Origin of the sequence: Pseudophaeobacter flagellatus, from assembly GCF_021228235.1 — a bacterium.
In the GTDB taxonomy this organism is placed as follows: Bacteria; Pseudomonadota; Alphaproteobacteria; order Rhodobacterales; family Rhodobacteraceae; genus Pseudophaeobacter; species Pseudophaeobacter flagellatus.
The window spans coordinates 112,458-206,352 of record NZ_JAJQRG010000008.1 but is presented as its reverse complement, the minus strand read 5'-3'; the positions used below and the strand labels follow the sequence as shown (position 1 = coordinate 206,352).

General features: G+C 59.0%; 94 protein-coding genes, 1 pseudogene and 1 riboswitch (1 of these 96 running past the window's edge). Of the genes and pseudogenes, 47 read left to right on the top strand and 48 right to left on the bottom strand.

Annotated features, from left to right (window positions below; all coding sequences use genetic code 11):
• Positions 1 to 262 precede the first annotated feature (262 nt).
• The gene (locus tag LRK71_RS15610) at positions 263 to 844 is read right to left on the bottom strand and encodes a hypothetical protein (RefSeq protein ID WP_232404752.1); all 582 of its coding nucleotides are present in this window, start codon (positions 842 to 844) and stop codon (positions 263 to 265) included.
• Positions 845 to 1,291: 447 nt separating this feature from the next.
• Here LRK71_RS15610 and LRK71_RS20580 point away from each other — a divergent pair.
• From LRK71_RS20580 to LRK71_RS15550, 13 genes and pseudogenes are all read left to right on the top strand, one after another.
• A pseudogene (locus LRK71_RS20580) lies at positions 1,292 to 1,507 on the top strand (MurR/RpiR family transcriptional regulator); the annotation flags it as partial.
• 30 nt (positions 1,508 to 1,537) lie between these two features.
• Positions 1,538 to 2,218: a MurR/RpiR family transcriptional regulator gene (locus LRK71_RS15605; protein ID WP_408636017.1), complete on the top strand. Its 681-nt coding sequence runs from the start codon at positions 1,538 to 1,540 to the stop codon at positions 2,216 to 2,218.
• Positions 2,208 to 2,993: an ABC transporter substrate-binding protein gene (locus LRK71_RS15600; protein WP_232404750.1), complete on the top strand. Its 786-nt coding sequence runs from the start codon at positions 2,208 to 2,210 to the stop codon at positions 2,991 to 2,993. Before LRK71_RS15605 ends, LRK71_RS15600 begins: the two co-directional genes overlap by 11 nt.
• Positions 2,994 to 3,020: 27 nt before the next feature.
• The gene (locus tag LRK71_RS15595; RefSeq protein ID WP_232404749.1) at positions 3,021 to 3,728 is read left to right on the top strand and encodes an ABC transporter permease; all 708 of its coding nucleotides are present in this window, start codon (positions 3,021 to 3,023) and stop codon (positions 3,726 to 3,728) included.
• 1 nt (position 3,729) lies between these two features.
• Positions 3,730 to 4,464 carry an ABC transporter permease gene (locus LRK71_RS15590; protein ID WP_232404748.1) on the top strand — a complete coding sequence of 245 codons (735 nt, stop codon included), beginning with the start codon at positions 3,730 to 3,732 and terminating at the stop codon, positions 4,462 to 4,464.
• On the top strand, positions 4,461 to 5,219 hold the full coding sequence (locus LRK71_RS15585; protein WP_232404747.1) for an ABC transporter ATP-binding protein: 759 nt from the start codon (positions 4,461 to 4,463) through the stop codon (positions 5,217 to 5,219). Before LRK71_RS15590 ends, LRK71_RS15585 begins: the two co-directional genes overlap by 4 nt.
• A 29-nt stretch (positions 5,220 to 5,248) precedes the next feature.
• On the top strand, positions 5,249 to 6,397 hold the full coding sequence (menC, locus tag LRK71_RS15580) for an o-succinylbenzoate synthase (protein ID WP_232404746.1): 1,149 nt from the start codon (positions 5,249 to 5,251) through the stop codon (positions 6,395 to 6,397).
• Positions 6,394 to 7,122 carry a GNAT family N-acetyltransferase gene (locus LRK71_RS15575; RefSeq protein ID WP_232404745.1) on the top strand — a complete coding sequence of 243 codons (729 nt, stop codon included), beginning with the start codon at positions 6,394 to 6,396 and terminating at the stop codon, positions 7,120 to 7,122. The genes menC and LRK71_RS15575 overlap by 4 nt, the downstream gene beginning before the upstream one ends.
• A gap of 268 nt (positions 7,123 to 7,390) precedes the next feature.
• Positions 7,391 to 7,921 (top strand): Lrp/AsnC family transcriptional regulator, encoded by a 531-nt coding sequence (locus LRK71_RS15570; protein ID WP_232404744.1) that lies wholly within the window; start codon positions 7,391 to 7,393, stop codon positions 7,919 to 7,921.
• 127 nt (positions 7,922 to 8,048) lie between these two features.
• Entirely contained in the window at positions 8,049 to 9,188 is a 1,140-nt protein-coding gene (locus tag LRK71_RS15565) for a glycine cleavage T C-terminal barrel domain-containing protein (RefSeq protein WP_232404743.1), read from the top strand.
• Between the two features lie 25 nt (positions 9,189 to 9,213).
• Positions 9,214 to 9,663, top strand: coding sequence for an OsmC family protein (locus LRK71_RS15560; protein ID WP_232404742.1), 450 nt, complete (start codon positions 9,214 to 9,216; stop codon positions 9,661 to 9,663).
• A gap of 21 nt (positions 9,664 to 9,684) precedes the next feature.
• Positions 9,685 to 10,485 carry an enoyl-CoA hydratase gene (locus LRK71_RS15555; RefSeq protein ID WP_232404741.1) on the top strand — a complete coding sequence of 267 codons (801 nt, stop codon included), beginning with the start codon at positions 9,685 to 9,687 and terminating at the stop codon, positions 10,483 to 10,485.
• 3 nt (positions 10,486 to 10,488) lie between these two features.
• Positions 10,489 to 12,162, top strand: a complete 1,674-nt coding sequence (locus tag LRK71_RS15550; protein WP_232404740.1) for an acyl-CoA synthetase — start codon at positions 10,489 to 10,491, stop codon at positions 12,160 to 12,162.
• 358 nt (positions 12,163 to 12,520) lie between these two features.
• Here the strand turns inward: LRK71_RS15550 and LRK71_RS15545 are convergent, their stop codons facing one another.
• From LRK71_RS15545 to LRK71_RS15495, 11 genes are all read right to left on the bottom strand, one after another.
• Entirely contained in the window at positions 12,521 to 13,486 is a 966-nt protein-coding gene (locus LRK71_RS15545; protein WP_232404739.1) for a glycosyltransferase family 2 protein, read from the bottom strand.
• A 335-nt stretch (positions 13,487 to 13,821) separates the two neighbouring features.
• The gene (locus LRK71_RS15540) at positions 13,822 to 14,943 is read right to left on the bottom strand and encodes an alanine racemase (RefSeq protein ID WP_232404738.1); all 1,122 of its coding nucleotides are present in this window, start codon (positions 14,941 to 14,943) and stop codon (positions 13,822 to 13,824) included.
• A gap of 2 nt (positions 14,944 to 14,945) precedes the next feature.
• On the bottom strand, positions 14,946 to 16,106 hold the full coding sequence (locus tag LRK71_RS15535; RefSeq protein ID WP_232404737.1) for an amidohydrolase: 1,161 nt from the start codon (positions 16,104 to 16,106) through the stop codon (positions 14,946 to 14,948).
• 108 nt (positions 16,107 to 16,214) lie between these two features.
• Positions 16,215 to 17,507, bottom strand: coding sequence for an ArgE/DapE family deacylase (locus LRK71_RS15530; RefSeq protein ID WP_232404736.1), 1,293 nt, complete (start codon positions 17,505 to 17,507; stop codon positions 16,215 to 16,217).
• Positions 17,497 to 18,168 (bottom strand): 3-oxoacid CoA-transferase subunit B, encoded by a 672-nt coding sequence (locus LRK71_RS15525; RefSeq protein ID WP_232404735.1) that lies wholly within the window; start codon positions 18,166 to 18,168, stop codon positions 17,497 to 17,499. The genes LRK71_RS15530 and LRK71_RS15525 overlap by 11 nt, the downstream gene beginning before the upstream one ends.
• Positions 18,155 to 18,847, bottom strand: a complete 693-nt coding sequence (locus tag LRK71_RS15520; RefSeq protein WP_232404734.1) for a CoA transferase subunit A — start codon at positions 18,845 to 18,847, stop codon at positions 18,155 to 18,157. The genes LRK71_RS15525 and LRK71_RS15520 overlap by 14 nt, the downstream gene beginning before the upstream one ends.
• Positions 18,844 to 20,196: an aminotransferase family protein gene (locus LRK71_RS15515; protein WP_232404733.1), complete on the bottom strand. Its 1,353-nt coding sequence runs from the start codon at positions 20,194 to 20,196 to the stop codon at positions 18,844 to 18,846. The genes LRK71_RS15520 and LRK71_RS15515 overlap by 4 nt, the downstream gene beginning before the upstream one ends.
• Complete coding sequence (locus LRK71_RS15510) at positions 20,193 to 20,963, bottom strand: amino acid ABC transporter ATP-binding protein (protein WP_232404732.1); 771 nt, start codon at positions 20,961 to 20,963, stop codon at positions 20,193 to 20,195. Before LRK71_RS15510 ends, LRK71_RS15515 begins: the two co-directional genes overlap by 4 nt.
• Before the next feature lie 16 nt (positions 20,964 to 20,979).
• A complete protein-coding gene (locus tag LRK71_RS15505; RefSeq protein ID WP_232404731.1) occupies positions 20,980 to 21,636 on the bottom strand; it encodes an amino acid ABC transporter permease in 657 nt (218 codons plus the stop codon).
• 18 nt (positions 21,637 to 21,654) lie between these two features.
• Complete coding sequence (locus LRK71_RS15500; protein WP_232404730.1) at positions 21,655 to 22,302, bottom strand: amino acid ABC transporter permease; 648 nt, start codon at positions 22,300 to 22,302, stop codon at positions 21,655 to 21,657.
• 228 nt (positions 22,303 to 22,530) lie between these two features.
• Positions 22,531 to 23,307 (bottom strand): transporter substrate-binding domain-containing protein, encoded by a 777-nt coding sequence (locus LRK71_RS15495; protein WP_232404729.1) that lies wholly within the window; start codon positions 23,305 to 23,307, stop codon positions 22,531 to 22,533.
• Positions 23,308 to 23,442: 135 nt separating this feature from the next.
• On the opposite strand from LRK71_RS15495, the gene LRK71_RS15490 reads away from it, so the two are divergent.
• From LRK71_RS15490 to LRK71_RS15480, 3 genes are all read left to right on the top strand, one after another.
• Positions 23,443 to 24,462, top strand: coding sequence for a LysR family transcriptional regulator (locus LRK71_RS15490; protein ID WP_232404728.1), 1,020 nt, complete (start codon positions 23,443 to 23,445; stop codon positions 24,460 to 24,462).
• Between the two features lie 201 nt (positions 24,463 to 24,663).
• A complete protein-coding gene (locus tag LRK71_RS15485) occupies positions 24,664 to 25,182 on the top strand; it encodes a sigma-70 family RNA polymerase sigma factor (protein WP_232404760.1) in 519 nt (172 codons plus the stop codon).
• Positions 25,179 to 25,814, top strand: a complete 636-nt coding sequence (locus LRK71_RS15480; RefSeq protein ID WP_232404727.1) for a ChrR family anti-sigma-E factor — start codon at positions 25,179 to 25,181, stop codon at positions 25,812 to 25,814. The genes LRK71_RS15485 and LRK71_RS15480 overlap by 4 nt, the downstream gene beginning before the upstream one ends.
• Before the next feature lie 165 nt (positions 25,815 to 25,979).
• Here LRK71_RS15480 and LRK71_RS15475 read toward each other — a convergent pair whose 3' ends face one another.
• The 4 genes from LRK71_RS15475 to LRK71_RS15460 form a co-directional block, all read right to left on the bottom strand.
• On the bottom strand, positions 25,980 to 26,522 hold the full coding sequence (locus LRK71_RS15475) for a DUF3833 family protein (protein WP_232404726.1): 543 nt from the start codon (positions 26,520 to 26,522) through the stop codon (positions 25,980 to 25,982).
• Positions 26,519 to 27,778 carry an MFS transporter gene (locus tag LRK71_RS15470; RefSeq protein WP_232404725.1) on the bottom strand — a complete coding sequence of 420 codons (1,260 nt, stop codon included), beginning with the start codon at positions 27,776 to 27,778 and terminating at the stop codon, positions 26,519 to 26,521. Before LRK71_RS15470 ends, LRK71_RS15475 begins: the two co-directional genes overlap by 4 nt.
• 132 nt (positions 27,779 to 27,910) lie before the next feature.
• Positions 27,911 to 29,068 carry an SAM-dependent methyltransferase gene (locus LRK71_RS15465; RefSeq protein ID WP_232404724.1) on the bottom strand — a complete coding sequence of 386 codons (1,158 nt, stop codon included), beginning with the start codon at positions 29,066 to 29,068 and terminating at the stop codon, positions 27,911 to 27,913.
• Positions 29,007 to 30,368, bottom strand: coding sequence for an NAD(P)/FAD-dependent oxidoreductase (locus LRK71_RS15460; RefSeq protein WP_232404723.1), 1,362 nt, complete (start codon positions 30,366 to 30,368; stop codon positions 29,007 to 29,009). Before LRK71_RS15460 ends, LRK71_RS15465 begins: the two co-directional genes overlap by 62 nt.
• 121 nt (positions 30,369 to 30,489) lie before the next feature.
• Here LRK71_RS15460 and LRK71_RS15455 point away from each other — a divergent pair, with 121 nt between their 5' ends.
• On the top strand, positions 30,490 to 31,254 hold the full coding sequence (locus LRK71_RS15455; protein WP_232404722.1) for a DUF1365 domain-containing protein: 765 nt from the start codon (positions 30,490 to 30,492) through the stop codon (positions 31,252 to 31,254).
• Between the two features lie 7 nt (positions 31,255 to 31,261).
• Complete coding sequence (locus tag LRK71_RS15450; RefSeq protein WP_232404721.1) at positions 31,262 to 31,984, top strand: SDR family NAD(P)-dependent oxidoreductase; 723 nt, start codon at positions 31,262 to 31,264, stop codon at positions 31,982 to 31,984.
• 93 nt (positions 31,985 to 32,077) lie between these two features.
• Here the strand turns inward: LRK71_RS15450 and LRK71_RS15445 are convergent, their stop codons facing one another.
• From LRK71_RS15445 to LRK71_RS15435, 3 genes are all read right to left on the bottom strand, one after another.
• Positions 32,078 to 32,770: a ZinT family metal-binding protein gene (locus LRK71_RS15445; RefSeq protein WP_232404720.1), complete on the bottom strand. Its 693-nt coding sequence runs from the start codon at positions 32,768 to 32,770 to the stop codon at positions 32,078 to 32,080.
• Between the two features lie 197 nt (positions 32,771 to 32,967).
• A complete protein-coding gene (locus LRK71_RS15440) occupies positions 32,968 to 33,696 on the bottom strand; it encodes a class II aldolase/adducin family protein (protein WP_232404719.1) in 729 nt (242 codons plus the stop codon).
• Positions 33,693 to 34,835, bottom strand: a complete 1,143-nt coding sequence (locus LRK71_RS15435; protein WP_232404718.1) for a TauD/TfdA family dioxygenase — start codon at positions 34,833 to 34,835, stop codon at positions 33,693 to 33,695. Before LRK71_RS15435 ends, LRK71_RS15440 begins: the two co-directional genes overlap by 4 nt.
• A 111-nt stretch (positions 34,836 to 34,946) precedes the next feature.
• On the opposite strand from LRK71_RS15435, the gene LRK71_RS15430 reads away from it, so the two are divergent.
• Together LRK71_RS15430 and LRK71_RS15425 are read left to right on the top strand one after the other, a co-directional pair.
• Positions 34,947 to 35,882: a LysR substrate-binding domain-containing protein gene (locus LRK71_RS15430; protein WP_232404717.1), complete on the top strand. Its 936-nt coding sequence runs from the start codon at positions 34,947 to 34,949 to the stop codon at positions 35,880 to 35,882.
• A 114-nt stretch (positions 35,883 to 35,996) separates the two neighbouring features.
• On the top strand, positions 35,997 to 36,839 hold the full coding sequence (locus LRK71_RS15425) for a fumarylacetoacetate hydrolase family protein (RefSeq protein ID WP_232404716.1): 843 nt from the start codon (positions 35,997 to 35,999) through the stop codon (positions 36,837 to 36,839).
• Positions 36,840 to 36,934: 95 nt separating this feature from the next.
• Here the strand turns inward: LRK71_RS15425 and LRK71_RS15420 are convergent, their stop codons facing one another.
• Both LRK71_RS15420 and ychF read right to left on the bottom strand, forming a co-directional pair.
• Positions 36,935 to 37,855: a nucleoside hydrolase gene (locus LRK71_RS15420; protein WP_232404715.1), complete on the bottom strand. Its 921-nt coding sequence runs from the start codon at positions 37,853 to 37,855 to the stop codon at positions 36,935 to 36,937.
• 166 nt (positions 37,856 to 38,021) lie between these two features.
• Positions 38,022 to 39,119, bottom strand: coding sequence for a redox-regulated ATPase YchF (ychF, locus tag LRK71_RS15415; RefSeq protein ID WP_232404714.1), 1,098 nt, complete (start codon positions 39,117 to 39,119; stop codon positions 38,022 to 38,024).
• 204 nt (positions 39,120 to 39,323) lie between these two features.
• On the opposite strand from ychF, the gene LRK71_RS15410 reads away from it, so the two are divergent.
• The 3 genes from LRK71_RS15410 to LRK71_RS15400 all read left to right on the top strand — a co-directional run bounded on the left by LRK71_RS15410 (position 39,324) and on the right by LRK71_RS15400 (position 42,057).
• The gene (locus LRK71_RS15410) at positions 39,324 to 39,818 is read left to right on the top strand and encodes an acyloxyacyl hydrolase (protein WP_232404713.1); all 495 of its coding nucleotides are present in this window, start codon (positions 39,324 to 39,326) and stop codon (positions 39,816 to 39,818) included.
• Positions 39,819 to 39,932: 114 nt separating this feature from the next.
• Positions 39,933 to 40,724, top strand: coding sequence for a tryptophan synthase subunit alpha (gene trpA, locus LRK71_RS15405; protein WP_232404712.1), 792 nt, complete (start codon positions 39,933 to 39,935; stop codon positions 40,722 to 40,724).
• A gap of 166 nt (positions 40,725 to 40,890) precedes the next feature.
• The gene (locus LRK71_RS15400; protein WP_232404711.1) at positions 40,891 to 42,057 is read left to right on the top strand and encodes an alpha-hydroxy acid oxidase; all 1,167 of its coding nucleotides are present in this window, start codon (positions 40,891 to 40,893) and stop codon (positions 42,055 to 42,057) included.
• 13 nt (positions 42,058 to 42,070) lie between these two features.
• Here LRK71_RS15400 and LRK71_RS15395 read toward each other — a convergent pair whose 3' ends face one another.
• Complete coding sequence (locus LRK71_RS15395; RefSeq protein WP_232404710.1) at positions 42,071 to 42,790, bottom strand: HTTM domain-containing protein; 720 nt, start codon at positions 42,788 to 42,790, stop codon at positions 42,071 to 42,073.
• Complete coding sequence (locus LRK71_RS15390) at positions 42,787 to 43,227, bottom strand: hypothetical protein (RefSeq protein WP_232404709.1); 441 nt, start codon at positions 43,225 to 43,227, stop codon at positions 42,787 to 42,789. The genes LRK71_RS15395 and LRK71_RS15390 overlap by 4 nt, the downstream gene beginning before the upstream one ends.
• Before the next feature lie 340 nt (positions 43,228 to 43,567).
• Here LRK71_RS15390 and LRK71_RS15385 point away from each other — a divergent pair, with 340 nt between their 5' ends.
• The 5 genes from LRK71_RS15385 (at position 43,568) to hmuQ (ending at position 47,706) form a co-directional block, all read left to right on the top strand.
• A complete protein-coding gene (locus tag LRK71_RS15385; RefSeq protein ID WP_232404708.1) occupies positions 43,568 to 44,200 on the top strand; it encodes a 50S ribosomal protein L25/general stress protein Ctc in 633 nt (210 codons plus the stop codon).
• 639 nt (positions 44,201 to 44,839) lie between these two features.
• Positions 44,840 to 45,589: an aminoacyl-tRNA hydrolase gene (gene pth, locus LRK71_RS15380; protein ID WP_232404707.1), complete on the top strand. Its 750-nt coding sequence runs from the start codon at positions 44,840 to 44,842 to the stop codon at positions 45,587 to 45,589.
• Between the two features lie 74 nt (positions 45,590 to 45,663).
• Positions 45,664 to 46,827, top strand: a complete 1,164-nt coding sequence (locus LRK71_RS15375; RefSeq protein ID WP_232404706.1) for a serine hydrolase domain-containing protein — start codon at positions 45,664 to 45,666, stop codon at positions 46,825 to 46,827.
• 10 nt (positions 46,828 to 46,837) lie between these two features.
• Positions 46,838 to 47,221, top strand: a complete 384-nt coding sequence (locus tag LRK71_RS15370; protein WP_232404705.1) for a DUF2237 family protein — start codon at positions 46,838 to 46,840, stop codon at positions 47,219 to 47,221.
• Between the two features lie 164 nt (positions 47,222 to 47,385).
• The gene (gene hmuQ / locus LRK71_RS15365; protein WP_232404704.1) at positions 47,386 to 47,706 is read left to right on the top strand and encodes a heme-degrading protein HmuQ; all 321 of its coding nucleotides are present in this window, start codon (positions 47,386 to 47,388) and stop codon (positions 47,704 to 47,706) included.
• A gap of 66 nt (positions 47,707 to 47,772) precedes the next feature.
• Here the strand turns inward: hmuQ and trpB are convergent, their stop codons facing one another.
• The 17 genes from trpB to miaB all read right to left on the bottom strand — a co-directional run bounded on the left by trpB (position 47,773) and on the right by miaB (position 64,913).
• On the bottom strand, positions 47,773 to 49,032 hold the full coding sequence (gene trpB / locus LRK71_RS15360; RefSeq protein WP_232404703.1) for a tryptophan synthase subunit beta: 1,260 nt from the start codon (positions 49,030 to 49,032) through the stop codon (positions 47,773 to 47,775).
• A 184-nt stretch (positions 49,033 to 49,216) separates the two neighbouring features.
• Positions 49,217 to 49,882: a phosphoribosylanthranilate isomerase gene (locus LRK71_RS15355; protein ID WP_232404702.1), complete on the bottom strand. Its 666-nt coding sequence runs from the start codon at positions 49,880 to 49,882 to the stop codon at positions 49,217 to 49,219.
• A 9-nt stretch (positions 49,883 to 49,891) separates the two neighbouring features.
• Entirely contained in the window at positions 49,892 to 50,242 is a 351-nt protein-coding gene (locus LRK71_RS15350; protein ID WP_232404701.1) for a lipopolysaccharide assembly protein LapA domain-containing protein, read from the bottom strand.
• Positions 50,243 to 50,527: an integration host factor subunit beta gene (ihfB, locus tag LRK71_RS15345; protein WP_009811081.1), complete on the bottom strand. Its 285-nt coding sequence runs from the start codon at positions 50,525 to 50,527 to the stop codon at positions 50,243 to 50,245. It lies immediately after the preceding gene.
• 424 nt (positions 50,528 to 50,951) lie between these two features.
• Positions 50,952 to 52,628 (bottom strand): 30S ribosomal protein S1, encoded by a 1,677-nt coding sequence (rpsA, locus tag LRK71_RS15340; protein WP_122073107.1) that lies wholly within the window; start codon positions 52,626 to 52,628, stop codon positions 50,952 to 50,954.
• Between the two features lie 343 nt (positions 52,629 to 52,971).
• Positions 52,972 to 53,604 (bottom strand): nitroreductase family protein, encoded by a 633-nt coding sequence (locus LRK71_RS15335; protein WP_232404759.1) that lies wholly within the window; start codon positions 53,602 to 53,604, stop codon positions 52,972 to 52,974.
• 141 nt (positions 53,605 to 53,745) lie between these two features.
• On the bottom strand, positions 53,746 to 54,366 hold the full coding sequence (gene cmk, locus LRK71_RS15330; RefSeq protein ID WP_232404700.1) for a (d)CMP kinase: 621 nt from the start codon (positions 54,364 to 54,366) through the stop codon (positions 53,746 to 53,748).
• A 62-nt stretch (positions 54,367 to 54,428) separates the two neighbouring features.
• Positions 54,429 to 55,775, bottom strand: coding sequence for a 3-phosphoshikimate 1-carboxyvinyltransferase (gene aroA, locus LRK71_RS15325; RefSeq protein ID WP_232404699.1), 1,347 nt, complete (start codon positions 55,773 to 55,775; stop codon positions 54,429 to 54,431).
• A 126-nt stretch (positions 55,776 to 55,901) separates the two neighbouring features.
• Entirely contained in the window at positions 55,902 to 56,666 is a 765-nt protein-coding gene (gene trmB / locus LRK71_RS15320; RefSeq protein WP_232404698.1) for a tRNA (guanosine(46)-N7)-methyltransferase TrmB, read from the bottom strand.
• 229 nt (positions 56,667 to 56,895) lie between these two features.
• A complete protein-coding gene (gene metK / locus LRK71_RS15315) occupies positions 56,896 to 58,077 on the bottom strand; it encodes a methionine adenosyltransferase (protein ID WP_232404697.1) in 1,182 nt (393 codons plus the stop codon).
• Positions 58,078 to 58,082: 5 nt separating this feature from the next.
• Positions 58,083 to 58,131: riboswitch (SAM-SAH riboswitch) on the bottom strand.
• Positions 58,132 to 58,193: 62 nt separating this feature from the next.
• Entirely contained in the window at positions 58,194 to 59,696 is a 1,503-nt protein-coding gene (gene lnt, locus LRK71_RS15310) for an apolipoprotein N-acyltransferase (RefSeq protein ID WP_232404696.1), read from the bottom strand.
• A 23-nt stretch (positions 59,697 to 59,719) separates the two neighbouring features.
• Positions 59,720 to 60,622, bottom strand: a complete 903-nt coding sequence (locus LRK71_RS15305) for a hemolysin family protein (RefSeq protein WP_232404695.1) — start codon at positions 60,620 to 60,622, stop codon at positions 59,720 to 59,722.
• A 22-nt stretch (positions 60,623 to 60,644) separates the two neighbouring features.
• Entirely contained in the window at positions 60,645 to 61,157 is a 513-nt protein-coding gene (gene ybeY, locus LRK71_RS15300; protein ID WP_232404694.1) for an rRNA maturation RNase YbeY, read from the bottom strand.
• A gap of 67 nt (positions 61,158 to 61,224) precedes the next feature.
• The gene (locus LRK71_RS15295) at positions 61,225 to 62,232 is read right to left on the bottom strand and encodes a PhoH family protein (protein WP_232404693.1); all 1,008 of its coding nucleotides are present in this window, start codon (positions 62,230 to 62,232) and stop codon (positions 61,225 to 61,227) included.
• Between the two features lie 158 nt (positions 62,233 to 62,390).
• On the bottom strand, positions 62,391 to 62,696 hold the full coding sequence (locus tag LRK71_RS15290) for a hypothetical protein (protein ID WP_232404692.1): 306 nt from the start codon (positions 62,694 to 62,696) through the stop codon (positions 62,391 to 62,393).
• 14 nt (positions 62,697 to 62,710) lie between these two features.
• On the bottom strand, positions 62,711 to 63,292 hold the full coding sequence (locus LRK71_RS15285; RefSeq protein WP_232404691.1) for an OmpA family protein: 582 nt from the start codon (positions 63,290 to 63,292) through the stop codon (positions 62,711 to 62,713).
• A gap of 298 nt (positions 63,293 to 63,590) precedes the next feature.
• A complete protein-coding gene (miaB, locus tag LRK71_RS15280) occupies positions 63,591 to 64,913 on the bottom strand; it encodes a tRNA (N6-isopentenyl adenosine(37)-C2)-methylthiotransferase MiaB (RefSeq protein ID WP_232404690.1) in 1,323 nt (440 codons plus the stop codon).
• Between the two features lie 136 nt (positions 64,914 to 65,049).
• Here miaB and LRK71_RS15275 point away from each other — a divergent pair, with 136 nt between their 5' ends.
• Positions 65,050 to 65,919: a glycosyltransferase family 2 protein gene (locus tag LRK71_RS15275; RefSeq protein WP_232404689.1), complete on the top strand. Its 870-nt coding sequence runs from the start codon at positions 65,050 to 65,052 to the stop codon at positions 65,917 to 65,919.
• Between the two features lie 136 nt (positions 65,920 to 66,055).
• Here the strand turns inward: LRK71_RS15275 and LRK71_RS15270 are convergent, their stop codons facing one another.
• Positions 66,056 to 66,853 (bottom strand): phytanoyl-CoA dioxygenase family protein, encoded by a 798-nt coding sequence (locus LRK71_RS15270; protein WP_232404688.1) that lies wholly within the window; start codon positions 66,851 to 66,853, stop codon positions 66,056 to 66,058.
• A 106-nt stretch (positions 66,854 to 66,959) separates the two neighbouring features.
• Between LRK71_RS15270 and LRK71_RS15265 the strand changes: the two genes are divergently transcribed.
• Positions 66,960 to 67,913: a LysR family transcriptional regulator gene (locus LRK71_RS15265; protein ID WP_232404687.1), complete on the top strand. Its 954-nt coding sequence runs from the start codon at positions 66,960 to 66,962 to the stop codon at positions 67,911 to 67,913.
• A 44-nt stretch (positions 67,914 to 67,957) separates the two neighbouring features.
• On the opposite strand, the gene irr is transcribed toward LRK71_RS15265, so the two are convergent.
• On the bottom strand, positions 67,958 to 68,374 hold the full coding sequence (gene irr, locus LRK71_RS15260; protein ID WP_232404686.1) for a Fur family transcriptional regulator Irr: 417 nt from the start codon (positions 68,372 to 68,374) through the stop codon (positions 67,958 to 67,960).
• A gap of 208 nt (positions 68,375 to 68,582) precedes the next feature.
• Here irr and fabA point away from each other — a divergent pair, with 208 nt between their 5' ends.
• The 3 genes from fabA to LRK71_RS15245 all read left to right on the top strand — a co-directional run bounded on the left by fabA (position 68,583) and on the right by LRK71_RS15245 (position 71,640).
• Positions 68,583 to 69,092 carry a bifunctional 3-hydroxydecanoyl-ACP dehydratase/trans-2-decenoyl-ACP isomerase gene (fabA, locus tag LRK71_RS15255; protein WP_232404685.1) on the top strand — a complete coding sequence of 170 codons (510 nt, stop codon included), beginning with the start codon at positions 68,583 to 68,585 and terminating at the stop codon, positions 69,090 to 69,092.
• Between the two features lie 519 nt (positions 69,093 to 69,611).
• On the top strand, positions 69,612 to 70,841 hold the full coding sequence (fabB, locus tag LRK71_RS15250; protein ID WP_232404684.1) for a beta-ketoacyl-ACP synthase I: 1,230 nt from the start codon (positions 69,612 to 69,614) through the stop codon (positions 70,839 to 70,841).
• Between the two features lie 7 nt (positions 70,842 to 70,848).
• The gene (locus LRK71_RS15245; RefSeq protein ID WP_232404683.1) at positions 70,849 to 71,640 is read left to right on the top strand and encodes an enoyl-ACP reductase FabI; all 792 of its coding nucleotides are present in this window, start codon (positions 70,849 to 70,851) and stop codon (positions 71,638 to 71,640) included.
• 91 nt (positions 71,641 to 71,731) lie between these two features.
• Here the strand turns inward: LRK71_RS15245 and LRK71_RS15240 are convergent, their stop codons facing one another.
• Positions 71,732 to 72,160, bottom strand: coding sequence for an FKBP-type peptidyl-prolyl cis-trans isomerase (locus LRK71_RS15240; protein WP_232404682.1), 429 nt, complete (start codon positions 72,158 to 72,160; stop codon positions 71,732 to 71,734).
• A 272-nt stretch (positions 72,161 to 72,432) separates the two neighbouring features.
• Between LRK71_RS15240 and LRK71_RS15235 the strand changes: the two genes are divergently transcribed.
• From LRK71_RS15235 to LRK71_RS15190, 10 genes are all read left to right on the top strand, one after another.
• Positions 72,433 to 73,119: a haloacid dehalogenase type II gene (locus tag LRK71_RS15235; RefSeq protein WP_232404681.1), complete on the top strand. Its 687-nt coding sequence runs from the start codon at positions 72,433 to 72,435 to the stop codon at positions 73,117 to 73,119.
• Between the two features lie 119 nt (positions 73,120 to 73,238).
• Complete coding sequence (locus tag LRK71_RS15230) at positions 73,239 to 74,216, top strand: threonine ammonia-lyase (RefSeq protein ID WP_232404680.1); 978 nt, start codon at positions 73,239 to 73,241, stop codon at positions 74,214 to 74,216.
• 116 nt (positions 74,217 to 74,332) lie between these two features.
• Entirely contained in the window at positions 74,333 to 75,124 is a 792-nt protein-coding gene (gene pcaD, locus LRK71_RS15225) for a 3-oxoadipate enol-lactonase (RefSeq protein ID WP_232404679.1), read from the top strand.
• On the top strand, positions 75,117 to 75,827 hold the full coding sequence (locus LRK71_RS15220; RefSeq protein ID WP_232404678.1) for an alpha/beta fold hydrolase: 711 nt from the start codon (positions 75,117 to 75,119) through the stop codon (positions 75,825 to 75,827). The genes pcaD and LRK71_RS15220 overlap by 8 nt, the downstream gene beginning before the upstream one ends.
• Positions 75,827 to 77,164 carry a class-II fumarase/aspartase family protein gene (locus LRK71_RS15215; RefSeq protein WP_232404677.1) on the top strand — a complete coding sequence of 446 codons (1,338 nt, stop codon included), beginning with the start codon at positions 75,827 to 75,829 and terminating at the stop codon, positions 77,162 to 77,164. The genes LRK71_RS15220 and LRK71_RS15215 overlap by 1 nt, the downstream gene beginning before the upstream one ends.
• Before the next feature lie 90 nt (positions 77,165 to 77,254).
• Entirely contained in the window at positions 77,255 to 78,457 is a 1,203-nt protein-coding gene (locus LRK71_RS15210) for a TCR/Tet family MFS transporter (protein WP_408636015.1), read from the top strand.
• A 77-nt stretch (positions 78,458 to 78,534) separates the two neighbouring features.
• Positions 78,535 to 79,635 carry a Zn-dependent alcohol dehydrogenase gene (locus LRK71_RS15205; protein WP_232404675.1) on the top strand — a complete coding sequence of 367 codons (1,101 nt, stop codon included), beginning with the start codon at positions 78,535 to 78,537 and terminating at the stop codon, positions 79,633 to 79,635.
• A gap of 15 nt (positions 79,636 to 79,650) precedes the next feature.
• Complete coding sequence (locus LRK71_RS15200) at positions 79,651 to 80,028, top strand: hypothetical protein (protein ID WP_232404674.1); 378 nt, start codon at positions 79,651 to 79,653, stop codon at positions 80,026 to 80,028.
• The gene (locus tag LRK71_RS15195; RefSeq protein WP_232404673.1) at positions 80,025 to 81,257 is read left to right on the top strand and encodes a mandelate racemase/muconate lactonizing enzyme family protein; all 1,233 of its coding nucleotides are present in this window, start codon (positions 80,025 to 80,027) and stop codon (positions 81,255 to 81,257) included. Before LRK71_RS15200 ends, LRK71_RS15195 begins: the two co-directional genes overlap by 4 nt.
• Positions 81,258 to 81,470: 213 nt before the next feature.
• Positions 81,471 to 81,755 (top strand): ArsR/SmtB family transcription factor, encoded by a 285-nt coding sequence (locus LRK71_RS15190; protein ID WP_232404758.1) that lies wholly within the window; start codon positions 81,471 to 81,473, stop codon positions 81,753 to 81,755.
• Positions 81,756 to 81,876: 121 nt separating this feature from the next.
• Here LRK71_RS15190 and LRK71_RS15185 read toward each other — a convergent pair whose 3' ends face one another.
• A complete protein-coding gene (locus tag LRK71_RS15185; RefSeq protein ID WP_232404672.1) occupies positions 81,877 to 84,834 on the bottom strand; it encodes an ABC transporter transmembrane domain-containing protein in 2,958 nt (985 codons plus the stop codon).
• Between the two features lie 243 nt (positions 84,835 to 85,077).
• On the opposite strand from LRK71_RS15185, the gene LRK71_RS15180 reads away from it, so the two are divergent.
• Positions 85,078 to 85,467 carry a DUF3307 domain-containing protein gene (locus tag LRK71_RS15180; RefSeq protein WP_232404671.1) on the top strand — a complete coding sequence of 130 codons (390 nt, stop codon included), beginning with the start codon at positions 85,078 to 85,080 and terminating at the stop codon, positions 85,465 to 85,467.
• Between the two features lie 60 nt (positions 85,468 to 85,527).
• Here LRK71_RS15180 and LRK71_RS15175 read toward each other — a convergent pair whose 3' ends face one another.
• Positions 85,528 to 85,989, bottom strand: coding sequence for an Lrp/AsnC family transcriptional regulator (locus tag LRK71_RS15175; protein WP_232404670.1), 462 nt, complete (start codon positions 85,987 to 85,989; stop codon positions 85,528 to 85,530).
• A gap of 153 nt (positions 85,990 to 86,142) precedes the next feature.
• Between LRK71_RS15175 and LRK71_RS15170 the strand changes: the two genes are divergently transcribed.
• A complete protein-coding gene (locus LRK71_RS15170; RefSeq protein ID WP_232404669.1) occupies positions 86,143 to 89,565 on the top strand; it encodes an indolepyruvate ferredoxin oxidoreductase family protein in 3,423 nt (1,140 codons plus the stop codon).
• Positions 89,566 to 89,651: 86 nt separating this feature from the next.
• Here LRK71_RS15170 and LRK71_RS15165 read toward each other — a convergent pair whose 3' ends face one another.
• The 3 genes from LRK71_RS15165 to LRK71_RS15155 all read right to left on the bottom strand — a co-directional run bounded on the left by LRK71_RS15165 (position 89,652) and on the right by LRK71_RS15155 (position 91,625).
• Complete coding sequence (locus LRK71_RS15165) at positions 89,652 to 90,317, bottom strand: TetR/AcrR family transcriptional regulator (protein WP_232404668.1); 666 nt, start codon at positions 90,315 to 90,317, stop codon at positions 89,652 to 89,654.
• Between the two features lie 82 nt (positions 90,318 to 90,399).
• The gene (locus LRK71_RS15160; protein ID WP_232404667.1) at positions 90,400 to 91,029 is read right to left on the bottom strand and encodes a glutathione S-transferase family protein; all 630 of its coding nucleotides are present in this window, start codon (positions 91,027 to 91,029) and stop codon (positions 90,400 to 90,402) included.
• 101 nt (positions 91,030 to 91,130) lie between these two features.
• On the bottom strand, positions 91,131 to 91,625 hold the full coding sequence (locus LRK71_RS15155; RefSeq protein WP_232404666.1) for a class I SAM-dependent methyltransferase: 495 nt from the start codon (positions 91,623 to 91,625) through the stop codon (positions 91,131 to 91,133).
• Between the two features lie 302 nt (positions 91,626 to 91,927).
• Here LRK71_RS15155 and LRK71_RS15150 point away from each other — a divergent pair, with 302 nt between their 5' ends.
• Complete coding sequence (locus LRK71_RS15150) at positions 91,928 to 93,700, top strand: ABC transporter ATP-binding protein (RefSeq protein ID WP_232404665.1); 1,773 nt, start codon at positions 91,928 to 91,930, stop codon at positions 93,698 to 93,700.
• Positions 93,693 to 93,895 carry the 5' end (the start) of an ABC transporter substrate-binding protein gene (locus LRK71_RS15145; protein WP_232404664.1) on the top strand. It continues 1,747 nt past the right edge of the window, so 203 of the gene's 1,950 nt are visible here — the first part of the coding sequence; it begins with the start codon at positions 93,693 to 93,695; the stop codon falls past the right edge of the window. The genes LRK71_RS15150 and LRK71_RS15145 overlap by 8 nt, the downstream gene beginning before the upstream one ends.

Genomic DNA, 93,895 nt, shown 5'->3' with positions numbered 1-93,895 from the left:
TGCCAGCGTGCAAAGTCTTAAGATTGCTCCGCCGAAATCCCTGAAATTCCCGGGGCTGGTTTTAACTTTCGAAGTCGCAGATGGAACTGTTCACCAGACTTTGCAAAGCCCGCCCCCTGCGCATAGCGGGCCTAGGCGTCTCGCCCCCTGCTGCCCGTATGCCGGGCGACTGCTCCCAGCCCAAGCCAACGAGTCATGCCGAGTTTCCAGCCACTTTACTCTTTCTTTTCAATTCGGGCGGTGGCCGACGAAGGCTAGTAGACTACCTAATGGGCGCGGATATATCCATGACCACTTCATCATCCGTAGCCTCCAGGCAGGGGTGCAGAAAGAGCATTTCGACTTGGCCACAGCCTCTAAAGACATCCACAAAGCGGCTTGATAGGAAAAGACTTCCACCCCAAATTGGATCCCCCCAGAGATCAAGATTGGTTTCGACGCCATGGCACAATAGTGCAGAACCCTGAGGTGGCGGTGTGTATGGGTCGTCCCAAATATAGTTGGTGAGAGCTGTGCTCCACGCATTGAGAGCAAATCCGTCATTGGATCGAGCCACAACTGTCGGTATCGCCTGCAGCGTTGCCAGAACAGCGACGTCAAAGCCTAAAGGCTTTGCAGTTTCTCCGCGGACTGGCAGGCGGCGTACTTCGTTTCTGCCGAGATTGAGACGCTTAAGCCTTTCCTCCAGTTCATCGCTGATAACGATGGTATCTCCGGCCTTGCCAATGCCCCAAGCAGAGATCGTCTCTCTTACATCACAAGCCCAGCAAAGCCTCATACGGTCTGGCCAGGCTTCATCTGGGGCGGGTCTCGCGAGGTCAGTAAAAAGGCCAAGGTCTGCCATGGGCCTCTTCCGATCATACTCGGAGAAAAGGGGAAGCTCATTGTCCACGTGGCCCTTGAGGCGGGAGAAATAGAAAGGCAGCTGGGCCATAATGGTATCTCACTGAGGGACATCAAATTTATTACATCACCGCATGCACGGTGACAATGTCACATCGTTTGATAGAGACTGATCGCTCTCCAGAGGCATTGAGGACCCTCATCATGCGTATTGCGCCTTCAGCGCTGTCCTGTGTCGAAAACAGTACTGGACGTTATTAGCGGCTCCTCTCTCAGTAGCTGAAGCCGAAGTTCAAACAGCATCAGGCACCGAAAGCTCTTAGGTTATGGTCCGAATTGTAGCTGTAAAACGGTCCGAACGCGTCAATTTTTGAATTTGATCTTTCATAATTGACCAAATGAAATATTTATTTCAAAGTCGGACCAAAGATCATCTTGGAGATTCCTGTTGCAGCCCTCGATCCGATCCCAGTTGGAAGGTGCCTTGGAAGATGGGTCTAAAGCAGACCGTCTTTTGGCCCGCTATATGCTAGACTCGTGGGGAGGCTTGCCCTTTGAGAACGCTGCGAGCATCGCGCGTTCTGTGAAGGTGAGCGAAGCTACGGTTGGGCGTTTCTGCCGGTCCATCGGTTACAGCAGTTTTCGCGATCTGAAGGATCATTTGAAGCATGATATGGGCGATGAACCTTGGCTCATGTCCGACCGATTGCACGAAATGCGCAAGGGAGGCGGTGCCGACAGCGCTCAGCTCAACCAAGGGCTACAGCTTGAAATCGCCGCGCTCGTAGGCATTTACGAGCTGGCAGGCAGCCGGGAATGGCAGCAAGAGGCCGAGCGTTTGGCACAGACCTCGCATGTCTTTGTCGCCGGTTTCCAGACGGAGCGCGGCCTTGCCCAGTATTTCGCCAACCAGATGCAATATGTCCGCGACGGCGTTACATTACTCGACCTCGCAGGCGGGAACTTCGCTGAAGTTTTGCTGACCAATGGGCCTGCGCACCTCGTGATTTTTGAGGCGCGGCGCTATTCAGTTTTGTCCAAAAGCCTTGCTGAAGAGGCCCGCACAGCGGGAGTGACGGTGACGTTGATCACCGATGTCTTTTGCGACTGGGGCTATGAGACAGCAGATCAGGTCTTTGCCGTGCCAACCCAGTTCAACCAATTCTGGGATTCGACAGCCCAGATGGCCAATCTCTCCAACCTACTGATCCATAGCGTTTTTCTAAAGCTCGGGACCGAGGTGGATACCCGGCTAAACCGGATCGCCGATCTTTATGGTCGCTTTACCGGCCATGTCGATCGCCCCGCACGGCAGGGCGCCAAACGCAAAAGCGATACAGAAAAAACCAACAGGAGTGAAAACGATGACAGCTAAGACCAAACTGGCCACGGCGCTTTCGACGCTGGCCATTGCAGCCAGCTTTTCCGCCGGCGCCTATGCCGAGCCGCTGCGGCTGGGGACAGAAGGTGCCTACCCCCCGTTCAACTATATCGAGGCAAACGGCGAAGTCGCCGGTTTCGATGTTGAGATCGGCCAAGAGCTTTGCAAGCGGATTGGTGAGGAATGCGAAGTGGTTGCGCAGGATTGGGATGGCATTATCCCGGGGCTTCTGGCGAACAAATACGACTTCATCATCGCCTCTATGTTCATCACTGAAGAACGCAAGAAGCAGGTGGATTTCACTGACCCCTACTATCTGGCCGCGATGACAAATGTCGTGCCCAAAGGCTCTGGCATCACCGAGTTCACCAATGCAGCCCTGGCCGGCAAGGTCATCGGCGCGCAGTCCGGCACCACGCAGGCCGACTACATCGAAGCAACCTACCCGGACTCGGATGTGCGGCTTTACCCGACGCAGGACGAGGTCAATCTCGACATGGCCAGCGGCCGGATCGACATGCAGGTCGGTGACATGCTGCCGATGCTGGACTGGACAACTAAGACCGAAGACGGCGCGTGCTGCGAATTGGCCGGTGATCCGATCACCGACCCGACCTTTGTCGGCGAAGGCGTGGGCATCGCCCTGCGTCAAGAAGACGACGAACTGCGTGAAAAGCTCAACGCAGCCTTGGCCGAAATGCGCGCTGATGGGACCTACAAGGCCATCAACGACAAGTATTTCGACATCGACGTTTACACGATGAAATGATGATCGCCCCCCAATCGGAGACCATGCATGTTTGAGTTGCTCTCTTACGGCGATGCCGGCTGGGGGGATGAAATCCTCGCGGGTTTGGCGATCACGATGCAACTGGCCGTTGTGACCCTGCCCATGGGTCTGCTGATCGGCTTTGTGGCGGCTTTTGCCTCTATGTCGCGCCACGCGGGACTAAGAGCTGTCGGTTATGGCTACACAACGATCATGCGTGGTCTTCCCGAGATCTTGACGCTCTTTGTGGTCTACAACGGCGTCGGGCTTTTACTGAACAAACTCGCCGCTTGGTGGAATCCCGGCGGGACCAATATTGAGTTCAGCCCCTTTGCCGCCGGAGTAACAGCGCTAGCCATGGTGTTTGGTGCCTTTGCGGGCGAAGTGCTACGCGGGGCGTTCCAATCGCTCGACGAAGGGCAGATGGAAGCGGGCCGTGCAATCGGTATGTCACCGCGCAAAATCTTCTTTCGCATCCGCCTGCCGCAAGTCTGGCGCTTTGCCCTGCCCGGCCTTGGCAATCTTTGGATCAATATGCTCAAAGACACGGCGCTGGTATCAATCATCGCGCTGGATGACCTGATGCGCATGACCAAGGTCGCAGTGGGTGTAACCAAACAGCCCTTCACCTTCTACCTGCTGGCCTGTCTGATCTACTGGGCGCTCTGTCTCCTGTCAGAAGTGGTTCTGGCCTATATGGAACGCCGCGCCAATCGCGGCATTCGGAGAGTCTGAGATGAACCCGATCGACATCGCCATACAATATTGGCCGCGCCTGCTCGATGGCACCTTGATGACCATCAAGCTGACATTTCTGGGTGCGCTGATCGCGGCCCTGTTCTCGCCCGGGCTCGCTTTGATCCGCGCCAATGCGACACCTGTCGCGCAGGCCCCTTTGCGGCTCTATATCTCTTTCATGCGCGGCACCCCCATTCTGGGGCAATTGTTCCTTATCTACTATGGCTCTGGTCAATTTCGCCCCTTCTTGCAGGACTGGGGGCTTTGGGGATTTTTCCGCGATCCGTTCAACTGCGCGCTGCTGGCATTTGCGTTGAACTCCACGGCCTACCAGACGGAAATCCTGCGCGGCGGCATCTTGGGCGTGGCACGCGGCGAGGTCGAAGCCGCCAAGGCAATCGGCATGACGCGCCTGCAAATTCTGCGCCGGGTGATCTTCCCCCATGCCTACCGGATCGCATGGCCCGCACTTGGCAATGAGATCATTTTGCTGATGAAGGCCAGTGCGCTGGCCAGCGTTGTCACCGTCTTCGACATCATGGGCCGCACCCGGCAGATCTTCTCGCGCAGTTTCGACTTCTCGATCTATCTCTGGGCCGCCCTGATCTACCTCTGCATCACCGCGATCTTTGTCCTGCTTTGGCGGCAGGGTGAGGCGCGTCTGAGCCGCCATATCGGCCCACGCAGCGAGGGCCGCTCCATACTCTCTCCCCCGGAAGGACCACAGCCATGAGCGAGGCCGAAATTATCCTGAAAGCCGAGGACATTCATAAATCCTTTGGCGCGGTGGAGGTGCTCAAGGGTATCTCGCTTGAGGCGCGTCAAGGCGATGTGATCTCGATCCTCGGCTCATCCGGCTCAGGCAAAAGCACCTTTCTGCGTTGCCTGAATTTCCTTGAGACGCCAACCTCGGGCAAGGTCACCATCCATGGGGAGGAAATCCAAGTGCGCGACGGCAAGCCCCTGAACGCGCGGCATATCGAAACCGTGCGGAGCCGCCTGGGCATGGTGTTCCAGCAGTTCAATCTTTGGAGCCATCGCACCGCATTGGAAAACGTGATGGAAGGCCCGGTGCAGGTCAAAGGCACCCCAAAAGCTGCCGCCCGCGCCGCCGCCGAAGCGCTACTGGAGCGGGTCGGCCTGAAGGACAGAATGGATATGTATCCCTCACAGCTTTCCGGCGGTCAGCAGCAGCGTGTGGCGATTGCCCGTGCGCTGGCGATGGAGCCGGATGCGATCCTGTTTGATGAGCCGACCAGCGCGCTTGACCCCGAACTGGTTGGCGAGGTGCTGAAAGTCATGCAATCGCTCGCCGCCGAAGGCCGCACAATGATCGTCGTCACCCATGAGATGGCCTTCGCGCGCGACGTCTCATCCGAAGTCGTGTTCCTGCATCAAGGCCGCATTGCCGAGCGCGGCGCGCCTGAGCAGATGTTCACCAACCCTCAAACCGAAGTCTTTCAGCGTTTCATCGCAACCGTGAAATAACGTCCTGCCCTTTTGCCAAACGAGTTCCCATGACACAGCATAACAAAACACCCGCATTTACAGGCGGCAGCATCCTGATTGAGGCGGCCGAGTTGCATATCGTCAGCCTGCCGCTGATCACCCCTTTCGTAATTTCCAATCAGACATTGACGGACAAGACCTTCCCGCTATTGGTGCTCAAGGGCGACGGGATCGAAGGCATCGCCGAAGCAGTGATGGATGAAATCCCCGACTATCTTGAGGAAACGATCCCCGCCGCCATGGCTTTTCTGCGCGACGTCTTGCTGCCGCAGATCGTCGGAAAACGGTTTGCTTCGCCCTATGAATTAGAGCCCCTCCTCGCCCCCTGGCGCGGCAATCGTATGGCTAAGGCCGTGGTCGAGATGGCCTTTTGGGACCTTTGGTCAAAAAGCCTTGGCATCCCTTTGAAATCCGCACTTGGTGGGACGCGCAATGCGGTGGACGTGGGCGTAAGCATCGGCATCGGCAGCATCGATGTCACGCTGGAGCGCATCGCCGAGGCGCAAGCGGCGGGCTATAAACGCACCAAGTTGAAGATCGCCAAGGGCCATGACGTAGCCCTGCTTGAGGCCGTGCGCGCGCACTATCCAGACATCAAGCTAACGGTGGATGCCAATACCGATTATGGGCTTGAAGATCTCGCCTTGCTGCGGCGCTTTGATGAATTCGACCTCGACTATATCGAGCAGCCGTTGGCCTTTGACGATATCCACGACCACGCGCAGGTTCAGGCGGCGTTAAAAACGGCGATCTGCCTCGATGAAAGCATCCGCAATGCGGTCGATGCGCGTAAAGCACTGGAATTGCGGGCGGCGCGGGTCATCAACATCAAGGTGGGCCGGGTCGGCGGTTTCGCGGCCGCCCGCGCGATCCATGACGTCAGCGCCGCCTTTGGCGCGCCGGTATGGTGTGGCGGCATGCTTGAAGCCGGAATTGGCCGTGCGCATAACATCCACCTCGCCACCCTCGCGAACTTCACCAAGCCGGGGGATACCTCCAGCGCCAGCCGCTATTTCAAACGTGACATCGTGAATGAGCCGTTGGAGGCTGCCAATGGCGAAATGCCGGTGCCGGGCAATGGCGCAGGGATTGGGGTCACGCTTGATCGGGACTACATGAAAACGGTCACTGGCCATTCTGAAATGATCCGCCCATGACTGCCCTGGGGATCAACGTTGAACTGCGTGAACTTGACGGCGTGACCGAGCTCAAACACGCAGAAGAGTTTCAGTGCACCGTTTGGGGCGCGGATGACCCGGCGGATAACTCCGACCTTATGCTTGCGATCCAACACGAAGGCGGACTGGTCGCGGGCGCATTTGTCGAAGGACGGATGCTGGGGTTTCTTTTTGGTTTTCCGACCAAAGATCCGGAGGTCCAGCATTCGCATCGGCTTGCCGTTCACCCCGAAAGCCGTGGGCTGGGGCTTGGCGCACGTCTCAAATGGTATCAACGCCATTGGTGCCTAGCACGCGGCATCACGTCGGTCCGTTGGACATTCGACCCCCTGCGCCGCGTCAACGCCAACCTTAACATCGCGCGGCTTGGCGCCACAGCCAATGTCTATCTGCCTGATTACTACGGACAGATGGAGGGCATCAACGCCGGTATCGCCTCAGATCGTATTGTGGCTGATTGGTCGCTGGATGCAGCACGGGTGACACGTCTCGCCGAAGGCATTAACGTTGAGAGTGAAGATCACCGCACTCCCATGCACGTTAAAATTCCACAAGATCTTGATGCCCTGCTATCGAATGATCTTGATCGGGCAATTTCCGAAAGACAGCGTGTTCGTTGTGAGATGACCACCGCTTTTGCTGAAGGCTACCGGATCATCGGTTTCAACCCAGCCGATAGCGCATATGCCCTTTCCATCATATGATCTTTCCCACCATACTCAGAATTACAACTCAGGTCCTGCAGCACTGCAAGGTGACGTCAGGGCCACTATTACCTCGGGGATTGGCCCTATATCTGATTGCAGAGCTCAGAGAGATCGCGGTTGAGATGAGCTTCTCAAACTTTCGCGCGCGGCTGGGCGTTAAAACGTTTATACTTGTCGCAAAGCAAGGCGCTTGCCCACGCGGCCCAGGTTAGAAACGGGCAAAGGAAACATTCCGCCCTTTTTTGACAACGTAGGGACAACTTGAATGAAACAACTTGCCCTTGATGCCGCAGATATTCGCATTCTGAGTGCACTGCAAAGGCACGGCCAGTTGAGCAAGGCCAGACTGGCAGAAATTTGCAGTCTTTCAGCGACGCCCTGCTGGGCGCGGCTGACGCGGTTGAAAGCTGCCGGATATATTCGTGGCTATCATGCTGACATCGCTTTGGGGCAACTGGCTGATTTCGCCCAAGTGATTGTAACAGTGTCGCTGAGCCGTCACCGGAAAATAGACTTTGACCGCTTTGAAACCTTTATCAACGGGCGGGATGAGATCATTGATTGCATCGCCACGGGGGGCGGGGTCGACTACATCATGAAGGTGATTACCCCCACGCTCTCCGCGTTTCAGGACCTTATGGAAGAGTTCCATGCCGAAGATCTCGGCATAGACCGCTACATGACCCATTTTGCGACGCGGCAGGTAAAGGCAGGTTTGCCCAACATTGCAAAGCTGGCAGCTGCGAACGTCAAAAACAGGCAAGCCGGTCCAATCGGTCCTGTTGGAGGGAAATAAACGGCCTGACCAGACTGCGAATTGAAAAACTTCAGACCACTTTCGCTGCACCTCTCAGACTATATCTCGGAAAGACTTTGACAGTTTGTGATCGGGAAGATCACGGACAAAACGGGAGGAGCTTTCAATGCACGCAGATGATTTTGGTTTCGGCACACAGATCCGCAAGTCGCCCTACTTTGACGCAACGGTGCGTTGGGGCGCCCAAGGGTTTTCGGTCTACAACCACATGTATATCCCACGTGATTTCGGGGATCCGGAGCAGAACTTCTGGAACCTCGTGAACGATGCGATCCTGTGTGATGTTGCCGTCGAACGGCAGGTCGAAATCACCGGCCCGGATGCCGCGCAATTCACCCAGCTGCTGACCTGCCGCGACCTGTCCAAGATGGCCGTGGGGCAGTGCAAATACATCCTGATCACAAACGCCGACGGCGGCATCCTGAATGACCCGATCTTGCTGCGCCTCGCTGAAAACCATTTCTGGATTTCTCTGGCCGACAGCGACATTCTGCTTTGGGCACAAGGGGTTGCGATCAATTCTGGCCTTGATGTCACGATTGGCGAACCTGATGTCTCCCCGCTGCAACTGCAGGGCCCGATGTCAGGTGAGATCATGAAGGCGCTGTTCGGCGACGACATTATGGATCTGCGCTACTACTGGCTGCGGGAGGTTGACCTGAACGGCATCCCGCTGGTGGTGTCCCGCACAGGCTGGTCGAGCGAGCTGGGGTATGAGATCTACCTGCGCGACGGCTCCAAGGGCGATCTGCTATGGGAAACCATCATGGCGGTTGGTCTGGAGTTTGGCCTGAAGCCCGGTCACACATCCTCTATCCGCCGTATCGAAGGGGGGATGCTGTCCTATCACGCGGACGCCGACATGGGGACCAACCCGTTCGAGCTTGGCTTTGACCGGCTGGTGAACCTTGATATGGAGGCTGACTTCATCGGCAAATCCGCGCTGCGCCGGATCAAGGACGAAGGCGTGAGCCGCAAGCAGGTTGGTCTGATCCTCGACGGTGCGCCGCTCACCGGGCCGAATACGACGTTCTGGGGTGTTCAGTACGCCGGTGAGGAGATCGGCAAGGTGACATCCGCCGTCTATTCGCCACGCCTCGAGCAGAACATCGCGTTGGCCATGGTTGCCGCCGAGCATGCCAACATCGGCGCAGAGGTTGAAGTTGTGACCAATTCCGGCCCCGCCCGCGCGACCATCTGTGAACGTCCGTTCTATGATCCCAAAAAGCAGATCGCAGCGGCGTAAGGCGTCTTTAGTAAGGGCAATCCAAATGTCAGACCTCGCAATTGAGCTGCATTGGCAGCGTGCGGCACCTGTTTTTCAAACAGGCACATATTCCAACGAACATACGGTTCAGTACAACAACCGCTATGACATGCTCGTGGACTCCGCCCCTGATTGGGGCGGAGATCCAGACAACACAAACCCCGAGCAGGCGCTCGCCTCGGCTCTGTCCAGTTGCCACATGATGACCTTTCTGGCGCTGGCGGCCAAAGCGGGCTGGCCAGTAGCAAGCTATCACGACTACGCAGAGGCGCATCTGGGCAAGAACCCCAAAGGGCAAATGTCCGTGACCCGGATCGACCTGCACCCTGTAGTGCGATTTGACACCGGGTTTTCCGTCAGTGCTGAAGAACTGGCCCAAATGCAGGACCGCGCGCACCGCTACTGCTTTATCGCCAATACCTTGGCTGAGAGTGTCGAAATCAATATACTTTAAAACACCGGAAGGATTAGCTTCGTGACCACCTCCGACATCCTGCAGCGTAATCTGGACGCGAGCGGAATTCTACGGCTGACCCTAAATGATGTTAGGCAGCGCAATGCACTTTCCGAGGCAATGCTGGCGGAACTGGGTGCAGCCTTTGCTGAAGCAGGGACTGACCAAAAGGTGCGGGTCATTGTTCTCGCGGCCAAAGGCCCTGCGTTTTGTGCGGGCCACGACCTGAAAGAAATGACTGCAGGGCGCAAGGGTGAAGACGGCGGCAAAGCCTACTTTGCCAAAGTGATGTCCATGTGCGCAGGCGTCATGCAGGGCATCGTGAATTGCCCTAAGCCTGTCATCGCCGAAGTCACCGGTGTCGCGACTGCTGCAGGCTGCCAGCTGGTCGCAAGCTGCGATCTGGCGATTGCGTCGGATAGCGCATCATTCAGCACGCCCGGGGTACATATCGGGCTGTTCTGTTCCACACCTATGGTGGCCCTGTCACGCAACGTCGCGAACAAGCACGCAATGGAGATGTTGCTGACGGGGGATATGACGTCAGCAGAAAGGGCTGCCGAGATCGGTCTTGTGAACCGCGTCGTTGCGCCAGACGCGTTGCAAGACACGACGATGCAGATGGCACACAAGATCGCGTCAAAATCCAGCATGACACTCGCAACCGGAAAACGCGCCTTCTACGCGCAGTGCGAAATGACGCTGGCTGACGCCTATGATTACGCCTCCAGTGTGATGGTCGACAACATGCTGGCGCAAGACGCGCGCGAAGGTATCAACGCCTTCATCGAAAAGCGCGCCCCCCTTTGGCAGGACGCCTGAACCATGAGTGCGAACCCCTACAACACCGATCTGGACCGTAATCCGGCAAACCATCAGCCGCTGACGCCGCTGACATTTCTGGAACGGGCCGCGCTGGTCTTCCCTGAACACACTGCAATCGTGCATGGCAGGTTGCGGCGCAACTACGCGGAGTTCTACGCACGGTCGCGCCAACTGGCGTCCGCTTTGGCGCAACACTCCATCGGGCGTGGGGATACGGTGTCTGCAGTGCTGGCCAATACGCCTGCGATGCTCGAGTGCCACTACGGTGTGCCGATGTGTGGCGGAGTTTTGCACTCGGTGAATACGCGCCTTGATGCGTCAGTGATTGCGTTCCAGCTGGACCACGCCATGTCCAAAGTTGTCATTGTGGACCGCGAATTCATGCCTCTGATGCAAGAGGCGCTGGCACTGGCCACGGTGAAGCCGCTGATAATCCAATACAACGATCCTGAATTTTCCGAGGCTGAGACCCAAACTGATCCGCAGGACTATGACGCGTTTCTCGCCACTGGTGATCCCGATTTTGACTGGCTCATGCCACTTGATGAATGGGATGCGATTTCGATCAACTACACCTCCGGCACCACCGGCGACCCCAAGGGCGTGGTCTCGCATCATCGCGGAGCCTATCTTCTGGCGCAGGGCAATGCGCTGACCACCTCAATGGCGAAACATGCGGTCTATCTCTGGACCCTGCCTATGTTCCACTGCAACGGCTGGTGTTTCCCCTGGACCCTGTCGGCGATTATCGGAACCCATGTTTGTTTGCGTCAGGTCAGGGCAGAGCCAATCTGGACCGCCTTGGCGGACGAGGGCGTCACCCATCTATGCGGCGCACCGATCGTGATGTCCCTGATGATCTCTGCCCCCGAATCTGAAAAGCGCCGGCTCAGCCAGACGGTTCAATTCTTCACTGCTGCCGCTCCACCGCCCGAAAAACTGTTGGCAGATATGAAAACCGCAGGTTTTGACGTGACGCATCTTTATGGGCTGACCGAAACCTACGGGCCCGCCGTGGTGAATGACTGGCATCAGGATTGGTCAAATCTTCCTTCTGATGAACAAGCCGCACTGAAATCCCGCCAGGGTGTGCGCTATCTGCCGCTAGAAGGTCTCGACGTTCTGGACCCCGAAACCATGCTGCCCGTGCCGCGTGACGGCAAAACCATGGGAGAGGTAATGTTTCGCGGCAACGTCGTGATGAAGGGCTACTTTCGCAACCCGACGGCCACCCAAGAGGCCTTTACGGGGGGATGGTTCCATTCCGGAGATCTGGGGGTGCGGCATCCCGACGGATATATCCAGCTCAAGGATCGCTCCAAGGACATCATCATTTCCGGTGGCGAGAATATTTCATCCATCGAGGTGGAAGAAGCGCTTTATCGCCATCCTGCGGTTGCGATTGCCGCCGTGGTTGCGATGCCTCATGAAAAATGGGGCGAAACGCCCTGCGCATTTGTGGAACTGGCCGTCGGTAAAACTGTGGATGCGGAAACCTTGCGTGCCTGGTGCAAGGAACAGCTGGCGTCCTACAAGGTGCCGGGACAGTTCGTGTTTATGCCGATCCCGCGCACATCCACTGGTAAAATTCAGAAATTTGTCCTGCGCGAACAAGCCAAAGAGTTCGCAGGGGCCCCCATAGATATCCGAACTTCCTCAACACGGGTGATCTAGAGCTTAGCGCGCAGGTCATCAAGGGGGAGACACCCTGGCCCTGATTGACGTGACAGGATCGCCAAAACCTCTTGGGCTTTGTCGACATCACGTCAATTCGCCTTGGGCTGTGTCATTTGCCCATATGACCTAGCAGTGAGACCGAACAAAGGGCTGGCCATCCAGCTGGGGGATCATCACCAGCGTCTGGTAAAGCGCGGTCAGGCGCTCTGCGGTTGCCGCATCGGCGACCGGCCCCGGATACCTGCCCCATTAGATTGGACGGCCAAGTCTGTTCCAACAGCAGCCACTTGCGGTAGGGCATCGGTTGCTGACCAGTTAGGCCCACCGCATAACAGGTGGCCATTCCGTAGAGCAATCAAAAACGAGGGCGAAACCTGATCAAGCTTTTCAACATAGATTTTGCATTTCTTCTTCGGTACTTCCAGGTTCGGCTATAGCCACCAATAATCTCTGTCAGAATCGGGCTGTACTGTAACGCGTGTTTCAGTGCCTTTCTGTTTCCAGTCCTAAGAGATTGATCGACGAAGTGAAGAATCCAAGCATGTGCCAGCTCTGGAAATGACCTGTCGGGGAAATAGCGGTCTCGCCAATCGACAATCGTTTTGATCTGATTCCACGTATTCAGATGCTGGTTATTGCCGTGTTTTCGGTATTTCATACCGGGTCGGTGAACGAGTTCAAATTCAAGCTCGGGATGCTCTATCATGAACATAAATATCTTTGTGCGCAGGATGATATCGTCACCTGAGATATCCGGATCCATTCCTCCGATTGCCCTTACGATGTCTGCCTTCACGACAGAAGCCTGCACATAAAACGTGCCCAAATTCTCGTACTCGACATCCAGCAGTTCCTGCGCTGATGCATAGGTCTGGCGATAAAGCTGCGATGTAAAGCTCTCGCAGGTCACCTCTCCGGCATTGTCGATTTCCATGTTCTCGGTATTCGCAACCAGGGCGATTTTGGGATTGCGCTTGATGATCTGCATCTTGGATGAAATGGCATCCGGCAGTAACAGATCGTCCAATGACAGAAACGAGAAGTACTCCCCTGTCGCGGCCTCAATCCCTCGATTGACGTTTAACGGGACATTGCCGGTATTGTCTTGCAAGATTAACCGGAAAGGATAGGGGGACTGCGCAAGCGTATTTTCCAAAACCTCGGCATTTCCGTCCGTCGAGCCGTCATCGACCACGACGATCTCAATGTGATCGTAGTCCTGCTGGAATATCGACTCGAGCGCCGCCCGCGAGAAGGCCTCGTGGTTATATGTGGTGCAAATGATTGAGCACAGGGGCGACGGGGAAATCGGGTCTGTCACTTAGGCCATCCTTTCAAGTTTTGTAGTAGCTCAGGCGAGCCAAAGATCGTTCCCGACCGTGTATTCTGTCTGTTCACTGGGTTGGGACGGGCGCATCTGGATCTTATGGCGGACGTCAGCCAGCCGCTTCTGAAAGGTATCACGATTGTAACGGCCGAAGGCAGAGAGACGCCAGACCACCCTGCCCTGTTCGACGCAAACGACACATCCAGATCGCAGCTGTCTTCACGAGGCATGACGGTTCCCCCCTTAGTAGAGGTGCCTTTTAGTACCTTGTGCTTGATATGTCGACAAACGGTTTTGCGCCGCCAGATCGCATAGCCCACAGGCCCACACTATGGCGTGCAATAAACGCGGTAGTTGCGGCGCCCCCAGTCGGTATATAGATCGGCCATGATTGTACAAAACTGGCCTTCGACCGTGAACTGCCGGATCGGAGCTGCACCCGGTCCACCAAAGACGCTGACTGTATCCCCGATCTGAATACTGTCGGCCCCGGTGACATCAGCAACGATCGCATTCATAGAGATTTTTCCAACCACCGGCGCCAGAAAATCCCCTGCGACAACCACATTGCCATTGTTTGAATTGCGCCTGAAACCGTTCTCATAACCGATTGCGATACAGGCCAGACGGCGGCTGCCCTCGATCCGATAATCGCGATCATAGCCGACGGTTGACCCCGCCGGGTAGTCTTGCAGGCTTACCACGCGTGCCTCAAGATCCATGGTGCTGCGAAAGCCCAGTTCGGGCTTCAGAATTCCATATAATATGGCACCGCAACGATACATATCGGTGCCTATTTCCATCTCTGAAATCAGCGTCAGTGAACTGCCCGCATGCACCAAGACATCGGCACGGTTCAGATCACTGTTTTCAAATACCCAGGACACCTGTTGCTGAAACAGGGCGTCGCTTTGCTGCAATTGCAGCGGGTCGTTTGATGGAAAATGCGTGCAGATCCCGCCGATGTGGCCGCCCAGGGTGGCCAGGATATCACTGCATTCGGCCTCTCCCACCGCTGTCGATATTTCCAGCGCATCCCGCGACATGCCTGCAGAATTCAAGGCAAGATGCACGCAGGCCTTATACCGTCCGGTCTCCAGGTGGTTGAGGATCAGCTGTGCCACTTGGCGTGTGGCGACCTGCTCTTCGACCCGATCCTCCAGCGCGCCTTCAATTTCCTGAGGGGCCGCAGCCCTGAGCCGGATAACAGCCCCGTCGAACCCCGCCTGGCGCACTGCCCGCGCCTCAGCATTGGTGGTAATCCCGATGCAGGTGACCCCCTGTTCCCGAACAAGCGGAACAACCTGCGGGATGCCATGCCCGTAGGCATCGGCTTTCAGCACCGCGCAAAAACGTCTCCTCTTGGGGACAAGAGCAAGAGCAAGTTCAAGGTTTTTCGAAATACGGTCCGTGTGAATGGTACACCAAGAGGCTGGGCGGGTTTCTATCATTTTCAACTCTGCTCAGGTCTAAGAAGGTCATCAATGACGCTGCAAAATAGGTCGGTCACAACCGGAAGCAAGGCGTCTGGGAAATCGTAGTCCGGGTTGTGAAGCTGCGGCTGCGTCTCCCCCGCTCCGACATAGAGCAGGGCCGCCTTGGCACCGTCTTCCCCGAAACGGCCAAAATCCTCTGACCAGCGCATCGGCGCCGCCATCTCCAGGCAGGTGTGGTCCAGGGCTTGCGCGCAGCGCCGCGCCACTGCCGTGGCCTCTTCATCGTTCACGACAGCCCGAAAGATATCATGCCAATGGGTCTGGACCTTCAGATTGGCGCTCCTGTCTGCGACCAGCTGCTGCGCCTCGGCGATCAGCCCATCCATCCGTTCGTTCGTCATCGAGCGCAGCGTGACGCGCAACTCACCCTCTGCGGGCGATATTCCAAAAGCGGGTTCACCAAGGTTTGCATGGGTCAGCGTACTCAGCGAGAAATCGGCATCGCTGGTCACCCCCTGGCTAAGGCCGGGCAAGGCAACCATCAGATCGGCCATTGCATTGGCGGGGGAAACCCCATCTTCAGGGGCCGCCGCATGAGAGCTTTTGCCCTCCAGCAGAATCTGCATACCGCGCGACGCACAGTTGCCCGGCCCGGCCCGCAGACCAATTTCGCCAAGCGGGCGACCAGGGACATTGTGATAAGCAAAGGCATAGTCAGGACGTATCTCGGGCCAGCGCGGATCTTCGATAACGGCCTTGGCACCAGCGCCTGTTTCTTCGGCGGGTTGAAACAGCAGAATGACGCGCCCGGCGGCGGGACGATGGCGCGCCAGCCGCATGCCAACCCCAAGAAGAGAAACCATGTGGCCGTCATGCCCGCACAGGTGCCCGCGGCCCTCTACCTCGGACTTATAAGGCAGGGTCGAAAGCTCACGGATTGGCAGCCCGTCGAGTTCGCACCGCAGCAGCACGGTGTGACCTGCCTCAGCCCCGGTGAATTCAGCCGCCACGCCATGGCCGCCAAGGCCCTGCCAGATCCGATCTGCCCCCAGCAGGGTCAGTTCAGAGGCGATGCGCTCTGCCGTTGCGGCCTCTTCGCCCGAAAGTTCGGGTCGACGGTGCAGCACCCGGCGCAACGCCGTAAGCTGCATAATCTGATCAGAAGAAAGGGCAGGCATCAAAAACTCCTCAGAAAACCTTGGCGCCCAAGGCAACAACCAGGGTGGTTTTGACCACAGGGGGTTGCGGGGGAGCAAAGACTGTTGGCGTGGCGCATGGACTGCTCCTTAGATTTCTTCCGTGCCGCACCAGTCGGCGATGAACATGGATGTGGCTTTGGTAATGCGACGCATACTTTCCAGGTCGACGCGTTCATTGAAGCCATGAATGGCTTCGGCACGCGGGCCATAGACCAGTGCCGGCGTATCCGCATAGAGACCAAAGAAACGGGCGTCAGTGGTGGCCGTGATCGCTTCGCGCACCAGCGCCTCGCCCGTGGCAGACCGATGCGCCTGATCCAGCGCTGCAATGGCCGATACCGCCTTGGCGGAACTGTCCTGCGACAGCGCGTAGCCCGCGGCGTGAAAGCCGTGATAGACGATTTCAGGCAGTGAATTGCGCAGAAAGTCATTGTCACGGGCGGCATCCAGGATCACTTGCTCGATCTCGGCCTTTGCCGCCTCGATGGATTGGCCGGGAAAGATAGCCATGCGCACGTCAAAGACGCTCCAGGCTGGGACCGAGCTGGTCCAGTCACCACCTTCGATCTTGCCGACATTCAGGTTCAGCGCATGATCCATATGCGCATAGTCTTCGGGCCGGTTTTCAGCGGCGTTCCAGCGGTGTTCCATGTCATGCAGCGCCCGGATCAGCGGAAAGGCGGCCTCGATCGCATTGGCACCGCTGCCGGCATAGGCAACATGGGTCGGCAGCCCCTTGAGATGCACCTGGAACCAGATCACCCCCAGCTGGGCAGTGACCAGATGTTCGCTAAAGGGTTCCGGGATCAGGGCCGCATCGGCCCGATAGCCGCGCGCCAGACAGGCCAGCGCACCGTTGCCGGTGCATTCCTCCTCGACCACGGACTGGAAAAACACATCCGCTGCCGGGGCGCGGCCACAGGCCTTAAGCGCATCCAGCGCAAAAAGATTCGAGGCCAGGCCGGCCTTCATGTCGCCGCCGCCGCGCCCGTAGAGCCAGCCGCCTTCGACGCGCGGTTCAAACGGTGGGCTGTCCCACATGTCCAGCGGCCCGGCAGGCACCACGTCAATATGCCCGTTCAGGATGAGAGAGCGACCCGTCTGCGTCCGGGCGTGGTGGGTGCCCACCACATTGACCGCATCCTCATAGGGGACAAGCACCGGCGAAAATCCCGGCAGGTGCTGGATCTCGGCGAGATCAATCTGCCAGCGATCAAGGTCATAACCGCGCGCGCTCAGCTCGGCCGCCATGAAATTCTGCGCCGATTGCTCATTGCCGCGGGTCGATGGATGCGCGGTCAAATCGGACAGGAAGGCAACCTGCCGATCAAAAGCCGCATCAACGGCCGCACACAGGCGTGTGTTCAGGTCATCTTCCATGGCTGGCCTCAAATTCTGGCAAATCAGTATCAGGCAGGAGCAGGGGCGCGCCGGTGGCCTCGGCCACTTCTGCCGCGGGAATGCCGCCCAGTGTTTCAACAAGCACAAAACCCCGTGGCGTTACGTCGATCACGGCCATATCTGTAAAGATCCGCGCCACACAGGCCCTTGCCGTTAGCGGCAAAGAGCATGTTTCTTTCAGCTTCGGGTTGCCAGCGCGGTCGGTATGCGTGGTCAGAACCACCACCCGCCGCGCCTTTTGGGCCAGCTCTACGCCGCCACCGACGCCGGGGCTGAATTTTCCGGGGATCTTCCAATTGGCCAGATCGCCGCTGGCGCTAACCTCGAAAGCACCCAGCATTGTCAGATCCAGCCGCCCCGAACGCACCATGGCAAAGCTGGTGGCGCTGTCGAAAAAGGCCGATCCCGGCACCGTCGAAACATAGCTGCCCCCGGCATCAATCAGATTGCGGTCGGCCTGGTCCGGCGGCAGGGTCGGACCGATACCGGTCATGCCGTTTTCAGTATGCAAGCAGACCGGAAAATCTCTGGGCAGGTGGTTGACCACCTGGGTCGGCAGGCCAATGCCAAGATTGACCACCATCCCCGGTGCGATCTCGCGCGCGGCGCGGGCAATCATGCGTTCTTTAGCGCTGGACAACGGCGTATTCCTTGCTCAGTTCTGCCAGTTCGGCGACGTGATCGACAAAAACGCCCGCTGTGTGGATGGCATTTGCAGCCAGCCCGCCAAGCGGCAGCAGGGTTTCGGTCTCGGCAATCACGCAATCAGCCGCCATTGCCATCAGCGGGTTAAAGTTTTGCGCAGTTGCGACATAGGCGAGGTTGCCAAAGATATCGGCCCGGTCGGCGTGGATCAGCGCCACATCGGCGCGCAGGGCGGTTTCCACTAGATGCGGCTTGCCCGCGAGCTCGACCACCTGCTTGCCCATCGCCAGCTCGGTGCCGATGCCGATATCACTTAGCACGGCCCCAATCCCGGCACCGCCGGCCCGAATACGTTCGGCCAGAATACCCTGAGCGTTGAACTCCACCTTGATCTGGCCTGTGTTCATCAGCGAAATCGCATGGGTGTTCAGGCCAAGATGGGTGGTGATCAGCCGCGAGACCTGGCCGCTCTGCAGCAGATGGTCGATGCCCATGCCCGGCTCGTTTGCGTCATTCTTGATAATCGTCAGGTTATCTGCACCATGGTCGACAAGCGCTTGGATCAGCGTCATCGGTGTGCCGGGCACGCCAAAGCCGCCAATCATGACCCTGTCGCCCGGTTTGATTTTTGCAATGGCGCTGGCAATCTTGCAGCTTTTGTCTGGCAGCCTCATGCGGCCTCCGCGATGGGCAGTCCCACCTCTGTGGCAAAGGCATCCAGCGCATCCACCAGGATCACCATGATCTCGTCGATCTGCGCCTCAGTAATGATCAGCGGCGGTGCGATCAGGAAATGATCGCCTGCGGTGCCGCCTCGGGTGCGGCGGGAATAGATGATAAGGCCCCGCTCATAGGCCAGTTCGACAAGCCGTGCATGGGCGTCCAGCTCTGGCGGCAGGGGTTCCATGGTTGTGCGGTCCGCGACAAATTCAAAGGCCGTCAGCAGCCCCTTGCCGCGAACATCGCCGATAAAGGAATAACGATCCATCAGGGTGCGCAGGCGCGCCATCAAGACATCCCCCATGCGGGCAGCATTTTCGATCAGGTTTTGATCTTCCATCTCTTCCAGCACCGCCAGCCCGGCGGAGCAGGCAAGCGGATTGCCCGCATAGGTAAAACCATGCAGGAAGCCTCCTGCATCCAGAACCGGATCGACCAGACGCGCGCGCGCCACGATAGCCCCCAAAGGCGCATAGCCTGCGCCAAAGCCCTTGGACATGGCGACAATATCCGGGGTGATGCCCCAGTGTTCGGCGGCCAGGAACTTGCCGGTGCGGCCTGCCCCGGTCATCACCTCGTCATAGATCAGCAACACGCCAAATTCGTCGCAGATCTCACGCACCCGGCCATAGTAGCTATCGGGGGCAACCAGCGCCCCGGTCGAGGCGCCGCCGACGGGTTCCATCAGAAAGGCCAGCACATTGTCCGGCCCTTCCTTCAGGATCTGCTCGCGTAGCAGTTCGGCATATTTCAAGCCGCGCTCTTCTTCGCTCAGGTTGTCGCGGTCCAGATAGGTCGCAGGGGCCGCGATCTTGGGCATACCCTGCATCATAGGGGCAAAGGGTTCGCGCAGCGGGTCATAGCCTGTCAAATCCAGGGCCCCGAAGGTGCAACCATGATAGGAAGGAAAGCGCGAAATCACCCGGTGGCGGCTGCCCTGCCCCTGGGTCAAGGCATATTGCCGGGCCAGCTTCACGGCACTTTCCACCGCTTCGGACCCGCCCGAGACAAAGAAAACACGATCCAGCCCGTCCGGCGTCATCGCAACGGTTTTTGCCGCCAGATCCTCGGACGGATGGGTGCGAAAATGCAGCCTATAGCCAAAGGTGGCCTTGTCCATCTGCGCCTTCATCTTGGCCAGGACGCGCGGATTGGAGTGACCGATATTGGACACCATAGCGCCGGAAGATCCGTCGATGTAGCGTTTGCCGGTCTCATCAAACAGATAGATGCCCTCGCCATGCTCCAGAAAGGGACGCGGCGTGCGGGATTGATAAAACAGGTAGGAAATCTCGTCGCTCACTTTGCACCTTCGATATGTTTGCGGAGGAATTCTCGGGTTCGCTCCTTGGTTGGATGTTTGAACATGGTCGCAGGCGGGCCTTCTTCGACGACGACACCCTTGTCCATGAACAGCACGCGGTCACAGACCGAAGCCGCAAAGTCCATTTCATGGGTTACGATGATCATCGTCATGTGCTCTTCGGCGAGCCGTTTCATAACCAGGTTCACCTCTTCCACCAATTCGGGATCCAGAGCAGAGGTCGCTTCGTCAAACAGCATCAGCTTTGGCTTCATCGCAAGCGCCCGGGCGATGGCGACCCGCTGTTTCTGACCGCCGGACAGCTGCGAGGGATAGTAGTCGATCCGCTCCAGCATCCCAACCTTGTCCAGCTGCTCTTCAGCGAGCTTATCGGCGGCCGCTTGCGACAACCCCTTGAGCATCTTTGGCGCCATCGTGACATTTTCGCGCGCGGTCATGTGCGGGAACAGGTTGAAGTGCTGGAACACCATGCCAACCTGCTGGCGCATTTCATTGATGTGTTTTTCATATTGGCGGTGCGGCAGGCTTTTGTTCACCTGCACGCCGTCCAACCAGATTTCCCCGCCGGTCAGCGGATCCAGATCGTTGATGGCACGCAGCAGTGTGGATTTGCCGGACCCTGATGAGCCGATGATGCCAACGATCTGACCGCGCGTAACGGAAAGGCTGATGTCCTTGAGAACCTCAAGCGCACCAAAGGATTTCTGTGCGTGGCGGATTTCGACGAAGTCTGTCTGTTCGGTCATGATTGGTCTCGCAAGATCAGCGGGAGATGGCAATGCGGCGCTCGATCTTGCGCTGCACCCATTCCATGCAAAGGTTGATGACGTAGTAGAAGGCAGCGGCAAGGATGTAGAACTCGAACGGACGATAGGTCTTGCCGATCACCCGCTGGGCGGAAAGCGTCAGTTCGCTGACCCCAATTACCGAAACCAGGGCGCTGTCTTTCAGCAGGGCAATCATGTTGTTGCCAATCGGCGGGATCACAGCGCGCACCGCCTGCGGGATCACAACTTTGCGCAGGGCTTCGCCACGGCTTAATCCCAGGGTGCGTGCCGCTTCCATCTGGCCCTTGTCGACCGCAAGGATTGCCGTCTGGATCAGTTCAGAGTTGTAGACTGCAAAATGCAGCCCCAGCCCGATGATGCCGGCGATAAAGGCAGGCAGGTCAATGCCGATCTGCACCAGGCCAAAATAGATCAGGAACAGCTGCAGCAGAAGCGGCGTGCCCATAAAGACCCACTCGATCAGGCGGAAAGGCTGGCGGATGATCCAAGGCGCATAGAGCGCCACCACAGCAAAGACTATACCGCCAAAAAAGCTGAGGATCGCGGATGCCACGGTGATACCCATAGTCCAGGCAGCACCCAGCAACACAACATCCAAATACTTGGGAATAATCGAAAAATCGAGGCCCATCTGTCTTTCCTTTTCCGATCAGTTGATTTGAACTTTGCGATCCAGCCAGGCAACGCCACGGCCCACCACATAGATGATGATCATGTAGAGAACCCCTGCCAGCAGGAACATCTCGAAGGGTTTGTAGGTAGAGCCGATATAGCGTTGTGCGGTATAGGTCAGTTCGATGACCGAAATCGCCGCCACTAGGGCTGTCGCTTTTATCAGCATATTCAGGTTCACCCCCAGCGGGCGCACCATCAGCCGCGCGGCCTGCGGCAGGATAATCTTGTAGGTGGCTTGCCAACTGCTTAGCCCCAGGGTCCGGGCGGCTTCGCGCTGCCCCCTGTCGATCGAAATGACCCCCCCACGAATGGTTTCCGTCATATAGGCCCCGGCATTGATACCCAGACCGATGACCCCTGCCTCGAACGCATCCAACTGGATGCCGATCTGTGGCCCGCCAAAATACAGGATGAACAGCTGAATCAAGGCAGGTGTGCCGCGAAACAGGCTGACATAGGCGGCCCCGAGGAACCGCAGGGCCGCAAATCGTGACAGTCGAGCGGCAGCGCCCAGTGTGCCACAGGTCAGGCCCAGAATGGCGGTCAGCACTGACAACAGGATCGTTGTCCAGGCGGCCTCCAGAAAGAACGGATAAACCTTGAGCATCAGTTCAAAGTCCATGCTTCACTCCTTTGACCTGGCCACACAGCGGCGATGCAGCCATGTGCAACGTTCGCGACGAAAGAAATCCCATGCTGGAAATCATGCAGGTCCACACTTTGTTTGGGTAGGGATCGGCCTCTACGCTTAGGTCAGGCCACAAAAGGGGCCGGTTTGCCGAGGCGCGTGATCCATCATGCCATTACGGCGAACCCCTGCCGCCGTGTCCGGCGGCAGGGAACAGAGATATCAGCGGATATCAGCGCCGATCCATTTCTCAGCAAGAGCGAGATAGGTGCCGTCTTCCATCATGGAATCCAGGGCTTTTTGCATTTCTGCGGCAAGCTCGGGGTTGCCCTCACGGATGGCGATACCCGCGCCAAAAGGCTCTGTGGTGGGGTCGGCAAACATCTCGAATTTCTGCTCCTTCGAGGTCATCGCCAGGATGGCGGCAATCGAGTCGTTGACAATGGCATCAACCCGGCCGTTTTCCAGCTCAAGCAGCAGCTCGGGCAGGCCTTTGTAGGTGTTGATGTCATAGCCGCGATCGCGGGCCCAATCTTCGTGGGTTTCGCCCAGTGTCAAGCCAACACGCTTGCCTTCCAGATCCTCAAGGCTGGCAATGCCCGACCCCGGCTTGGTAAAGATGGCGCGCTTGTCCGAATAGTAGGGACCGACAAAATCGACCACTTCGTCCCGCTCTGCGGTGATGGTCATCGATCCGACAATCGCATCATATTTATTGGCCAAGAGACCGCCAATGATGCCATCCCAGGCGGTGGTGACAATCTCGGCTTCCAGCCCCATGCGCTTGGCGATTTCGGTCCCCACGGCGGGGTCAAAGCCGACAACCTCGTTTTCATCGTTCACAAAGTTGAACGGAGGGTAAGCGCCGGACATCGCGATACGGATCACCCCTTTTTCTTTCAGGCTGTCCAGTTCTTCGGCGGCGGCAGTGTTCAGACCAAAGGCTGCAAGGCCAACGGCTGCAATTGCACTTTTAAGAATGGTACGGCGGAATGTCATTGTGATCTCCCTATTGATCAAAATCAGGATTTATCCTGTGCGTTTATTGGCGGCAGGCCCGCTCTGAGAAAAGACTTGCATGTGGCAGCACATCGCGCAAATAAATAATAGACATTCTTAACATAGATGAAAACTATGCAGCTACCACACGGACATCGCTTTCCCTGGAATCTTGATTGGAATCTCTTGCGCACATTCATGGTGGTGGTCGAGCAGCGCGGCATCTCCAAAGCGGCGAATTTTCTTGGCTTGAAGCAGCCGACGGTATCGGCAGCCCTAAAGCGCCTTGAGCAGACCACCCATAAGACACTGGTTATCCGCAAACCCAATGAGTTCACCGTCACCCGCGCAGGCCATGCGCTTTACACAGAATGCGCCAAGATCTTTGGCTCGATCTCCCAGCTCCCGTCACTGCTTGACGCGGATACCGCTGAATTACGCGGGCATCTGTCGATTGCCATCACCAGTTCCGTGATTTCAGAACATTTCGGGGATATTCTGAACCGGTTCTGCAAGGCCCACCCGCATGTCACCTATTCTTTTTCCGTGCACGAAAGCGGCGATATCGAGACCATGATATCGCAGAACCGGGCCAGTTTCGGGGTCTGCCTCTTGTCGGCGCTTCCCAAGAATCTAAACACATTGGTCCTGTACCGAGAATTCTTTGGCCTGTACTGCGGCGCACGGCACCCCCTGTTCAGCGCCAAAACCATCACCCCGAAAGACCTGGAAGGCGAACCCTTCGTGGCCTTTCAAACCGAAGCCGAAGGCGGGCCGCTTGAAGTGATCTCTCGCCTGCGTGCCCGGATGGGGCTGGCCAATACCTGGCGCGGGGTATCCTCGAGCCTGAATGAAATCCGCCGGATGATCATGGCCGATATCGGGATCGGTGCCCTGCCCCTGCACGTCGCCAAACAGGATGTGGCAGCCGGGCACATCCGCCAGCTGCCGCCATATGACGCCCTGCCGATGGTGAACATCTACCTGATCACCAACCCCGCACGCCGCCTGTCCGATGCGGAAGCCGCCTTTTTGTCCACCTGCGAAGCTGAAATTTCAGCCGTCGACATTACCGAACGGACATATGGGGCAGAACTGGACACCCAAGCCCCGCATCCCCCCACAGAGGCCGCCCCCCTATCGCCGCCCGTCTAGGCGGACTGAAATCCGCAGCAGGAACGGCATTCAGGCGCGACACAATCTTATTGTGATCCAAAAAGATGTGGCCTTCGTAGATTGGGTATGATGACATTCGACATTGATATCTCTCGCAGGCGCGCTCTTCACGGGCGGCCTCGCCATGAAGGCAAAGACGTGTCGAAATTGCAAAGCAACTATTCTGAGCAAACCAAATGGATGCTGAGGGTGAAGATCGATAGGGACAGGGCGGCCTTTGCTGCCTTGTTCGATCACTTTGCACCGCGCCTGAAAGGGTTTGTCATCCGCGGTGGCACCCCTGCTGCCCAGGCCGAGGAAGTGATTCAGGATGTGATGCTGACGGTGTGGCGTAAGGCCGAGCAATTCGACCCGCATCGCGCCCAGGTTTCCGCCTGGATCTATCAAATTGCCAGACACCGGCAAATCGACATAGCCCGCAAAGAGGCCAGGCCGGTGCCTGAAGAACTGAAGGAAGACCCTGGCGCTGAGGCCGATGCCAGCCAGATCCTGGCGATAGAGCAGGAAAGCGAACACCTGAAGCAGGCGCTTCAACGTCTGAGCGCAGATCAAAGGATAATTGTCGAAAAAGCCTATCTGGGTGAGCTGACCCATCAAGAGATCCAAACGCAGACGGGGCTGCCGCTCGGGACCATCAAATCAAGAATTCGTCTTGGCCTTGAACGGCTGAGACATGACCTAAAGGGGCTGCGCACATGACCGCAATTACCCATCATATCCCTGATCATTTGCTCGCATCCTATGCTGCGGGCAGCCTGCCGCATGCCTTTGCCGTGGTCGTGGCCAGCCACGTTTCCATGTGTAATGACTGTCGCGCCTCTCTTGCTGCCCATCAGGCCGTCGGCGGGGCCATCCTGGAAACCGCCAGTACAAGCCCTCTGTCCAGCGGGTTGCGCGCCAGCGTCTTGGCACAATTGGACGCACCGGTCAGGGCCGAACCTCACTATGACCGCTCCGGCATCTATCCCGGTCCCGTAGTGGCGGCACTGCAGGGGCAACAGCCCAAATGGAAAGCTCTGGGCATGGGGGTTCGCCAGACCATCCTGACGGCTGATGCCGAATCAAATGCGCGCTTGCTGTTCATCCCAGCAGGGCAAGCGATGCCAGACCACAGCCACAACGGATTGGAGCTCACAATGGTGCTGCAAGGTAGTTTCAGCGATAGCACCGGACGTTTTGGCATTGGCGACGTCGAGGTCGGCGATGAAGACCTCAACCACACGCCAACCGCCGATGCAGGTGACCCCTGCATTTGCCTTGCCGCGACAGATGCGCCGCTGCGCTTCAAAGCGCTGTTACCACGCCTGCTGCAACCTCTATTTCGGATCTAGGACACCTGCCCCTGTGCAATCACGGCCGGGTCTCGGGCGGAAACCCTGCCACATGAGCGCCGCGTTAGGGCAGCGTCAGGGCAGCCTTCATGGGGCACAAACACCCCGGCAAACAGGTTCATTCACCCGCGCCCCAGACTGCGGTGCCCGCCAAAGATCCAATGATCAGCGGTGCATCGTGGCCAGAAGTTCGGCAACTTTGATCCCGTATTTCCGCATTTCAGACTTGTTTATGATGACGCCATTCTCAGTCAAATACATCCAGTCCGTCGCCGTCAGGGTATGGCCGCCCGACTCTTCCGGCAGGGTGATCAAATAGCTCAACTTGATGGTTGACCCAGAGATGACGCCTTTTCCCTCTCCGACGATGTCATCCGCAGTGGCGGTAAAGGTAGAGGCGCTGTCCATCTGCAGATACCATTTCCGCTGCTGTGTTTTACCGTTCGAATAGGTGAAGTTTTCTGTCAGCGTTCCGGTATCACCGTCCCATTCTCCCACCATCTCTGCGACAAAACTATTGGTCACCTTCCCCTTGGGTCCAAAGATAAGCCCCTCTGACTGCAGGCGACCAGAGAGATGCTCTTGCAAGACAAAGCCGGGACCGCTGTCTTTGTAGTCTGCAGGGCTTTGCGCACGAAAGCTGAAGAACCGATCTCGCGCCAGAATCAACAGCAGTACAAGTACCAGAATGGTGGTCAGGATTTTCATGTCACGGTATCCTCTGTCGGAAGGGTCATGGCCAAGCCAATTGCGGCCAGTTTCAGAAGGCAGGGCAAAATCGCATAGGCTCCGTTCAGGGTAGCAAGCGCCCGCGGCGTGTTTTCCGCTCCGGGTTCAAACCCGCTCAATTGCAGGGCGGGCAGCACCAGAAAGGCCGCCAGGGCCAGCCCCAGCTTGCCGGCAAAAGACCAGATCCCAAAGGCCGTTGATGCCCTTAAATTTGCCCGCACTAGGGCCATGGAAAACATCACCGGCAGGATCACCATATCGGCGCCCAATGCGACACCCGAAGCCAGGCAGATGATGGCAAATCCAATCAGGTTGCCGGGGGCAAGAAAGGCTGCGCCGACAAAGGCACAAACCGCCAGCGGCATCGCAATCAACAGGGTGTTGCGCGGGCCAAGCTGGCGGCTGACCCGGGCCCAGAGAGGGACAGACAAGCCCGCAGACGCAAAGAAGAGCAGCAGCAAAAAGCCCGACTGGCCTGCGAGATCAAGCCTGTCTTCAACAAAAAACAAAAACAGCGTCGATGTGATTGCAACAGGCAGGCTGTTGATCAGCGCCAGAAGCAACAGGCGGGCGGCACCGGACGTGGCCAAGCCTTGCAGGTTCAAGGCGGTGCCAAGCTGCACCGGACGTCGCCAGATACTACGCGCCAGGACCGCCGTCATCAGCGCCAGAGCGCCAAGGCCCCATCCCAGCGCCGGATAGCCCTGCGCCGACGCCCCAAGCAAGGCAAGGAGCGTCGGCGCAATCGCCACCAGAACCACCCCCAGCAGCATCCCGCCTTCACGATAGGCCGCCATGCGGGTGATCTCGGCAGTGGTTGCCTGTTTGGCCAGCATCGCACTGCGGCCATAAAGCAGGATCATGCCCAGGCTGTAGGCGGAAAACAGCAGAACCAGAACCAGCGTCAGCCGAAGCGTGATACCTTCGCCGGGTTGCAGCATGAACAGAGCAGGGAACCCAAAAGCCAAGCCAAGAGCCGCCGCAGCCGCAAAGACCCGCTGCGCCCGCGCCCAACGATCCAGTACCCATCCGATCAATGGGTCCTGCACCAGATCAATCAGCCTGATCCCCATCAGGATCACGCCAACAGTGCCCAGGCCAATCTCCAGATTGACCGAAGCAAACCGCGGCAAATGGATGTAAAGCGGAATACCCGCTGCGGCCAACATCAGGGCATAGAGGCTGACGCGCGGGTAGAGCAGGCTCTGGCTCAGCGGTTCGCGCGTCAACGGCATGCCCCGCTGTTCTGACATGCAAGCCCACGAGTAACGCCAGCCAAAGCCTCAGGCTGCCACCGCTGCCGAAAGGCAGGATGCATACCGCGCCCGACTTGCAGGGCAGAGCACAGGCGCGTTCTGCCCCAAACCCTATGCATGGTCGAGTTCCACCTGCACAACATTGGTATGGCCGATGGCAAAAGAGGCGGCGCAGATCTCCAGATAATACTGCCAATTGCGAAAGAAGCTGTTGGAATACCCCATATTCAGAATACGCGCGCGCTGCGCAACCAAGCGCTTTGCCCAGATGCGGCAGGTGCGTGCATAGTCCTCACCAAAGGCAAAACTGTCCCGCACCCGCAGCCCCGCCTGCTGCGCCTGCGCAGCGATCACGCTGTCCGAAAGCAACATCCCACCGGGAAAAACATACTGGCGAATATAGTCAGACGAACTCTTGTAGGCTCCAAAGAAGCTGTCCTGAACCGTGATCGCCTGCAACAAGACCCGGCCATCTTCGGCCAGGTTGCGCTTTAGCATCGAAAAATAGCTCGGCCAGTAACGGGCGCCGACGGCTTCGATCATCTCGATAGAAACGATGTTGTCATAGCGTCCATGCACATCGCGATAATCCCGCAGTTGGATTTCAGCCCGTCCATCCAGGCGACATTCCGCATAGCTGTGCTGATTGCGTGAGATGGTGATACCGGTGACATTGCGACCCTCGGTGGCGGCGTGATCCGCAAAGCCGCCCCAGCCACAGCCAACTTCCAGAACCTGTTCGCCATCGTTCAATCGTGACAGGGCACGGCTGTTCTTGCGGCGCTGTGCGGTGCCCAGGTCGTCAGCTCCAGCCGCAAAGAGACCTGAAGAATAGGTCATGCCTTCGTCTAACCAGAGCTGATAAAATTCATTCCCCACGTCATAGTGCGCCCGAATGTTCTTACGTGCCCCGCGCCGCGAGTTTGCACGCAGCACCGTATCCAACAGCCGATACTTCAGGCTGCTTAGGCGGCTCGCCTTGTCATAAGCGCCCAGGTTGTCGCGGTTACGCATAGCCAGGCTCACCAGCCCCTCTATCGACGGGGTGTCCCAGAACCCCTGCACATAAGCTTCCCCCAGACCGACCTGACCATGCGCCGCCATGGCGGAAATTGCCGACCAGTCGCGAATAATCATCTCGGCTTGCGGCCCGGAGTTGCCAAATTCATAGCGCGCACCATCCGGCGTGCGCAGGGTTAGCCGCCCCTCATGCAGATGTTCGCAGATCGACAGGAATTGCGTTTTTAGGGCTTTGTCCGTGATGCGCATAATAGGATCCCTTCTCTATCGATACTGAAGTCATTTGCTGCACAATGCGCATCGCGCTGGCGATGCCGTCCTCATGAAAGCCATGCCGGTTGTAGGCCCCGGCAAACCAGGTGCGATTTTGCCCCTGTATCCGGCGCAGGGTCTGTTGGGCCTGCAATGCCGCCCGGTCAAACACGGGATGTGCAAACTCCACCCTATCATAAATCTTGTTCTTCTGGATGGAGTTTGCCGGATTAAGGGTTACAAACAACGGATCTTGTTCAGGAATCCCCTGCAATTTATTCATCCAATAAGTCACACTGGCCCTATCTGCCTCGGCGCGGTAGGTCCAACTGGACCAACAGGCACGGCGCTTTGGCATCTGTGTGACATCGCAGTGCAACACAGCGGTATTGGGCTGATATCTTATGGCACCAAGCGCCTGAGCCTCCACCTCTGTAGCCCCCGCACCCGCTGCGCCCCCCTGCCCCAGAATGGCCAGGGCCTGATCCGAATGACATGCAAGGATCAGCTCATCAAAGCCGGTCTCCGTTGCCCCATCGCAGGTAATTGAAACCCCCAGGTCAGACCGTTGAACCGCCCGTACCGGGGCACTTGTGCGCAGAGTACAACCCCGCGCCAGCAAGGCGGCCTGCAACCGGCGAACATATTCAATGCTGCCGCCTTTCACTGTCCACCATTGGTGTTTGCCAGTTCCAGCCAGCAGGGCATGATTGCGAAAAAACTGCACCAGGGATTTAGCCGGGAAAGCATCAACATCTCTAACCGGTGTTGACCAAATCGCACCACACATCGGCATAAGATACTTGTCTCTAAACCAGGTACCCAGCCCCAGTTCCTTCACCAGGTCCCCAATCGTGATGTCATCGTGATGCGCGGCCCTTTCTGCGTTCTTGCCGAACTTCACGATGTCAGAAATCATGCCATAAAACTCTGGCCGGACCAGATTGCGTTTTTGGGCAAAGATACAGCGCAGATCGTTCAGCCCATATTCCAACCCGCCATTGTCCATGCTGACGCCAAAACTCATATCGCTTTTCATCACCGGCACGTTCAGATCATGAAACAAGCGGGTCAAATATGGGTAGGTCGCATAATTGAAGACGATAAAGCCGGTATCAACCGGCTGATCACCCCTCTTGCCAGCCAAGACGGTTCTTGCATGCCCCCCCAAGCGATCAGCCGCCTCAAACAGCGTCACGTCATGATAGGCAGAGAGATAGTACGCGGCCGACAGCCCCGATATCCCCCCGCCGACGACCGCAATTCTTTTTCTGGGGCCCCGTGTCTGGTCTAGCATGCCTACCTCATTCGCTTATCGTTCTCAGGGTGTTACGGTGGTGGTGGGAAAACGGATCAGATTTTCTTTTGCAGATGCCAAAAAGAGTGATCCGTGACGAACCAGAACACGTAGACATTGTATGATTGATCACATTCAGGCCAGGACATTTCACCGCCGCCGTGGCGCGCTGCACAACGCCTTTCACTATGGCGTTGATTTTGTCGTGAGCGACCTGTCTGCACGCCTGCCTGTACGCCTGCTGTCGCACAATCGCTTGAATCTATGGTCTTTGTGGGATCGCCACCACGGTGGTCCGCGTGGCCAGGGCCGCGGTGTCAACTGGTTTCGCCAAGTGCTGGCGGAACACGACTTCCCCCTAGACCAAGCGCAGCTGCTGTTGATTACCCAGCCGAGCTTCATGGGATTTCAATTCAATCCGGTCAGTTTCTGGGTCGCCCTTGTTGACGAAAATGTATGTGCCTTTGTGGCCGAGGTGAACAATACATTTGGTCACCGACACTGCTATTTCTGCGCCCACGAGGGGTTTACCCCCATCACATTTGAACAGGTGCTCTGCGCCCGCAAAGCGATGCATGTCTCGCCCTTCCAGCAGGTTGCAGGCGAATACCGATTCAACTTTGGCTTTACCAAAGACCAGTTGAATGTCCGCATCCACTATCAAAATGGTGACCAGGGGGTGCTGGCGACCTTGTCGGGTAAACGCCAACCCGCAACGGATCGCTCACTGCTTTGGGCCGCGTTACGGCGCCCCTTTGGGGCGGCTCGCGTGGTTTTCCTGATCTATTGGCAGGCCCTGATCCTATATCTGAAACGGGCCCCGTTTGTGAAAACACCGCCCCCCGGGCTGTCACCAATGACACCCAGCAAAAATCTGGATGAATAGGGCAAGCATGTCACTGGCAGGAAAAACATATTGGTTGGTGGGTGCCAGCGAGGGCTTGGGGCGCGAACTGGCAGTGCAGATGGATAAGGCCGGGGCGCGTTTGGTGCTGTCGGCTCGCAGTGCCGATAAATTGGCAGCCCTGATCCAAGACCTGACGCAAGCCAGGGCCCTGCCATTGGATGTGACCGATGCAGAGGCCGTACGCCACATATGTTCTGAACTGGGGCCTGTGGACGGTGTGATCTACAACGCCGGAGCCTACGAGCCGATGGCAACCCAAGACTGGCAGGCAGAATCCGCCCTGCAGATGGCAGATGTCAATTTCATTGGCGCCCTGCGGGTGCTTGGCGAAATCATGCCCCGCTTTGTCGCGCAGGGGCATGGTGATGTTACCCTGATCGGATCACTGGCCGGTTACCGTGGCCTGCCAAATGCCATCGGCTATGGCGCAAGCAAAGCAGCCCTGATCAGCCTGGCCGAAACCATGCGCCATGATCTAAAGGGCAGTGGCATTACCGTGAGGCTGATAAACCCAGGTTTCATCAAGACGCGATTGACCGACAAGAACACTTTCAAAATGCCAATGCTGATGACAGCGGCTGCAGCCGCTCAGCGGGTCCTCTGCGCCATGCAGTCCCGCAGATTTCGCACCGATTTCCCCCGCCCCTTTTCCTGGGGAATAAAACTGTACAGCCTGTTGCCTGACCTGCTGGCCTACCGGGGGCGCTAGGGCTGTTCGCCTGTGTCGACCGGTAACCCGGGGTGCGCTCGCCCCCCTATGACGGCCACGCCGGGCAAGCCCGACGCAGCCCTGCCTAGCAGGTTAATGGGCCTGCATCTGCGCCGCGACCTCGGCGGCGGTCAGCCCAGCGGGGAAATAGGTTGGCCAGTTGGTCAGCTCTTCCAGCAAGGCGGCGCGGTCATCCCCCCAATAGAGATGGAAGTGATCTGATTTGGACGGGGCAATCCGGTGGTCGCTGAATTGGAAGAAGGCAGGTGCAGCCTCATCGCCACTGACCTTGAAAAAGACAAAGCGCACACCGCGATTGCCCCTTTTGTAGGTAAGCACCTCATAGCCATCATTGGCATATTGGGCCTCCACCGACCCGCCCTGACTGAAAAAGGTGACCCTGTCGCCTTTGATCAGGATCCGCTCCACATCCGTGGCATATCCTGTGGTATAATACGCCTTGTATTCCTCGGCTGTCTTCTCCCCGTGCTCTGCCTTGTGCTGCATCACGCCATCCAGGGCACCACTCTGCAACAGCGGATAGACCGATTGCCAATCACCGGCCCAATCAGACAGGGCACGGGCCTTGATCTGTGCATCGCCAAAGTAACCCTTGGAGATTTCTTCTGCAGCGTGGGAGTGGTCATGGCTATGGTTCTGTGTCGCACCTTGGGCACTGTCAGTCCCGGTTTCGGCACCCGCCGAAAGGGGGAATGCAACCAGGGTACCAGTGGCCAAGGTAGCAACAGCCAGGGTGCGGATCTGTTTTGCGAGGGGAAGCGGCATATGTGTCTCCATCCAAGAGGGGGCTTTCAGCCCAGATGATTCGTTACGTTATGACATAACAATCTTAGCACGTACCGGATCCCACTCCTGGCGGCAACCCGCGCATTTGCCTCCAGTCGCCTGCCAAGTCACAAATCAATTTATAGATTAATATACAAATCTCTGGAGGCGGACGGAAACCGCCCGCCTCCGCGCCCTTACTGGGGCAGCTGGGACTTCAGAAACGCAAAGTGACACGCCGCCATGCCCTGGTAGGCCCGCCAGCCATCAGCCGTGTTCTGTGCCACCGCATCCGAGAGTACTGCAAGAGGTGTTCCGCTGGATCGCGCCAGGATCAGCGTCTGCGCCGCCTTTTCAAAGAAGTACAGATCCTCGAAGGCCTCCGCCACGGTTTCCCCGACAACCGTCACCCCGTGATTGCCCATCACCAGCACCGACTTATCTCCGAGGGCCTCTGCCAGGCGCGCCCCCTCTTCCGCCGCATCAGCAATCCCGCCAAAGGCAAGATCATAGGCTGTGCGGCCATAAAATCGCGCCGTATTGTTGTCGATTGGCACAATCGTTGGGTCAGCCAAACAGGACAGCGCGGTGGCATAGGGAGAGTGACAATGCAGGATCACCCGTGCCGCCGGATTGCCCCGGTGCAAGGCCCCGTGCACGCACCAGGCCGAGGCATCAGGGGCATTGGGCCGCTCGAGAACGGCGTGATCTGCACTGTCCAAATGCAACAGGTCATCGGGCTGGATCGTGGCAAAATGCTGCCAGCGCGGGTTCAGCATAAACTGCTGCCCATCCGGTGACGTCGCAGCGCTAAAGTGATTGCCGACGCTTTCGCTCCACCCCATCTGGTGGCAGATGCGAAAGGCCGCCGCGAGATCCTCGCGCAGGGCACCAGCCCCCGCGACCTCTGCTACTGGTGCGCTCATGCCTTGAACCGCCCTTCGCTGACGAGGGCGCGATAGGTTGAGCGCATCTCGGCGCGATCCGTATAACAACCGCGCAGGTACCGGTCGCCGCTCGTGGCTGAATAGGCCGCCCGCCCATGCACAATGCGGTGGTTGTCAAACACCATGCACTCGCCCGCTTGCATGACGAATTGCATCATGTATTTCTCTTCCTGCAGCATCCGGCCAAAACGGCAGAACGCCGGGTAGTAGTCATCCAGAAGCTCTTGTTTCAAATCAAAAATATCCGCCATATGTTGACTGATCGTCACCCCGGAAACCGCGCCATGCTGGTCCAGTTCAATCACTCGTTGGCGGGACCGCATATCATAGGTGTCATGTTCGCAGTAAAACGGGATATCCACCTGCGAAAGCAGTTTGAAACCCTCGGGGTCACGGGCGCGGAAATCATTGGCAACCGCCACTCCATCAGCATAGAGACTGCCGCCGCCCTGCACCGTATTGGCGCGGCAATGCAGGAACTGAATCCCAGGCGCGTGCTCTTCCGCTGGGGTATCGGTATGCAACTCAAGCGCTGCCGCCGTATAGGCCGTATTGGTTGGGTTGATGTGGGTTTTGACGTCAAAATAGGTGCCAAAGAATGTTGGTCGCACCTGTCCGATCATCTGCGCCGTCTCGGTCAGCGCGACATCGCTGTCGGGCATGTCGGTCACAATGGTAAAGCCATCCACCAGCATTGCCTCGATCCATTTTTCCCGCAGCGCCAGATCTGCCAGCAACTGCGGCTGGCTAAAGCGCGGCACCTGAGGATAATGATCGCCATACCAGGCGCGACGCTTCATGTCGGCGGGGTCAAAACGCGGCGCGGCACGGCACCCCTCTTCCAGCCAATCCAGCGGAAAGCGGCTGACGTGCTGCTCTCCCTGCCAGGTGATTTCCAGCGCATCACCCGCCACCTCGGCCAGGGCGGCGCGCGGCGCCTGCTCCCCTAGCTGAAAGATATCAAAACTGCGCTCGCGCGTGTCAGGGCTAAAGGACGAAGGGCAATTGTCCCGCAGCCAGTAGTAGTTGAAGTAATGGCTGGCACCGTCGGACAGCACAATCTCCAGCCCCTTTTCCTTGAGCATCGGCGCGGCAATCGGCAGGGAAGTCACGTTCATATCTGGTCTGGCTCACTTTGTTTCAGACAGGTTTCCCCAGATACATCTCATGGGTTTCACAGCTGAAACAGATCGAATACAGTAAAGCTATGTTAAGCCACAGGTAAACTAATGGACCCACTTCCGCCGCTGCGACTTCTGGCCACCTTTGAAACCGTCACGCGCCTGGGCTCGATGCGAGAGGCCGCTGCCCGGCTGAATGTCACGCTGCCGGCGGTCAGCCAGACGCTTAAGGCGCTGGAAGAGCACGCCGGCGCCGACCTGTTTGATCGCAGCACCCGCCCGGCGCGGCTGACCGATGCCGGGGAGATCCTGTCGCGGGCCACCCGCGAAGGGCTGGGCCAGATCGCCGCCGCGCTGGAAGACATCCGCGCCATGCACGGCCAGGAAGACCGCCACGTGACCCTGGCCTGCACTCTGGGTATGGCAACCTATTGGCTGATGCCCCGCTTGCCCGACTTTTATGCCCACCACCCCGAAATCACCGTCAATGTGCAGGCGCCGCCCTCGGATCTGCCCAATCTGGCCCCTGGCATTGATATCGCGGTACGCTATGGCACCGGCGGCTGGCGCGAGGGCCGCACGCATAAGCTGTTTGATGAAAGGGTCTACCCCGTTGGCACCCCCGCGCTGATTGCGCGGCTCCAGGCTGAAGGCATCGGACTGGACGAGGCGCGCCTGATCCATGTGCGCAGCCCCCACAATCAGCACTGGGCCGGGTGGGAAGACTACCTGCGGCAATCCGGTATCACTCGTACCCGGCTGTCAGGTCAGAGCTTCAACAACTATGTACAGGCCGCCCAGGCGGTTCTGGATGGGCGCGGTTTGATGCTGGGATGGCGTTCAATCAGCACCCGCGCGGTCATGGACGGCGCCCTGCAGGCCTGGCCCGACGCGACCCTAGACCTGGGCACCGCCTATTTTGTCACCACCGCCAGTCGCCTTTCCAACAGCGCCCAATGCTTTCTAGACTGGCTGACGGAACAGGGGGACAAGGAACACCAGGCGCAGACCGACGGCACAGCCTGCGCACCGCATCCCGCCTAAGCATTTGAACGGAATAGGCCATCACGCTAAAAGATAGCTGATTGCCCTCCCTGCAGGGAGCAGCCCCCCTGCAGCCGCAAGCCTGCGGGCAAGAGTTTTATGGAGATTTTGACTTTGAAACTGCTACGATTTGGTCCCAAAGGACAGGAAAAACCCGGCCTTCTGGACGACAACGGCACGGTCCGAGATCTATCCGCCCATGTCAGCGATATTGCCGGCGATACGCTGGGCGCGGCTGGATTGGCGAAAATCGCCGCGCTTGATCCGGCCACCCTGCCTGCGGTTGAACCAGACCGGCTTGGCCCCTGTGTCGGCCAGACCGGCAAATTCATCTGCATCGGGCTGAACTATTCCGACCACGCCGCCGAGGCCGGCATGGACGTCCCCAAAGAACCTATCATTTTTGCCAAGGCGACCTCGGCGATTTGTGGCCCCAACGACGATATCGAGCTGCCGCGCGGATCAAAGGCCAGCGACTGGGAGGTCGAGCTGGCTGTGGTGATCGGCAAAGAGGCCAAATACATCACCGAGGCCGAGGCCTTGGACCATGTTGCCGGCTATTGCGTTGCCAACGATCTGTCCGAACGCGATTATCAGATCAAGCACGAAGGCCAGTGGACCAAGGGCAAATCCGCCGATACCTTTGGCCCCCTCGGCCCTTGGCTGGTCACCCGCGACGAGGTGCCGGATCCGCAGAACCTCGACCTCTATCTGGATGTGAATGGCACCCGTATGCAAAGCGGCTCTACCGCCACGATGGTCTACGGGGTTGCCCATGTTGTCGCCTATCTGTCACGTTTCATGAGCCTGCAGCCAGGCGATGTGATCGCAACCGGCACCCCCCCAGGTGTTGGCATGGGTATGAAACCGCAGCCCATCTACCTGAAGCCAGGCGATCAGATGGAGCTTGGCATCGACGGGCTGGGCCAGCAGGTGCAGAAGGTTGTGCAGGGCTAGCCCTCTGTGAGCCAGCGGGGCGGGGTCCCCCCAGAAACGACGAAGGCTGCGCGCTACTGCGAGTCGCAGCCTTCTTGATCCCCAGCAAAACCCCTTTACGGCAGCAAGGCCAGACGCTTGAGGAACAAAGATTTCACCGCCGGGGCATCGACATGGATACAGACGGCGGTGGGCTTGCGTGTGCCGACCTCGGCCTCCAGCGTCGCGCCAGAGGTCTCGCCACTGCACGACACCCGCATGGGCAGGGTTTCCACCTCAAACAGATCGGGGTGGGTGCAGGCGATGACCGCTGCAGGGTCATGCAGAGAACACCCGTCGAGCTTGCCAACCGTTTCATAAAAGGCCAAGTAGAAGGCCGACATCTCTTGCAGCATGCCCCCCAGTTCTGGCGACTGGCCAGCGATACTGGCAAAATCGTCCGGGGTGCACAGAATCCGATGGGTGACATCCAACCCGACCATGACCAGCCTGGCCCCCGCCGCAAAGACAACATCTGCCGCATGCGGATCGTGATAGATATTGGCCTCTGCATGGGGGGTGATATTACCGCCCTCCCGCAGGGAGCCCCCCATAATGACGATACTTTTGACATTGCGGGCAAAATCGGGATCGCGCTGGATGGCCAGGGCGATATTGGTCAATGGGCCGATGGGGCAAAGCACCAGCTCACCTTTGTGTTCGCGCGCCATGCGGATCAGAAAATCGGCCGCCTCTTCCGCCACGGGCTGCCCCTTGGGGGTGGCGGCAGGAATATCGCCAAACCCTTCCGCGCCATGCACCTGCGCCGAGGGGGCAAAGGGCGGCAAGGACAGGGGCGCGGCGGCCCCTTCGGCAACCGGCAGCTCCAGATCAACCGCTTCCAGAAGGCGCAGCGCATTGCGGGTGGCGATCTTTGTGGTGACGTTGCCAAAAATCGTAGTCAGCCCCAAAAGCTCAATATCCGGGGCGGCGGCAGCATAAAAGATCGCCATGGCATCATCAATGCCGGGATCTGTGTCGATAATCAGTTTGACCATGAATGTCTTTCCCCTCGCTGATCGCGCTGGCCTAGCATTTCTGCCGCCGCACCAGCAAGACCCGGCCCGCCGCAGTACCAAAGGCGCCAGACGAAAACGCCCGCGCAGCGGCACTGCACGGGCATAGATCTTTTCAAGAGCCGGTCTTACCCGGCCCTGGGCTGGATCAGGTGTTGAACAGGAAGTGCATGACGTCGCCATCCTTGACGACATATGACTTGCCCTCAGAGCGCATCTTGCCGGCCTCTTTTGCCCCCTGTTCGCCATTGCAGGCGACAAAATCATCAAAAGCGATGGTTTCGGCCCGGATAAAGCCCTTTTCAAAATCACCGTGAATGACCCCAGCCGCCTGCGGCCCCGAGGTACCTTGGCGAATGGTCCAGGCACGGGCCTCTTTGGGGCCAACAGTGAAATAGGTTTCCAAGTGCAACAGCTCATATCCTGCCCGGATAAGACGGTCGAGCCCGGCTTCTTCCAGTCCCATCTCCTCGAGGAACATCTGGGCTTCCTCAGATTCAAGTTGGCTGATTTCTTCTTCAATCTGCGCTGAAATAATCACATGGGAATTGCCCTGCGCCGCCGCCATTTCGGCCACTTTGGCGGAATGTGCGTTGCCCGCGACCGATTCCGACTCACCCACGTTGCACACATAAAGCACTGGTTTGGTCGACAGCAGCTGCAGCATCTTCCAGGCCTTGGCGTCGTCTTCGTCCACTTCGACCAGGCGTGCAGGCTTGCCATCTTCCAGCATGGCCTGGGCCTCGGCGAGCAGCCGCTCTTGCTGCTGCGCCTCTTTATCGTTGCCTTTCAGCTTGCGCACCAGATTGGCCCGGCGCTTTTCGATGCTTTCGAGATCCGCCAGCATCAGCTCTGTTTCGATGGTCTCGGCATCGGCAACCGGATCAACGCGACCATCAACATGGGTCACATCGCCGTCTTCAAAACAGCGCAAAACATGTGCAATTGCATCGGTTTCGCGAATATTGGCCAAAAACTGGTTGCCCAGACCTTCGCCCTTGGACGCGCCTTTGACCAGACCGGCGATATCAACAAATGTCATCCGGGTCGGGATGATCTGTTTGGATCCGGCAATCGCCGCCAGCTTATCCAGACGCGCGTCCGGCACCCCGACTTCGCCCACATTGGGTTCGATCGTGCAGAACGGAAAATTTGCCGCCTGTGCCGAAGCGGTTTTGGTCAACGCGTTAAACAAAGTCGACTTGCCAACATTCGGCAGGCCCACAATTCCCATTTTAAAGCCCATATCGGCCTCCTGATGCCACTTGGCAATGGCTTCTAGGCAGCATTGCCCTCCGGCGCAAGGCAACTTGACGTATTGACCCTGTTGGGCGTGGTATGGATATGTCTTGATATACTTTCACGCAATGTCGCATATGCCTGTGCGCAGGTTACATATTGAGACAACGCTCCTATTTCATCTCAGGGTCCAAGACATTTGGGGAAAGAAATGAAAACAAAGATACTACTGTCTGCGGCTTTGGCTACCGGGCTCGCAAGTGCTGTTACTGGCCAAGAGATCGTTCTTGGCATGGGGCATACCGACTATTCGCACCATGGCGCCCGGGATGGTGTATTGATTGCGCTGGAATACACGCATACTCCTTTTTATGAGGGCCGGATCTTTTCGACCCGCCTGGCCGGCACCATCGAAGTGGTTGAAACCGGAGACGCCTTTCTGGGGGTCGGCGTCAGTGGCACATGGACCCTGCAAAACAGCTGGTTCATCGAGGCAAGCGTTTTACCCGGTGCCTATGTCGAAGCCATCCAGCTGAACGAGCTTGGCTCTACCTTTGAAATCCGCAGCCAGATCGCAGTTGGCAAGCGTTTCAACAACGGCAAGGGCCTGTCGCTTGGGCTAAGCCACAAATCAAATGCCTCGACCGGATATGTCAATCCAGGCGTCAATGCGGTGACCCTGCGTTGGCATATTCCGCTAGGCTAGAGGCGATGCCACGTCAGGGCGATTTGCGCAAAGCGCAATTTGCCCTAGGCAGCGGGATTGATTTCCCGGGCAAGTTTCGGCACACCAGAGCCATAAGTTGCAAGAGGCCCGACAATGACCCGTATTGACGCAAAATTCGCCGAACTCAAAGCCGCTGGCAAAAAGGCCTTTGTGTCCTATGTCATGGCTGGTGACCCCGATTATGACAGCTCACTAGAGCTGGTGAAGGGTCTGCCCGCTGCAGGCGTCGACATCATCGAACTGGGCCTGCCTTTCACCGACCCGATGGCCGACGGCCCCACCATTCAGCTGGCCGGTCAGCGCGCGCTTGATGGCGGCATGACGCTGGAAAAGACGCTGCAGCTGGCCGCCGAATTCCGCAAGGGCGATGACACCACCCCGATTGTATTGATGGGCTACTACAATCCCATCTACAATCGCGGCGTAGAGACCTTTTTGATCGATGCCAAAGCGGCGGGCATTGACGGGCTGATCGTGGTGGATCTGCCGCCTGAAGAAGACGAGGAACTGTGCATTCCGGCGCAAAAGGCGGGGCTGAACTTTATCCGCCTGGCCACCCCCACCACGGATGACAAGCGCCTGCCTACCGTTCTGCAAAACACCTCTGGCTTTGTCTATTATGTCTCGGTCACCGGCATCACCGGCTCTGCCGAAGCCCAGGCTGGTGATGTTGGCCCCGAAGTGGCCCGCATCAAAGCGGCAACCGATCTACCTGTGATTGTCGGCTTTGGCATCAACACCCCGGAAAAGGCGCAGAACATCGCCTCTATTTCCGATGGGGCAGTTGTTGGCAGCGCCATCGTCGGCCAGATCGGCGCAGGCAAACCCACGGCCGAGGTGCTGGATTTTGTGAAATCACTAGCAGAGGGCGCCCACCGGGGGTGAACAGACCCTCAACGGCGCAACCGCCACCCACAGCTTCGGTCTATATCGTCAAAAGCCGCGCCTCTGGTGCGGCTTTTTGCGTCATAACCGCTGCTGTTCTGCAGTGTTGCAGCAGCCCTCAATAATTGGTAAGGAAAACTTACCACATCATAGCGAGGGCAGATCCGTGCCGGTAATCACCAATATTCAGGACCTGAAACGCATCTATGAACGGCGGGTGCCGCGGATGTTTTTTGACTACACCGAAAGCGGCAGCTGGACCGAGCAGACCTTTCGCGAGAACAGCTCTGACTTTGAAAAAATCCGCCTGCGCCAGCGCGTTGCGGTGGATATGTCCGGGCGTTTAACCAAGGGTCAGATGCTTGGCCAAGATGTCACTATGCCGGTATCCTTGGCCCCGGTAGGCCTGACCGGCATGCAGCACGCAGATGGCGAGATCAAAGCCGCCAAGGCCGCTGCCGCCTTTGGCGTGCCCTATACCCTGTCGACCATGTCGATCAACTCCATCGAAGAGGTTGCCGAAGCCACGGATAAACCCTTTTGGTTTCAGCTTTATACCATGACGGACGAAGACTATGTACGCCGCCTGATCCAACGTGCCAAGGATGCAAAATGTTCTGCCCTTGTCATCACGCTTGATCTGCAGATTCTGGGCCAGCGGCACAAAGATCTGAAAAACGGCCTGTCTGCCCCGCCAAAGCTGACCGCAAAGACCATCGCCAACCTGATGACAAAATGGACCTGGGGCCTGCAGATGCTGGGGGCCAAACGGCGCGACTTTGGCAATATCGTCGGCCATGTCCAGGGCATATCGGATGCCTCCTCGCTGGGGGCCTGGACGGCTGAACAATTTGACCTGTCGCTGGACTGGGGCAAAATCGCCAAACTGAAAGAAATGTGGGGCGGCAAGGTGATCCTGAAAGGGATCCTGGACGCCGAAGACGCCAAGATGGCGGTCAAAGTGGGGGCCGATGCCATTGTGGTCTCCAACCATGGCGGGCGACAGCTGGACGGGGCGCTCAGCTCGATCAGAATGCTGCCGCAGATCCTGGATGCAGTAGGCGGCGATACCGAGGTGATTCTGGACAGCGGTATTCGCTCTGGCCAGGACGTACTGAAAGCGCTGGCCATGGGGGCCACCGGCACCATGATCGGACGCGCCTATATCTACGGGCTGGGTGCCATGGGCCAGCAGGGCGTCACCACCGCTCTGGAGCTGATCCACAAAGAGCTGGACACCACCATGGCGCTCTGTGGGGAACGAAATGTCAGCAACCTCGGCCGCCACAACCTGCTGATCCCCAGCGACTTTGAAGGCTCCTGGCAGGAATAACGGCCAGGCTGGATCAAAATATCCGGTCCTGAAACCAGATCAGGGCCGGATAGGCGCAGAGCCAGATCCAGAAAAACCGATTCAGACCAAAAAAGCAGGCGTTGGACAAGTGAAACCCCGCCGCGCCAAGCAATGCCAGCTTCAATGCGATCGGGTTCAACAGGGCCAGCGGGAAGACCAGCTCAAACAGGATGACCGCCCAGCCCATGATCCATAAAAGGCGCTGCCTCTCGGCCAGGCCGCGCAGCGCTTCGCTCACCGGATAGGCGGAAAAGCGAAAGACATCACGCAGGGCGCTGCCACTGCGCCATTCGGGATTGATTACCTTGACCCAGCCCGAGACAAAATAAGACAGCGCCAGCTGCACCGCCAGATAGGACAGCGCCATCTCTTGCCAAAAGATTGTCGGCGCCAGATACGCTAGGCTCAGACAGCTAAGGATCAGCATCGTCATCTTGTCGCTGCCGCCGTTATATGGCCCCTGATACCGCCAGAGCAGCGCCAGGCCGCTCCCCCAGAGCCCCCAGACAGGCCAGGGCCCACCAAGCCCCAGTGCCAGCCCGAGACACAGCAGCAGCCGCGACACAAAGATCATCCGATCCCGCAGTGCCAACGCCCCCAGTGCCAGATGTTCCAGGCTTTGCTGGGCGATGGCAAAGGCCAGCAACAGTTGCATCCAGCCCATCGCCTGGGCTGCCGTCAGCCCCCGCTCCAGAAACAAGGCCCCGCTCAAGCCGGGCCCTCTTGCAACTGGGCCAGCAGCACCGGGGTACTTTCATACTCCACCAGTTTGACAACCTGCGCGCCCTCGCGCGACAGAAACACCAGGCGAAACTGCAGGGCCTGCGATCCCTGCGGCAGCAAGCGGGCAACCCTGCGGTTGATTTCATCAATGCTATGCTGGCTTGGTGCCTCAATCAGGCGTTCCGCGCAGCTGACCAGGTAAAGCTGTTCGTTCCATTGCGGGTTCCACAACATCCACCGCAGCATCTGCCCTAGGCGCAGATGCTGCGGCCGGGGGCGATCCTCTTGCCAGCCGCCAACCGCATAGGCCTCACTTTGGCCGGGCTCAATTAGGCGATATTCAATCCGAGGCGAAGGCGCCACGGTCTTGAAAAACCGCCAAGAGGGAAACACCGTTGGCAAAAACAGGGAAATCAGACGCAGCACCTCGGCAGGCTCCAAAGATTGAACACTGCCGCAAAACTAGCCTGCTGCCTTTAACACTTCCCTTAGCCCCCGCTGCTTCCCACAGCTTGCAACTCGGCAAAAGCTCTGGTCCAGGGCGCCTCTAGGGCGGCGCATCACATGTCGGTCCGTTTCATTTGGCCTGTCCGTTTCATTTGGCGGCAAATATCCCGGGGGGAGGCCACAGGCCGGGGGCAGCGCCCCCAATCCCGGGCACCTGCGAACTGCCACTTGCGAAATCCCAAAATCCCCTGTAAGGGCAGGCCTTCACGTGGGGTGACAGCCTTGGAGGCACCCCGCATAGATATATTGGAGAATTCAAATGGCAAAAGAGATTCCTGATCTCGTCGCCGAGGAACGTGCGGGGACGGGCAAGGGCGCCGCTCGCGCAGCACGTCGTGCTGGCATGGTTCCTGGTGTTGTTTACGGTGGTGATGTGGATCCCCTTTCGATCCAGATCCCGTTCAACGTTCTGTTGAAAAAACTGAAGGCCGGCAAGTTCAAGTCCACACTGTGGAACCTGAAGGTTGAAGGCCAGGAAGACGTGCGCGTGATTTGCCGCGACGTTCAGCGTGATGTTGTCAAAGATCTGCCAACCCACCTCGACCTGATGCGCCTGCGCCGGACGTCGAAGATCAACCTGTTCATCCCGGTTGAATTCCTCAACGAAGATACCTGCCCTGGCGTCAAAAAAGGCGGCATGCTCGCCGTGGTTCGCCCCGAAGTCGAACTGGTTGTGACCGCAGGCGATATCCCTGAGAAGCTGACCGTTGATCTGGCGAACAGCGTCATCGGCGATGTAATCACCATCTCGTCGATCAAGCTGCCCGAAGGCGCGCGCCCAACCATCGACCGTGACTTCGTTATTGCAAACATTGCAGCCCCCGGCGGCATTGCTGCAAGCGATGAAGACGAAGCTGCAGGCGAAGAAGAAGCCGAAGCCGCTGAAGAATAAGAGCCTCTCCCCCTGGGAGCGGATGAAACGGGGTCCTTCGGGGCCCCGTTTTTTGTCGCACTTTTGCCCCAGCCCAGCCCCACCTCGCAGTCCACAGCCCGGCTCTGCGCCGCTCAGCCCCTAAAATCTACGCAAAAACTACAACGAATATGACACAAGCCCCCCTGACAAAGCCGCGGCGCGCAAACCGATCCTTTGCATTTTGCCAGCCATACTCGGGCCCGGAATGAGTAAGGTTTAGGTGAGTAAAATGTTGGATACCCTTGAACAGGAAGAAGCACGCCTGCGCAGACGGCTGTTGTTTCGAATATTGCGCGGTTTTAATTTTGACGCGCCACGATTTTGCGGCGAAACCATATCAGATCCGGTCCCGCGCCAGCTCTTGCCACAAAAAGAGACCTACCTCCTCCCCCCAGAGAGCCGCTGCCCGCACATCTGATCGCCAGTCTTGCGCCCCGGGCCTTGCTGCAAAGGGCAGCCTGCGACACAGGGCACTGGATTTCCGGCCCAAAACAGGTCATGTAGCAGCCCAAACCAGCACCAGCGCGACCGGCCCTGCCCCATAGGGACCAAGGCCCCGAACGCCGGGCGCATCATTCAGGGGCGGCACCGCCAGATCAATGTGAGACAAAACAGGCTATGAAACTCTTTGTTGGGCTCGGCAATCCAGGCGACAAATATGCCCACAACCGCCATAATATCGGCTTTATGGCCCTGGATGAAATTGCCTCTGACCATGGGTTCAGCCCCTGGAAGGCCAAATTCCAGGGGCTGATTTGCGAGGGCACATTGGGTGGCACCAAGGTTTTGCTGATGAAACCCCAGACCTTTATGAACCAGTCGGGCCAGGCGGTCGGAGAGGCGATGCGGTTTTACAAGTTGACCAGTCAGGATGTCACCGTGCTGCATGATGAGCTGGATCTGGCACCGGGCAAATGCCGGGCGAAACAGGGCGGCGGCCATGCCGGCCACAATGGGCTGCGCTCGCTGCATTCCCATATCGGGGCCGATTATGGCCGGGTACGACTGGGCGTTGGGCATCCCGGCCACAAAGACGCGGTTGCCGGCTATGTCCTGCGCGACTTTCCCAAGGCTGATGAGGCCTGGCTGGCTGATCTGCTGCGTGGCATTTCAGATGGGGCAGCGGCCCTGGCTGCCGGGGATGGCGGAAAATTCATGAATGCCGTTTCCCTGCGAGTGGCGCCACCGCGCAGCTCCACCGGATCCAAACCCGCGAAAAAGCAGCCCGCACCCGCGAAATCCGACCAGCAGCCTACCAGAAAAGCACCTGCTGCCCCGCCCGAGGGGTCGCCAGACAAGGCTGCGGATGCCGACCCAACACCAGACAGCCGTTCGGCCCTGGAACGGCTGGTCGACAAGTTCAAATAGCTGCCTGCCGCCATGTCATGCTTCCTATCGCGCCCCTGCGCGGTCTAGGCTTATGATCCGAGGAGGCACCAATAATGAAAAAACAACTCAAACGCCTGCTGCGCATGCTCGCCGTGGTTGCCATTCTGCTGGCCGGGTTTGGCCTCTGGAAGCGGGAACAGATCCAGCGGCTCTGGGCGGTGAATTCACTGTTTTCCGCCGAAAAGATAGTGGCCAATTTTTCCAACATGGATGCGGCCTTTCTGACCACACCGGTTTCGCGCGGCACCGGCCCCGTCAGCCCGCTACCACAGGGGCCTGAGATGACCCTACCCGCCGCCACCTCCAACTGGATAGAGACACGAGCCGTGACATCTTTGTTGGTACTGAAGGATGGTGAAATCCGCCACGAGAGCTATCACCTTGGTACCAGGCCTGATGACCGGCGCATCTCTTGGTCGGTCGCCAAAAGTTATCTTTCGGCGCTGTTTGGGGTGCTGCTGGAGGAAGGCGCAATTGACTCCATCGACGATCCCGTCACCAAATATGCGCCGCTGCTGATCGGCAGCGCCTACGACGGTGCCTCGATCCGCAATGTGCTGAATATGGCCAGCGGCATCACCTTTGATGAAGATTATCTGGATTATGATTCCGATATCAACCGCATGGGTCGCGAGGTCGCCCTAGGCGGCACATTGGATCAGTTTGCCGCCGACCTCACCGAGACCTTCGCCGCCCCCGGCGAGACCTGGCAATATGTCTCTATCGACACGCATGTGATTGGCATGGTGATACGCGGTGCCACCGGGCAAAGCATTGCGACGCTGCTGCAGGACAAGATCATCGCCCCTCTCGGACTCGAACAGGACCTCTACTATGTCACCGACGGCCAAGAGGTTGCCTTTGTTCTGGGCGGGCTGAATATCACCACACGCGACTACGCCCGCTTTGGGCTGATGATCGAGCAGCAGGGCCGCTACAATGGGCGGCAGGTGGTGCCGGCCGATTGGATTGCGGCCTCCACCGCCGCCTCTGCCCCAACAAAACCCGGCAAGATCGGCTATGGCTATCAATGGTGGGTCCCGGTTGGCGCCCATGACGGAGAGTTCCTGGCACGTGGCGTCTACGGGCAATATATCTATATCGACCAGACACAGAATGTGGTCATTGTCAGCACCGCCGCCGACCGCAAGTTTCGCGATCCAGGTGTCAGCGCGGCCAATGTCGAAATGTTTCGAAAACTGGCACAGATACTGTAAGCTACCCGGTATGATACCAGATCCCAGCCTCAATGTGCTGGGCGGGGCACTAGAGCCCTGCTCGCATGCCCCGCGTACCGGCTTCTTTCGTGATGGCCATTGTAATACCTGCGTGCAGGATCAGGGCAGCCATACCGTCTGCGCGGTGATGACGGCCGAATTTCTGGCCTTTTCAAAATATGTCGGCAACGATCTGTCAACGCCGCGCCCCGAATATGGTTTCCCCGGACTACAGCCGGGCGATCGCTGGTGTCTCTGTGCCAGTCGTTTTTTGCAGGCCGTAGACGAAGGCTGCGCGCCACTCGTTGCGCTGGCGGCCACCCATCTACGTGCACTGGACGTCATCCCCATGGCCCTGTTGCAGGCCCATGATGCGCAGCGCAACCTCCAATAGGCAGGTCCTGCGCGCCCTGCTGCCTTTTGCCCCCTCGCCTACGGCATTATCTCGGCAATTGACCCGGCGCCGGGTTTGCCGCTATGCCTCCGCTGTCGCCAGCTGCCCGGTCCTCTCTTGACCGTTCAACGCCAGCCTTCCCCCTATAGATCAGGAGACCGGCCATGAGCTTTATCGCTATGAACCGTTTTAAAATTCGCCTCGGGCGCGAAGATGATTTTGAACAGATCTGGAAAACGCGCGAATCCCACCTCAAAGAGCTCTCTGGATTTCGCGAGTTTCGCCTGCTCAAAGGACCCGAAAACGATGATCATCGCCTGTATTCCAGCCATGTGATCTGGAACAGCCGCGATGATTTTGAAGCCTGGACCAAATCGGAACAATTCCGCGCCTCGCATCGCAACGCCGGCAAACGTGAAGGGGAAAGCCCAATCCTGGGCCACCCACAGTTTGAAGGCTTTGAAACCGTTCTGCACGAGGCCTGATCACGATAAAGGCCGACCCGGTATTCCGGATCGGCCTGCGTCCTTATCCTGACTTGACTGGTGCCATCAGTCCTCGAAGGTGCGGCCTTCTTCGGTGTCAGACATGTCAAAGCCCAGGTGTTTGGCCACGGTAAAGACATCCTTGTCACCACGGCCACACATGTTCATCACGATGATATGGTCCGCTGGCAGGTCCGGCGCGATCTTCATCACATGGGCCAGCGCATGGCTGGGTTCCAGTGCGGGAATGATACCTTCCATCGCACAGGACAGCTGGAACGCCTCCAGCGCTTCCTTGTCGGTGATCGAGACATATTCCGCCCGCCCCGTGTCATGCAGCCAGGAATGTTCTGGGCCGATACCGGGGTAGTCCAGTCCGGCAGAAATCGAGAAACCTTCCTGAATTTGGCCGTCGTCATCCTGCAGCAGATAGGTGCGGTTGCCGTGCAGCACACCGGGGCGCCCCCCGGTGAGAGAGGCACAGTGCTGCATTCGGTCATCAACGCCTTTGCCGCCGGCTTCAACACCGATGATATTGACAGATTTGTCATCCAGGAAAGGATGGAACAGGCCAATCGCGTTCGATCCGCCACCAATGGCGGCAATCAGCGTATCTGGCAAACGGCCTTCGCCCTCTTGCTCGGCCAGCTGCCAGCGCACTTCCTTGCCGATGATGGACTGGAAATCACGCACCAAGGCCGGATAGGGATGCGGGCCTGCGGCGGTGCCAATGCAGTAGAAGGTATCGTTGACGTTGGTCACCCAGTCGCGCAAAGCGTCATTCATGGCATCCTTCAGGGTGCCACGACCCGATGTCACCGGGATTACCTCGGCGCCCAGCAGACGCATGCGGAACACATTGGGAGCCTGGCGCCGCACATCATGCGCGCCCATATAAACAACACATTTCAAGCCAAACTTGGCACAGACAGTGGCCGTGGCCACCCCGTGCTGCCCGGCGCCGGTTTCGGCGATGATGCGGGTTTTTCCCATGCGCCGCGCCAGCAGAATCTGGCCCAGCACATTGTTTATCTTATGCGCGCCTGTGTGGTTCAGCTCATCGCGCTTCATGTAGATCTTGGCGCCGCCCAGATGGGTGCTCAGCCGTTCGGCATGATACAACGGGCTGGGACGACCGACATAGTGCTTCCACAGCCCGTCCATTTCGGCCCAGAAGCTTGGGTCATCCTTGGCATGGTTATATTCTTCTTCCAGGCTCAGAATAAGCGGCATCAAGGTTTCCGAGACAAACCGCCCCCCAAAGATGCCAAAGCGGCCCTTTTCGTCGGGGCCATTCATAAAGCTGTTGAACAGATCGTTTGCCATGGGTTTTCCCTTTGTCGCAGCGCTCAACATGACTATCGCGCAGGCGGCGGCGGGTAAAGAGAGAGGCTGCAGGATTCTGCATAGGCCCGAAATTTCCCCACCCAGATGCGACTGGAGCCGCAGTTAGGGCGGCACAGCTCTGCTGCGGCCCTGCCACCTAACCGGGCCTTTGTCTGGCGGGTTGTCAGCGGGTCAAAACGGGGGCCGCCGACCGGGCGGCGACTGTAAATCTGGCGATCAGATCAGCGTCTTTTTGCCCCGGCGCCACCTCTACCCCGGAAGAGACATCAACCTGACGCGCCCCGGTCATGCGGATAGCCTCGGCCACATTGTCGGGCGTCAGACCGCCAGCCAGCATCCAGGGGCGCTGCCAGTATTTGCGCCCGGCCAGCAAGCGCCAATCAAAGGCCAGCCCATTGCCACCCGGTAAATCGGCGTCTTTTGGTGGCTTTGCATCTATCAAAAGCTGATCAGCGACCTGTGAATACAGGTCGATCTGCGGCAGGTCGTCGGCTTCGGCCACGCCAATGGCCTTCATCACCGGCAGCCCATAGCGTGCCTTGACCTCGGCCACCCGCTGCGGGCTCTCATGGCCGTGCAGCTGCAACATATCAAGCGGGACCGTATCAGTCAGCGCATCCAGCGCGGCATCATCGGCATTTACCGTCAGCGCCACCTTGCACAGACCAGCGGGCACCTCCAGCGCCAATGCGGCGGCCTGCGGCATGGATATATTGCGCGGCGATTTTGGGAAAAACACAAAACCCACATAGGCAGCACCTGCATTGGCAGCTGCCGCCACATCCTGCGGGCTGCGCAGCCCACAGATCTTTACCCCAATTTCACTCATTCGCTTGGCTCAGCTGGTCTCGTCCAGAAGGGCCAGAACGTCGTCTTTGCCCTCATGTTTTTGTTGTTTCAGCTTTTTGACTTCGCGCGACAGTTTTTTCACTTCGCGATTCTGGGTGCTGACGGCCCGGCGGTGCTTATGCTCGCGGAGCCATTCCCAGACAAAGCCAATCGCCAGCCCGGCGCCCAAGCCCCCCAGCACCACCACAAACAGCGGTAAAGCAATAGAGGGATTGATACCAAATAGCTCTGCCACCGCAGAAGGCAGCAGCTTCAGGTCGACAATCGTACGGTTTGCGATGCAAACCGACACCAGCAAGATCCCCAGGGATCCCAGAATAGCATAGCGAATATAGCGCATTTAGGCCTTTCCGTTCAGGCGGTCCCTCAAGAGCTTACCGGTCTTGAAGAACGGAACATGTTTTTCTTCCACTTGGACAGTTTCACCAGTGCGTGGGTTGCGGCCCACCCGCGAGTCTCGCTGTTTCACCGAGAAAGCGCCAAAACCGCGCAATTCGACCCGGTCCCCCCGGGACATCGCGTCGGTCACTTCCTCGAATACCGTATTCACGATCCTTTCGACATCCCGCTGATACAGGTGCGGGTTTTCGTCTGCAATCTTCTGAATCAATTCAGAACGGATCATACTTCCTGCCCTCCCAAAACTACGCAAGCCTTTGTTGGCTAACGACAACTATAGGTACAAATCAGCGTTCAAGGAACCAAAACAGACAGGGGGCGGTCAAATTTTAGCGCCCATAGGCCCCCAAGAGGCGGGAAACTCTCTTAGTTTACGAAGCTTGGGGGCAAAAACAGGCCCAGCTCAAGCTGTCAACCAACAAAAGAGACCGCTGCGAAAGTGATTGATTCGCAAAGTGTTACGCTGCAGCTGCAGCGCGGAGTCAGCCGTGCCGGGTACCAGGGGGCCCAGCCCAACAGCAAGGCGCACAACACAGGATTGAAGATGCTACAAAGCTGCATTCAGTGGTGGAAAACCGCTCAAACAGAAACGGCCCCGCCAAAAAGGCGGGGCCGTTCAAAGGTTTTAGAACCTAAAGTACAGGTCGAAATCAGTCGTTGTTCAGAGCTGCGCCCAGGATATCACCCAAGCTTGCGCCGGAATCCGAGGAACCATACTGCTCAACAGCTTCTTTTTCTTCTGCGATCTCGCGAGCTTTGATCGACAGACCCAGACGACGGGTCTTGCTGTCGACATTGGTGACGCGCACGTCGACCTTGTCGCCAACATTGAAGCGCTCGGGGCGCTGCTCTGCGCGATCACGCGACAGGTCGGAACGACGGATGAAGCTCTTCATGCCTTCGTATTCGACCTCGATGCCGCCTTCTTCGATGGCAGTGACGTTCACGGTGACGATAGAGCCACGCTTCACGCCGCCAACGGCTTCAGCGAACTTATCGCCGCCCAGGGCTTTGATCGACAGGGAGATACGCTCTTTTTCAACGTCCACTTCGGAGACAACGGCCGAAACCATGTCGCCTTTGCGGTAGTTCTGGATCGCATCTTCGCCGCGCTCGTCCCAGGACAGGTCGGAAAGGTGAACCATGCCGTCGATGTCGCCTTCGAGGCCGATGAACAGACCAAATTCGGTGATGTTCTTGACTTCGCCTTCGACTTCGGTGCCCTCGGGGTTGGATTCCGAGAAGACTTCCCATGGGTTGCGCTGTGTCTGCTTGAGACCCAGGGAAACGCGGCGCTTGGAGCCATCGATTTCCAGAACCATGACGTCAACTTCCTGCGAAGTGGAGACGATCTTGCCGGGGTGCACGTTCTTCTTGGTCCAGGACATTTCGGAAACGTGGACCAGACCTTCGACACCGGGCTCCAGCTCAACAAATGCACCGTAATCGGTGATGTTGGTAACACGGCCTTTGTGGACCGAGGAGAGCGGGTACTTGGCACCAACCAGATCCCATGGATCTTCCTGCAGCTGCTTCATGCCGAGGGAGATACGGTGGGTCTCTTTGTTGATCTTGATGACCTGAACCTTGACGGTTTCGCCGATCGCCAGGATCTCGGAGGGGTGGTTCACACGACGCCATGCCATGTCGGTGACATGCAGCAGGCCGTCTACGCCGCCCAGGTCAACAAATGCACCGTATTCGGTGATGTTCTTAACCACGCCGTCAACCGAATCGCCTTCAGAGAGCTTGCCGATGACTTCGGCGCGCTGCTCGGCACGGGATTCTTCGAGAATCGCACGACGCGATACAACGATATTGCCACGACGACGGTCCATTTTCAGGATCTGGAAGGGCTGCTTCAGACCCATCAGAGGGCCCGCATCGCGCACGGGGCGCACGTCAACTTGGCTACCTGGCAGGAAGGCAACTGCGCCACCCAGATCGACGGTAAAGCCACCTTTGACACGGCCAAAGATCGCGCCTTCGACGCGCTCGTCGTCGGCGTAGGCTTTTTCCAGACGGTCCCATGCTTCTTCGCGGCGCGCCATCTCGCGAGAGATAACAGCTTCGCCACGGGCGTTTTCAGCGGAACGGAGGTAGACTTCTACTTCGTCGCCGACAGCAATTTCAGGGGCTTCGCCAGGATTTGCGAATTCTTTAAGGTCAACGCGGCCTTCCATCTTGTAGCCGACGTCGATCAAGGCCTGGCCCGCTTCGATCGCGATAACCTTGCCTTTAACAACGGACCCCTCGTTCGGGGTGTCCATTTCGAAGCTTTCATTCAGAAGGGCTTCGAAGTCTTCCATAGATACGTTTTGAGCCATGAGGTCTCAGGTTTCCTTTACAAAGTTTTCTGGCCGCGCGGTTGTCTCCGCCGGTCTTGGGGTTTGGTCGCATAGGACGTAGCCCGAGCGCATCTGCTGCAAACAAACACAAAGGGCCGGTACTTGCCCCGACCCTGCTCAGATTGCCATTCGAGCGTTAGCCGCCCCTATACTGACAGCGCGGCTTATACGTCCAATAGCCGCTATAATCAAGCCCAAAGCCCCTGCGGAATGATGCGCGTCCGTTGAAACAGGACCAGTCTTGCCCAGCCAGACAGCACGACACCCAATGCGGGACAAAGGCCGCTGGGCGCAGCAGCCTTTGTCATGATCTGAAATGCAATCAGTCGATATTGGTCACAAATGTGCTCAGCGGTTTGCGCACCTTCTTCAAATCCACCAACCAGTCACCGCTTGCATCCCGGGTGCCCAGCGGCAAGAGCAGGACCGAGCGCAGGCCTTTCTCTTTCAACACAAGGATCTCATCAACCTGGGTCGGATCAAAGCCCTCCATCGGGGTGCTGTCCACGCCCAGTTCAGCCGCCGCAGCCAGCGCAAAGCCAAGACCGATATAGGCCTGACGCGCCGCGTGCTGATAGTTTTCTTCTTCGGTCCGGGGCAGATACATCGCCTTGAGGCGGTCATAGTAGCCCTGCAGCAGATCGGTCATCCCACCCCGCTCTGCCGCCATCTGGTCGACCACGGCGTCAATGCGCTCTTCGCTGTAGTTATCCCAGGCGGCAAAGACCAGCAGATGCGAACCATCGGTGATCTGGGCCTGATCCCAGGCCACGGGGCGAATGGCGGCACGGATGTCCTTGTTGCGCACCACCAGCAGTTCATAGGGCTGCAGGCCGCTAGAGGTCGGCGCCATCTGAACCGCCTCGACGATCTTGGCCACGGCCGCCTCTGAAACTGGCTTGGAGGGGTCCATCTTCTTGGTGGCGTAGCGCCAGTTCAGCTTTTCTAGAAACATAGTCTTTCCCGTCATTGGAAGGTTTTACTCCTCCGACATAGAACTGAACTGTTCAGTTTGAAAGGGGTGTACGGAAAAATTCCATGATGCATCGCACCAAACAATACAAGGCCGGTGACGACCGGGGCTGCAATCCGCGTCTTACGAGTTTTGCTGGCGCGTTTCGATCAGGGCAATGGCCTGTGCCACCGCCTGTTCGATGGACAGATCGCTGGTATCAATCACCACCGCATCCGGCGCCGGTTTCAGCGGCGCTTCGGCTCGGTTCATGTCGCGGTCGTCGCGCGACTTTACGTCAGCCAGAACCTCTTCCAGCGTGTCCGCCTGTCCCGTGGCCGACAGCTCCAGAAAGCGGCGCTTGGCGCGCACTTCGGCGCTGGCTGTCACAAAAAGCTTCACCTCGGCCTGAGGGCAGATCACGGTGCCAATGTCGCGCCCATCCAGCACTGCGCCGCCTGCCCGGCGGGCAAAGGCGCGCTGGAAATCCACCAGCGCAGCGCGCACCTCTGCGATCACTGCCACCTTTGATGCGGCCTGCGCCGCCTCCGGCCCACGCAGATCATCGCGCTGCAGATCCTCGGATGTCAGCACCTGCGCGGCTTCCAGCGGGGCGAGACCTTCCAGTGTCTTAACGCCAACCGCTCGATACAACAGCCCGGTATCCAGATGGTCCAGCCCCAGCGCTGCCGCAACGGCCTTGGAGATTGTGCCCTTGCCTGCAGCTGCAGGCCCGTCGATGGCAATGGTAAAAGGCCCGGTCATCCGCACTGTGCTCCTCTCTGGCTTGGCTGGGTCTGGCTTGAAACCTGGGTTCAAGCCAGGTCTCAAGCCTGGCTGAGCTTGGCGCCCAGCCCTGTCATCAAGGGTTCGAAAATCGGAAAAGACGTGGTGATCGGCGTACCGTCATCCACCGTCACCGGGTTTTGCGCCCCCATGCCCATCACCATGAAGGACATGGCAATGCGGTGATCAAGAAAGCTCTCGCAGGTGCCGCCGCCCTGCACCCCATCAGGGCCGAGTCCTTCGACCGACCACCAGTCTTCGCCTTCTTCGACCATGACACCATTGGCCCGCAGCCCACGCGCCATGGCGTCGATGCGGTCGCTTTCCTTGACGCGCAGCTCTTTCACGCCGGCCATCATTGTTTTGCCGGTGGCAAAAGAGGCCACAACCGACAGCACCGGATATTCATCGATCATCGAGGCCGCGCGTTCCGGAGGCACCGCGATTCCCTGCATATTGGGGGAATATCTGGCCCGCAGATCCGCCACAGGTTCACCGCCCTCTTCGCGCGGGTTTTCAAAGGTCAGGTCAGCGCCCATATCCTGCAGCGTGTAAAACAGGCCCGCACGGGTCGGGTTCAGGCCAATGCCCGGCACCAAGACATCCGACCCCGGTGTGATCAGTGCAGCACAGACCGGAAAGGCCGCACTGGATGGATCACGCGGCACCGCGATCACCTGTGGCTTCAGCTCGGGCTGCCCGGTGAGGGTGATCACCCGGCCCTCGTCGCTGTCCTCGACGGTGATTTCGGCCCCAAAGCCTGCCAACATGCGTTCAGAATGGTCGCGGGTGGCTTCCTTTTCGATCACAACGGTTTGACCCGGCGCATTCAACCCCGCCAGCAGGACCGCGGATTTCACCTGCGCCGAGGGCACAGGCACCACATAGCGCACCGGCGTCGGCTGTGCCGCGCCGACGATGGTCATCGGCAAACGCCCGCCGCTGCGGCCAACCGTTTTGGCACCAAACAGCGCCAGCGGATCCGTCACCCGTGCCATTGGGCGCCCGTTCAGACTGGCATCGCCGGTAAAGGTCACAGCAATTGGCGAGGTCGCCATACAGCCCATGATCAGCCGTACCCCGGTGCCGGAATTGCCGCAGTCGATCACCTGATCCGGCTCGGCAAATCCCCCGACGCCCACACCAAAAACCGACCAATTGCCGCCCCCGTGGTTGACCACCTCAGCGCCAAAAGCCTGCATGGCCTTGGCGGTATCCAACACATCGTCGCCTTCCAACAGACCGGAAATCTTGGTTTCCCCGACAGCCATAGCCCCCAGGATCAGAGAGCGATGCGAAATCGACTTATCCCCCGGCACCTCGGCCACACCGGTCAGCGGCGCGGCGCGGTGAGAGGTCATCGGGATCGGGGTACCGTGTCCGGACATGGCGCTTCCTTTGTATCATCGTTCGGTCTGTTCTGTTGCCGCTATCGGTAACGAATTGCGGCCAGCGGGTCCAGCGCGGATCACAAGCGACCTGCCAGGCAACAGGCCAGGCACGGGGCCAGGCGGCTAGCCAAGCCGACGAAAGGTCAGATAGGTCGGCGTTCGCCCCTCGCGCAGCGCCTTTTGTTCATAGCGGGTCGAAATCCAGTCGCCCCAGGGCTCTCGCCAATCAGCCGCCTCGCTGGCCAGCCACTCAAAGCCCGCCTTTGGGACCTCTTCCAGGGTCTGGCGCACATAGTCAGGAATATCAGTGGCGACACGGAAAATGCCCCCCGGCTTCAGGCAGCGTGCCAACGGCTCCAGGTGTTCCTGGGTGACAAAGCGGCGGCGGTGATGGCGGGTCTTGGGCCAGGGATCTGGGTAGAGCAGAAAGGCCTTGGCAATCGACTGCGGCGGGATCACATCCATCAGGTCCCGCGCATCGCCCGGGTGTACTGCAATATTGTCACAGCCTGCCTTGCGGATTTTCCCCAAGAGCATGGCAACCCCGTTGATAAAGGGCTCGGCGCCAATAATGCCCACATCCGGGTTGCTGCTGGCCTGATGCACCAGATGCTCTCCGCCGCCAAAGCCAACCTCCAGCCAGGTGTCGCGGCCGCCAAACAGGGCCTGCAAGTCCAGGGGCACACGATCCGGGTTTTCGTCCCAACCAACCGCACCGGGGCTAAGCGCAGACAGGTCTTCGGCAAGATAACGGCGCTGGCTCTCTTTCAGGGTCTTGCCACTAAAACGGCCATAAAAGTTGCGCCAGGGCGCGCCGCTGACATGGGCACCGTTATCCGAGGCTTCCACAGCAGAGCCAGTTTCACGGGGTGTTTTCTTGTCAACCATGGGCAGGGTTATCCTTTCTGCGGGGCGCGGTGGCACCAGATGTCCGGCACACCAAGGCCAGCACTGGCCCGAACCACGCAATTGGCCGCTCATCTGCCGCAACCGCAGGCACAGGTCAAGAGAGCCCCGCCCCCGCCACTCCGTGCTTTTGCCCCGAACAGATGCAAAAAGGGGCAAAGCGGGCCAATGACAGACCGCTTTGCCCCATGTTCCAGCGCCAAGGCGTGACTTAGACGCCGCGGGCAAGCGCCTCGGCCAGATCTGTGCGCTCCCAGCTGAAGCCACCATCAGCGTCGGGCTCTCGGCCAAAGTGACCATAGGCGGCAGTGCGCTGATAGATAGGCTTGTTCAGGCCCAGGTGCTGGCGAATGCCGCGCGGGGTCAGATCCATCGCCTGGGCAATGGAGCGTTCAATCGCCGCCGGGTCGACCTCGCCGGTGCCGTGGGTATCCGCATAGATCGACAGCGGTTTTGAAACGCCGATCGCATAAGACAGCTGAATGGTGCAGCGCTCGGCCATGCCGGCAGCAACCACATTCTTGGCCAGATAGCGCGCCGCATAGGCCGCAGAGCGGTCAACCTTGGTCGGATCTTTGCCCGAAAATGCACCGCCGCCATGTGGGGCCGCACCGCCGTAGGTATCAACGATGATCTTGCGCCCGGTAAGACCCGCATCGCCATCGGGGCCACCAATGACAAACTTTCCCGTTGGATTGACGTGCCAGATGGTCTCTTCCGTCAGCCAGCCCTCGGGCAGGACTTCGTGGAAATAGGGGGCAACGATGGCACGGATGTCTTGCGACGTCAGGCTCTCATCCAGATGCTGGGTCGACAGCACAAGCGAGCCGACGCGCACCGGCTTGCCATTTTCATAGACCACCGAGAGCTGCGACTTGGCATCCGGGCCAAGCGCTGGCTCGGTGCCATTTTTGCGCACCTCTGCAAGGCGGCGCAGCACCGCGTGGCTATAGTGGATCGGCGCCGGCATCAGCTGCGGCGTCTCGGTAGAGGCATGGCCAAACATGATGCCCTGATCGCCGGCACCTTCGTCTTTGTCCGCCGAGGCATTCACGCCCTGGGCAATATGCGCTGACTGTTCGTGCAACAGGTTGGTCACTTCCACCGTTTCATGGTGGAACTTATCCTGCTCATAGCCAATATCTTTGATGCAGGCCCGGATGATGCCATCAATGCGGCCCATATAATCGTGCAGCTTATCCTGATCCGACAGGCCCACCTCACCGCCAATCACAACGCGGTTGGTGGTGGCAAAGGTTTCTGCCGCAACCCGCGCTTCGGGTTCTTCAGCCAAGAAGGCATCAAGCACCGCATCCGAAATCTGATCGCAGACCTTGTCAGGATGACCTTCAGAAACCGATTCCGAAGTAAAAATATAGTTCTTACGAGACATGAAAATGCTCCATTGGGTTAACCTCATCACGCCAGGAAGCCGTTGTGAGAGGAATTCCTTCTGAGGTACGCTGGGCCGCACCAGAGGTCAAACACTATTCCAAGGAGGTTAACCCCCTATGAGCGCGGCACAAGGCCGCGTCGCCTCTTGGCCGCCGCCAGTGCCAGCAGGATGCACAAGAAGAATACCGGCGCATCGCCCGTGCGACTGTATAGCGTTGCAGCCAGCGGTTTAGGCAGATAGGCATCAATGGCCCCGGCCGCGCCCAGCGGCAGATTTTCGCGGATCCGACCATAGGGATCAATCATCGCGCTGATCCCGGTATTGGCAACGCGCACCATCGGCAGTCCTTGTTCAGCCGCGCGCATTCGCGCCTGCACCAAATGCTGATAAGGGCCAGAGCGGGTGCCAAACCAGGCATCGTTGGTGATCTGGATCAGCATATCCGGGCGCGCTGGGGCGGCATTCACATCGCGGGCAAAAACCGCCTCATAACAGATCAGCGGCAGCGCCTGGCCGATGCCAAGATCCATCAGCACCGCCCCAGGTCCCGCCGTATAGCCAGCCCCCGCCTGGGCGGCAAAACCGTGGATGCCAAAGCGGGCCATGAAATTCCCAAAGGGGACGTATTCACCAAAAGGCACCAGATGCGCCTTATCGTAGATCTGATCGACCCGCCCCTGCCCAGTCAACAAAACCGCCGAATTGAAATAGCGCCCCTGATTGCGTCGCTGAATACCCAGCAACACAGGCAGCCCGCCGACCCGTGCCGAGATGGTAGAGAGGGTGTCTTCGGCGTCGTTGAGCAGCTGCGGCACCGAGGTTTCCGGCCAGAGGATCAAATCCGGCTGTGCCCGGCCCGATGCCCCGTCAACCGCGCTCAGCTCTATCGCGCGACGGACAAAATCCCAGCGCCGCTCGGGCAGCCATTTTTCTGCCTGGGGCGCATTGGGCTGCACCAGCCGCAGCAGATATGGGCTCATCTCTGGTTCCGAGGGGCGGCAGAGCAGGGCATAGCCAGCCAGCGCCACCAGCAGCAGCGGCGCTACCGCCAGCAAGGGCCGGTGCCGCAATAGCGCCAGCGGCAGTGTCACCGCCAGGGTCAGCAGCGCCACCCCCTGTCCCCCCACAAAGGGCAGCAGCCGCGCTGCCGGAGTGTCGATCCAGAACTGGGCAAATCCCGCCCAGGGAAATCCGGTGAACAGATAGGCGCGGCCAAATTCCACCAGCGCCCAAAGCGCAATCAGCAAAACCAGCCGACGCCCGCCCTGCGCCCAGCGTACCGCCAGGCCAAAGGCCAGCGCCCAGAACAGTGCCAGCCCTGCCGCCAGAAAGACCAGCGCGAAGGGCGCCATCCAGGCATAGCGCGCAGCATCAATCTGAAAGGGCTCAACAATCCAGGACAGGCCAAAGCTGAAATAGCCCAGCCCCGCAAGAAATCCGATAGCAGCCCCTTGCACCGCAGAGCGCGCCCAAAGCGCCAGCACCCCGATACCGCCAAAGGCCAGCGGCAGACTCCATAAAATATGCAAAGGGGCCAGCGACAGCGACAGAAAGGCCCCCAGCCCAAAGGCAGAAAAACCCGCCAGCCAGACCGGGCAGTGCGCGGCAGCACGCAAGGATCGCGCCCAGAAACCGGTGCTCACGCGGCGGGGTCCGGCATCATCACCCGCAGCCGCTTGATGCGGCGGGGATCGGCATCCATGACCTCAAATTCAGGCCCGTCAGGGTGCACGATGACCTCTCCGCGCGCCGGAACTCGACCGCAGAGCATAAAGACCAAACCACCAAGACTATCGATTTCTTCGGCATCCACGTCTTCGTGGCCAGTAAGCGAGCAGCCAATCTCGGCCTCAAACTCTGCCAGGGGGGTGCGGGCCAGAGCGATATAGCAGCCAGCTTTTTCTTGATACCAGGTCTGGTCTTCGCCGGGATCGTGTTCATCCTCAATTTCCCCGATCACCTGTTCGATCAGATCTTCGATAGTGACCAGCCCGTCAACGCCGCCATATTCGTCAATCACCAGCGCCATGTGGCGGCGCTCTGCCTGCATTTTGGCCAGCAAAACACCGATGGGCATCGAGGGTGGCACAAACAGCAGAGGCCGCAGCATCTCAGACAGTTCAAACGGTTTACTGCCACCGTTGAACCCATGGGTCAGGGCAAAATCCTTGAGGTGGGCAAAGCCAAGCGGCGTGTCCAGCGTTCCCTCATAGACCGGGATGCGGGTATAGCCGCTGTCGCGGAACACCTGCACCAGATCATCGCGATCAATCGAAACCGGCACCGAAAGAATTTCTGCAGCGGGAATGGCCACGTCTTCAACCCGCATCCGACGCAGGTTCATCATGCCACGAGATTGGAACTCGGGGCTTGGCCCCTGCGCCACTGGCGGCTCTTGCTTGGGGGGGGAATCCGGCGCGAAAGAGCCAAAAATACGCTCCCACAAGCTTGGTTGTTGTACAATACCGGCTTCTGCCGTGGTCTTGCCAATGTTCTGGAGCGCGCCATGCGCCGCGTTAGAACTGCCTTCTATTTCGCCCATCTGTCCTATCCAAAATGCCCCATTAGAGGCGGTCATCAACAGTATATGGGTCATCCAGACCCAAATTGCCAAGTATCTTGACCTCCAAGCCTTCCATTACTGTGGCATCAAGGTCGCTAATGTGATCATAGCCGAGAAGATGCAACATTCCATGAACGACCAAATGCCGCAAATGATCAGCAAGCGGCTTGTTTGCGGCATCCGCCTCGCGCTGGCAGGTCTCATAGGCGATGGCGATATCGCCCAGCGGGATTTCCCCAGTGAAATCTGCCTCGGGTAGTTGCGGTTGCCCGCCAGGTTCTGCAGCCGCCAGATCTTCGGCGGGCCAGCTCAGCACATTGGTTGCGGTGGGCTTGTCGCGGAACTCATCGTTCAAAGCACAGATCTGGGCATCATCACAGGCCAGCAGAGCAATTTCGCAGGTCTCTGGATCCAGTTCAAGATGCGCCAGCACCGCCAAGACCGCCTGGCTGGCCAGGCTGTCCAGCCCAGCCTCTTGCCAGCGACTGTCTTCAATTGTGATCTCCAGCGCCATTGCCTGCGGCCTCTCTGCTCATGTCAGCCCCCCACAAAGCCCAGCACGGCTGCTTGCGCAGCAAAACTCAGGCCGGGGGCGTTTCTGCGTCATAGGCTTCGATGATGGCGGCGACAAGCGGATGTCGCACCACATCGCGGGCGGTAAAGTAGTTGAAGCTGATTTTGGAGATCGGCGAGAGCAGCCGTTCCGCATCTGCCAAGCCCGAGGTGACACCGCGTGGCAGGTCAACCTGGGTGCGATCCCCGGTCACCACCATGCGTGACCCCTCGCCCAGGCGGGTCAGGAACATCTTCATCTGCATCGAAGTGGCATTCTGCGCCTCATCCAGCACCACAAAGGCATTTGACAGCGTCCGCCCCCGCATAAAGGCCAGCGGGGCGATTTCGATCTGCTTTTCCTCCAACAGCTTGGCCAACTGCTTGCCCGGCAGAAAATCATTCAGCGCATCATAAAGCGGCTGCATATAAGGATCGACCTTATCCTTCATGTCGCCGGGCAAATAGCCAAGCTTCTCGCCCGCCTCGACCGCAGGGCGCGACAGGATGATCTTGTCGACCTGGCCGGTGATGAAAAGGTTCACCCCAACAGCCACCGCCAAATAGGTTTTGCCAGTACCTGCAGGGCCAATGCCAAAGGCCAGCTCATGTTCAAAGAGGGACCGAACATAGGCCTTTTGCGCATCGGTGCGCGGCTCTACCAGTTTTTTGCGGGTCTTGATCTCGACCTGCCCGCCCATGAACATCTCAAGCTGGTCATCCCGGCTTTCTTCCGGCCCATGGCCCATGCGCAATTCCCGGTCGACATCGCCGTGCTCAACGCTGCGGCCAGTTTCCAGCCGATCATAAAGCGCCATCAGCACCTCCACCGCTTGATCCCGCGCGGCGTCCTCTCCCATGATCAGAAGCTGGTTGCCCCGGCGCACGATCTGCACGCCGATGTTTTTTTCGATCTCTGAGAGGTTGCGATCATATTCACCGCACAGGTCAATCAGCAGGCGGTTATCAGGGAACTCGAGCAGCGCTTCTTGCGCGCTCTGGGCGGTTAGCGGCTGGATCCGGGCGCTTGTGGCCAATGGGGGCTCCTGAATTTGATGTTTACGACCCCAGTCTGCCCCCGCCCATGCGCAGGCGCAAGCGGGCACGGTGCAAATTCACACAAAAGATACAAAATGGCCGCCCAAGACAGGCGGCCATTTCATGATCAAAGGCAAGCAGCGTTGCGATCTGCGCCCTACAGTACGTCAGGCAGGCTCGACCCGTCTTTGAAAGGGCCAGTCGCCACATTGCGCGGCAGAGGGCTGTTGCAAACGGGTTTGCCATCGGGGGTGCGACGCAGATCAGCATAGCCTTCGAGGCCATCATCAATGATCCAGTGTTCACAGCCCTGCGGATCCACCCAGATACCTGCCGTCATATTCGACAGATGAGAGTTGGAGCCATCCCCGGCGTGCTGGTCACGGGTCTTGTCATAGGTAACGCCACAGGCCGACACGGATGCCAAGGCAAGGGACAGCGCGGTTGCTTTGAAAAAATGCATCTTGATGTCCTTCATTAGCGCAAGCAGTAAATTTCGACGCGGCGGTTTTGCGCCATATTGGCAGCGCTGGTATTTGGCACCCGTGGGTCGCGCTCACCATAAGCGCGAATATCTGCAATGCGCGCGCCGACGGACTTGGCGACCCCCGCGACCGCGTTGGCGCGTCGCTGCGACAGGGCGATATTATATTCGTCAGAGGCCCGGCTATCTGTATGCCCTGCAACCACAAAGGAGCGCACTTGCCCCTTGTTGGAGTTAAAGAACTCTTGCAGGCGGGTCTTACCAGCGGCGCTGATATAGGATTTATCGGTGGCGAAAAACTGATCTGTTTCCATCACCCCGCAGAGATTGCCACGGCGGCATACGGGCTTGCCATCCGGCGTCACATGCGGCGTCATATAGCCCTCGGCGCCATCGTCCATGACCCAGTGTTCACAGCCATCCGGATCAACCCAGATGGTGGGCACATAGCGCTCCCCCACAATGGTGCGCTGCCCCGTAGTGGCGTTTTGCGCCTGAACCGACGCCGTCGTCAGGCCCAGCGTAGCCACAGCGGCGGCCAGCGCAACGCGCATATTCTTTGTCTTAAATATCATCACAACCAGATTTCCTTCACCTAAGTCCCCCCAGGGAGCTTGCCGCTTAAAATTCCTAACACTCAGGTTATCAGCAACAATCTACACAGTTTTTATCTAAAAACAGCCCCCTCTCGGGAAGGCATTCGGCACAACTATGCGATTTCAAGCAACACTCGTACAGCTTTATTGCAATTGTCGCCAAAGGCGCTGCAATAATGACTCACCGCGGCAAGGGGCAGCAGGGGCCAAACAGATTTTCCAGTGAAATCAATCCTCAGCCAGGACAATAAGAATCACCACGGCCCAGGGCTGCGCGCTAGTCGATCAACTCACCCGCAAGCGAATTGGTCCGCGATTCAATGATGCGCACCCGTGCCAGATCGCCAGCTTTTCGGCCGCAATCAGCCACGTGAACCGCATGCAGGTAGTCCGATTTCCCCAGCATCTGACCGGCTTCGCGCCCGGGCTTTTCAAACAGAACTCCAACCTCGCGACCAACCATACTGTCCTGGATCTCGCGCTGCTGCCGGGTCAAAAGCGCCTGCAGACGCTGCAACCGATCATCGGCCTCGGTCGGGTCCACCTGGGGGCGTTCGGCAGCGGGCGTTCCGGGACGAGTGGAATATTTAAAAGAATAGGCGGTGCCGTATTTCACCTCTTCAACCAGATCCAGCGTCGCCTGAAAATCCGCTTCGGTCTCTTCCGGGAAGCCAACGATAAAATCCCCCGAAATCAAAATATCGGGGCGCGCCGCCCGGATCCGTTCCAGCAAGCGCAGATAGCTCTCGGCGGTGTGGCTGCGGTTCATCCGCTTGAGGATCCTGTCCGATCCCGCCTGCACCGGCAGATGCAGATAGGGCATCAGCTTCTTGCAGGTCGCATGTGCCTCGATCAGATCATCCATCATGTCGTTGGGATGGCTGGTGGTAAAGCGAATGCGCTCCAGCCCCTCAACCTTGTCCAGCTCCCAGATCAGCTGGGCCAGTGTCATATCCCCCTGCGGTCCGGCCCCATGATAGGCATTGACGTTCTGCCCCAGAAGGGTGATTTCACGCACCCCCCGCTCCACCAGATCGCGCGCCTCGGTAAGGATACGATCCACTGGCCGCGAAACCTCGGCACCCCGCGTATAGGGCACCACGCAAAAGGCACAGAACTTGTCACAGCCCTCTTGCACCGTCAGAAAAGCCGATGGCCCGCGCGGAGCCTTGGGCCGACGCTTGAGCTTCTCGAACTTGTCCTCCTCGGGAAAATCAGTGTCGAGCACCTTTTCCCCGCTGCGCGCCTTTGCTTCCATCTCTGGCAGGCGGTGATAGCTTTGCGGCCCCACCACCAGATCCACCAGCGGCTGACGGCGCATGATTTCCTGCCCCTCAGCCTGGGCGACACAGCCCGCAACCCCGATTTTCAGATCCGGCTTTGCCGCCTTCAGCTTTTTGAACCGGCCCAGCTCAGAATAGACCTTCTCGGCGGCCTTTTCCCGAATGTGGCAAGTGTTGAGCAGGATCATATCCGCATCTTCAACTGATTTCGTCTCGCTATAACCTTGCCCGCCCAGCTCTTCCGCCATGCGTTCACTGTCGTAGACATTCATCTGGCAACCATAGGTCTTGATAAACAGCTTCTTGGGCGCGGTCATATGGTAGGGCCTTCCAGCAGAGGTGGGAAACAGGACAAAAACAACGGCCTGCCATAACGGCAAATCTCGTGGCTTGCAATGCAGGCGGGATTACCTGATTTTAGCAGCAAATGCCAGAAAGGCAGAGACAAAGAGCATGATGCATTCTTCGCTGGACGATTTCCTCAAGCAACACAAGGCGCTACTGGTGACAGGCCCGGTGGCGCTGATCTTTGTTGAGGACGATGTAGAGATTGCCTCGACGCTACGCCATCACCTGCAATCCGGCTTCACGACGGTTGTCGCCCTCATGCCCGATGCCTTTGATCTGCCGCGCGACATCAAATCCAAGGTGCACCGGGTGCCGTTTGATTGCAGCGCGCCTGAACATGTCTTTGCTGCGATCAACCAGGTGATTAGGGCCGCCACGCCAGGGTGCTGGCTCTATTATTGCTACAACACTGAATACCTGTTCTTCCCCTTCTGTGAAACCCGCACCGTGACCGAAATGCTGACCTTCCACCGCGAGGAGCGGCGCGCTGCGATGCTGACCTATGTGATTGATCTTTATGCCGGGGATTTGACGCAACACCCCAATGCCGTCTCACTAGAGACCGCCTATCTGGACAAATCCGGTTACTACGCCCAATCCCGCAACAACGCGCAGGGCAACGCGCCACGTGAGCGGCAGCTGGATTTCTTTGGCGGGGTGCGCTGGCGCCAAGAGGAACACATCCCGCCAGACAGCCGCAAAATAGACCGGATTTCTCTATTCCAAGCCAAAGGCGGCTTGGTGCTGAACGCGAATCACACCTTCAATGCGCAAGAATACAACACCTACGCCTGCCCCTGGCATCACAACCTGACCGCCGCGATCTGCTCCTTCCGCACCGCCAAGGCGCTGAAACGCAACCCCGGCTCGAATTTCACCATCAACAGTTTTCGCTGGCACAATTCAACGCCTTTTGAATGGCACTCCCGGCAATTGCTCGATCTGGGCCTGATCGAGCCGGGGCAATGGTTCTGAGACCACCCCACTTTTCCGCTCCCCTGTTCAATTTCGCCCACCGCTTCATTTGGCCCTAAATATCCCGGGGGTGAATTGCGCCCCTGGGCGCAAGAGGGGGCAGCGCCCCTCTTGCGAGCCCCCTTAGTAACCGAAGCTACCGCTGCAACAGCACCGGGAACCAGTCCTCGCGCAGCCGTTGGCCCGGCTGCATCTCGTGGCCGGGATAGGGCGGCGAGGTAGGGCCAGGGCGCTCCACATAGCGCGCATCATCGCCCACCAACCGCAGAGAGAAAGCTCGGCGACGGCTCTCGCTGGTATTGGCGCGCGCTCCATGCAGGGTTTTGTAGTTGAAGGCCACCGCATCGCCCGGCGCCATGTCCCATTCGCGAATGTCCATACCTTCGGCCTCCGGGTCGGGCACCGCCATGTACTGGCCTTCATCGGCAAAAAAGCCCTCTTCAGAAACCCAACGCGTTGGCAATACCTCCTTTTCCCATTTGTGCGACCCGGCCACGCAGCGCAGTGCAGCCTGCGTCACAGGATCAAGCGGCGACCAAAAGCTGACCGTCTGCGCGCCTTCGACAAAATAATAGGGGCCATCCTGATGCCAGGGCGTCGCCATCGAGGTGCCCGGCTCCTTGACCAGCACGTGATCGTGGAACATCTGCACCCGGCTTGACTGCATCAGATCGGCGGCCACTTCCGCCACCGGAGAAGCCTTGATCGCCGCCTCGAAATCCGGAATGCGCGACCAGTTGCAATAGTCATCAAAAAACCGCCCGGTTTGGCCTGGCTTGTCATTGTTCGACGCATAGGGGCCAGGGTCAGCCATATTGTGTTCAACCCCCTGGCGCAGTTGCTCAACCTGGTCATGGAACAGGCCTTTGATAAGCACCACGCCATCGCGCTGGAACTGGTCGATATGGTCTTGGGTAATTAGGGGGTGCACCATTTGGGTCTCCATTTTGGATCGGTGAAGCTTGCGTTTTTTCTTCCGCGACACTGTCCGCTTCAGGGTTTAGTTTCAAATCATATATTTCTAAGGTAGATATAGATTCATGTTATATCTCACCCTACGCCACTACGAATATGTCTGTGCCGTTGCGCAGCAGGGCAGCCTTTCGGCGGCCGCAGAGCGGCTGCATGTCAGCCAGCCTGCGCTCTCCACCGCGCTGGCCCGAATCGAAACACACCTTGGCCATGTGTTGTTCCAACGTCGGCGCGGCGCGCCCCTGACCCTGACCCCACGCGGACGCGACTTTGCCAAGGCCGCCCAGGCCCTGCTGGACCAGGCGGCCCAACTAGAAACCCCCGGCGGTGCCAGCCCGGTGACGCAAAGGCTGGTGCTTGGCTGTTTTGCCGATCTGGCCCCCCTCTTGCTGGCCCCTGCCCTGCGCCTGCTACGGCAGAGCCTGCCTGAGCTGACCATCAGCCCCCGCGTCGATGGGTTTACCCGCCTCACCGACGCGCTGCTGCAGGGCGATATTGATCTTGCCCTGACTTATGATCTGGGGCTGGATGCCAGTTTTGAACGCCGCGAGATTGACCAACGCTTCCCACAGGCGCTGGTATCGCCAGACCATCCGCTGGCCAGCCACAGTTCCCTGCCGCTGGCGGCGCTGGCCGAGGTGCCACTGATCCTGTCGCAGGAAGGCCTGTCGCTGCAGCATATGCTGGCCCTGTTCAAAACCCAGGGACTTACGCCGCGCATCGCCCATCGCGCCGCATCTCTCGAATTGCTGCGCAGCCTGGCGGCCAATGGCGAAGGGGTGGGCGTTAGCTATAGCGCCCCACAGCTGGGACAGAGCTATGATGGCAAGCCGCTGGTTATGGTGCCCATCAGCGACGCCAGCGCCCGCGAGCCGGTGATCCTGACCAGTCATGGTCAACCGCCGGCTGGCTCTGCTCAGGCGCGTGCAATTCAGGCCCTATCGCAGGGCCTGGCCACTCGGCACACAGGACAGTTAACAGACGGGGCAATCACAATGGAACAGCAAGCGGATGACGTATGAATCAGCGCCTCGCCACGCAGGAAACAATGGCCCGCTGGCAGGGTTCAGATTTTGCGCAGGCGGATCACCACATCAACCGAGGCAATTTCCATGCCCTCGGGCGCCTCTGGCAAACGCTGGATCACCAATTGGTCCGATGGTGCATCAGTGACTCGGCTGCCATCTTCCCAGAAATAATGCGGATGATCATGGGTATTGGTGTCAAAATAGCTTTTGGAGCCATCGACGGTGATCTCTTGCAGCACGCCCGCATCACAAAAGGCGCGCAGGGTATTGTAGACGGTGGCCAGGGAAACGGCCGTACCCCTGGTCTTGGCGGCGTCAAACAGGCTTTCGGCGGTGACATGGCGATGTTTGCCATCGCCCACCAGCAGTTCAGCCAAAGCAAGCCGCTGCCGGGTCGGGCGCAGCCCGGCCTCGACCAACCAATTTGTTGCCACGTCTTCGCTGTTTGGCGTCATGTGCGGATCCTGCATCGCGTTGCTATTGGGGGTTATACTGCAAATGCATCGCGTTTTTCAAACAGAATCCCCATTTCCAGCAATCCTGCCCAGCGCCCTGATGACACATTCTCTTTGTCAGCGTGGCTTCACTGCTCTTGCCGGACCGGCAAGCCGGGTGCTACAGGAAAGAAAACACACGAAACACCCAGGCAGGAGACGCGCCAGCATGGCCGATTACCCCAGCAGCTTTGACAAAGACGACCTGTTGAAATGTTCCCGAGGAGAGCTGTTTGGCCCCGGCAACGCCCAGCTTCCCGCCCCGCCAATGTTGATGATGGACCGCATCACCGAAGTCAGCGCCGATGGCGGTGCCCATGGCAAGGGTCATATCGTTGCGGAATTCGATATCAACCCAGATCTGTGGTTCTTTGAATGCCACTTCCCCGGCAACCCGATCATGCCCGGCTGCCTGGGCCTGGATGGCCTGTGGCAGCTGACCGGCTTCAACCTCGGCTGGCGCGGCTGGAAAGGTCGCGGCATGGCTGTGGGCGTTGGCGAGGTCAAACTCACCGGCATGGTCCGCCCCGAGCGCAAGATGCTGACCTATAAGATCGACTTCAAGAAAGCGATCCAAACCCGCCGCCTGACCATGGGCGTGGCGGATGGCATCGTCGAAGCCGATGGCGAGATGATCTACGACGTCAAGGACATGAAGGTCGTTCTGTCCGAAGCCTAGCTCTCTCGATTAATCTGAGATTGAAGAAAGAGGCCTCCGGGCCTCTTTTTTTGTTTGAGGCTGTCTTTTGTTTGAGAACTGTCCGCTCCATGTCCGGATTACCGTTTAGGTTTACTCAGATGCCATGCATTGTAGAGGCCCACTCCAAGCGCCAGCACCGCGAGTAAGAACCATACGATTCCTGATTGCTCTAGATATACGACACCCGCGTCATCATCGAAGCAGCGACCCAATTCATTGAAACAATTTCGCCATTTGAAATACTCGACGTAGTATAAGCACCCAAAAGCCAATGCGAGCCCGAGAGAAACCAGAGAAGCGATCTTTCTAATCATCTACTAGCCCCTTGCATCACCGCCGAAAGTTTAGCACTTCGACAGTGAACTGCAACGACCGCTTTGCCCGCAAAGCTGCCAACCACCGCAAAACCAGCTACAAGCCTGCGCCGCCCCGCCATCCCATCTTGCACCCCCGCCCTGCAATGCATACTAAGACATAAGCAATTAAGGGAGTGCACGTATGCGTCGTGTCGTCGTCACCGGTCTGGGGATCGTCTCCTCCATCGGAAACAACACCGAAGAAGTCATCGCTTCACTGAAGGCGGGGAAATCTGGCATCGTTGCCAGCCCGGAAATGACCGAGCATGGCTTTCGCAGTCAGGTTGCCGGCACGCTGAAGATCGACATCAAGGAACATGTCGACAAGCGCGCGCTGCGCTTTATGGGCCCCGGTGCCGCCTATGCCCATATCGCCATGAGCCAAGCCATCGCCGATGCCGGCCTCTCCGAGGATCAGATCGTGAATGAGCGCACCGGCTTGGTGGCCGGTTCTGGTGGTCCTTCCACCTCTGCCATGTTGGCGGCGCATCAGGTGGTCGCCAAGACCGGCGCCACCAAGCGCATCGGGCCCTTTGCGGTGCCTAAATGTATGTCCTCGACCATTTCAGCCAACCTCTCGACGGCCTTCAAGATCAAGGGCATCAACTATTCCATCACCTCAGCCTGCTCGACCTCGCTGCACTGCATCGGCAATGCGGCGGAACAGATCATGATGGGCAAGCAGGACGTGATGTTTGCCGGTGGCGGCGAAGAGCTGGACTGGACCCTGTCCTGCCTGTTTGACGCCATGGGCGCGATGTCCTCCAAGAAAAACGACGACCCAACCGCGGCCAGCCGCGCCTTTGATCAGGACCGCGACGGTTTTGTAATTTCAGGCGGTGGTGGCATTGTGGTGCTGGAAGATCTCGACCACGCGCTGGCGCGCGGCGCCAAGATCTACGCCGAAGTGGTGGGCTATGCGGCCACATCCGATGGCCACGATATGGTTGCGCCCTCAGGCGAAGGTGGTGAACGTGCCATGCGTCTGGCGCTGTCGACCCTGCCCGAAGGCCGCAAGGTCAGCTATATCAACGCCCATGGCACTTCGACCCCCGTTGGTGACGTTGGCGAAGTCGAGGCCGTGCGCCGGGTCTTTGGCGAAGGTCAGACCCCGCCGATTTCGTCAACCAAATCCATGACCGGCCATGCCCAGGGTGCCGCCGGCGCGCTAGAGGCGATTTTCTGCCTGCTGATGCTGGAGAATGATTTCATCACCCCCTCGATCAATGTGGACAGCCTGGCCGAGGGCATTCTCCCCGGCGAAATCGCCACTGATCTTGTCGAAAATGCGGGCCTCGACTGTGTCATGACCAACAGCTTTGGCTTTGGCGGCACCAATGGGTCGATGCTATTGAGCAAGTACAAAGGATAACCTCATAATGTCAGGATTGTTGACGGGCAAACGTGGATTGGTCATGGGCGTGGCCAATGAACGTTCGATCGCCTGGGGCATTGCCAAGGCAATGTCTGGTGCTGGTGCCGAGCTGGCCTTTACCTACCAGGGCGACGCCTTTGGCAAACGGCTGGAACCGCTGGCCCAGAGCCTGGGCAGTGACTTCATGGTCGATGTCGATGTGACCGATGATGCCTCGCTGGATACCGCCTTTGAACAGCTGGGCAGCCGTTGGGACAGCATTGATTTTGTCGTGCACGCCATTGCCTATTCGGACAAATCCGAACTGACAGGCCGTTTCCTGGATACCAGCCGGGCGAATTTCAAGAACTCGCTGGATATCTCTGCCTATTCCTTCATCGAAGTGGCGCGCCGGGCACATCCCTTCATGAAAGACAACGGCGGCACCCTGCTGACGCTGACCTATGGCGGATCCAACCGGGTGACGCCCAACTACAATGTCATGGGTGTGGCCAAGGCGGCACTGGAAAGCGCCACCCGCTACCTGGCCAATGATCTTGGCCCCGAAGGCATCCGCGTCAACGCCATTTCGCCCGGCCCGATGAAGACCCTGGCCGGGGCGGCCATCGGTGGCGCCCGCAAGACCTACAAGCACACCGAACAAAACACCCCGATGCGGTCCAATGCCACGCTTGAGGCCGTCGGCGGCACTGCGGTCTATCTGGCCTCGGATGCCGGTGCCTGCACCACTGGTGAAATCATTCGCGTTGATGGCGGTTTTCACATCCTCGGGATGCCGCAGCAAGAGCACCTGTAGAGCATCTCTGCGACGGCTGTGCACAAGGCCCAAGACAAAAAGGGCGCCTCATGGGGCGCCCTTTCCTATTCCAGCAGTGCCTTGCACCTGATCAGTCGATCGAGACCAGCTCGATTTCAAAGTTCAGATCCTTACCGGCCAGCGGGTGGTTGGCGTCCAAGGTCACGGTGGCCTCGGTCACTTCAACCACGGTCACTGGCAGCACATGGCCTTCCGGGCTTTGCATTTGCAGTTGGGTGCCCAGCTCCAGCGGGATATCATCAGGAATGCCTTCGCGCGGAATCGCCTGGCGTGCCTCTGGGTTCAGGGGGCCATAGGCATCGGTACTCGCGATCTCGAGGCGCTTTTTATCACCGACAACCATGCCCGGCAGGCCGGCATCCATGCCAGCAATCACCTGCCCAGAGCCAACGGTGAACTCCAGCGGGTCACGCCCCTCAGAGCTGTCAAAGACGGAACCATCCGTCAATGTGCCAGTGTAGTGGATGCGGACAGTATCGCCGTTTTTTACCTCGGTCATGGGACCTCCAGTTTATACAAAATTACAGTGGCGCACCCTACAGGCCTCAGTTCTGAAGTAAACCCGCCTATCCGAGCCTTTTTTGCCGCCTTTACGGCCCTCGCCGCTGCCGCAGAAACCAGCAGCCCCCAAGCCGAAACTGCGGCCCGAACTAAGGCCAGAACAAAGACAAAGGCGAGATACGGCGCGGCTGCAGAAGAATTGTATCCATCACAACTTCGCGCTTTGCGCCCTCCGGGAGGCATGACAGGATATCACAAAGGAGATGTTACATGCCGATTACCACCTGCGTTTTTGATGCCTATGGCACGCTCTTTGATGTGACCGCTGCGGCCCGCCAGGCCGCCGCTGAACCCGCGTTTCCGCAGTTGCAGGAAACCTGGCCCGCGCTGGCCAATCATTGGCGGCTGAAGCAGTTGCAATATACTTGGCTGCGCGCCATCACAGATGCCCACTGTGGATTTTGGCAGGTTACCCAGGATGGCCTCGACTGGGCGCTAGAGGCCACCGGACTGGACGGCGACGCCAAACTGCGCCAGCGCTTGCTGGATCTCTATTGGGAACTGCAGGCCTACCCAGAGGTCCCCGCCATGCTGACCACCCTGAAAGGGGCCGGCCTGAACACCGCCATCCTGTCAAATGGTTCTCCGGATATGTTGGATGGGGCGGTGCAATCGGCCGGAATAGGTGCGCTGCTGGATGATGTCTTATCCGTGGAAAGCGTCGGCATCTTCAAGCCGGACTCCCGTGTCTATGATCTCGTCGGCCAGCGCTTTGACTGCCAGAATGAAGAGGTTCTCTTTGTTTCCTCCAACGGCTGGGATGCAGCCGGGGCCGCAGGCTATGGGTTCACCACAGCCTGGGTCAACCGTGCGAATGAGCCCGTCGACCGCCTGCCCTGGACACCGGCGCATGTGCTGACGGATCTTACCACAATTCCGACCCTGGCCCACCACTAAGCAAAGGCAATCATCTGCACTTTCCCCCAATGGGTGTCCCGCCAGCGCAGCCAGCCCTCAGGCCTGACACAGCAGGGCACAGTCTCTTTTTATCACCGCATAGTTTTGGAGCCTTCTTTATGTCCTCTTTTGCAATGATCCAGTCCGCAGCCAAGCGGTTGCAGGGCCATGCCCGCGTCACGCCGATGCTCAGCTCGCCCTTTCTGGACGAGATCGCCGGCCGCCGTGTGTTGGTCAAGGCAGAGTGCCTGCAACACACCGGATCCTTCAAGTTTCGCGGCGGCTGGGCTGCCATTACTGCGCTGACCGCCGAAGCACGCGCAGGCGGCGTGATCGCCTATTCCAGCGGCAACCATGCCCAGGGTGTGGCCGCCGCCGCCAAGGCCCATGGCGTTGCTGCCGTTATCTTGATGCCTGCCGATGCACCACGCCTCAAGATCGAAAACACCCGCGCCCTGGGCGCCGAGGTGGTGCTGTATGACCGCGCAGGCGGCGAAGATCGCGATGCCATCGGATTGGAACTGGCCCAGACCCGCGGCCTGACCCTGATCAAGCCCTATGACGAACCCGAAGTCATCGCCGGACAGGGCACCGCAGGACTGGAAATCGCAGATCAGGCGGCCAACTTGGGGGTCGAAACCGGTGATGTGCTGGTCTGTTGCGGCGGTGGCGGGCTGACCAGCGGCGTCGCCCTGGCCCTGGAAGGGCTTGGCTCCTCCCTACGGGTCAGGCCGGCAGAGCCCGAGGGCTTTGACGATGTGACCAGATCCCTGGCCAGCGGCCAGGTCGAAACCAATGCGGCGGTATCAGGATCGATCTGCGACGCCATTCTGACCCCCGCACCGGGAGAGCTGACCTTTCCGCTGCTGCAGCGGCTGTGCGGCGGCGGCATCGTGGTCAGCGAAGAAGAGGCCCTGCGCGCCATGGCACTGGCCTTTATGCGGCTGAAAATCGTGCTGGAACCCGGTGGTGCCGTCTCACTGGCGGCGGCTCTGTTTCACCCGGATCAGATCCAGGGGGATGCGGTGATCGCCATCGCCACCGGCGGCAATGTCGACACCGCCGTGTTTCAGCGTGCGCTCTCCAGCTACGCATAGCCCCCCCTGCGACGCGCGACCTGCGCCACCTCGGGCGCAGGCAAATTGCACTGCGGGCTTTACCCCGACCCGGCACCTCTTCTAGATAGCCTGCAAGAGTTATCGGAGAACACCGCATGCAAATCGCAGATCTTGGCGATGTCCAGCTTCACTACCGCATTGATGGCGACCCAGAGGGTGCACCCATTGTTTTTGCCAACTCTCTTGGTACCGATCTGCGGGTCTGGGACCAGGTGATTGACCGCCTGCCCGCCGGTTTGAAAGTGATCCGCTACGACAAGCGCGGCCATGGGTTGTCCTCTTGTCCGGAGGCCCCCTATTCGATGGGGGCGCTGGTGCGCGATGCCGAACGGCTGCTGGATCTGCTATCGGTGCGCGACTGCGTCTTTGTCGGCCTGTCGATCGGCGGCATGATTGGCCAGGGGCTGGCGGTCAAGCGGCTGGACATGGTGCGCGCCCTGGTGCTGTCCAACACTGCGGCCAAGATTGGCACCGCCCAGATGTGGCAGGATCGGATCCAGGCAGTCACCGACCACGGCATTGAAGCCCTGGCCGACGGCGTGATGGAACGCTGGTTTGCCCGTGATTTTTGTGCCAAGCCAGAATTGCAGCTGTGGCGCAATATGCTGGTGCAACAGTCGCGCGCCGGATACGTCGGCTGCTGCGCAGCCATTTCCGGCACTGATTTCTACACCCCTACCAGCGGGTTGCGCCTGCCCTGTCTGGGCATTGCCGGATCAGAAGACGGCTCTACCCCGCCCGATCTGGTGCGCGAGACCGTCAACCTGATTCCCGGCAGCCAGTTCCACCTGATCCGCCGCGCGGGCCATATCCCCTGCGTTGAACAACCCGACGAATACGCGGCACGCCTGACCCAGTTCCTGCAAGAGGTCGGCCACTGTGAGTGATTTTCTCCTGATCCATGGCTCTTGCCATGGCGCCTGGTGCTGGCGCGATGTGATCCCGGTACTGGCAGCGCGTGGCCATACTGCCCGCGCAATTGATCTGCCCGGTCATGGGGATGCCCGTGATCCCGCCACCGTCACTCTACAGGAAACCGCTCAGGCGATCCTGGACGCCGCCACCCCTGAAACCGTTGTTCTGGGCCATTCCTGGGCAGGATATCCCATTTCAGCCGCCGCCGAGATCGCACCGCAGGCGCTGCGCGGGTTGATCTATCTCTGCGCCTATGTGCCCGTTTCAGGCCAGTCGCTGATCGACATGCGCAAGGCCGGGCCACGCCAGACCATTGGATCTGCCGCGATCAAATCCGCCGATGGAGCCAGCTATACCATTGATCCCGCCCAGGCCCCGCGCCTGTTCTACCACGATTGCCCGCAAGAGGCGGTGGATTACGCGCTTAACCAACTCTGCCCGCAGCCGATCTTGCCGCAGAATACGCCGCTGGTGCTGGGAGCCAACTGGCAAGCCCTCACCAAGGCCTATATCCGCTGCACCGAAGACCAGACTATTCCGCCGGAATATCAGGCGCAAATGGTGGCGGACTGGCCACGCGGCAGTGTATACGAGATGCCAAACTCTCATTCGCCCTTTTTTGCCGACCCAGAGGGTCTTGCTGATCTTATTGGGCATATCGCAAAGGACTTCTGATGGCGGGTTCCGTCTTTGACAGCCAGATCTATGGCGACCTCTTCACCTCGGGCGATGTGGGGCGCCTGTTCACCGACACCGCCGAAGCCCGCGCCATGCTGCTGGTCGAAGGCGCATTGGCCCGGGCGCAGGGTGCCGCCGGGGTGATCCCGCAGGACAGTGCCGCCGCCATTGGCCGCGCCGTGATGGAGGTGGCACTGGATCCAGGCACCCTGCGCAAACCCACTGGCCAGAACGGCGTGCCGGTGCCCGGATTGATCGCCGCCTTTCGCGCCGAGATGAACGCGCCCGAGCATGCACAATATGTGCATTGGGGCGCGACCTCGCAGGATATCATGGACAGCGCCCTGATGCTGCGCCTGCGCCAGGCGCTGGCCCTGATCGAGGATGACCTGAAGCTGGCGCTTTCCTCCCTGGCCAAGTTGGCCGAAACCCATGCCGAGCTGCCGATGCCCGCGCGCACCTATGGTCAACATGCCACCCCTACCAGCTTTGGCGCAGTTGTCGCCGCCTGGGGTGCCCCCCTTCTGGCGCTGGTTGGCGAGTTGGAGACCCTGCGCCGCGACTGCCTGCTGATCTCGCTCTCCGGTGCTGCAGGCACCTCTGGGGCGCTCGGCCCCAAGGCCGCCGAAGTCCGCGCCGAAATGGCCAAGGCCCTGGGGCTGAACGACCCCGAGCGCAGCTGGCACAGCGACCGCACAGCCCTGCTCCGACTGATGGATTGGATGGTGCGGGTCAATCTGGCACTGGGAAAACTGGGCGAGGACTGTATCGCCCTGGTCCAAACCGGCATTGGCGAGATCGCCCTCGGCGGAGCCGGGGCCTCGTCCACCATGCCGCAAAAGCAGAACCCAGTTGCCCCCTCGGTGCTGGTGGCGCTGGCACGGCAAGGCAGCGGGCTGTTGTCGATCCTGCACGGCAGCGCCCTGCAGCAGCACCAACGCGACGGGGCCGCCTGGTTCAGCGAATGGCTCTGCCTGCCGCAGATCGTTCTGGGCTGTGCCAGTGCTGCGCGCAGTGGTCGTGACCTCTGCGCCGGGATCACCCCGCAGGCCTCTGCCATGGCCGCTGCGCTGGCCAGGGGGCTGGACATGATCCACGCCGAAGCGCTGAGCTTTGCCCTGGCCCACTACATGCCCCGGCCCGAGGCCCAGGCCCTGGTGAAGACCCTTTGTCGCGAGGCCCAGGACACTGGCCAGCCGCTGCGGGACCTGGTTGCCCGCGACCAGCCACAGCTGGATGTCGCCGCGCTGTTTGATCCGGCGATGCAGCTTGGCGCAGCCCCGGCCGAGGCCCGACGCTTTGCCCGCAAGGCTGCGGAGCTACCCGCCGATTGACAAGATAAACTGCGGGCACCCCACCCTGCGGCCCACCAGCCCTGGACAACTCCGCCGGTACACGCCCAGCCCTTGCCAGCAAAGATCCTTTTGATGCGCCTGCCTTTGTTCTTTGTGCTGATCACCGTGATGATCGACGCCATGGGCGTGGGGCTGATCATGCCGATCATGCCCAGCCTGCTGCAAGAAGTGCAGGGCGGCAGCCTTGCAGATGCGGCGATCTGGGGCGGTGTCCTGGCCACGACATTCGCAGTAATGCAGTTCCTATTCAGCCCGATTCTGGGCGCGCTGTCAGATGCCTATGGGCGCCGCCCCGTGCTGCTGATCTCGCTTATCGTCATGGCGCTGGATTATCTGGTAATGGCGCTGGCCGGATCGCTGTGGTTGCTGCTGTTGGGACGGCTGGTGGGCGGCATCACCGCCGCCACCCATGCCACGGCTGGTGCCTATATCGCGGATATTTCCAGACCCACCGAAAAGGCCGCAAACTTTGGCCTGCTGGGGGCCGCCTTTGGCATTGGCTTTGTGCTGGGGCCTTTGATGGGCGGTCTGCTCGGAGAGCTGGGTACCCGCGCGCCCTTTTATGCGGCGGCGCTGCTGGCGGGGCTCAACTTTACCCTGGGCTGGTTTGTCATGCGTGAAACCGTCACCGATGAAACCCGCCGCGCCTTTGACTGGCGCCGCGCCAATCCGCTTGGGGCCTTTCGCGCCATAGGCCGCATTCCCGGCATCAGCGGCTTGCTCTGGGTGTATTTTCTTTATTCGGTGGCGATCTATGTCTATCCGGCGGTCTGGTCCTATTTTACCGCAGAACGTTTTGGCTGGCAGCCGCAAATGATTGGGATCTCGCTCGCGGTCTACGGGATCTGCATGGCCCTGGTTCAAGGCGGCTTACTGCGCTACATGGTGCGCCACCTCGGCGAACGGCGCACGGTGATCTGGGGGCAGATCTTTGACTTTTTTGCCTTTGGCATCCTGGCGGTGATCAGCAGTGGCGGGCTGGCGCTGACGCTGATCCCGATTTCCGCCCTTGGCGCCGTTGTCCAACCGGCCCTGCAAGGGCTGATGTCGCGTGCCGTTGCTGACAACCAACAAGGAGAGCTGCAGGGCGTTATGACCGCGGCGCATGCGCTGTCGATGATTATTTCGCCCCTGATGATGACCGCTACCTTTGCCGCGTTTTCAGATAAGAACAGCGGATACTACCTGCCGGGCGCGCCCTTTGTGCTGGCGCTGGTGCTAATGCTGATCGGTGCTGCGGTTTTTGTGCGCAGCCGGTCTTCCGTGACGTAAAATTCCAGGCCGTTCGCGGTTTCTACCTTGCGACACCAGAGACAGCGCGCCACCCTACCCTAAACAGGGAGAACACCATGAAAACCATCAAAGCCGCCGTCTGCCATAGCCATGGCGAACCCTTGGTCATCGAAGACATTCAACTGGCCGCACCACGTATGGGCGAGGTCGAAGTCACCTTGGACGCGGTCGCGATATGCCACAGCGATATTTCCTGGGCGGAAGGCGCCTGGGGCGGGTTTCTGCCTGCGGTCTATGGTCACGAAGCCGCCGGAATAATCACTGCCCTTGGCGATGGGGTCAGCGGTTTTCGCGAAGGCGACAGCGTTGTGGTCACCCTGATCCACTCTTGCGGCAGCTGTGCCAACTGCGCGGGCGGCAAACCAACGCTCTGCCAAACGCCCTATGATCCCATCAAGGACGGCCCCCTGCAGACCGCTGATGGCGGCCCGCTGATGCAGGCGATGACCTGTGGTGCCTTTGCCGAAAAGGTGGTGGTAGATCAACGCCAAATCGTGAAGATCCCCGATGACCTGAACAAAGAGGCGGCCTCGTTGATTTCTTGCGGGGTGATCACCGGGGTGGGGGCTGCGGTTAACGCCGCCGGGCTGCGCGCCGGACAAGATGTGGTTGTGATTGGCGCAGGTGGTGTGGGCCTCAACGCCATTCAGGGCGCTCGCATTGCCGGGGCACGCCGCATCGTGGCGGTTGATATGACCGAAGAGAAACTGGAAATCGCCAAGGAATTCGGCGCCACCGACGGCGTGCTTGGCAGCCTGAAATCACCCTGGAAAGCCGCCTTCAAGGCGCTTGGCGGCAAGGGGGCCGATGTGGTGCTGGTCACCGTGGGGGCCATTCCCGCCTATGAACAGGCGCTGCGCTATCTGGGCTATGGTGGCAAGGCCGTGATCATTGGCATGCCGCATTCGGGCGCAAAGGCCGAGTATGAACCCGTCATCATGGCCGCAGTCGGGCATGGCCTTATCGGGTCCAAAATGGGGGATGTAGTCATTCAGCGCGATATTCCCTGGATGGTCGACCTGTACCAGCAGGGGCGGCTGAAACTGGACGAACTGATTTCGGGTCGCTGGCGGTTGGATCAAATCAACGAGGCCATCGCCGACACAAAGACTGGCAGCGCCAGACGCAATGTGATTGTGTTTGACCGAACCGACTAAGACGGAGCCCTCCCGGTGCTGCAATTTCTGACCGAGCTGTTCAAACCAAAGCCCGCCCCGGCGCCGCCCATTACCGCTGAAACCTCAATGAATTTTGAGGCCAGGGATGTCGGCCCCTTTCTGTCACGGCTGGCGGGCTCGTCCCGCTTTGACTTGCCGCGCGATTTCGCCGCCACAATCACGGATGCCCTGCCTGACCTAGACCTGGGCCAAACCCGGCGTTGGCGCATTGATGGTGATTTTGAGCAACGTGCCGCGGTGCTCGAAATTCAGGTCTTCATGGATGATTTCAACGCGCCGGACCTATCCTTTTTCAGCTCGGCCCCCGTCATCGCTGCGATCAATGCCGAGCTGGATCTTTTTTACGACACCGCAGAGAGGCCTGACACATGAAGCTACAAGACCTCGACATCATCGTCACAGCCCCGCCTGCCCCCGGATGGGGCGGGCGGTATTGGATCCTGATCAAGCTGACCACCGACAGCGGCATCACCGGCTGGGGGGAATGCTATGCCTCCACGATCGGTCCCGAAGCGATGAAACCAGTGATCCGCGATGTGTTTGAACGGCACATGGCAGGCGAAAACCCCGAAAACATCGAGCTGATGTTTCGCCGCGCCTATTCCTCGGGCTTTACCCAGCGCCCTGACCTGACAGTCATGGGGGCTTTTTCCGGGCTAGAGATCGCCTGCTGGGATATCCTGGGCAAGGATCGCGACCGCCCGGTGCATGCACTGATCGGCGGTCGGATGAACGACAGGATCCGCGCCTATACGTACCTCTACCCCCTGCCGCACCACGACATGAACGCATTCTGGACCGCCCCCGATCTGGCTGCGGAATCCGCCGCCGAAATGGTGCGCCAGGGCTATACCGCCGTCAAATTCGACCCGGCCGGCCCCTATACCATGCGCGGTGGCCACATGCCCGCCATGCAGGATATCGCGCTGTCGGTTGCCTTTTGCAAAGCCATTCGCGGTGCTATCGGTGACAAGGCGGACCTGCTGTTTGGCACCCATGGTCAATTCAACACCGCTGGTGCGATACGGCTGGGCCAGGCGCTAGAGCCCTATTCTCCGCTCTGGTTTGAAGAGCCGACGCCGCCAGACAATATCGAAGACATGGCCCGCGTCGCCCGCAACCTGCGCATCCCCATCGCCACCGGCGAGCGGATGACCACCAAAAGCGAATTTGCAGCCGTACTGCGCAGCGGTGCCGCCGAGATCCTGCAACCGGCGCTAGGGCGCGCCGGCGGGATCTGGGAGATGAAGAAGGTTGCCGCCCTTGCAGAGGTCTTCAATGCCCAGATGGCACCGCATCTATATGCTGGTCCGGTGGAATGGGCCGCCAATATCCAGTTGGCGGCCTCGATCCCCAATATCCTGATGGCCGAATGCATCGAAACCCCGTTCCATGACGCCCTGATCAAAGGCAGCATCCGGGTAGAGAATGGCTTTATCACCCCGCCGCTGACCCCTGGCCTGGGCATTGACGTAGACGAAGCCCTGGCCCGCGCCCATCCCTTTGGCGGCAGCGATCTGCATCTCAACATGCAAGAGGCCCCCTGCGACTACCAAGGCGGGAACAGTTTTGCCGGGGGGGCACCACCACTGGACGCCTAGCCAGGGACACCCTAGCCCCCTGCGCCGATCCTCTGACAAGGGGATTTAGCAGGGGGTGACTTATCGTTGCCAAATCGGGCAATATGGTGCCACCAGCCACCGCAGGATCTAGAATACGTGCCCCTTCAGACATCCGCCGCCGCCCATGAAACCGATGCTTCCCCCATTCCGGAGGAAACCCAAGCAGGCCTGCCGACCATAGCCCCCGATGACATGGCCGACCGCGCAGCCGAGGCCGCCGCCTTTCTGAAAACCCTGGCCCATGAAGGCCGCCTGATGATCCTGTGCCACCTGGGCACCGGCGAAAAATCTGTTGGCGCATTGGAAACCCTGCTGGGCATGCGTCAGGCGGCAGTCAGCCAGATGCTGGCGCGGCTGCGCGATGAAGGTCTGGTGCAGACACGGCGCGAGGGCAAGACAATTTACTACGCGCTTCAGAACCAACACACCGAAGAGATCATTGCGCTGCTGCATCGCCAGTTCTGCAGCCCCGACTAGCTGCGCCGCACGCGGCCCAGAGCAAACAGCCTGTTGCGCAATCCGGTGGCCTGCCCAGTGGTCTGCGGCTGCGCGCATCAAAGCCTGTCGCGCTTATTTGCTTTCGCAGGTGTCAGAGGCGCTAGTGGCTCACGTAGCCAGCCACTACCTGCAACAGCTTGAAGGCTGTATTGGCGTCGTTCTCCACCACCGCCAGGAACTCTTCCTCGCCGATCCGCAGGCAGGTCAGCTCTGTCTCGGCCACCATGCTCAGGGCGCGGGGTTCCTTGCGGATCAGCCCCAGTTCGCCCACCAGATGCCCCGGCCCAACCGAGGTCACCAGATGATCGGCCTTGCCCTCTTGTGGCAAAAACAGCCCCGCCTTGCCATCGATGATCATATAGACACCATCGCTGGCCACATCGTCCTTGTGGAATACCGTGTCGCCTGCCTCGGCGGAATACCAGCGTGCGCCAAAGGCGAGCAGCCGCAGCTGTCGACGGTTCAACCCGGAAAACAGCTCTGTTTGTTCCAGCGCACGCAGCTTGCGCGCCAGATCCTGGCTGGCAGCGCTGTCTTCGACACTTTCCTGCTGCGCCTCATCACTGACCAGCCTGCCCTGCCGCAATTCGAAATGAACATCAAAGACATCCACATTCTCAAATCCGACCTCAAGATAGACCAGCGTTGTGTCCGGCAACAGCTGGCGCAGGTTCTTGTGAACCGCAATCCGGGTCTCAATGTCATAGCTGCTCAGGGCCCCATCCAGCAGCAGGATATCAGGCCGCTTGATTGTCGCCCGCGCAAAGGCCAGTGGCTCTGCATAGCTGGCGGGCAGCCCCTGACCACCAATTGCGACAGGCAGGTCAAAAATCAACTCTACCACCATGTCACGGCCACCATTCTCTACCAGAACCTGCGCAACCAGACGGCGCACATCATCGCCGCGCGCGCCGGAACTGTCAGAGATTTTCCCAAAGAGCGCATTTTCCAGGACCGTCAGGCCAGGTGCGAATGCCTCTTCGTCCAACTGGACAACAACATCCGACAGGCTGCCCATCAGATCATCCGCGTGGTTTTCGCGAAACTCCAGAATGCGCGCCTTCATATCATCACTGAAGGCCGGGCCGATCTGTTCTGCCGAGATACTGAAAGGAACAATCATCAGCTGTGCCAGCTCTTGATGGCCCAGCACGCCCCCCCCCTTGGCACGGGTTGTATCCACCAGTGCCGAGGCCCGTTCATAGGCCCGGACATCCAGCCCGAGCTTGCGAAATAGCGGATGATCGGTACCATCCATGCCAAAGATCTGGCGCAGGATGTCCACGACATCTTCGGTCAGCGCCACCAGATCATCCACCAGTTTCAGCTTCTGCAGCCGGTCGAGAAATTCGACATGTCGCTGCAAGAGCTCTTCCGAGATCGGCTCTCGGAAAGTGGCATAGAGCAGGTTTTCCGCCACTGGCAGCGCCGAATTATACCTGTCTCGTGCCAGCGCATGCACCTGGCTTGTCAGCCCCGCCTCTTTGAGAGCCGCACGCACCTTGGGACGCAGATCAATCAGGCACTGCGCCAGCCTTGGGTGCAGCTTAGGGTCAAAATGTTGCTCCATCCCGCGGCGAAACAGGGCGCTATCGGTGCCAATCCCCGCCAGCAACTGCACCCACCAATCGCGCAGGTCATGCACCGAAGAAAAGCCCGCCAGCCCCGGATCGAGCCAGGCCGCATCAAAGGGATCGGCGCTATTCCCTGCCTGCTGTGCGGCGCGATAGCGCTGCACATCGCGCGGCTCTCCCTGTGGACGAGAGCGCATGGGCATCATCACATTATCGCCAAAAGAGCCCTGAAACAGCACCGGACGTGAGGTCACATGGCCAATGCGCAGCGCCAGAACCGCCTGATGGATCGCGCGCAGATCCACATCTGCAACCGTCACCTTGCCCGCCGAGGGCAGCACTTCACGGGTCAGCAACTGGGCCAGCGCCCGCCGGTCTTCTTCCGACGGGGCAGCAATGCCGATGACCTTGCCCCCAGGCAGGCTGGCACTCACGTCCTCCAGCACCAGATTGCCATCAGCATCACGCACATTGACCGCATCCAGCACGATATCGCCACGCAGTCGGATCTGCTCTTCCGGCTCGCCGATCATCAGCTCTTCGCGCACCATGCCTGGCGGGGCAAACCGTTCCAGTATCACATCCCAACGCAGGGCCATATCCTGGGTCTGGTTGTAATAGGTCAGCAGTTCTTTCCAGGGTGACGCAAGATCCTTATAGGCCGCCAGGGCCGCCACCAAAGCCCCAAGAGAGACCTTCCCCTGCAGCACCAGATAGCCGCCGATCGCATAAAAGAAAAAGGGCGTCAGATTGGTAATGAAGTTATTGAGAAACTTCATGAAAAACTTTTTCTGGTAGATCTGGAAGCGGATATCATACAGATGCCCCAGCCGATCAGTGATCGCAGCCATCCGATAGCGCCAACCGCCATTGATGCGCAGGGTCGCCGCCCCCGCAGCGCTTTCGCCGATTTCAGAGGCCAGCGCGCGCACCTGATGGATCCGGGTCTTGTTCAACAGGTTGATCTGACGCTGCAACATCGGGATCAGCCAGCCCTGCAAGGGGATCAGTGCCACCGCCGCCAGTCCAAACCAGAGACTCTGGCTGAACAGGAAAAACAGAATGGTCGCCATCTGCCCGGCCTGCAATACTGGCTGACTGACCGCATCGCCCATCAGCCCGCCCATCGGCTCGCTCTCAGAGGTGATCATCGAGACCAGTTCCCCCTGGCTCACCCGTTCAAAATAGGGCTGAGGAAAGCGCAGCACCCGGGCGATCAACTGATAGCGGAAACGACGCAGCATGCGTTCAGACAGCACCCCCTTCATGGTGTTGATCCGCATCTTCAACAGCCCGTGCAACAGCACCGAGACCAGAAAAGCGCCGCAAAGAATCCACAGATAATTCAGCTGCGCGATATCGTACCCCAAAAGATCAATCCGATCGCTTTGGGAACCAATCGCGTCATTGATGATCCGCTTTGGTAGTTCCAACGTCAGGTACAGCAGCGGAAAAAGACAGGTGGTGACCGCAAGCAAAAGCACTTGGTCGCGTTTGGAGTATTTCCAGATAAAGCGGAACAGGGAACGTTCTATGGGACAGCTCCAACTCTGGCTGCAATAAAAGGGACCTTTTATGCCTAGCGCGGTTTACCCCTTACAGGCAATGGCCGGTTGGTGCTGTGACCTAGTTCACCTTCGCATAACCCCTACCGTGCTATGCAGTATTTGCCAGCCCGCCAAAAACCCGTATGGTTTCACTTAAGTTATTCATCACAGGGGATCGCATTGCCAGGACTTGTCGGATCAGCATTGACCTTGCTCTGCCTGTTGCAGATCAAACATCTTTTTGCGGATTTCTTTCTGCAAACCCCCAAGATGCTCTCTGGTCGTGATACCTATCTGCATACTGGCCGCGCCCAACATGCCGGGGTTCATACGCTGGGGTCGATTGCGGTCTTCGTGCTGATGGGGGCGAATATCGGCTTTATCCTGCTGATTTGCCTGGCGGAATGGGTGGTGCATTTCCACATCGACTACGGCAAAGCGCATTATTCTGAAAAGAAGGATCTGACCCCACAGCAGGCGATGTTCTGGCGCGCCATGGGCACCGATCAGTTTTTGCATCAGCTCACCTATCTTGCCATGACGGCCATCTGGGTGAAATCTGCCTTCTGATAACCGCCAAGGCTGCCTGCCCCTTTCCACCACCGCAGGGCCTAAGCCAACGACGGGATGTTATGGCACCACCGGGCAATCACGTTTGATGGTGCGCAGCACCACATTGGTCTGGGCGCTGGCCACCGCAGGTAGTCGAAACAGGAAATCTTCCAAAAAGCGGTTGAAGGCCTCAAGGTCCGGTGCCAGCACCCGCAGATGATAATCCGACTGGCCGGTGGTAGCATAACACTCCTGCACCAGGGGGCTCAACTCGACAGCGCGGATGAATTCTGCTAGTTTTTCCGGGTCATGGCGGGTCAGGTGTACATGCACGATGGCGTGAAACCCCAGCCCCATTGCAGGCGCGTTGACCACGGCGCCATAGCGTTCGATCACGCCGGTTTCTTCCAACGTCCGCACCCGGCGCCACAGGGCAGAGGCCGACATGCCGACCTTTTCGGCTAGATCTGCATTCGAGATCCGGGAATCCTCCTGCAAAAGGCGCAATATCTGCCCGTCGCGCGCATCCAATACCTGCATCCGAGTAAATTCTCCAAATCATCCCAATATTACGGTACAAATATCCAAAAAACAGACCATATACAAGAAATCAGGCACCGTTCTCCAGAAAGGTCGAAATATCCTGTCAGCCACACCGCCATATTTCATCCCAGCCCCGCAAGGACCGCCAGAATGACCAAGCTGAGCCATGACTTTCGCAGTTACAAACTTGATGACCGCTACGCCCGAAACGAGGGGCGCGTGTTTCTGACCGGAACCCAGGCTCTGGCGCGGGTAATGCTGGATCAGGCCCGGCGCGATAAAACGGCGGGGCTCAACACGGCTGGGTTTGTCTCTGGCTATCGTGGATCGCCGCTTGGCGCAGTAGATCTGGAATTCTGGCGGTCGCGCCAGCGAATGGAAGACAACCGCATCACCTTTATGCCCGCCGTCAACGAAGACCTGGGCGCAACTGCGGTATTGGGCGCGCAGCAGGCCGTCCTGGACCCCCACTGCGAGGTCGAAGGTGTGTTTTCGCTCTGGTACGGCAAGGGCCCCGGCGTGGATCGCTCTGGCGATGCGCTAAAGCACGGCAATGCCTATGGTTCCTCCGCCAAGGGCGGCGTGTTGGTGGTCGCAGGTGATGACCACGGCTGCGTCAGCTCCTCTATGCCACATCAATCGGATGTGGCGTTTATGTCGTGGTTCATGCCGGTGCTGAACCCGGCGGATGTCTCTGAATTCCTAACCTACGGCGAATATGGCTTTGCCCTGTCGCGCTATTCCGGCACCTGGGTTGGCTTTAAGGCGATATCGGAAACGGTGGAAAGTGCGCGCTCGGTAGAACTGCAGGCCGATCGTGATTTCACCTACCCAGAGCTGCCAGACTATCCCGGTGGGCTGCACATTCGTCTTGCCGACCTGCCCTCGCCCGAGATCGAGACCCGCATTCGCGCCAAGATCAAAGCGGTGCGCGCCTTTGCCGAGGCCAACCCGATCGATCGGCGCATCTATGACGACGACAACGCGAAATTCGGCTTTGTCACCACTGGCAAGGGCCATCTGGACCTGATGGAAGCCCTGCGCCTGCTCGGCCTGGACAAGGCGGCCTGCCGTCGCCTGGGCATCGACATCTACAAGGTTGGCATGGTCTGGCCTCTGGCCCGTCCAGAGGCCCTGCGCTTCATGCGCGGCAAGGAAGAAGTGCTGGTCGTTGAGGAAAAGCGCGGCATCATCGAAAGCCAGTTCAAGGAATATTTCTACGATTGGCCCGGCGACAAGCCCAACAAGATGGTTGGCAAATACGACAGCGCGGGCGAACCGCTGATCCCCTGGACGGGAGAGTTGAGCCCGCTGATGCTGGCCCCTATCGTGGCGGCGCGTCTTGATAGGTTCTTTCCCGGCGAAGACCTGCCCGCCAAGGCTGCGGCTCTCTTGGCCGAGCCCCCCAAGCTGATCAATGTGCCCGGCGCCAATCGTACGCCCTATTTTTGTTCCGGCTGCCCGCATAACTCTTCGACCAAACTGCCCGAGGGCAGCGAGGCCAAATCCGGCATTGGCTGCCATGTGATGGCCAGTTGGATGGACCGCGAAACATCAGGCTATGCCCAGATGGGTGGCGAAGGCATCACCTGGACGGCGGCCTCGCAGTACAATGGCGGCAAACATATCTTCCAGAACCTCGGCGAAGGCACCTGGTATCACTCTGGCTCGCTTGCCATCCGTCAGGCGGTCGCCGCGAACACCAATATCACCTATAAGATCCTCTACAACGACGCGGTTGCAATGACGGGTGGCCAGCCCGTTGATGGGCCTGTCAGCGTGCTGGGCATTGCCCAGACCTGCCGCGCCGAAGGGGTGCAGCGCATTGCCCTGGTGTCTGATGATATCGACAAGTTCAACCGCAGCGATTTTCCCAGCGGCACCACCTTCCATGACCGTGTCGATATGGATAAGGTCCAGCGCGAGCTGCGCGAGATCAAGGGCGTATCGACCCTGATCTACGAACAGACCTGCGCCACGGAAAAACGCCGCCGCCGCAAGCGCGGCACCCTGGAAGACCCCAAGAAATTTGCCTTTATCAACGATCTCGTCTGCGAAGGCTGTGGCGATTGCTCGATTGAAAGCAACTGTCTGAGCGTCGAGCCAAAAGAAACTTCCTTTGGCCGCAAGCGCAAGATCAACCTGTCCAGCTGCAACAAGGATTTTTCCTGTCTGAACGGGTTCTGCCCCAGCTTTGTCACCATTGAAGGCGGTGCGCGGCGCAAGAAACTGCCTGCTGGGCTGGACCGGGCCGCGCTGGCGGCAAAGCTGCCCCAGCCTGCGCTGCCCGCACTCGACAAACCCTTTGACCTGCTGGTCACCGGCGTTGGCGGCACCGGGGTTGTGACGGTCGGCGCCCTGATCACCATGGCGGCCCATCTTGAGGGCAAGGGGGCCAGCGTGCTGGATTTCACCGGCTTTGCGCAGAAATTTGGGACTGTTCTCAGCTATATTCGCCTCTCTGACAGTCCAGACAGCCTGAACCAGGTGCGGATTGATCAGGCTGCGGCGGATGCGGTGATTGGCTGCGATGTGGTGGTCAGCTCCGCGCCCAAGGCCTCGGCTCATTATCGCACCGGCACCCGTATCGTACTGAACCGTGCCGAAATGCCCACGGGTGATCTGGTACTGCACCGCGATGCCGATCTGATGGCAGGCCTGCGCGAAAAGGAAATCGCCACCGCCGTTGGCCCAGAAAACCTGTCGGGTTTCAACGCCAATGAAGCCGCCGAAGCCATGCTGGGCGACACGGTGCTGGCCAATGTGATGATGCTGGGCTTTGCCTGGCAAAAGGGGCTGGTGCCCGTCAGCGCCACGGCGCTGGATCAGGCGATTGAACTGAACGGCGTGGCGATTGAAAAGAACCACCTGGCCCTGACCATCGGCCGTGCCATGGCCGTCGATCCCGATTTGGTTTCGTATCATTATGCCGAAACGCCCGAAGCCGAGGAAAGCCTGGAACAAATCATTGAGCGGCGCGCGGCCTTTCTCGTCGGCTATCAGGATGCCGAATATGCCAACCGCTACACCGATACCCTGGCAGAGTTCCGCCGCCAGCTGCCCAAGGACAGCGCCGAAGAGCTGACGGAGGCGGCGGCGCGCTCTTTGTTCAAACTGATGGCCTACAAGGATGAATTCGAAGTCGCCCGGCTGATGACCAGCACCAGCTTCAGCGATCAGTTGGCCGAGGAATTCGAAGGCGACTACAGTGTCAACTATCACCTGGCACCGCCGCTTTTGTCCCGCAAGAAAGACGCCCGTGGCCGCCCGCTCAAAAAGCGCTTTGGCCCCTGGCTGCGCCCTGCCCTGTCGCTGCTGACACGGGCCAAGCGCCTGCGCGGCACCTCGTTCAATCCCTTTGGCTATCATGAGGAAGCCCGCCTGCACCGCAGCCTTTTGGCCTGGTACGAAGCGGCCCTGCGCAGCGTCAGCACGGAGTATGACAGCAAAAAGCACAGCGATTGCCTGGCGATCCTGACCGCGCCGATGGAAATCCGCGGCTATGGTCCTGTCCGCTTGGAGGCCGCCCACAAGCATCGCGCCCTGGCCGATCAGTTGTTGAAAACGCTCTGATCAGACAGACGCCAACGCACAATCATGGAATATGGCCCCCAAGCGGGGCCATATTCACCTGACCAGATCGCCAGCGCGCGTTCCCGTCACAAATCCCAGTATTTCAGGGTGAAAGCGGTGAAATCTTCCAGTTCTGCCGCGCTTGGCTCGCAGCCGGTAAAAACCTTGAGATACTGCGGCGTCATTTCCAACCGATGTGCATGGCTTTCATTGGGTTCGGCCATGTCATAGCCAAGCTGCATATAATACAGCACCTTGGCCCGGGTCATCGCCTCAAGTGCGTCATAGTCATAGCGTAAAAACATCTGGGTCAGCGCCTCAACCCGGCGGGTATCCGAGCGGTCCAGCAGGCTGCGCACCTTGCCCGAGCGGCGCGCCCAGTCACGCACCGCAAAATCCAGCGCGGTGTTGAACAGCGCCGGATTGGCGATGCAGTGAAACACGTTCAAGACCGCGCCGGTGATGGCCTCGGCCGGGGCCTCTGCGCGGGACACCATGGCGGCGGTATTGGTCTGCTCCCAGGTTTTCAGCAGTGCATCCAAAAGATCCTGGCGTGACTTGAAATACCAATAGAAAGAAGAGCGTGACACATTCATCCGCTCGGCCAGGGCCAGCACCTTGACCTGATCCACCCCGTCAGAGATCAGCACATCCATCGCCACATTCAGCCAGTCATCCCGCGTGACTTTGACATTGCCGACCAGGGGCGCGGCGCTGGGGTTATCGCGGTGCAAAAGCGGCTTTGGCGGCATATGGTCAGATTTCCTGTAGCGGAGAGAAGCCACATCCTGCGGATCCGCCCCTCAATTGTCCAGCCTTGTCACCGCCCCCACATTATAGCTGGGCGCTGGGACGGGCCTTGATCGCCGCATACCAGGCCAAGCTGGCGCTATTTCCTTCCGGAATACGCTGCTTGATCACACGGGCAAATTCAACAAAGACGAAGGCCGTAATATCCGCCAGGGTGAAGTCTTCGCCAGCCAGATAGGAGCTTTCCTTCAGACGCTCTTCCAATAGGGCGAAAAAGGCCTGAGTGCGCGCCTGTCCACGTGTCGCCAACTCGGGCAGCTGCGCATAGTTGTCGGGGCCGGGAATAGCGCGATCCTGAAAGGCGGGGTGGGTGTTGCGCAGTGTCTCGGCGATGGGCATGCCACCTTGCTGTTCGACAATGGCATTCCACATCAGCACCAGGCCCTTTTCATCGGCGGTGCGCCCCATCAGGGCAGGTTCAGGGGTATGGGCCTCCAGATATGCGGCAATCCCGAGGTTTTCTGTCAGCACCGTACCCGCATCCGTCACCAGCACCGGGATGGTGGCACGCGGGTTTACAGCAAGAAACGCCGCCCCCAGCTGTTCTCCCTTGGCGATAGAAATGTCGTGGCTTTCCGGCGCAAGATCTTTTTCTGCCAGAAACATCCGTGCCCGGCGCGGGTTTGGCGCGGTGGAACAATCGTAAAATATCATCAGCTGGCCTCCTTGGTTGCAGGCCAGCCTAAAGGGCTTTCTGGGCAAACCGCCAGCGTGACCAAACGTCCGACCGTGCCCTTGGTATCGCCCTCGACGCTTTAGGCGTCGCGACGATAGATAAAGCAACGCCCCGCGACCGCTTCGGAAGGCAGGGGCATTTCGCGCAGCGCGTCAAAATACATCTGGTCCGAAGAAACCATCAAACCACCCACCGCCAAGAGCGGCTCTACCAGAGGTGAGATAAGCCGAGCGAAAGCATCGTTCTTGTCCCGGTTATGGCCGCCCAGATCCGCGTGAATGAGGCTGGCCGTCGCGCCAAACCGCTTTAGCGCCTCTGGCAGGGTTTCACGCACATCGCCCAGGAGGACGCGATCTTCTGGCGGGGTGCTGTCAGGATGCGAGGCAACAGCGCGTTCAAAGACGTACAGATCCCGCCCCGTCACATTGTGCTTCATGTGATGATAGGTGCGCCCGTTGCCCAGGCCCAGTTCGAATACCGGCCCCGAAAGGGATGCCGTCTCGCGGATGCCAAAATCCAGACAGGCGCGTTGCGACACCATGCGATCAATAAAAAGGTCAAGTCGAGTGATCATGGCAGGTCTCCTTTGGGCAGCTGATGGTGCCGGGTGATCTTGGCGGTGCTCCAGCCCGCCACATACACGCCCTGCCTGTCAGATCTTGGCACAAATGTGTAGCACTTGCCGCAGAACACCGTCAGCACAGGACAATATTGTGTCCCTAGGGTGCCGCTGCATCAGTTTTCACCCCGCAACACCTTTGTTTGGCAAATGGGATTTGACTAGACCGTCGCCACCGCGCCATGGTGAAGCCAAAAACAACCGAACAAGACGGGACCGTTATGACAGGGACATCACATCACGGCAGGCGGCGCTGAATGGTGCCTTTACTTTCTGTAAGAAACCTTACCATCGGCTTTGGCAAGGGTGACCCTGTCGTGCGTGATGTCAATTTTGATGTCGCCGAGGGTGAAACCCTAGCACTGGTTGGCGAGAGCGGCTCCGGGAAAACCGTGAGCTGCCGCGCGGTGCTGCGTGTTCTGCCCAAGGTTGCCCAGATCCGCAGCGGCAGCATCACCTTTCGCGATGGTGCGAACACGACTGATTTGGTTACCCTGCCCGAACGCGCCATGCGGAATTTGCGCGGCAATCAGATTTCGATGATCTTTCAGGAACCAATGCGCTCTTTGTCGCCGCTGCACCGCATTGGCAACCAGGTGGTAGAGGTGCTCTGGCTGCATGGCCGCAAAAGCGAGACCAGCGCCAAGAAAGAGGTGCTTGCCTGTTTTGACCGCGTCGGCTTTCCCGATCCCGAACGCACCTATAGTTCCTATCCGTTTGAACTGTCCGGCGGGATGCGACAGCGGGCGATGATCGCCATGGCCATGGTGGCCAAGCCCAAACTGCTGATCGCGGATGAACCCACGACGGCGCTGGATGTGACCACACAGGCGCAGGTTCTGGGCCTGATGAAGGAATTGCAACGCGATACCGGCATGGCAATGATCCTGGTCACCCATGACCTGGGCGTGGTTGCCAATATGGCGGAACAGGTAGTGGTGATGCACAAGGGCCGGGTGATGGAATCCGGCGCAGCCGAACCGCTGCTCTCTGCCCCGGCCCATGCCTATACCCGCGCGCTGATGAAGGCGGCGCCGCAGATTCCCGCCAATGCCACGCCCAAACCGATAGAGCCCGCCACCGACCTGATTCTGGAAATGAACAACGTTTCAAAGACCTATAGCATGCGGGCAGGCAAGGGCTGGAAGGCCCCCAGCCTTATCTATGCCTGCCGCGGCATTGATCTGCATCTGCCGCGCGGCAAGACCCTGGCCATTGTCGGCGAGAGCGGATCGGGCAAGACCACCGCCGCGCGCATTGCCCTGGGTGCCGAGCCGCCTGATCAGGGCGGGCAGGTGCTGTTTCGGGCGACCAAGGGTGCAGATCCTATTGAGGTTCACCAGATGGACCGCACCGCGCGCACCGCCTTTCAGCGCGAGGCACAGATGGTGTTTCAGGATCCCTATTCCTCGCTCAGCCCAAGGATGCGGATTTTTGATACCATGGTTGAACCGCTGGAAATCCACCGCATTGGCAGCCGCGCAGAACAGCGCGACAAGGCCGCCGAGATGCTGCAGATGGTTGGCCTTGAGCGGGATATGCTACAGCGCTATCCGCATGCCTTTTCTGGTGGCCAACGCCAGCGGCTGTCGATTGCCCGCGCCCTGATGCTGGATCCTTCGCTGCTGGTCTGCGACGAGCCCACCTCAGCGCTGGATGTTTCGGTGCAGGAACAGATCCTGCGCCTGTTGGAAAAGATCCGCGACCAGAAGCAGCTTTCATATCTGTTTATCAGTCATGATCTTGCCGTGGTGGCACGGATCGCCGACGAAGTGGCGGTCATGCGCCGGGGGCTGGTGGTCGAACAGGCCAGCCCTGAAACTCTGTTTTACAACCCGCAACACCCCTACACTAAGGCGCTAATTGCGGCTCAGCCCGAACCTGACATTCATCGCCCCATTGATCTTGATCTGGTGGCGCAGGGGGCTGGCAGCCCGGAAAAATGGCCAGAACGTTTTCGCTTCGCAGGCTATGAAGCACCGCCGCTGGTGCCGTTGGAGCCCGGACACAAGGTACGCTGTCATGTTTAAGCCAAGCCTCACCCAAGCCCGTAAATTTGCCAGGTCTCTGGCCTGCTCTGTCGCCGCTGCGGCCTTGACGCTGACGACAGGCGCAGCTGCGGCTGGCCCCAGCTTTGTAGAAAGCAGTTTCTGGCAGACTGAAGTGGACGCGGGCCACCTGCCCCCAGTGTCTGAACGGCTGCCCCATATCCCGCTGATTGTGGA

Coding starts and splice junctions, on each gene's coding strand:
- LRK71_RS15610 (WP_232404752.1), bottom strand. CDS start 844: ATGGCAGACCTTGGCCTTTTTACTGACCTCGCGAGACCCGCCCCAGAT.
- LRK71_RS15605 (WP_408636017.1), top strand. CDS start 1,538: ATGTCCGACCGATTGCACGAAATGCGCAAGGGAGGCGGTGCCGACAGC.
- LRK71_RS15600 (WP_232404750.1), top strand. CDS start 2,208: ATGACAGCTAAGACCAAACTGGCCACGGCGCTTTCGACGCTGGCCATT.
- LRK71_RS15595 (WP_232404749.1), top strand. CDS start 3,021: ATGTTTGAGTTGCTCTCTTACGGCGATGCCGGCTGGGGGGATGAAATC.
- LRK71_RS15590 (WP_232404748.1), top strand. CDS start 3,730: ATGAACCCGATCGACATCGCCATACAATATTGGCCGCGCCTGCTCGAT.
- LRK71_RS15585 (WP_232404747.1), top strand. CDS start 4,461: ATGAGCGAGGCCGAAATTATCCTGAAAGCCGAGGACATTCATAAATCC.
- menC (WP_232404746.1), top strand. CDS start 5,249: ATGACACAGCATAACAAAACACCCGCATTTACAGGCGGCAGCATCCTG.
- LRK71_RS15575 (WP_232404745.1), top strand. CDS start 6,394: ATGACTGCCCTGGGGATCAACGTTGAACTGCGTGAACTTGACGGCGTG.
- LRK71_RS15570 (WP_232404744.1), top strand. CDS start 7,391: ATGAAACAACTTGCCCTTGATGCCGCAGATATTCGCATTCTGAGTGCA.
- LRK71_RS15565 (WP_232404743.1), top strand. CDS start 8,049: ATGCACGCAGATGATTTTGGTTTCGGCACACAGATCCGCAAGTCGCCC.
- LRK71_RS15560 (WP_232404742.1), top strand. CDS start 9,214: ATGTCAGACCTCGCAATTGAGCTGCATTGGCAGCGTGCGGCACCTGTT.
- LRK71_RS15550 (WP_232404740.1), top strand. CDS start 10,489: ATGAGTGCGAACCCCTACAACACCGATCTGGACCGTAATCCGGCAAAC.
- LRK71_RS15540 (WP_232404738.1), bottom strand. CDS start 14,943: ATGATAGAAACCCGCCCAGCCTCTTGGTGTACCATTCACACGGACCGT.
- LRK71_RS15535 (WP_232404737.1), bottom strand. CDS start 16,106: ATGCCTGCCCTTTCTTCTGATCAGATTATGCAGCTTACGGCGTTGCGC.
- LRK71_RS15530 (WP_232404736.1), bottom strand. CDS start 17,507: ATGGAAGATGACCTGAACACACGCCTGTGTGCGGCCGTTGATGCGGCT.
- LRK71_RS15520 (WP_232404734.1), bottom strand. CDS start 18,847: ATGAGGCTGCCAGACAAAAGCTGCAAGATTGCCAGCGCCATTGCAAAA.
- LRK71_RS15510 (WP_232404732.1), bottom strand. CDS start 20,963: ATGACCGAACAGACAGACTTCGTCGAAATCCGCCACGCACAGAAATCC.
- LRK71_RS15505 (WP_232404731.1), bottom strand. CDS start 21,636: ATGGGCCTCGATTTTTCGATTATTCCCAAGTATTTGGATGTTGTGTTG.
- LRK71_RS15500 (WP_232404730.1), bottom strand. CDS start 22,302: ATGGACTTTGAACTGATGCTCAAGGTTTATCCGTTCTTTCTGGAGGCC.
- LRK71_RS15495 (WP_232404729.1), bottom strand. CDS start 23,307: ATGACATTCCGCCGTACCATTCTTAAAAGTGCAATTGCAGCCGTTGGC.
- LRK71_RS15490 (WP_232404728.1), top strand. CDS start 23,443: ATGCAGCTACCACACGGACATCGCTTTCCCTGGAATCTTGATTGGAAT.
- LRK71_RS15485 (WP_232404760.1), top strand. CDS start 24,664: ATGCTGAGGGTGAAGATCGATAGGGACAGGGCGGCCTTTGCTGCCTTG.
- LRK71_RS15480 (WP_232404727.1), top strand. CDS start 25,179: ATGACCGCAATTACCCATCATATCCCTGATCATTTGCTCGCATCCTAT.
- LRK71_RS15475 (WP_232404726.1), bottom strand. CDS start 26,522: ATGAAAATCCTGACCACCATTCTGGTACTTGTACTGCTGTTGATTCTG.
- LRK71_RS15470 (WP_232404725.1), bottom strand. CDS start 27,778: ATGCCGTTGACGCGCGAACCGCTGAGCCAGAGCCTGCTCTACCCGCGC.
- LRK71_RS15465 (WP_232404724.1), bottom strand. CDS start 29,068: ATGCGCATCACGGACAAAGCCCTAAAAACGCAATTCCTGTCGATCTGC.
- LRK71_RS15460 (WP_232404723.1), bottom strand. CDS start 30,368: ATGCTAGACCAGACACGGGGCCCCAGAAAAAGAATTGCGGTCGTCGGC.
- LRK71_RS15455 (WP_232404722.1), top strand. CDS start 30,490: ATGATTGATCACATTCAGGCCAGGACATTTCACCGCCGCCGTGGCGCG.
- LRK71_RS15450 (WP_232404721.1), top strand. CDS start 31,262: ATGTCACTGGCAGGAAAAACATATTGGTTGGTGGGTGCCAGCGAGGGC.
- LRK71_RS15445 (WP_232404720.1), bottom strand. CDS start 32,770: ATGCCGCTTCCCCTCGCAAAACAGATCCGCACCCTGGCTGTTGCTACC.
- LRK71_RS15440 (WP_232404719.1), bottom strand. CDS start 33,696: ATGAGCGCACCAGTAGCAGAGGTCGCGGGGGCTGGTGCCCTGCGCGAG.
- LRK71_RS15435 (WP_232404718.1), bottom strand. CDS start 34,835: ATGAACGTGACTTCCCTGCCGATTGCCGCGCCGATGCTCAAGGAAAAG.
- LRK71_RS15430 (WP_232404717.1), top strand. CDS start 34,947: ATGGACCCACTTCCGCCGCTGCGACTTCTGGCCACCTTTGAAACCGTC.
- LRK71_RS15420 (WP_232404715.1), bottom strand. CDS start 37,855: ATGGTCAAACTGATTATCGACACAGATCCCGGCATTGATGATGCCATG.
- ychF (WP_232404714.1), bottom strand. CDS start 39,119: ATGGGCTTTAAAATGGGAATTGTGGGCCTGCCGAATGTTGGCAAGTCG.
- LRK71_RS15410 (WP_232404713.1), top strand. CDS start 39,324: ATGAAAACAAAGATACTACTGTCTGCGGCTTTGGCTACCGGGCTCGCA.
- trpA (WP_232404712.1), top strand. CDS start 39,933: ATGACCCGTATTGACGCAAAATTCGCCGAACTCAAAGCCGCTGGCAAA.
- LRK71_RS15385 (WP_232404708.1), top strand. CDS start 43,568: ATGGCAAAAGAGATTCCTGATCTCGTCGCCGAGGAACGTGCGGGGACG.
- pth (WP_232404707.1), top strand. CDS start 44,840: ATGAAACTCTTTGTTGGGCTCGGCAATCCAGGCGACAAATATGCCCAC.
- LRK71_RS15375 (WP_232404706.1), top strand. CDS start 45,664: ATGAAAAAACAACTCAAACGCCTGCTGCGCATGCTCGCCGTGGTTGCC.
- LRK71_RS15370 (WP_232404705.1), top strand. CDS start 46,838: ATGATACCAGATCCCAGCCTCAATGTGCTGGGCGGGGCACTAGAGCCC.
- hmuQ (WP_232404704.1), top strand. CDS start 47,386: ATGAGCTTTATCGCTATGAACCGTTTTAAAATTCGCCTCGGGCGCGAA.
- trpB (WP_232404703.1), bottom strand. CDS start 49,032: ATGGCAAACGATCTGTTCAACAGCTTTATGAATGGCCCCGACGAAAAG.
- LRK71_RS15355 (WP_232404702.1), bottom strand. CDS start 49,882: ATGAGTGAAATTGGGGTAAAGATCTGTGGGCTGCGCAGCCCGCAGGAT.
- LRK71_RS15350 (WP_232404701.1), bottom strand. CDS start 50,242: ATGCGCTATATTCGCTATGCTATTCTGGGATCCCTGGGGATCTTGCTG.
- ihfB (WP_009811081.1), bottom strand. CDS start 50,527: ATGATCCGTTCTGAATTGATTCAGAAGATTGCAGACGAAAACCCGCAC.
- rpsA (WP_122073107.1), bottom strand. CDS start 52,628: ATGGCTCAAAACGTATCTATGGAAGACTTCGAAGCCCTTCTGAATGAA.
- LRK71_RS15335 (WP_232404759.1), bottom strand. CDS start 53,604: ATGTTTCTAGAAAAGCTGAACTGGCGCTACGCCACCAAGAAGATGGAC.
- cmk (WP_232404700.1), bottom strand. CDS start 54,366: ATGACCGGGCCTTTTACCATTGCCATCGACGGGCCTGCAGCTGCAGGC.
- aroA (WP_232404699.1), bottom strand. CDS start 55,775: ATGTCCGGACACGGTACCCCGATCCCGATGACCTCTCACCGCGCCGCG.
- trmB (WP_232404698.1), bottom strand. CDS start 56,666: ATGGTTGACAAGAAAACACCCCGTGAAACTGGCTCTGCTGTGGAAGCC.
- metK (WP_232404697.1), bottom strand. CDS start 58,077: ATGTCTCGTAAGAACTATATTTTTACTTCGGAATCGGTTTCTGAAGGT.
- LRK71_RS15305 (WP_232404695.1), bottom strand. CDS start 60,622: ATGGGCGAAATAGAAGGCAGTTCTAACGCGGCGCATGGCGCGCTCCAG.
- ybeY (WP_232404694.1), bottom strand. CDS start 61,157: ATGGCGCTGGAGATCACAATTGAAGACAGTCGCTGGCAAGAGGCTGGG.
- LRK71_RS15290 (WP_232404692.1), bottom strand. CDS start 62,696: ATGCATTTTTTCAAAGCAACCGCGCTGTCCCTTGCCTTGGCATCCGTG.
- LRK71_RS15285 (WP_232404691.1), bottom strand. CDS start 63,292: ATGATATTTAAGACAAAGAATATGCGCGTTGCGCTGGCCGCCGCTGTG.
- miaB (WP_232404690.1), bottom strand. CDS start 64,913: ATGACCGCGCCCAAGAAGCTGTTTATCAAGACCTATGGTTGCCAGATG.
- LRK71_RS15275 (WP_232404689.1), top strand. CDS start 65,050: ATGATGCATTCTTCGCTGGACGATTTCCTCAAGCAACACAAGGCGCTA.
- LRK71_RS15270 (WP_232404688.1), bottom strand. CDS start 66,853: ATGGTGCACCCCCTAATTACCCAAGACCATATCGACCAGTTCCAGCGC.
- LRK71_RS15265 (WP_232404687.1), top strand. CDS start 66,960: ATGTTATATCTCACCCTACGCCACTACGAATATGTCTGTGCCGTTGCG.
- irr (WP_232404686.1), bottom strand. CDS start 68,374: ATGACGCCAAACAGCGAAGACGTGGCAACAAATTGGTTGGTCGAGGCC.
- fabA (WP_232404685.1), top strand. CDS start 68,583: ATGGCCGATTACCCCAGCAGCTTTGACAAAGACGACCTGTTGAAATGT.
- fabB (WP_232404684.1), top strand. CDS start 69,612: ATGCGTCGTGTCGTCGTCACCGGTCTGGGGATCGTCTCCTCCATCGGA.
- LRK71_RS15245 (WP_232404683.1), top strand. CDS start 70,849: ATGTCAGGATTGTTGACGGGCAAACGTGGATTGGTCATGGGCGTGGCC.
- LRK71_RS15240 (WP_232404682.1), bottom strand. CDS start 72,160: ATGACCGAGGTAAAAAACGGCGATACTGTCCGCATCCACTACACTGGC.
- LRK71_RS15235 (WP_232404681.1), top strand. CDS start 72,433: ATGCCGATTACCACCTGCGTTTTTGATGCCTATGGCACGCTCTTTGAT.
- LRK71_RS15230 (WP_232404680.1), top strand. CDS start 73,239: ATGTCCTCTTTTGCAATGATCCAGTCCGCAGCCAAGCGGTTGCAGGGC.
- pcaD (WP_232404679.1), top strand. CDS start 74,333: ATGCAAATCGCAGATCTTGGCGATGTCCAGCTTCACTACCGCATTGAT.
- LRK71_RS15215 (WP_232404677.1), top strand. CDS start 75,827: ATGGCGGGTTCCGTCTTTGACAGCCAGATCTATGGCGACCTCTTCACC.
- LRK71_RS15205 (WP_232404675.1), top strand. CDS start 78,535: ATGAAAACCATCAAAGCCGCCGTCTGCCATAGCCATGGCGAACCCTTG.
- LRK71_RS15195 (WP_232404673.1), top strand. CDS start 80,025: ATGAAGCTACAAGACCTCGACATCATCGTCACAGCCCCGCCTGCCCCC.
- LRK71_RS15190 (WP_232404758.1), top strand. CDS start 81,471: ATGGCCGACCGCGCAGCCGAGGCCGCCGCCTTTCTGAAAACCCTGGCC.
- LRK71_RS15175 (WP_232404670.1), bottom strand. CDS start 85,989: ATGCAGGTATTGGATGCGCGCGACGGGCAGATATTGCGCCTTTTGCAG.
- LRK71_RS15170 (WP_232404669.1), top strand. CDS start 86,143: ATGACCAAGCTGAGCCATGACTTTCGCAGTTACAAACTTGATGACCGC.
- LRK71_RS15165 (WP_232404668.1), bottom strand. CDS start 90,317: ATGCCGCCAAAGCCGCTTTTGCACCGCGATAACCCCAGCGCCGCGCCC.
- LRK71_RS15160 (WP_232404667.1), bottom strand. CDS start 91,029: ATGATATTTTACGATTGTTCCACCGCGCCAAACCCGCGCCGGGCACGG.
- LRK71_RS15155 (WP_232404666.1), bottom strand. CDS start 91,625: ATGATCACTCGACTTGACCTTTTTATTGATCGCATGGTGTCGCAACGC.
- LRK71_RS15150 (WP_232404665.1), top strand. CDS start 91,928: ATGGTGCCTTTACTTTCTGTAAGAAACCTTACCATCGGCTTTGGCAAG.